This window comes from Janthinobacterium sp. 344 (assembly GCF_900112025.1).
GTDB lineage: Bacteria > Pseudomonadota > Gammaproteobacteria > Burkholderiales > Burkholderiaceae_D > Janthinobacterium.
On the sequence record NZ_FOKL01000006.1, the window covers coordinates 287,249 to 401,082 of the forward strand.

Genomic DNA, 113,834 nt, shown 5'->3' on the forward strand with positions numbered 1-113,834 from the left:
CATGACGCCTCCCGACATTCCCCTCCATCCTGCCAGCACGCGCTTTCCCTACGGCGCCTGCGCCGGCTGCCACGACAGCGCACCGCTGAACTTTGCCTTCGAGTATGCATATCAGCCGATCGTCGACCTCGCCACGCGCAGCATTTACGCGCATGAGGCGCTGGTGCGCGGCCCGCATGGGGAAAGCGCCGCCAGCGTGCTGGCGCAAGTCAACGACGAAAACCGCTACCGCTTCGACCAGGCTTGCCGCGTGAAAGCCGTGGCCGGTGCAGCCCGGCTGGGCATGCAGGGCTACCTGTCGATCAACTTCCTGCCCAACGCCGTCTATCGTCCCGAGGTGTGCATCCGCAGCACCCTGGAAGCCGCGCGGCTGCACCACTTCCCCACCGATCACATCATCTTTGAAGTGACGGAAGGTGAACGCGTGCAGGACCGCCCCCATTTGGTGGATATTTTCCGCGCCTACCGCCGCTTCGGCTTTCAGACGGCCATCGACGATTTTGGCGCCGGCTACGCGGGCTTGAACTTGCTGGCCGAATACCAGCCCGACATCATCAAGATCGACATGGACCTGGTGCGCAACATCGATACCTCCCTGGTGCGCCAGGCCATCGTGCGGGCCATCGCCAGCCTGTGCGGCGAACTGGGCATCCGCGTGCTGGCCGAAGGCATCGAGACGAGCGCAGAACGCGACTTCCTCGCCAGCTGCGGCATTTCCCTCATGCAAGGCTACTGGTTTTGCAAACCTGTCTTCCAGGGACTGGGACAGATCCCCGAGGCCGCCTGGGCATAAAAAACGGCCACCGACAAGGTGGCCGCGTGTTCCACAGGCAGTGCCCGCTAGTTGGGAATATCCACCACCGTCCCCGCCACATTGACGGCATTCGCGGCAGCGGGCACCGCCGCGATCGGCGGCACGTTGACGTTCGTGATCAAGGTGGAGGCATCGGCGCGCGTCACCGTGCGCACCACCTGCGATGGCGGCAAGGCTTGCTTGGTCGTCAAATGCGCATACAGGGCATCGAGCGCCCGGTTCAAATACACGTGCAGGGGCACGATTAACGTCGGCAAGGCGCTGCTGAAGGAATCGAAGTGGTTGGCGTTCGTCACCTCGATATAGCGCAGCTTGCTGTTCGCCCCTTCCACCACCGCATTCAAGCCCACGTACGCGCGCGAAGCATGATTCACGGGAATCAGGGTATCGCTGCGGCCGTGCACGATGATGGCCGGCTTGCCGTTCAACTTGGCCGTCGCCTGCACCTCGGCCACGCCGGCCCGCACACGCGCGCTGTGCGTGGCCAGGGTGCCACGCAGGACGGCGCCGCTGACGGCATCCTGCCCTGTCGCCAGGCTGCGCAGGCACAGGAAGCCGTCCAGCGACTGGTCCGCCAGGCTGGTCGATGGCGACACGCCCGCCGTGTACACCTTGGCGCCGCCGACGCTGTCTTCATACACGACATTGCCAAGGATGCCGTTTTGCGCAGCAAAACTGGCCGCCTTTTGCGCCGACGTGAACGCGATCGGATTGCCGCCGCCATCCGTCTGCGCAAACGTGAAACCGCAGACCTTGTCCGTCACGGAGAATTTTCCGTAGGCATACGCGTACGTGACGGCCACCAGGATGTTCGTGCCCGCATGGGCCGCCTGCAAGGGATCGGAATCGAGCAGCCAGCCATACGCCTGCAAGCGCTTCTTCGCGTCGGCCTGCTGCGATGCCAGGTCGGCGCCGTTCAACAGCCCTTTGCCGACCAGCGCCGTGCAGCGTCCCGCATTGCCCGCCACGGAAGCGATGCACGGCTGGTACAGGGCGGCATACGTAGCGTAATCGAACAGGGCGCGGCCGGGTGCATTCACCACCACCCCGCCCTGGCGCACGCTGTAGGCAGTCGAGGGTGCCGGCTGCACCTGCGGCTCGCTGGCGGCCACGCCGCTGATCAAGCCCTTCGTATCCTGCTCGGCCGCCAGCAGGGCCGAGCCGGCGCCGTTGGAAATGCTCGAGGCGATCGTGATGGTGTTCTTCGGCGTCAGGCGCACGATGCGCGAACTGCCGTCGCGGGCCAGCACGCCATAGCGCTCGTTCAAGACGTAATAGGCCATCTCGACGGCTTGCAATGTCACCTTGCCCCAGTCCTTCTCCGGGTTCTGCTGCGAATGCGCATGCTTGAAGGCAATGCGGTTCGGGTAGGCGCCGGCCCAGGCCAGGCGGTCCGCGTCGGCCAGGTCCGGCGCGAAGAGCGCATTCTTGCCGGCCGCAACCCTGCCCGCGCGCACGCCGTTTTGCAGGTTGACGCTGTCGTCCTCGAATACATACAGGCCCGTGCCGGAGCCCTTGTCCGCATACGCCACGGCGCAGCCCTTTTTGAGCCCCCACTCGCCCGAGCTGCCGATGGCGCCATAGATGCCGCGCGAGCCGCTGGACGTTCCCGTGACGATGCAGGCGCGGTCCGGATCGAAGCTGGCGGGGACCTGCACCATCAAGGTGACGTTTTTCTTGCCCGTGCCGTCGTCCGCATAGGCGATGTATTCGCTGCCAGCGATCAAGCCCTCGCCCGTGCCCACATTGCCATTCGCGTCCACGTTCGGTCCGTACAGGGTGCCGTAGCCGCTGTTGGCGGCAATGTCGAGCACGGCGCGGTAATTGGCGTGGATGGCGTTGCGGCGCAACTCCACGGGTGTGGGCTGCTCCGCATTCGCATACGCGGGGGTGGCACCCGCCAGCCCGGTCTTGCCCAGGCCGGCAGTGAGCAGGTCGTTGCTCTTGCCGTCGTAATCGGCCCGCGTGATGGCGCCCAGGTAGGCGGGCAGCTGGTTCAGTTCTTCCGGCGCATGGTTGCTGCCGCAGGCCGTCAATGCCAGCAAGGTGCACAGGCCCGCGCCGGCGCGCGTGATCGTCGTTTGCATGGTGGTTCTCTCCGTTGAGGACACAGTGGATGCACAATGAAAAACGCCGGACAGACAGTCCGGCGTTGCTGAAAACTCAGGCAGCGGCTTTGGCCGCCCTGCCGCCGAAACGGGCGAGCGCTTCACCGACGATGCCACGCCGGAACATCAGCACGCAGATGACGAAGATGATGCCGGTGACGATGCCCACCGATTCACCCAGGGTCCCGAACCACTCGACGCCCGTGTGCGTGGCCAGGTAGGTGCCGAAGTCGCCCAGCTTGTTTTCCAAGGCAATGATCAGCACGGCGCCGATGATGGGGCCGGCCAGGGTACCCATGCCACCGACCAGTGTCATCAGCACGACCAGGCCCGACATGCCCCAGTACACGTCGGTCAACGTCTCAAAGCCCAGCACCAGGGTCTTGGTGGCACCGGCCAGCGCGGCCAGGGAAGCGGACAGCACGATGGCCATCAGCTTGTACTTGTTGACGTCATAGCCCAGCGAAATGGCGCGCGGTTCGTTTTCCTTGATGGCTTTCAATACCTGTCCGAACGGCGAATGGATGGTGCGCACGATCAGGGCGAAGCCGGCGATGAAGATGGCCAGCACGACGTAGTACAGGACCATGTCGTTACCCAGGTCTATGGTGCCCAGCAAGGTTCCACGTGGAACACCCTGCAAGCCATCCTCGCCGCCCGTGAACGGCAGGCGCAGGGCCAGGAAGTACACCATCTGCGCCAGGGCCAGGGTGATCATCGTGAAATAGATGCCCTGGCGGCGGATGGCCAGGCCGCCCATCACCAGGCCCAGCAAGGCACCGGTGGCGACCCCGGCCAGCAGTCCCAGTTCCGTCGGCCAGCCCCAGGTGCGCAGCGCGTAGCCGGTGACATAGCCGGCGCCGCCAAAGAAAGCGGCATGGCCAAACGACAGCAAGCCCGTATAGCCGATCAGCAAATTGAAGGCGCAGGCAAACAGGGCAAAGCACAGCAACTTCATCAGGAAGACGGGATAGCCGTAAAACGGGGCCGCCAACGCCAGCAGCAGGGCAATGGCGTAGCCTACATTCTTATTCATCGTGGTAGCTCCAATACATGTCTGATGAGGATTACTTTTCTTTGCCGAACAGGCCGGCGGGACGCAGCAGCAGCACGATGACCATCACCACGAAGACCACGGTGGCCGAGCCTTCCGGGTAGAACACGCGGGTCAGGCCCTCGATCACGCCCAGCGCCAGGCCCGTCAGGATGGAGCCCATGATGGATCCCATGCCGCCGATCACCACCACGGCAAACACGACAATGATCAGGTTCGAGCCCATCAGCGGCGAGACCTGGATGATGGGCGCGGCCAGCACGCCGGCGAAACCGGCCAGCGCCACGCCGAAGCCGAACGTCAGGGTCACCATCAGCGGCACGTTGATGCCGAACGCTTCCACCAGTTTCGGGTTTTCCGTGCCGGCCCGCAGGTAGGCGCCCAGTTTGGTTTTCTCGATGACGAACCAGGTGGCCAGGCACACGGACAGCGAAGCGATGACGACCCAGGCGCGGTAGTTCGGCAGGATCATGAAACCCAGGTCGGTCGCGCCGGCCAGCGCTTCGGGCACGGCATACGGCTGGCCCGAAACGCCATAGAACGAGCGGAATACGCCTTCCATGATCAGGGTGATGCCGAAGGTCAGCAGCAAGCCGTACAGGTGGTCGAGTTTATACAGCCAGCGCAGCATGGTCTTTTCGATGAGGATGCCGACCAGGCCCACGAGGATGGGGGCGATGACGAGCATGGCCCAGTAATTGATGTCGAAATAGCTGAGGCCCATCCAGGCCAGAAAGGCGCCCATCATGTACATGGCGCCGTGCGAGAAATTAATAACATTGAGCAAGCCGAAGATGACGGCCAGACCGAGGGACAACATGGCATAGAACGAGCCGTTGACGAGGCCCAGCAGCAGCTGGCTCATCATCGCTTGTAATGGAACGCCGAAAATTTCCATGGCATCACAGTATAAAAAGCACCGCCAGGCGACGGTGTGGTATCAAGGGAAACGCGCCGCCGCGAACGGGTGCGGCGGCGCAAGGCGTACCCTGCGAGCCAAGCGTGCAGGACAGACTGCCCGCGCAGCGGCGGGCGATTTCTACGAGCTTACTTCCACAGCGAACACTTCGATTCAGCCTTGGTCACGTAGGCCTGCGCGCCGGGCACGGTGGCCACCACCTTGTAGTAATCCCAAGGATATTTCGACTCGGACGGCTTTTTCACTTCCATCAGATACATGTCGTGCACCATGCGGCCATCGGGACGCACTTCGCCGTTCTGGGTGAACATGTCGTTGATCTTGGTCTTCTTCAGATACGCCATGACTTTCTCGGTATCATCCGTGCCCACGGCCTTGACGGCTTTCAGGTAGTTCGCCGCGGCCGAGTAATCGGCTGCCTGCAGCATCGACGGTTCCTTCTTCATCTTGGCGAAATAGCGTTTCGACCAGGCCCGCGTTTCCGGATTCAAGTCCCAGTACCAGCCGTCCGTCAGGTACATGCCCTGCGTCAGGTTCAAGCCCAGCGAATGGATGTCATTGATGAAGATCAGCAAGCCGGCCAGTTTCATGGACTTCGTCAAGCCGAACTCATTGGCCGCCTTGATACTGTTGATGGCGTCGCCGCCCGCATTGGCCAGGCCCAGGATTTGCGGTTTCGCCGCCTGTGCCTGCAGCAGGAAGGAAGAGAAATCCGACGCGCCCAGCGGATGCTTGACGCTGCCCAGCACCTTGCCGCCCGCCGCCTTGACGACCTCGGCCGTGTCTTTTTCCAGCGAATGGCCAAACGCATAGTCGGCCGTCATGAAATACCAGTTCTTGCCGCCCTGCTTGACGATGGTGCCGCCCGTGCCGCGCGCCAGGGCCACCGTGTCGTAGGCGTAATGCACGGTGTACGGCGTGCATTCCTCATTCGTCAGGCGCGAGGAACCGGCACCGATGGCAATAAAAATCTTTTTCTTTTCCGCCGCCACCTTGGCCATGGCCAGGCTGGCGCCGGAATTGGTGCCGCCGATCAGCATGTCGACGCCCTGCTGGTCGAACCATTCCCGCGCCTTCGAGGCGGCGATGTCGGCCTTGTTCTGGTGATCGGCGGAAATGAATTCCACCTTCTTGCCGGCGATGACCACACCGGCATCGGCGATCGCCATCTTGATGGCTTCCGCGCCCCCCAGGCCATCGACGTCGGAATACACGCCGGACATGTCGGAAATAAAGCCGATCTTGATGGTGTCGCCCGAAACCTGGGCGTGCGCGGCGGCGGACAAGCCCAGTGCGCAGAGGGTGGCGGTGGCAATGGCGATAGCGTTACGTTTCATAGAGTCTCCGTTGGGATTATTGTTTGCTATTTAAACGATTGCTCGACGACGATACGAACTACAGGGCGAACGACATGGGCATTACACGCCAAGCAGCTCGGTCAATACCGGCATCTTGGCTTCCAGTGCGGATGCAGCAAAAGTCTCGACGATCTGACCGTGCTCCATCACATAAAACCGGTCCGCCAGCGGCGCGGCGAACCGGAAATTCTGTTCCACCATGACGATGGTGTAGCCCTTTGCCTTCAGGGTGGTGATCATGCGCGCCAGTCCCTGCACGATGACGGGCGCCAGGCCTTCGGAAATTTCATCGAGCAGCAACAGGCGCGCGCCCGTGCGCAGGATGCGCGCCACGGCCAGCATCTGCTGCTCGCCGCCGGACAGCCGCGTGCCCTGGCTGTGGCGGCGCTCCTGCAGGTTGGGGAACATGGCGTAGATTTCCTCCACCGTCATGCCCTTCTCGCCGCTGGCCAGGGTCGGCGGCAGCATCAGGTTTTCCTCCGTCGACAGCGACGAAAAAATGCCGCGCTCTTCCGGACAATAACCGATGCCCAGGTGGGCGATTTTGTGCGTGGCCAAACCTATCGCTTCGCTGCCATGGACCTTGATGGAGCCCGTGCGCGCGCCCGTCAAGCCCATGATGGCGCGCAAGGTCGTCGTGCGGCCGGCGCCATTGCGGCCCAGCAAAGTCACCACTTCACCCTGCTCCACTTTCAAATTCACATCGTGCAGGATGTGCGATTCACCATACCAGGTATGCAGCTGGGCGATTTCCAGCGCCGGTGGCTTGCTTGTAGAAGTCATCAATGCGCCCCTTCCAGTTCCGCGTGGGTGGTGCCCATGTACGCTTCCATCACCTGCGGATTGCGCGACACTTCCGCGTAACTGCCTTCGGCCAGCATGGCGCCGCGCTGCAGCACGGAAATCTTGTTGCAGATACCCGAAACCACGTTCATATTGTGTTCCACCATCAAGATGGTGCGGCCTGCCGACACCTTCTTGATCAGCTCCGTGACCCGATGCACGTCTTCGTGGCCCATGCCCTGGGTCGGCTCATCGAGCAGCATCATTTCCGGCTCCATCGCCAGGGTGGTGGCGATTTCCAGCGCCCGCTTGCGGCCATACGGCATGTCGACCGTGATGGTGTCGGCGAACTCCGTCAAGTCCACTTCGGCCAGCAAGGCCATGGCGCGGTCGTTGAGCTGGTTCAAGGAACGTTCGCTTTGCCAGAAGTGGAACGAGGTGCCCAGCTGGCGCTGCAAGCCGATGCGCACATTTTGCAGCACGGACAAATGCGGGAAGACGGCGGAAATCTGGAAGGAACGGATCACGCCCATGCGGGCGATCTGGGCCGGCTTGGCGGCCGTGATGTCTTTCCCATTGAACAGGATCTGTCCGGAAGTGGGGACCAGGAATTTGGTGAGCAAGTTGAAACACGTGGTCTTGCCGGCGCCGTTCGGACCGATCAAGGCGTGGATATGGCCCCGCTCTACCTTCAAGTTGACGTCACTGACTGCCGTGAAACCCTTGAATTCCTTGGTCAAATTTCTTGTCTCCAAGATTACGTTTGACATCGTGTCTCCTAGTTGTACTTTTTGTACTACTTAGTCATTTTTATAATACACAACTTAAATTTAACGCACAATACAGTATAACTACGGGGATTTTTGGCCAGCCCGAATGGCGCAAACGCACGCTTTTCGAGCGTCATTTCCAGGCCGCGTGTATCATTTGCGCCGCTTTTTCCGCGATCATCACGGTGGGCGAGTTGGTATTGCCCGATGTAATGTAGGGCATGATGGAAGCATCGACGACGCGCAGGCCGGCCAGGCCGATCACGCGCAGCTGGCTGTCGACGACGGACAGGGGATCGCTGGCCAGGCCCATGCGGCACGTGCCCACCGGGTGAAAAATCGTCGTGCCGATCTGGCTGGCCGCCTGCGCCAGTTCTTCCTGCGTCTGAAATTGCACGCCGGGCTTGTATTCCTGCGGCGCAAACTTACTTAACGCCGGCGCGGCGGCGATGGCCCGCGTCAGGCGCAAGGCATCGGCCGCCACCTTCCGGTCCTGCTCGGTACTCAGGTAATTGGGCACGATCTTCGGCGCCGCATAACTGTCGGCGCTGGCGATCCGCACGTGGCCGCGCGAGCTGGGGCGCAGGTTGCAGACGCTGGCCGTAAACGCGGGAAACGCATGCAAGGGTTCGCCGAATTTGTCCAGGGACAAGGGTTGCACGTGGTATTGCAGGTTCGGCGTGGCTTGCTGCGGATCGGATTTCGCGAACGCCCCCAGTTGCGACGGCGCCATCGACATGGGCCCGCTCTGGAACAACGCATACTGCAAACCAATCTGCATCTTGCCGAACATGTTGCTGGCCATGATATTCAAGGTTTTCACGCCCTGCACCTTGAAGACCATGCGCAGCTGCAGATGGTCCTGCAAATTGCCGCCCACGCCGGCCGCATCGACCACGGGCGCGATACCATGCTCCTGCAGCAAGGCGGCGGGGCCGATGCCGGACAATTGCAGCAATTGCGGCGAACCGATGGCCCCCGCCGTCAGCAAGGTTTCGCGCCGCGTCGTCGCCTGCCACTGCGTGCCGCCGCCCGTGAACACGATGCCCGTGCAGCGCGGACCCGCTTCCGTCGTTTCCAGCAGCAGACGTTCCACGTGGCAACCCGTCATGATCGTCAGGTTCGGCCGGCGCGCCGCCGGTTTCAAGAACGCTTTCGCGGTATTCCAGCGGATGCCGCGGCGCTGGTTGACGTCGAAATACGCGCTGCCGCTATTATCTCCGCCATTGAAATCGCTGGTTTTCGGGATGCCCACCTGCTGCGCCGCGTCGCGGAACGCATTCAAAATGTCCCACGACAGGCGCTGTTTTTCCACGCGCCACTCGCCACCGACGCCATGGTTTTCCGATGCGCCGCCGTAATAATCCTCGCTTTGCTTAAACAGCGGCAGCACCTTGTCCCAGCGCCAGGAAGCGTCATCCGTCAGGTCCGCCCAGTGGTCGTAATCGCCAGCCTGGCCGCGCATATAGATCATGCCGTTGATGGACGAGCTGCCGCCGAGCACTTTGCCGCGGGGATACATCAAGCTGCGCCCGCCCAGGCCCGCGTCCGCCTGCGTGGAATACAGCCAGTCCGTGCGGGGATTGCCGATGCAATGCAGATAACCGACGGGGATGTGGATCCACACGTAGTCGTCCTTGCCGCCCGCTTCCACGAGCAAAACGCTGGCGTCCTTGTCGCGCGTGAGCCGGTTGGCCAGTACGCAACCGGCCGTGCCACCGCCCACGATGATGTAGTCGTATTCGCCTGCCGATTCCAATGAAGCTCCTTTCGGTATGCCATCAAGCTGTCGCGCGGCGTGTCTCCCCGCCCCGTTCCGCTACCAGAGTCTGTCTTTCTTCATGCATGCATGGCTGCTGAGCCGCCTTGAGATTACCACCAGTGCCGGGCCAGGGCGACATTAATCGTGGCAAATGACAACGACGAGGGTCACGGCAAGGTGAAAAACAGCGCCTAAAAGGGGCGGCAAGCTGTGGATAACCGTATGGATATCCACAGGGACGATATGTGCGTAAACGAAAATTTTTTTCAGCCGCTTTTTTTTGTCCAGAAACCATCCCAGACAGATACAACGCTTACTCAGCGCTTATCCGTACGCCAAGCGATTGTTTACAAGGATAAATCAGGACTTATCCACAGAAGATGACACCGTTAACTACTATTACTATTCTTGTATACGATCTTGTTAAGGTAAACCCGACAACACGCGCTTTGCCTGCGCTTCGCCGACGAACAGGTTCACAAGCCTGACTTCAAAAAAAAAGCCGACAAGCTGCTTTGACGGCCCAAAAAAAACGCGCCAACAACTGAGCAGCGAAAACCGGCGCGGCCGGCGTCATGCAGACAGCACTGCCAAACCGTTTTGCAAAATAGAAATGTCAACGGCCCTTGCCAGGCGCTGAGCCGGCAAGCCGCATGAGGTCGAAATCAGGGGAAGTTGGAGACGATTGTGGATAAGTCACTTGATATCCACAGGATGAATTGTGCGTAAACACGCAGTTATGCGCAGCCGCGTATTTTATACAAGTTTGCTCCTCGCGTGATACAGCGATTATGCACGCTTTATTTTGTGCGTAAACGATTGATCCTGTTGAAAAAAGACGACTTATCCACAGAAAAAAACGCGTTTACTATTACTACTATTTTTATATATAGATCTATTGTAAACCGACAAAAAAAGCGGAAGTCCGGGGATATTTCCCAAAAGCAGGCAAAAACCGTCAAAAAAAAAAGTCAACGGCGACAGCGCGACCATGCCAAACCGTCTTCCAGGAATCAACTCGATGCCAATCTGCAGGAAAGAGCTGCGCTCGTGATCGCTCAGCTGCGATTGCCAAGCAGGGAGTCATGCATGCAGACCACGTCAAACATGTCACTGCAGCAAGAAAAAACGCGATTTATGCAGAGCAGTGTGGATAAGTGCCTGCATATCCACAGGATGAGATGTGGGAAAAGTCGATCTTTGTCCACAAGCCAATTTTTATCCCAAACAAGTCCTCCGTAGATACAATGCTTGTGCGCCTACTTTTTTGTGCGCTAAGTTGATGATTTTTAGACGGTATACCGACTTATCCACAAAAAAATGGCCGTTTACTATCACTACTATTTTTATGTATACATCTTTATTTAAAACACAGAGACAAACGCGCACGGTGGAAAAGTCGCCGGAACGGCTGTTTTCACCCTGTAAACCGTTTTGCAATACAAAAAACCTGTAAAAACAGCATGAATTCACCCAAAAAAATGCGTTTAGGTATCATCAGTGCCTTGCACGAAGAACAGCAGGGGCTGGTAGAAGCCATGCAAGGCCCCCAGAGGCGTTCGCACGGCATGCGTGACTACACCCTGGGAACCCTGTGGAATATCGACGCTGTGTGCGTTCTGTCGCGTCTGGGCAAGGTTGCCGCTGCCATGACAGCTTCTATCCTTGTGGAAAAGTACGGAGTTACCCACATCGTCTTCACCGGCGTGGCCGGCAGCGGGGATAAACGCGTGAAAGTCGGCGATATCGTGGTGGCGGAAGCGCTGCTGCAGCACGACATGGATGCCCGCCCTTTGTTTCCCCGCTTTGAAGTGCCGCTGACGGGTCTGCAGCGCTTTGCCACGGACCTGGAACTGAGCACGCAGCTGGGAGCCGCCGCGGAAGATTTCCTGCGTGACGACGCTGCCAGCGTGCTGCAGGCGGCCGATATCGCGCAATTCGGCTTGCAACATGCCACAGTACACCGCGGCCTGATCGCCAGCGGCGACCAGTTCATCGGCAGCGCGGCGCATATCAACCAGCTGAAAGCGGATATCCCGGACCTGCTGGCCGTCGAAATGGAAGGCGCCGCCGTGGCGCAAGTGTGTTTTGAACTCGGCGTGCCGTTTACGGTCATGCGCACCATTTCCGACAACGCCAACGAAGAGGCGGCCGTCGACTTCATGCGTTTCGTGCAAACCGTCGCCTCGCCGTACGCGTTTGCCGTGATCCGGCAGCTGTGCCGGCGCCTGGCTGGCTGATTTTTCAGCTAGTGTGCATAAAAAAAGGGCAGAACCAGCGGTTCTGCCCTTTTTGCATTGATGACTTGCTTAAATATTAGACACTCAGCATCATCAGGCTGGCGTTGCCGCCGGCCGCCGTCGTGTTCACGCACAGCGCCCGCTCGGCGACGAGGCGCCACAGGGGGATGACACCCTCCTGCGTCGTCTCGATGGTGCCCACCAGGGCGCCTTCCCGGGCCGCCAGCAGCGGTTTGAGCTGGGCATCGAGGCTAGGCTCGATCATGGCGATCTGGAAATCATGCTTGACGGACTCCAGGCTGCTGACGACCTGGATGCGGTCCTTCAGCGCGGCCGGCAAATCGCCGGGAATCAGCGCAGGCGATTGCGCCAGCACCAGCGCCTGGTTGCCCGTCGCCAGCACGGCCGCCAGCTGGTTCATCAGCACGCCCGTGTTCGCCGCCGCGCAGAGGATGGTGCCGCGCGCGGCAAAGCTCAAGGTATTGCGTTCACCCGTCGGGCCTGGCAAGACGGTGGTGCTGCCCAGCAAAGTCGTGCGCGCGTATTCCTGCGCCAGCTGCTGCACCTTGTCGTGGCCATGCATCTTCGCCCACACGGTCAGCGCATCGAGCGCGGGCGGCGCCTGGCGCTGGTGCTGCGGGCCGGCCGGCGCATTGCGCTGCAGGCGTTTCAGGTACAGCGGGCCGCCCGCCTTCGGGCCGGTCCCCGATTTGCCTTCGCCGCCGAACGGCTGCACGCCCACCACGGCGCCGACGATGTTGCGGTTTACATAGATATTGCCCACGTGCGCGCGCTGGGTGATGAAGTCGATGGTTTCGTCGATGCGCGTGTGGATGCCCAAGGTCAGGCCATAACCGCTGTCGTTGATCGATTGCACCAGTTGCGGCAGTTCGGAACGCTTGTAGCGGATCACGTGCAGCACGGGACCGAAGACTTCGTGCGTCAATTGTTCCAGCGACTTGATTTCCAGCACGGTCGGCGCAACAAACGTGCCTTTCACGGTGGGCAGGTCGAGCGAATAGTGGTCGAGGGCCACGGTTTTCATCTTGTTGATGTGCGCCAGCAGATTGCCTTGCGCTTCGGCATCGATGACGGGGCCGATATCCGTGGCCAGGCGGTCAGGATTACCGACGCGCAATTCCTGCATGGCGCCTTTCAGCATGTGGATGGTCTTGTCGGCGATTTCCGCCTGCAGGAACAGCACGCGCAAGGCCGAGCAGCGCTGGCCGGCGCTGTCGAACGCCGACGACATCACGTCCTGCACCACCTGTTCCGGCAAGGCGGACGAATCGACGATCAGGGCGTTCTGCCCGCCCGTCTCGGCGATCAGCGGGATATCGATGCTTTCCGCCACGGCGCGCGCGGCCAGGTTGCGGTTGATCAATTGCGCCACTTCCGTCGAGCCCGTGAAAATCACGCCTTTCACGCGCGCGTCGTTACACAGGCCGGCACCGACCACTTCGCCGCTGCCGGGCAGGAATTGCAGCGCGCCGCGCGGCACGCCCGCCGCATGCAGCAACTGCACGGCGCGGTGGGCGATCAGCGGCGTTTGCTCGGCCGGCTTGGCCAGCACCACGTTGCCCGCTGCCAGGGCGGCGGCCAGCTGGCCCGTAAAGATGGCCAATGGGAAATTCCACGGGCTGATGCAGGTGACGGGGCCGAGCGCCAGGTTGTTCGGCGCGTGCTGCACCTGCGCCGCGTAATAGCGCAGGAAGTCGACGGCTTCGCGGATTTCCGCGATCGCGTTGGGCAGCGACTTGCCCGCTTCGCGCACGGCCAGGGCCATCAGCTCGATATGGTGTTCCTCGAACAGGTCGGCGGCGCGCAGCAAGGCTTGCGCGCGCAGCGACGGTTCCGTCGTTTGCCAGTCCATCGCATACGCGCTGGCGCTGGCCAGCGCCGTTTCCACGTCGGCCGGGCCCGCTTCCATGACCTTGCCGACGATATCGTCGTGCTGCGCCGGATTGTGGATGGCGTGCGTGGGCGCATTCAGGCTGACGGCGCCATCAATCAGCGGCCCCGCCTGCCATTGCTGCTGCTGCGCCAGGCCGGCGGCCAGGGTGCGCAGGGTGTCTTCATTCGACAGGTCCAGGCCGGCCGAGTTCTTGCGCTCGCTGCCAAACATGTCCAGCGGCAGCGGGATCGACGGGTGCGGCAAGCCGCCCTGCAGGCGCGCCTGCTCCAGCGGATCGCGGATCAGGCTATCGATGGCCACGCTTTCGTCGACGATCTGGTTGACGAACGACGAGTTGGCGCCATTTTCCAGCAGGCGGCGCACCAGGTAGGCCAGCAGGGTTTCATGCGAACCGACGGGCGCATAGATGCGGCAAGGCTTGTCCAGGTTGGCCGGACCGACGACCTGGTCGTACAGGGTCTCGCCCATGCCGTGCAGGCACTGGAATTCGTAGTCGGTGATGCCGTCGCGTTTCGCCCAGGTATAAATCGTCGACAGGGTTTGTGCGTTGTGCGTGGCAAATTGCGGGTAGATCAGGCTGCTGGCGGCCAGCAATTTTTGCGCGCACACCAGGTAAGAGACGTCCGTGTACACCTTGCGCGTGTAGACGGGATAGCCGTCCTGGCCATCGACTTGCGCGCGCTTGATTTCTGCGTCCCAATACGCGCCTTTGACCAGGCGCACCATGAACTTGCGGCCGCTGCGCTTGGCCAGGTCGATCAGGTAATCGATGGCGAAGGGGCAGCGTTTTTGATACGCCTGCACCACGTAGCCGATGCCGTCGAAGCCGGCCAAATCGGTATCAAAAGCAAGTGCTTCCATCAGGTCGAGCGACAGTTCCAGGCGGTCCGTTTCTTCCGCATCGATGTTGAAACCGATGTTGTACTGTTTTGCCAGCAACAGCAGCGCCTTGACGCGCGGCAGCAATTCTTCCATGACGCGGGCGCGCTGGGCGCGGCTGTAGCGCGCATGCAGGGCCGACAGTTTCACGGAAATACCGGGGCCATTCCTGATGCCGCGGCCGTTCGAGGCCTTGCCGATGGCGTGGATCGCCGTTTCGTACGACGCATAGTAGTTGGCCGCGTCCGCTTCTGTCAGCGCCGCTTCGCCCAGCATGTCATACGAGTAGCGGTAGCCGCGCGTTTCATTCTCGCGGCTGTTTTTCAGGGCTTCCTCGATGGTTTGCCCCGTGACGAACTGGTTGCCCAGCATGCGCATGGCCAGGTCGACGCCCTTGCGGATCAGCGGTTCGCCGCCTTTGGCGATGAGTTTGGTCATGGCCGAACCGAGACCCGACTCGCTGCTGGTACTGACCAGTTTGCCCGTGATCAGCAAGCCCCAGGTGGCCGCGTTGACGAACAGCGAGGGCGATTCGCCCAGATGCTTGCGCCAGTCGCCCTTGCTGATTTTGTCGGCGATCAGGCGATCAGCCGTTTGACTGTCGGGTATACGCAACAGCGCTTCCGCCAAACACATCAGTGCAACACCCTCTTCCGAGGATAGCGAGAACTCATGCATCAGTGCATCGACACCGGATGCGCGTGTGCGTTTTTGGCGCACGTTCGAGACCAGGCGGTGCGCCAGGGCCTGGCCTTCGGCCGTCGTTTCGGTGCTGCTGGCGCGCACTTGTTGCAACAGCCACTGCACGGCGGAAACCTCGTCGCGCCTATAGGCGGCCGTGATGGCAGCGCGTTGTGGCGTCGCTTCGGGCAGGATTTCCGCCTGGAGCGCAGCAAAGGGAATCGGGGTAAAAGCCGAAGGGCCAGCAGGGTGCATAGGAGCTCTTTACAAGGAAAAAGGAGACGAAACTTGCGGTATTTTTTGCTCCTTTTTGGTGCAAAAAAATACAGAAAGTCGAACGTTAAGATGATTCGATTGTAAAGGGGATTCTTATGGATTAATTCTGGTAATACAGAGGACTAGCAATAGATAGTTTTTGATGCGACAATTTAACCAAATAATATTTATATGGGGGTGATTCGCATGCTGGACAAGATCAGTAAGAAAATCTTGATGGAATTGCAGAGCGACGGGCGCATCAGCAATGTGGAACTGGCCGCGCGCGTGAACCTGTCGCCGGCCGCTTGCCTGGAGCGCGTGCGCAAGCTGCATGAATCAGGCTACATCATGGGCTATACGGCCCAGTTGAACCCGCAGTTGCTCGACGTCTCGTTGCTGGTCTTTATCGAAGTCGTGCTCGACCGCACGACACCGGAAGTGTTCGATGCCTTCAAGCATAGCGTACAAATCATTCCAGAGGTACTGGAATGTCACATGGTCGCCGGCGGCTTTGATTACCTGGTCAAGGCGCGCGTCAAGGATATGGCCGCTTACCGTGAATTCCTCGGCAAGACGCTGCTGCAAAAAGGTGTGCGGGAAACCCACACTTATGCCGTCATGGAAGAAGTCAAAAACACCACCAAATTGCCGATTAAGTGACCCCGGTGTAGTGCCGCCACTTTTCTGATTGAGCTATCGGAACAAATGTTGTAGGGTAGAACTACAATTCTGCTATCCGGTAGCCGCCTGAAACGCCGCGCAGACGCCAGTTCAGGGTGCAAGGTGGGCAATCGTGCCCACCCGCATACGGTTACAGCACGTCCCTTCGCGGGACGTGACGGTTTCGCGCAGCGGGGGACAAATGAAGCAGTTGCAGCATCAGCTGGTGCGTTTCTTTGTATTCACGATCCTGGCCATGGCCGTGGCCTGTTGCCTGGCCTATCTGCTGCTGGCGCTGGGCGGTGGCGAGCATCCCTATCTGATAGCCTGCATGGCGGCCTGTACCGGCGCCGCGCTGCTGGCATTCGCCGCGCGTCCGCGTGGCGAACCCGGCCTGCACCAGTTCGCCGACACGGTGGGCAAGGCCATCGATGCCATCATGATCGGCGCGGCGGAAACCTCGTACTTTGTCGACTCCGTCAAACAGAAGGTGGAACTGGACGTGCAGACGGCCAGCGACATTGCCGACAGCTCGGGACAGAACGCGGTGATGACGGAAAAGATCGCCGCCAACGCGGAACGGGCCGCCAAGGTGGCCGCCGGCGTGCGCGTGGAAAGCGTGGCGGCGCGGGCCGAGGTGGACCAGGGGCTGCGGCGCATCAACAGCGCCCGCGAGGAAGCGCAAGGCGCCTCCAGCACCATGCTCAGCCTGCAGGAAAAATCCAGGCGCATCACGGGCTTCACGGAAGCCATTTCCGACATTTCCGCGCGCACCAATCTGCTGGCGCTGAACGCCGCCATCGAGGCGGCACGGGCCGGTGAACACGGGCGCGGCTTTGCCGTGGTGGCCGGGGAAGTGCGGCAACTGGCGCAGCGCACCAAGGAAGCCTCCGATGAAATCAGCGTGATGGTGCGCGAAATCAATGAACAGTCGGAAAAAGCCGCGCGCGGCATGAGTTCGCTGGCGGCCGGCGTCACGGAAGCGGCGCGCAATGTGGAAAGCGTGCACGCCTCCTTGAGCCATATCGAGGAATCGTCGGGCGTGTCGGAAGACGAGATCGGGCAGATCGCCCGCGCCTCGCGCGAGCACGTCGACACGACGCAGTTGATCGCCGACGCCATCCTGCAAATCCGCGACAGCATGTTGTCGACGAATGCGGAATTGCCGCGCGCCACGCAGTCGGCCATGGCCCTGGCCGAGCGGGCCGAAGTGATCGCCGGCGCCTTGGGCGAATCGAGCGTGGCCACGCCGCACGACGAGATCCGCGAGGCCGCCCAGCGCGCCGCGCGTGAGGTGGGCAAACTCTTCGAGCAAGCCATCGCCTCGGGGCGCATCACGCGCGAAGCCCTGTTCGACCGCCACTACCGCCCTATCCCGAACACCAATCCGCCCAAGCACAACACGCAGTTCGACGCCTTTACGGACAAGGTGCTGCCCGACCTGCAGGAAGGCGTGCTGGCGGCATTACCCCACCTGGCGTACGCGGGCGCCGTCGACAACAATGGATACTTTCCAACGCACAACAAGAAGTTCTCGCAGCCGCTGACGGGCGATTACGCCACCGATATCGTGCATAACCGCACCAAGCGCATCTTCAGCGACCGCACGGGCAAGCGTTGCGGCAGCAACACGAAACCGTTCCTGCTGCAGACCTATAAACGCGACACAGGAGAGGTCATGCACGATTTATCCGTGCCCATCCACGTCGATGGCAAGCACTGGGGCGGTTTTAGAATTGGCTATCGCTCCAGCACTCACGCATAAAAAAAACGCCTGATGTTTCATCAGGCGTTTTTTTTGCTGGCAGACACTTATTCGACGTGCGGCTTGGGTGCCACGCCGCCGCCGGCCGCCGTGGCCGTGCGTAACGTGGGCGTGTTCATGCTTTCCAGGTGGTTGCGCAGCCATTTGTGGGCGGGGCTGCGGGCGTCGCGCTCGTGCCACAGCATGTCCAGGTGGACGGCCGGCAGGGTCAATGGCAAGTCCTTGTACAGCAGGGATTCCGTCATGCCCGTCGAGGCGATCAAATGGCGCGGCAAGACGGTGATCAGGTCGGAATTGGCGACCACCCTGCCGGCCGTGAAGAACTGGTTCACCGTCAATAAAATGCGCCGTTCGCGGTGGATCTGCGACAGGGCCTCGTCGATCAAGCCATGCGCGCGGCCCGAAAAGCTCACCAACAAATGATTCGCCGCGCAGTAGTTATCCAGGGTCAATTCCTGATTGGCCAGCGGATGGCCACGGCGCATCACGCACACATACTTGCCGGAATACAGGCGCTCGTGGCGGATGGGCGAACCCGTTTCGCTCGACAGTTGCGCCGCCACGCCGGGAAAGAAGCCCACGGCCAGGTCGATGTCGCCGCGCAGCAGCATGGGACGCGGTTCGCGCGTGGTCAGCGGCATCATGCGCACGTTGACACCCGGCGCTTCCCGTTCGATCGAGCGCATCAGCGACGGCAGCCAGAAGGCGGCCGTGGCGTCGGCCATGGCCATGCGGAACGTGGCGTGGGTCTTCGATACATCGAAGGTTTCCGGCGTCACGGCCGCTTCCAGGCTGGCCAGGGCCGAGCGCACGGAGGGCCACAGGGCTTCGGCGCGCGGCGTGGGTTTCACGCCATACGCCGTGCGGATCAGCAATTCATCACCAAGGCTCTCGCGCAGGCGTTTGATGGCGTTCGATACCGCCGGCTGCGTCATCGCCAGGTGGCCGGCTGCGCGCGTCAGGTTTTGTTCCGTCATGACGGCGTCGAAAACACGCAGCAAGTTCAGATCCAGCGTCAGAAAACTCATGGAAAGCCCAAGATAAAAGTTGAAGTCAGATAATTGGTTATTGACCAGTGTAAACCGCGCCGGGCGCGAATATTTTCACTCGTAAAAAAATATTACACTTTTCCATTCACGATTCATATAATTGGTATCAAGAAATGGAATTAGATTTATATGTTGCACTGCACTATAGTACGGGCAAATTCTATAATGCACTGGAACAGTATGTCTACCTTCGCCTCCGCCCTGTACGCAGTATCCGCACCCGTGCTGGAGATTTCCCTGCTCAACACCTTGCAAATCGCCCTCGTGATCGTGGCCGTGGGCGCCTTTGCCCTGCTGTTCAAGCCTTTGCTGGTCGGCATCGCACGCGCCATGGTGCTGGTGGTGCGTCCCAAGCTGAGCCGCGAAGAGCGCCTGGCGCGCCAGCAAGTACGCGAAGCGCGCGCGCTGCAGCGCACCCTGGGCAAGATGGATGGCGTGTCGCCCAGCAATGCCGCCGAACTGCGCGCCTTGTCGACGCGCGCCTAAACGCTAAACTGTTGCATAAAGATGAGCCGGCGTGCGCACCGGCTTTTTTTACGCCCGCGTTCTTCTCACGCCACGTCGCCCAGCAAGTGTGCGCGTAATTGGGTATCGGCCGGATGGGCGCCGATCCAGATTTTCAGCAACGCGTTATAGAACGCCAGCTCCGGCACCCTGTCGCCTATCTGCTTGCCGTTCAGCCTGCACAAGGTGCCCTCGTCGGGCAACCAGTCGACCGTCAGGATGTCGCCCTTTTTCAGGCCCGGCACCATTTCGAACATGGCGCCGAACTGCATCGTCTGGCTCAGTAATCGCGTGCGATCGGCCTGGTCGGAACTGCGGTTCAAGCCTTGCATGAACGCTTGCCCCAGCTCGTCCGAGGTGATGTCGCGCAGCATGACGATCTCGAGACGGCGCGGGCCGGGCAGCGCGAGGATGTCGGTGAGCTGGGTTTTCTTTTCCGGCAGGTACAGCGCGATCGTGTAGACCTTGAAGATGACCTTGTAGCGCACGCCGGCGCCGTTGAGCTTGAGTTCACGGTTGGCCAGCTGTACTGTCTCGTCCAGCTTGACGCCGCCCACGTCGACGGCCAGCGCCGGCTGCGCCAAAGCGCCGCACAGGCAGGCGGCGCTCAGCGAGCGGATCAAACGGGATGTGCTTATTTGCATCTTCTACCTCCGTGGATAACCATCTGCTGCGGAACAGCCAGCACACAGTGTAGAACAGTTGGCAGAAGCTGGCGCCACGCAGACGTGGCGCGAGGAAAGATCAGGTCTTGGCGGCAGGCAGCTCCGCCTGCAGGCGTTCGTACTTGGCCATCAATTGCTCCGGGCTTTCGCGCCAGGCGGGATTGAAGGGGATGCAGCTGACGGGGCACACTTGCTGGCATTGCGGCTCGTCAAAGTGGCCCACGCATTCGGTGCACTTGTTGGGATCGATTTCGTAGATTTCGGCGCCCATGTAAATCGCGTCATTCGGGCACTCGGGCTCGCAAATGTCGCAATTGATGCATTCGTCAGTGATCAGTAGTGCCATGGCTTAATTCAACTCTAGCTTATTCGGGTAAGGCCGCGTTGGCGGCAATCTTGTTTTGCAGCCAGCGGTTCACCGAGGGGAAGACAAACTTGGAGACGTCGCCGCCCAGCGCCGCGATTTCGCGCACGATGGTGCCCGAAATAAACTGGTACTGGTCGGACGGCGTCAGGAACATGGTTTCGACATCGGGCAGCAGGTAGCGGTTCATGCCCGCCATCTGGAATTCGTATTCAAAGTCGGAGACGGCGCGCAAGCCGCGCACGATGACCCGCGCTTCATGCTTGCGCACGAAATCCTTGAGCAAGCCGGAAAAGCTTTCCACTTGCACATTCGGGTAATGGCCCAGCACTTCGTTGGCGATTTCCAGGCGTTCGTCGAGCGAGAAAAACGGCTGCTTGTTCTTGCTGTCGGCCACACCGACGATCAGCTTGTCAAACAGACCCGATGCGCGGCGCACCAAATCTTCATGACCGCGCGTGAGCGGATCGAATGTTCCTGGATAAACGGCTACAACCATTGCGGCTCCCTGACGATGCACCAATATAGACGCGCATTATGCCTGAAATTGGTGCTTCGCCCTGGGCCGGGGGGCGTTTTCGTCCCTGTTTTGCCTGTTTTATGAGCAGATTCAGGCGGTTGCCGGGATTTTGTTGTAAGTTAGCAAATGATAGTAGACGGTGCCCGCTTTATCGGCACGGATGACTTCCCATGGCGCCATCCACTCGGGCTTTTCCAGCGCGCTGTGTTCATCGAAGACCAGCGGCAAGCCCGATTCCGCATACACCATGCCGCCTTCCTTGAGCAGGTTGGTGCACAGTGGCAAGACTTTGGCGAGGAAGTCCTGCTGGTAAGGCGGATCGAGGAAGATCAGGTCGAAACGCTGGCCGCGTGCCGCCAGGCCTTGCGCCGTCAGCAGCGCGTCGCCGCGCAGGAGCTGGACATTCTCGGCGCGCAATTTCGTCTTGTTCTCTTCCAGTTGGCGGATCACGGGCGTATGCGTGTCGACCATGGTGACGGACGCGGCGCCGCGGCTGGCCGCTTCAAAACCCAGCGCGCCGCTGCCGGCGAACAGGTCCAGCACCTGGGCGTTGGCCCAGTCGCCGTCGCGCAAGTGGTTGATCCAGTTGAACACGGTTTCGCGCACGCGGTCCGGCGTGGGGCGCAAGCCCAGTGCCTGCAAAACAGGCAGCACGGAGCGCTTCCACTGGCCGCCGATGATGCGCACCTGGTTCGGTGGCGGCGCGTGGTGGACGGGGACTTTGGCGGGTTTCTTAATTTTCTTTTGCATGGGTATTTCTTCAATTCGATGGCGGCCACTATAGCATATGGCCCCCATCTCCCCTGCTGGCGCTGCCTGTCTATTTGGCTTGTGTGGCCAGGGAATTGAAATCGTCGATCCAGCCCTGCATGCGCTTGACGGCATGGGCTTTTTGCGCCGGCGTGGCGATCTTGATCACCGTCAAGACCATCTGCGCCGTGCTGGCTTCGTAGGCGTCAAAGAAGGCCTTGCGTTCGGAGTGCTCGAGGCGCTCGAAGCTGTCCTTGATCAGGGTGGTGATCAGGGCCGTGGTGGCTTCCTTGCCGAGCTTTTCCTGCTGCACTTTCTTGACCAGGTTCAACACATTTTGCTGGCGCCGCATGCGTTCGTCGAGCCAGATTTCGTTGTTCAGCGGACGCGCATCGGAGGCCTTGCGGATCTGCGCTTCCTGCTCGCTGCTGAAGCTGCCGAACCACAGTTCGAATTGCTCCATGGCTTTCTTGTAGCGCAGGGTCTGGCGCTTTTCCTGGTCGCCGCTCAGATACTTCTTGCGGTAGTCGTCATTGTTCGACTTGAACTTCTTTTCCATCTGCGCAATTTGCTCGGGCTTGAGCGAACGGGCCAGGTCGGCCAGCTCGGGCGCCGCCTTCAGCAGCAGCGCCTGGGTGCGCTGCTTGATCTCGCTGTAGTCCGTCATCAGGTCGGCCTGCGTGATATTGCCCTGCAGCTGCTTTTGCCCCGTGCGCAGGATTTCCACGTAATCCTTCAATTGCGTCTTGCGGTGCCAGTCGAACAGCTTGTCGATGTCGTCGCGCACCCAGCCCTTCTGGTCGCGGTCCAGGTCGACGTAGGCGTTGAGCCACCAGTACAGCACGGTATCGCCATTGTTATACGCCAGGCGCAAGCCGCTGCAACCGGCCATGACGACCAGCAGCAGGGCCAGCACGGCATAAGTAAAGCGCTTGGAGAGAGGGGCCTGCGTGTTAAACTTTTTCATATTCTTAACTTATAAAAATTACGGTCTATGAACGTTGTCATTCTCGCCGCCGGTATGGGGAAACGCATGCAGTCGGCACTGCCAAAAGTCTTGCACCCGCTGGCTGGCAAGCCGCTGCTGTCGCATGTGATCGATACGGCGCGCAGTCTGGCGCCGTCCCGATTATGCGTGATTTACGGGCATGGGGGCGCCGCGGTGCTGAAGTTGCTCGACGGCTACAAGATGAATCAGGCGCTGGCCATCGATGCCGCTGAGCAAGCGCAGCAGCTGGGCACGGGCCATGCGGTGCAGCAAGCCGTGTCCTTGCTGGACGAGTCGGTGCCGACCCTGATCCTGTACGGCGACGTGCCGCTGACCAGCGCCGCCTCGCTGCAGCAACTGGTGCAGGCGGCCGGCAACGACAAGCTGGCCATTTTGACCGTGGAACAGGATGATCCGTTCGGCCTGGGCCGCATCGTGCGCGAACAGGGCGCCATCGTGCGCATCGTCGAGGAAAAGGATGCCACGCCAGACGAGCGCGCCATCAAGGAGATCAACAGCGGCATCATGGTCGCGCCCACCGTGCAGCTGAAGCAATGGCTGTCGTCTCTGTCGAACAATAATGCCCAAGGGGAATACTATCTGACCGATATCGTGGCCCAGGCCGTCGCCGACGGGGTGCCCGTCACCTCCGCGCAGCCCGCTGCCGTGTGGGAAGTGGCGGGCGTCAACAGCAAGGTGCAACTGGCCCAGCTGGAGCGCATCCACCAGAACAATATCGCGCAAGCCTTGCTGGAACGGGGCGTGACCCTGCTCGATCCGGCGCGCATCGACGTGCGCGGCGAACTCATTTGCGGCCGCGATGTCACCATCGACGTGGGCTGCGTCTTCGAAGGCCGGGTGGAATTGGGCGACGGCGTGCGCGTGGGCGCCAACAATGTGTTCATCAATGCCACGGTGGCGGCCGGCGCGCACATCAAGCCGTTCTGCCATATCGAAGACGCCGTCGTCGGCGCCGCCTCCATCATCGGCCCGTACGCGCGCTTGCGCCCCGGTACCGTGCTGGCGGAAGACGTGCACATCGGTAACTTCGTGGAAGTGAAAAACAGCCAGATCGCCGCGCACAGCAAGGCCAATCACCTGGCGTACATCGGCGACGCCACCATCGGCTCGAAGGTCAACATCGGCGCCGGCACCATCACCTGCAACTACGATGGCGTGAATAAATTCCGTACCGTCATCGAAGACGATGCCTTCATTGGCAGCGACAGCCAGCTGATCGCCCCTGTCACCGTCGGCAAGGGCGCCACCCTGGGCGCCGGCACCACCCTGTCGAAAGATGCGCCGGCGGGCAAGCTGACGGTGTCGCGCGCGCGCCAAGTCACCATTGACGGCTGGACGCGTCCCGTGAAAATTCCCAAGTAAGCCGTACCGTTTTCAGCACGCATGACGCCGCCAGCCTGTCCGGGCTGGCGGCGTTTTTTTATGCCTGTGGGTAATCCTGTGGAAAGATGGCTGGCAACTCGGGATAACTGGCACATGTTTTTACAGCGCTCTTTGCCTATGCTTTTTCAAGTGTGGATAAACCTGTGTGCAAGCATGCTGAAAAGTCATGGATAAGCCCGGTATAAGTGACGTATAAGCAGTGGAAAAGGCGGGATAAGTGGAATTGTTTGTCGTCAATTTTCACCATGGCGATGGGATGATGCATGCTTGAAAGTGCGGCCTGAATTTTGGCTCATCGAGATGTGGATAAGCCTGTGCGCAATCTGCGGATAATCGATGGATAACTTTTAAGTCCTTGTATCCAAAGGAAATATAGGGGGAATTGCAAAGGCCATATTGTGGGTAACACTGTGCAAAAGCCTGTTGCTAACTGGTGGGCAAGCTGAGGATAAGCCGGGATAACTTTCCTGTGCTTAGGCAGACTCATTTATCAACTGCAATCATGTCGCAGCAGATATCTGCCATGTGGGAATCCGTGGTTGTTAAGCTGTGGACAACAATGTGCATAAGCCGGCTGAAAGGCAGGGATAAGTCGGGATAACTTTACAGCCGGACTGGTTCAAACGGCGATGCGCGTCTCGAACTTGCTGCGAAACGTGGAAAAATAGCTTTTCACGTTGCGCACATTGGCGTGTGCGGCAAACAGGCGGTGCGCCAGGGCGTGGTAGGCGGGCATGTCTGCCACTTGCACCATCAGCACGAAATCGGGCCCGGGCGAGACGCGGTAGCACTGCAGCACAGCCGCCTCGTCCGCCACCAGCTGCTCGAATTCCGCCATGCGCTCCGCCGCCTGCACGTCGAGCGTGATTTCCACGATGGCTGTCAGGCGCGCACCCACCAGCTGCGGCGCGACGATGGCCACTTGCCGTTCGATCACGCCGTTTTCCGTCAACTGCTTGACTCGCCGCAAGCATGTGGGCGCCGACACATGCACGGCTTGTGCCAGTTCACTGTTGGTTTGCGATGCATCAACTTGCAAGGCGTTCAGGATGCGACGATCAATCTCGTCGAGGGTAATGTTGTGCTCGCTCATAGTCATAACGAATTAGGAAATAAATTCATTTTAAATGAAATAATATTTCATCGCTAAATCGCCATGAAATATTCGGTCAAAAATACATGCATTTAGAAAGCTTATTTCAATGACTCTGCATTAGCATGCGTGCATTGATTAAATTTTAGACAGAGGTTTCCATGTGCGGCATCGTCGGCGCGGTAGCGCAACGTAACATCACCCCCATCCTGCTCGAAGGCTTGAAGCGCCTGGAATACCGCGGCTACGATTCCTGCGGCATCGCCCTGCACGCCGATGGCCGCTTGCAGCGCTCGCGCTCCACCTCGCGCGTGGCGGAGTTGGAAAAGCAGATCGCCGAGGAAGGCTTGAGCGGTTTCACCGGCATCGCGCACACGCGCTGGGCCACACATGGCGCCCCTGTCTCGTTCAATGCGCACCCGCACTTTTCCCCCACGGAAGAGAACGCCCGCGTGGCGCTGGTGCATAACGGCATCATCGAAAACCACGACGAGCTGCGCGCCGAACTGACGGCCCTCGGCTACGTCTTCCAGAGCCAGACGGATACGGAAGTCATCGCCCACCTGGTCGAGCACATGTATAACGGCGATTTGTTTGAAACTGTGCAGCAGGCCGTGAAACGCCTCGATGGCGCGTATGCCATCGCCGTGTTCTGCCGCGACGAGCCGCACCGCGTGGTGGCCGCGCGCCAGGGCTCGCCCCTGATCGTCGGCCTGGGCAATGGAGAAAACTTCGTCGCTTCCGACGCCATGGCCCTGGCCGGCACGACCGACCAGATCATCTACCTGGAAGAAGGCGACGTGGTCGACCTGCAACTGTCGCGCTGCTGGATCGTCGATGTGGATGGCAAGCCCGTCGAGCGCGAAGTCAAAACCGTGCATGCGCACACGGGCGCGGCCGAGCTGGGCCCGTACCGCCACTACATGCAGAAGGAAATCTTCGAGCAGCCGCGCGCCATCGGCGACACCCTGGAAGGCGTGACGGCCATCATGCCGGAACTGTTCGGCGACGGCGGCTATAAAATCTTCAAGCAGATCGACCGCGTGCTGATCCTGGCCTGCGGCACCAGCTCGTATGCGGGCATGACGGCCAAGTACTGGATCGAATCGATCGCCAAGATTCCCGTCAGCGTGGAAGTGGCCAGCGAATACCGCTACCGCGACAGCGTGCCGCACCCGAACACCCTGGTCGTCACCATTTCGCAAAGCGGCGAGACGGCCGACACCCTGGCCGCGCTGAAACATGCGCGCAGCCTGGGCATGCAGCACACCTTGACCATCTGCAACGTGGCCACCAGCGCCATGGTGCGCGAATGCGCGCTGGCCTACATCACGCGCGCCGGCGTGGAAGTGGGCGTGGCCTCGACCAAGGCGTTCACGACGCAGCTGGCGGGCCTGTTCCTGCTGACCCTGTGCCTGGCGCAAGTCAATGGCCGCCTGAGCGAAGAACAGGAAGCGGCGCACCTGAAAGCCATGCGCCACCTGCCCGTCGCCATCGCCTCCGTGCTGGCGCTCGAGCCGCAGATCATCGCCTGGTCCGAGGAATTCGCGCGCAAGGAAAACGCCCTCTTCCTGGGCCGCGGCATGCACTACCCGATCGCCCTGGAAGGCGCCTTGAAGCTGAAGGAAATCTCGTACATCCACGCCGAAGCGTATCCTGCCGGCGAACTGAAGCACGGCCCGCTGGCCCTGGTGACGAACGAAATGCCCGTCGTCACCATCGCGCCCAACGATGCCCTGATCGAAAAGCTGAAATCGAACATGCAGGAAGTGCGCGCCCGCGGCGGCCAGCTGTACGTCTTCGCCGACGTCGATTCGCGCATCAGCTCCGGCGAAGGCTTGCACGTCATCCGCCTGCCCGAGCACTATGGCGACCTGTCGCCGATCCTGCACGTGGTCGCGCTGCAATTGCTGGCCTACCACACGGCACTGGCGCGCGGCACGGATGTGGACAAGCCACGCAATTTGGCCAAGTCGGTGACGGTGGAGTAAGCCGGGCGGATTCCGCCTTTCGCTGACGGCACGCTGCCGCCGGCGAGGCGGTCGTCGTCAGGGGGCTGGCTCGGCGCGCGATCGGTACTGCTCTATCCATTTCACGGACTGGGCGATGCCGCCAAAGGGAAAGAAATGCAGGCTGACCTTGCCATGTGCTGCTGTCAGCCCGGCGGCCAGGCGCTCGACAAACAGGTCCGGCCCCGCCGAACCGAACAGCTTGCCGATGGAGATGCCGTATTTCGACCACATCGATGCGCAGGCGCCCACGCCGCACACCGCGGCATAGCGCGCCAGCACCGCGATGCTCGCGGGGCCCGGCACGCCCACGCGCACGGGATGGGCTATGCCACGCGCGCGCAGCGCGTGCAACCACGTCAAAACGATGTCGGCATCAAACGCGAACTGCGTGACGATGATGGGCGTCATGCCGCGCTCGATGATGCTGTGGCACTTGCGCTCCAGCACCTCCCACTGCTCGGCTGTACTCATCACCGGATGGCCTTCCGGGTGGCCGGCCACGCCGATCACCCGCATGCCTGCGCGTTCGAAGACGCCGGTGTCGATCAGCGCGGCACTGTCGGAAAACGGCCCCATCGGGGTGGCGGGATCGCCGGCGATCACGAAGCAGCGCGCGACGTCCGCTTCGGCGACCGCGCGCTGGACGAAGGACGCCAGCTCGGCGAGCGAGGCGATGCGGCGCGCGGAAAAATGCGGCATGGGCTCAAAGCCGAGGCTGCGCACGGCCCGCGCCGCGGCCAGCCGCGCGGCGTTGTCCTCGCGTGGCAGGTAGGGAATGGCAATGGTGGATGCGGGCAATATCCGCGGCGCCGCCGCGCTCAGCGCGGCAATATCCTTCGCACTGACTTCCAGGGAATAGCCATGCGTGATGTTGCCGGCGGGCCGGGGCGTGTCGCGATGCGTCAAGGCGCCTGTCACCGCTTCACTGCGCCACGGCAATGGCCGGCTGGCGCGCCAGTGCGATGAAGGCGCGCACGTAGTCGATGGCGGTGTCCGTCTCGCGTGCGCCCAGGAAGATCTGCTTGGCGATGCCGCGCGCACCCAGGCGCACCGGCACGACGTCCATCTTGGCCGCGTATTCCTCGACCAGCCAGCGCGGCAGGGCGGCCACGCCACGGCCGCTGGCCACCATCTGCAGCATAATGTCGGTCGTTTCGATGGCCTTGTGGCGCTTGGGCGTGACACCGGCCGGCAAGAGGAATTGATTGTAGATATCCAGGCGCTCGATATCCACAGGGTAGCTGATCAGCACTTCCTGCGTCAGTTGCCGGGGCTGCACATACGCCGCCGATGCCAGGGCATGGCCCTTGGCCACGACGAGCACCTGCTCGTAGTCGAACACGGGCTCGAATGTCAGCCCCGGCTTGTACAGCGGGTCGGGCGTGACCAGCAGGTCGATCTCGTAGCCGAACAGCGCGCCGATGCCGCCGAACTGGAACTTCTGCTTGACGTCCACATCCACGTCGGGCCAGGCCGCCAGGTAGGGCGACACCACTTTCAGCAGCCACTGGTAGCAAGGGTGGCATTCCATGCCGATGCGCAGCGCGCCGCGCTCGCCCTGCGCGAACTGGCCCAGGCGCTCCTCGGCCAGGTCCAGTTGCGGCAGCACCCGGTTCGCCACCGCCAGCAGGTACTGGCCGGCCTGCGTCAGGCGCAGGCTGCGCCCTTCGCGCAGCCAGATGTCGGTGCCCAGTTGCTGTTCCAGCTTCTTCATGCTGTGGCTCAGGGCCGACTGGGTCAGGTTCAGCACGCCTGCGGCGGCTGTCAACGACCCTTGTTTTTCGACCTGCTGGACGATGCTGAGATGGATGCGTTCAAGCATTGAGATGAGCCATATTCATGGATGTATGAAATAAGACCATTATACTTCATCGATTCCCCCCGCTATCATTCATTCCCTTGCTGCTGGGCCTTCTTCGGCCCTCGCGCATCCATTGATATGAAAGCAAACATGACACGTCCATTGCGTTTAGTCGCGGTTTCCGGCGGGCTGCAGCGCCCTTCCAAGGCCGCCGCCCTGGCAGAGCACCTGATGGACCTGATCGCCGACGACATCCTGTGTGAACAACGCCTGGTCGAACTGGGGCAGCTGGCGCCGCAGCTGGCCGGCGCCGTCTGGCGCTCCCAATTGCCCGAGACGGTGGAGCGGGAACTGGCGGCGGTCGAGCAAGCGGACATCCTGGTGGTGACCACGCCGGTCTTCCGCGGCGCGTACACGGGACTGTTCAAGCACTTCTTCGACTTCATTCATCAGGACGCCCTGATCGACAAGCCCGTCTTGCTGGCGGCCACCGGCGGCAGCGAGCGCCATGCCCTGGTGATCGACCACCAGTTGCGGCCGCTGTTCAGCTTTTTCCAGGCCCGCACATTGCCGCTGGGCGTGTACGCGACCGACAAGGATTTTCTCGACTACCGCCTGCAGGACGCGGCCCTGATCCAGCGCGCCGCGCTGGCGGTGCAACGGGCATTGCCGCTGATCGAACTGACGCGCCATGCGAGCACCGCCGACGCTGATGCGCTGATCGCGGCCTGAGACGCGCCATCACCGTCACCAGGCAATTCATACCTTCATCTATTCGCAGACATCAGGACACCAGATCACCATGAGCAACGATTTTGTCTTCAGCATCAAGAGCATTGTTTTCGATGAAAACTATCATCCTTCCGATAGCACGCGCCTGACGACCAACTTTGCCAATTTGGCGAGGGGAAAGAGTCGCCAGGAAAACTTGCGCAACACCCTGAAAATGATCGACAGCCGCTTCAACAGCCTGGCGCATTGGGACAACCCGAAGGCAGACCGCTACTCTGTCGAGCTCGAAATCATTTCCGTCGAGTTGAATATCAATGTCGAAGGCGGCAATATCCCGCTGATCGAGATATTGAAGCCGACCATCGTTGACAAGAAAACCGCAGAGCGCATCGATGGCATCGCGGGGAATAATTTTTCCTCCTACGTGCGCGATTACGACTTCAGCGTGCTGCTGCCGGAGCACAACAACAATAAGTCCGCATTCAGTGCACCGGATGATTTCGGCGATTTTCATGGCAAGCTGTTCAAGCACTTTGTCAGATCCGATACGTACAAGCGGCATTTCAAGAAGCTGCCCGTGATCTGCCTCAGCGCATCGAGCAGCAAGACCTATCAGCGGACGGAAAACCAGCATCCCATCCTGGGCGTCGAGTATCAACAAAATGCGTTCTCCTCGACGGATGAATATTTCGAGAAAATGGGGATGCAGGTGCGCTATTTCATGCCGCCAAACAGTGCCGCGCCGCTGGCTTTTTATTTTATCGGCGACCTGCTGGCCGACTACGGCAATCTTGAACTGATCGCCACCATCAGCACGATGGAGACATTTCAAAAAATTTACAGGCCCGAAATCTACAACGCCAATGCCGCGGCGGGAAAATGCTATCAGCCCAGCTTGCAGAATCAGGATTATTCATTGACGCAAATTGTCTATGACCGGGAAGAGCGCAGCCAGCTGGCGGTCAAGCAGGGCAAATATACGGAAGAGCATTTCATCAAGCCATACAAGCATATTCTTGAGCAATGGGCTGCGAATGCCGTTCGCTGATTCATCCAAATAAACGAAAACACCATCATGAAAAAATTATTGCCTACTTCAACTGCCGGCAGCTTGCCGAAACCCTCCTGGCTGGCGCAACCTGAAAAGCTGTGGTCGCCCTGGAAATTACAGGACGAGGAATTAATCGAGGGAAAACAGGATGCCTTGCTTGTGTCACTGCAGGAACAGCAGCAGGCAGGCATCGATATCGTCAGCGATGGCGAGCAGACCCGCCAGCATTTTGTCACCACGTTTATCGAGCACCTGAGCGGCGTCGATTTTGACAAGCGCGAGACCGTCAGAATTCGTGACCGCTACGATGCGAGTGTGCCGACCGTCGTGGGCGCCGTGAGTCGCCCGAAGCCGGTGTTTGTCGAAGACGCCAAGTTTTTACGCCGGCAAACCAGGCAGCCCATTAAATGGGCCTTGCCAGGTCCGATGACGATGATTGATACGCTGTATGACAGCCACTACAAGAGCCGTGAAAAACTGGCGTGGGAATTTGCCAAGATCCTGAATCAGGAAGCCAGGGAACTGGAGGCCGCCGGCGTCGACATCATCCAGTTCGACGAACCCGCCTTCAATGTCTTTTTTGATGAGGTCAATGATTGGGGCATCGCCACGTTGGAACGGGCGATTGAAGGGCTTAAATGCGAAACGGCCGTGCATATTTGCTATGGCTACGGCATCAAAGCCAATACGGACTGGAAAAATACGCTGGGGTCCGAGTGGCGCCAATATGAGGAATCCTTCCCCAAGCTGCAGCAATCGAATATCGACATCATCTCGCTGGAATGCCACAACTCGCATGTGCCCATCGACCTGATTGAACTCATTCGCGGCAAAAAAGTGATGGTGGGGGCGATTGACGTGGCCAGCAATACCATTGAAACGCCAGAAGAAGTGGCCAACACCTTGCGCAAGGCGCTGCAGTTTGTCGATGCCGACAAGCTGTATCCGAGCACCAACTGCGGCATGGCGCCCCTGGCCCGCCGGGTGGCGCGAGGCAAACTGCATGCGCTCAGCGCCGGCGCGGAAATCATCCGCAGAGAAATCTCCTAGCCGGCTGGTCCCCGGCATCAAGCCGCGTTGATGCCGGGGCAAAACATCAGCTCGATGCCGCCGCCTTCGCGCGCGCCACATGCAATTTCCTGTAGCTGTCGATCAGGCGCGCATGGCGTTCCAGGCCTTCCAGTTGCATGCTGGTCTGCGTCAGGCCGAAGAAGCGCACGCTGCCGTCGACGGAGCCCAGCACCGCATCCATGCGTTCATCGCCGAACATGCGGCGGAAGTTGACGACGTAGTCGTCCAGTTCCAGCTCGTCGTCCAGCTGCACTTCCAGTACCACGTTCATGGCCTGATAGAACAGTTTGCGTTCGACCGTGTTGTCGTTGTACTGCAGGAAGGTTTCCACCAGCTCCTTGGCTTCCTCGAATTGCTGCAAGGCCAGCTGGATCAGCAGTTTCAATTCCAGCGTGGTCAGCTGGCCCCACACCGTATTTTCATCAAATTCGATGCCGATCAGGGTGGCGATGTCGCCGTACTCGTCCAGCTCGCTATTTTCGAGGCGGTCGAGCAAGTCTTCCAGGCTGGCTTCATCCAGGCGGTGCAAGTTCAGGATGTCGGCGCGGAACAGCAGGGCCTTGTTGGTGTTATCCCAGATCAAGTCTTCCACCGGATACACTTCCGAATAGCCGGGCACGAGAATGCGGCAGGCGGTGGCGCCCAGCTGGTCGTACACGGCCGTGTACACTTCCTTGCCCATGTCGGCCAGGATGCCGAACAGGGTTGCCGCCTCCTCGGCATTCGAATTTTCGCCGTGGCCGGAGAAATCCCATTCGACAAAATCGTAATCGGCCTTGGCGCTGAAAAAGCGCCACGAGACGATGCCGCTCGAATCGATGAAGTGTTCGACGAAATTATTCGGCTCGGTGACGGCTTCGCTGGCAAAGGTCGGCTGCGGCAAGTCGTTCAAGCCTTCAAAACTGCGACCCTGCAGCAACTCCGTCAGGCTGCGCTCCAGCGCCACTTCCAGGCTCGGGTGCGCGCCGAACGAGGCGAACACGCCGCCCGTGCGCGGGTTCATCAGGGTGACGCACATCACGGGATACACGCCGCCCAGCGACGCGTCTTTCACCAGCACGGGGAAGCCCTGCTCTTCCAGGCCGGCGATGCCGGCCTGGATGCCCGGGTACTTCGCCAGCACCTCTTGCGGCACGTCGGGCAAGGCGATCTCGCCTTCGAGGATTTCCCGTTTCACGGCCCGTTCGAAAATTTCCGACAGGCATTGCACTTGCGCTTCGACCAAGGTATTGCCCGCGCTCATGCCGTTGCTGACATACAGGTTTTCGATCAAGTTCGACGGGAAATACACGGTCTCGCCATCGGACTGGCGCACGTACGGCAGCGAGCAGATGCCGCGTTCGGCATTGCCGGAATTGGTGTCGATCAGGTGCGAGCCGCGCAGTTCGCCATCGGGATTGTAGATGTCGAGGCAGTAGTCATCGAGGATTTCTTTGGGCAGCGCATCCTTGCGGCCCGGCTTGAACCAGCGCTCGTTCGGGTAATGGACAAATTCCGCGTTGGCGATGTCTTCGCCCCAGAACGCGCCGGCATAGAAATGGTTGTTGCTGAGACGCTCGATGTATTCGCCCAGGGCCGAGGCCAGCGCGCTTTCCTTGGTCGATCCCTTGCCATTCGTAAAGCACATGGGGGAATGCGCGTCGCGGATATGCAGCGACCACACATTGGGAATGATGTTGCGCCAGGAGGCGATCTCAATCTTGATGCCCAGGCCGGCCAGCAGGCCCGACATGTTGGCGATGGTTTGCTCCAGCGGCAGGTCCTTGCCGGCAATATAGGTGCTGGCGCCGGGCGCCGGATTCAAGGTCAGCAAGGCTTGTGCATCGGCATCGAGATTCTCGACTTCCTCGATGACGAACTCGGGACCCGTCTGCACCACTTTTTTCACCGTGCAACGGTCGATCGAGCGCAAGATGCCCTGGCGGTCCTTGGCGGAGATATCCGCCGGCAACTCGACCTGGATCTTGAAAATCTGCTGGTAGCGGTTTTCCGGATCAACGATATTATTCTGCGACAGGCGGATGTTTTCGGTTGGAATATTGCGCGTTTCGCAATATAACTTGACGAAGTATGCCGCGCACAAGGCCGAGGAAGCGAGGAAGTAATCGAACGGCCCCGGCGCCGAGCCATCGCCCTTGTAGCGGATCGGCTGGTCGGCGATGACCGTGAAATCATCGAACTTCGCTTCCAGGCGTAGCTTATCGAGAAAGTTGACCTTAATTTCCATGAGAGTATCCAGACTGGTGCATAAAATGAAGTAGCCGCCATTATCCGTTCTTTTCGCCGGCAGCGGTTCGAATGGCCAAGGAACCGGGCCTGAACGTCAGTACGCGCGCCACAGCATGCGCCCAGGCCAGGCCGCGATGTGCCCGCGATGGCGGAGAGTGGCACCGCACGAACGGGGATGCCGGCGTGTCGATCTTGCCGATGGCGTATGCGCTTGTTTACACAGTCAAATAACACATGTATGGCGATGCCCTGGCCTATTCATGCTATATGAGTGTGTATCTATGAAAAATCATCACATACACGTTAAACTAGTATATATAGGCGCGAAACTCCCCATGAATATGATATTAAACTGTGTATATGATTAAAGAATGCACACTGCAAGTCTTCATTGACGGGGCGTGGCACGATGCCGCCGCCCTTACTCTCATGGGGGAGCAACTGCGCGGCGTCAGGGCGCAAACTTTCCTGAGCTATGAAGGCGCTTATGCATTGGCGTACTTTTACCGAAAGGACGCGGCCGCTCTGTCAGCCATGTACGAAGTCGATCTTTCTCTCATCAATACGCCGACCTGGCCGCCCTTCCTGATCGACTTGCTGCCGCAGGGCTATGGCCGCATGGAATTGCTGAAGCAATTGAAGCGCGACGAGAACGCCGGGCCTGGCGCGGACTGGGATTTGCTTTGTGCCGGTGCGGGTAACCCGATAGGCAATATCCGCGTCAAGGAAGCGTATGATTGGGTGAGTGAGCGTACTCGCGGGCAAAGGCATGGATTCACCATGGAGGAAGTTGCGGAGCGTGCCGGGGATTTCAATGAATATCTGGCGCAACATGGCCTCTTTCTTGCGGGGTCTTCCGGCGTGCAGGGGGAATGGCCAAAGATATTGCTGACGCGCGCGCACGACGGACGCTTTTATCTCGACCATACGCTGCCTGACGAACAGGCTGCCAAGCACTACATCGTCAAATTTGGCCGCGGTGAAAATCAGTCGCTGGCCAATATTCTGGCTTGTGAGGCACCCTACATGCAGCTGGCGCGCAAACTGGGCTTGCGCGTCCATGACGATTTGCTGCTGCGTGAGCGGGCATTGTTTATTCCCCGCTTTGACCGCGAGGTCAGCGGCGGCCGCGTCAGGCGTCTTGGCCAGGAAAGCGTCGCCTCCGTTTGTGGACTGAGCCAGTTTGGCGAGGTTCCCAGCCATAATGCATTCCTGTTTGAGCTGATGTCCGTCGCTTCTGACATGCCCACGGAAACCATCGAATACGTCAAGCGCGATATCGCCAATATCGTGCTGGGCAACACCGACAATCATGCCCGCAATACCGCCATCCAGCGCCGCGACGATGGCCATATCGGCTTGACGCCCTTGTTCGATTTCGCGCCCATGTTCATGCATCCCGATGGTATCGCGCGGCGCATGCGTTGGGAGTCGGACGATGGCGGAGCACCGCAATGGGCGAGTGTGATAGAGCAAGCGGTGATGACCGGCGGCAGCCTGGATGCGGCCACGCTGTGTGCCGCGCTCAAGGAAATGATCGAGCCGCTGGGCACCTTGATGGATGACGCCTATGCGCTAGGCATCGGCGAGATGATCGAGGTCAAACGCATGACGATTGAACATAATTTGAACCAGTTGCGGAGGCTCTGATGGACAAGCGCTACGCCACCCTGACAGCGTCAGAGCAGAACCAGTTGCGCCGCGACTTGATGGAGCGGCTGGACGCCACGCCGGCGCTGCCGATTCCCCAGGTCATCCGCGACATCCGCAAGACACTGCGCTTCACGATTCCTGAATATGCGAAGATCTGCGGTGTTTCCGCGCGCACCTTGCAAGATATCGAGCGCGGTGTCTCCAGCCCCACCCTCGATACGGTGGAAAAACTGTTGCGTCCGATGGGGATGCGGGCCGGTGCCGTATTGGCTGTGAAAGCGGAGAAAAAAACACGCTGAGCGCAGGCGGCCGATATTTCAACGAAGCAACTCACCGGTGCAGTACCACCCGGGCATTTTTTCAGCGGAATCGACCGGCCGCGCGCGCGGGAAAAGCGCACCGATGACAAGGACAGGGCGACGGCCTTTGGGAGTGCCGGTTTTCCCGCCCCGCCGGTGCCGCCTGGCACCGGCGCCCGAAGAATGTCCACGTTGCCGCACGAAAATTTCCTCCCTCGATCGCAGGAGTGCGCTAGTCTGTCGCTGTTTGCCGTACAGTCAAGCTGACTTCCGTACTACCCATCGACTCCGGCCGTTTGCTGGCCCTCACAGCTGCGCGCGCCGGTGCGATGCCGTCTTGACTCCACCCGTATTCATTTGGCCGCTAGGACTGCATGACTTCTTTCCGTATTTACTCTTCCCTTTCCTCGCGCCAGCCGTGGCGCGGCTGGCTGTTGCCACTGTTGTTGAGCTTGCTGCTGGCCTGCTCGCTGGCGCCATCCTCCGCCTGGTCGCAGCCCGTCGACGATGCGGCCACGGCCGACCAGCGCCTCGACGGCTTGCGCAAGCAAATCACCACCATCCAGAAGGCGCTCGATGGCGATGCCGACCTCGATGACGCGACCCTGTCGCAAATGAAAGCCGATGCACTGGCCGCCAGCGCGGAAGCGGACAAGGTGGCCGAGTCGCTCGTACCGACCTTGTCCAGCGTGCAGGCGCGGCTGGCGGAGCTGGGCAAGCCGGCGGCGGGGACCAAGGAAGCGCCCGACGTGGCGGCGCAGCGCAGCCAGCTGGACCGCACCAGCAGCGCGCTCGATGCACAGGTGAAACTGGCGCGCCTGCTGGCGGTGGAAGCGACGCAAGCGTCGGAGCAGGTGGCGACGGCGCGCCGCGCGCAATTGCAGGCACGCCTGGGCGAGCGCACGGCATCGATCCTCGCCGGTTCGTTCTGGAAACAACTGCATGGCGAATTGCCGCAGAACTTGCAGCGCCTGCGGGCGCTGGAGCTGGAATTGGCGAACGCGGCGCGCGCCACGCCATGGTCGGCCTGGGGCGGCTTGCTGGCCGGTATCGTCGCCGTGATCGCGGCCAGCATCTGGGCGTCGCGCTACTTGCTGGTGGTCACGGCCACGCGCGTGCCGCACGGCCGTTTGCGCCGCTCGCTGCATGCATTGGCCGTCATCGTGCTGGCGCTGGCCACGCCGGGGCTGGTGGCGGAATTGCTGGCCATGGGCTTGCGCTGGGATGGTGGCCTGTCCGACAAAACCTCCACTTTCCTCAGCAGCCTGATCGGCATCATCTGTTTCGCCGGGTTTACGGCCGGGCTGGGCCACGCGCTGCTGTCGCCGCGCCGCGTCTCGTGGCGCCTGCTGCCGTTGCCCGACGCGCTGGCGCACCGCATGCGCAATTTCCCGTCGATGTTTTCCTTCATTGTCGTGCTGGTATGGGCCACGGAGCGCGTCACCATCGTCATCAACGCGGGCCTGTCGACGGCTGTGGCCGTCAATTGCATCGTCGCCCTCGTGATGAGCACGACGATCGCCTACGGCCTGATGCGCGCCGAGCGTTGCTGGCGCCAGTTGCGCGAAGCCGATCCGGGCAACCTCATTACGCCGCTGTGGCTGCGCTGCGTCACGGTGCTGCTGTGGCTGGCGCTGGCGTCCAGCGTCATCAGCTTGCTGATCGGTTATGTGGCGTTCGGCAGCTTTGTCGCCAAGCAAATCGCCTGGGTCATCGTGGTGGTCTGCAGCACCTATCTGCTGACCGTGCTGGTGGACGACATCTGCATGCTGCTGGCGTCCACGCCGCCGCCGGCGGACGCCGTCAATCCCGTGCTGGCCACGCCGAAGGCGCGCGACCAGGCGGCCGTCTTGTTGTCCGGCATCGGCCGCGCCATCGTCGTGCTGCTGGCCCTGATGCTGCTGCTGGCGCCGTTCGGCGAGGGGCCGGGCGAGCTGTTCCAGCGCGTCGGCAAGCTGCAGGATGGCCTGGCCATCGGCGAAGTGGCGATCCGTCCGGCCGCGCTGATCCAGGCGCTGCTGGTGCTGGTGGTGGGTTTTATCGCGCTGGGCCTGTTCAAGCGCTGGCTGCAAAACAGTTATTTGCCGACCACCAATCTCGATACGGGCATGCAAGTGTCGTTCATCACCCTGTTCGGCTACATCGGCGGGGTGCTGGCCGTGGCCCTGGCCCTGTCGGCGGCCGGCATCGGCCTGGAACGCATCGCGTGGGTGGCGTCGGCCTTGTCGGTGGGTATCGGTTTTGGCTTGCAGGCGGTGGTGCAGAACTTCGTCTCCGGCCTGATCCTGCTGGCCGAGCGGCCCGTCAAGGTGGGCGACTGGGTCTCGCTGGGCGGCGTGGAGGGCGACATTCGCCGCATCAATGTGCGCGCCACGGAAATTCAGCTGGGCGACCGCTCGACGGTGATCGTGCCGAACTCGGAATTCATCACCAAGACGGTGCGCAACGTCACCCTGGCCAATCCGCTGGGCCTGGTGCAAGTCAAGCTGCCGCTGCCGCTGGGCACGGATGCGCAGGCGGCGCGCGCGCTGATTCTCGCCACCTTTGTCGACAATCCCGACGTGCTCGACACGCCGGCGCCCAACGTGCAGCTGGACGGCATCGACAATGGCTTGTTGCTGTTCAACGCCACCGGCTATGCCTCGTCGCCGCGCCTGACGTCGGGCATCCGCAGCGCCCTGCTGTTCGAGCTGCTCAAGCGCCTGGACGACGCCCACATCTCGATCGCCAAGCCCAGCACGATGGTGCTGAGCACTGTGCCGGCGCAGCCCGAGGCGCCGGTGATGTCGGCGGTGGCGCCGGCACCGACGGCGGCACCGGCCCCCGTGCCGCCGCTGACGAGCTGATTAGCGGATCGTCGACCACAGCTGCGCCGCCAGGTACAGGCCGATGCCGAATACCAGGTGCGCCATCAGGCTGCGCAGGCGGGCCGCGTGCGGGTGCGGCGTCTTGCTGGCGGCCAGGCCCGCGCCCATGCCGGGCTGCAAGATGCAGAACGGCGCGGCCACGCTCACCAAGCCCGCCAGCAGGGCCGGCGCCAAGGTCGGTGCCTGCACCCACTCCGCTCCCACCAGCGCCAGCAGCACGGCCGCAAACAGCACGCCGATGAGGTAGTGGGCCGTCCAGCCCAGTAAGGCTTCATCGCGCACGGGCGCCGCCTGGGCGATGTTGGCGTGCGTAAAGGTGCCGCGCACCAGATGGCCGAGCCAGCGTCCCACCATCGCCAAGTTCAGCGAGGGGATGCACCAGTAGCGTTTTAAGGCCACGGCCCACACGTCCATCACCGCCGTCGCACCCACGCCGATCGCCAGCGCATCGAGCCAACATGTTTGCATCGTCTGTCCTTATAACATTCAAGTAATTGCTTGAATGTTATAAGGGTGCTAGCATCGTGTCAATGAACAATGCAGAAATCGATACCCTCGCCAGCCCCGCCGAGTTTGCCCATGTTTTAGGCAGTGCGCCTCGGCTGCGCCTGCTTGAACAGATCGCGCAGGGAGAACATGCGGTGGAACAACTGGTGGAGTTGACGGGCTTGTCCGTGGCGAACGCCTCCCAGCATTTGCAGCAGTTGCGGCGCGCCGGCTTCGTGCAGGCGCGGCGTGATGGCAAGCGCGTGCTGTACCGGCTCGGTAGCGGCCCCGTCATGCAACTGCTGGCCGCGCTGGACGTGTATGCGCAGCATCAGCGCAGCGAGTTGCAGGCGCTGGGGCGTGGCGACCACGTGGAAGCGATCTCGGGCGACGAGTTGCTGGCACGCATGCACGAGGCCAGCGTCACCGTGCTCGACGTGCGGCCCGCGCAGGAGTTTGCCGCCGGCCACTTGCCCGGGGCGATCAATATTCCCCTGGACGACTTGCAGCGTCGCCTGGCGGAATTGCCCGTCAACCAGGAGATCGCCGCCTATTGCCGCGGCCCGTATTGCGTGCTGTCCGTGCAGGCCGTGGCGGCCCTGCGCCGGCACGGCTTGCATGCGCGCCGTCTGGGCAGCGGCTACGACGATTGGCAAGCCGCGGGATTGCCAGTCACGGCGGGGGCCTGATGGCGATCCCGAACAGCAAGCAGGAACTGCTCGAGGCGATGACCACCACGTACGCGAAACTGGCGCAGGAGCTGGCGCGCGTGCCGCCGGCCTTGGCGCGCGAACCCGTGCTGGAGGGGCAAGTGAAAGGCACGCGCATGAGCGTGTGCGATCTGCTCGCCTACCTGGTGGGCTGGAACGAGCTGGTCTTGCACTGGCACGCGCAGCTGCGTGACGGCAAACGCATCGAGGACATCGCCTTTCCCGCCGAAGGTTTCACGTGGAACGCTCTGGGGAAACTGGCGCAGCGCTTCTATGCCGACTATGCTGAACTGAGCATGGCAGACTTGCAGCAGCGCCTGGCGCTGGCGAAAGACCAGTTGCTGGCGCTGGTCGACGCGCACGACGACGCGCAATTGTATGGCCGGCCCTGGTACACGCATTACACGATGGGACGCATGATCCAGTTCAATACGGCGTCGCCGTATGCGAATGCGCGCTTGCGCTTGCGGGCCTGGCGCAAGACCTTGTAGCACGTGGATCGGCAGGCGTGCACGATTGCATCAGTACCGTCAGAAACGTTTTCAGGCAGGATAGTGGTTTCAAGAGCAACCAATGAAGGATCACCATGCTGACCATCGCCCTCGCCCAGCTCAATCCCACCGTGGGCGACTTCGACGGCAATGTTGCCGCCATCACCGCGCGCATGCGGCGCGCCAGCGAGGATGGCGCGGACTTGCTGGTGTGTCCGGAACTGTCGCTGTGCGCGTATTACCCGGGCGACCTGTTCGAGGATGCCGCCTTCCTGCGCGGCCTGCAGCGGGCACTCGACACCGTGCTGCAGGCGTCCACGCGCTGGCCGGCGCTGGTCACCGTGATCGGCACGGCGCGGCCCAATCCCGGTATCGGCAAGCCCCTGTACAACGCCTTGCTGGCCATCCGCGACGGGCGCATCGTGGCCGAGTACTACAAGCAGCTGCTGCCGACGTACGGCATCTTTGACGAGGGCCGGCATTTCGAGCCGGGCCCGCCCGGCGCCTGCACCCTCGATATCGCCGGCTGCCAGGTGGGCTTCATGATTTGCGAGGATGGCTGGAACGACGATGGCCGCGCCTACGCCGTCAATCCATTCGAGACCTTGCACGCGGCGCGGCCCGACCTCGTCGTCAGCATCAACGCCAGCCCGTCCGACATCGGCAAGCGCGCGCAGCGCCACGCCGTGTTCGGCGCCGCCTGCGCGCGCGTCAACTTGCCCCTGCTGTTCGTCAATCAGGTGGGCGGCCAGGACCAGCTGGTGTTCGACGGCGCCTCGTTCGCCATCGCGCCGCGCCACGGCCTGCAGTTCGAGGCGGCGCGCTTCGTCGAGGATTTCCAGCTGCTGCGCTTTGCCGATGGCGGTTTTACGCGCACGGACGGCGTGGCGTTCCCCGTGCCCGACCCGGACGGCATCCCGGCCGTGGAATTCGCCCGGCGCCAGATCGTGCTGGGCTTGCGCGACTATGCGCGCCGCTGCGGTTTTACGACAGTCGTCGTCGGCTGCTCGGGCGGCATCGATTCGGCGCTGACCCTGGCGCTGGCCGTCGAGGCGCTCGGCGCGGACAACGTCGTGGCGATTACCATGCCATCCGTGTTTTCCAGCGCCGGCTCCGTCACCGATTCCGTGGCCCTGTGCGCCAACCTGGGCATCGCCCTGCACACGCACCCGATCCGCGACATCGTGGCGCAGTACGAGGCCGGCTACGCGGCCGCCTTCGATGGCAGGCTGCACGGCCTGCCGCTGGAAAACCTGCAGGCGCGCGTGCGCGGCACCATCCTGATGGAATACTCGAACGCGTTTGGCGCCCTGCTGCTCACCACCGGCAACAAGAGCGAAATCTCGGTGGGCTATTGCACCCTGTACGGCGACACGAATGGCGGCCTGGGACTGATCGGCGACTTGTACAAGACGGAGGTGTTCGCCCTGTCGCGCCATATCAACGCCAGCGCCGGGCGCGAATGGATCCCCGCCGCCGTGCTGGACAAGCCGCCGTCGGCGGAACTGGCGCCGGGCCAGCGCGACACGGACAGCTTGCCGCCGTACCCGGTGCTCGATGAAATCTTGAAGTGGCATATCGAGGGACGGCGCCTGCCGGCGGCCGAAAGTGCGCAGGCGCTGACCCTGGTCGACCAGCTGCGCGAGACGGACGAGGGGCGCGCGCTCGTGACGCGCATCCTCGGCATGGTCGCGCGCAATGAATACAAGCGGCGCCAGGCGGCGCCCATCATCCGCGTGCGTGCGCGCGCCTTTGGCAGCGGCCGTCAATTGCCGATCGCCGCCCACTACCCCACCGGAGACGACGCATGACACTCGCCTACCCAGCCGACGCGGCCATCCTGATCGGCCGCTTCCAGCCTTTTCATAACGGCCATGCGGGCTTGCTGCAAAAGGCGCTGACCACCGCGGCGCAAGTGGTGGTGGTGCTCGGCTCCGCCTTCCATGCGCGCAGCCCGAAGAACCCGTTTACGTGGCAGGAGCGGGCCGCCATGATCGCCGCGACCTTGCCCGAGGCGCAGCGCGAGCGCGTGCATTACGTGGCCGTGCGCGATTATTACGACGACGGCCTGTGGGCCGACGCCGTGCGGCACGCCGTGGCGGGCGCCGTGCCCCGCGCGCAGCGCGTGACGCTGGTGGCCTGCTTCAAGGATGCCACCAGCTATTATCTGCACCACTTCCCCCACTGGCAGCTGCTGAACCTGGAGATCGACCCTGGCGCGCCGATCGGCGCGACGGCCATTCGCAGCGTGCTGTTCGAGGCGGAAGACGTCGATGTGTCGCTCAGCGCCGTGGCGCAGCTGCTGCCGGCCGCCATCGGCCAGTATGTAAAGGCGTGGACCTTGCTGCCGTGGTATGCGCCGCTGGTGCAGGAATACCGCGCCATCGAAGCGTACAAGGCGCGCTGGAAAGTGGCGCCGTATCCGCCCATTTTCACCACCGTCGACGCGCTCGTGCAGACGGGCGGCCACGTGCTGCTGGTGCGCCGTGGCGGCTATCCGGGCAAGGGCTTGTGGGCGCTGCCTGGCGGCTTCCTGGAGCCGCGCGAACGCCTGCTGCAGGGTGCCATCCGCGAACTGGCGGAAGAGACGCAGCTGGGCGTGCTGGCGCCCACCCTGGTCGAGGCCTTGATCGGCGTGGCCGTGTTCGACCACCCGGACCGCAGCCAGCGCGGGCGCACCATCACGCATGCGCATTATTTTGACTTGAAGACGCGCCAGCTGCCCGCCGTGACGGCGGCCGACGACGCGGCGCTGGCGCAATGGGTGCCGGTGTCCGCCCTGCCCGCCATGGAAGAGGAATTCTTCGAAGACCACTTCCATATCCTGAACCACTTCCTCAAGTTGACGCACGAGGGGCGTTGACGGGCGCTGGCGTCACGTCAAGGGTCAGGACGTGATGCGTTCCCAGCCATGCCTGACGGCCGCCTTGAAGTCGTCCCACGCCGATTGCGGATACGTGTGTTCCCAGTTGCTGCGCAGCTCGGGTTCCACCTGCTCCCAGCTTTGCCCCCGGTAGCTGGCGCTGCCCGCCATCGAATGGCCATAGCGGTAGGCGGGATCGTAGTCCTCGAAGCGCGCGCCGCTGGCCGCGTACTGGCTGCTCCAGTGGCTGCGGTAGTACTGCTCCTCGTCGTAGCTGGCGCCGGGCAGGTTGTCGGCGCCGGGATAGCGGCGCACGCTGCCCGTCCCCGTCGTCGGCATGCCGCCGGCGAATTGCTGCGATGCCGCCGGTGCTTCGCCGAGATTGCCGGCGGAGGCGCCCTGCTGCGATGGCGCGCCGGACTGCATGCTGGCGCCCTGGCGCTGCGCGGTGTCCCGCAGCGGGACGTCGGCGCCTTGCCAGCCGCCGCTGCGCCAGTGCTCGGCGTGCGCATCGATGTCGATGGGCGCGTAGCGTTCGACGATGTCGGTGGCGCGCTGGATGTCGGCGTCGCTGGCGTCTTCCAGGGTCAGCACGATATGCCCGCGCCGCACGGCTTCCGCGTAGACGTGGCGGTCGGCGTGGCTGCCGAACAGGTCGGAAAAGAAATGCTTGACGCTGTCGAGCAGGCTGTCGCCATCGTCGCGGCGCGCCTCGTCCGCGGCTGCCCCCGTGTCGCTGCCCGCATCGTGCAGGCGGATATTCGCGCTGGGAAAGCCCGCCGTGATCAGGTCTTGCCGCGCGTGCCCGGCCATGTCGCGCTGGGCGAAAACTGCTGCCAAAGTGTGTGCCATGATGGTCTCCAATCGATGAACAACGTCCTTCCAGTGTAGGCCGTGACCATCGAAATGGGCGCCCGTTTGCCCTGCGGAAATCGTTGTGATTTCAACTGTGTTCAGTCTGACATGAGCTGCGGGGCGCCACGTGAAACCTCAGTCGGCCGTGCCCACGCGGGCGCGCAGGAAATCGATAAACGCGCGCACTTTTTCCGGGATATGCTGGGTGTTCGCATACACGGCATACACGCCCTGCTGGGGAAAGACCACGTGCGGCAGCAGATGGCGCAAGCGCCCCGCGCGCACCTCCCCTTCCACCTGCCATTGCGGCAGCAGGGCCACGCCGCAGCCGCCCAGGGCAAAGCCCAGCAGGGCCGAGGCGGAGTCGGAATGGAGGACGGCGTCGTCCTGCGCGGCGAAAGCCGCCGGGCCGTCGGGCGTCTGCACGTCCCAGCGCAGGGGCGAGGCCAGGCGGCTGTGCGCCAGCCAGCGCGCGCGCTGCAAGTCGTCCAGGCTGGCGATGCCCTTGCCGGGCAGGCTGGCCAGGTACGCGGGCGAGGCAACGGGCCAGATGGCATACGGTTCGATCAGCGCCGCGCGATAGCTCGAATCGTTGAGTGAACCCATGCGGATGGCCAGGTCGTAGCGGCCGGCGATCAGGTCTTCATGCGAGGAGGATGACGCATGCTGGATCCGCAACTGCGGGTGGGCGGCGGCAAAGGCGATCAGCGCGGGGATCACCGTGCGGCTGCCGTATTCGACGGTGGTGGTCAGGCGCAGGGTGCCGCGCAGCCCCTGATGGCCCTGGCGCGCCGTCTCGATGGCGCCATGCGCTTCGCTGAGCACGCGCTGGCAGTCTTCATAAAAGCGCCGTCCCACGTCGGTCAGCGCCAGGCTGCGCGTGCTGCGCGTCAGCAGCGACACGCCCAGCTCCGCCTCCAGCTGTTTCAAGTTAAAGCTGACGACGGCCTTGCTCTGGCCCAGCACGGCGGCGGCCGCCGTCAGCGACCCGGCGTCGACGATGGCAATAAAAATACCCAGGCGGTCAAGACTGATCATGATGAAGCGTAAGTAGACATGCGGTTCTCAAGGGTTTGTCAAAATTTATTTGACAGTGTAATCGGGGCTGGCCCGTTACGCAAATGGCTGGCGGCGCTTAAGCTGGCCGTTTGCCATTCGGAGCACCATGGACTACCGCAAAAAGGTCGCCGCCATTTATCTGCTGGGGTTTTTCGTTGACCTGATCAACATGTTCATCACCAGCGTGGCCTATCCCGACATCGGCCATGGCTTGCAGGCGTCGGTGCCGCAGCTGGCCTGGATCAGCACCGGCTACATTCTCGGCCTGACCATCGTCATCCCCGCCAGCGCCTGGCTGGCTGCCTATTATGGCAGCAAAACGGTGTTTATGGCCTCGTTGCTAACTTTTTTATTCGCCAGCGTGGGCGCCGGCCTGGCGCCGTCGATCGAGGCGCTGATCGCCTGGCGCTGCGTGCAGGGGCTGGGCGGCGGATTGCTGATCCCGCTGGGGCAAAGCATGACCTACCAGCTTTATCCGCCGGCGGAGCGTCCCGGCCTGTCCTCCGTCATCATGCTGGTGGGGCTGCTGGCGCCGGCCCTGTCGCCCGCGCTGGGCGGCGTCATCGTCGACAGCCTGTCATGGCGGGCGATTTTCTATTTGAACGTGCCCTTTGCCGCGCTGGCGCTGCTGCTGGCCGCCTGCTGGCTGCGTCCTGACCCGCCGCGTGCGCAGGTGCCGCGTCTGGACGCGGGCGGCTTGCTGGCCGGCTGCGTGGCCATCCTGCTGCTGTTGCTGGGCTTGACCATGCTGGGCACGCCAGGCGATGCCTGGGCCGGCGCGGGCGTGCTGGCGCTGGGCGTCGTCTGTGCCTGGGCGTATGTGCGCGGTGCGCTGCGCAAGTCCACGCCGCTGCTCAATCTGCGCCTGGCCAGCGAGCCGCTGCTGCGCGTCTCCATGCTCATGTATCTGCTGGTGCCGGGCGTCTTCATGGGCGTGAGCCTGCTGGCCATGCTGTATCTGCAGGGCGTGCTGGGCATGTCCGCCTCGACGGCGGGCGCCCTGATGCTGCCATGGGCCCTGGCCTCGTTTGGCGCCATCGCGCTGACGGGCAAAAGCTACCGGCGCATCGGTCCCCAGCCGCTGTTCATCGCTGGCACGCTGCTGCAGGCGGCGGGCATGCTGATGCTGCTGCGGGTGGACGCGGCGGACCAGTTATTCTGGCTGGCCGGGGCGTATGCCGTGATGGGCTTTGGCGGCGGCTTGTGCAGCAGCACGGCGCAAAGCACGGCCTTCCTGCGCACGCCCGATACGCAGCTGAGCCAGGCCAGCGCCGTGTGGAATATCAACCGCCAGCTGGGCTTTTGCCTGGGCGTCGCGCTGCTCGGCGTACTGCTCAACAGCCTGCTGGCGGCGCAGGGCATTGCGACGCTGGACGACCCCGCCCGGCATGCGCGCGCGGCACAGGTTTTCCACTGGTGTTTTGCGCTTGCCGCCGCCTCGTGCGCGCTGCCGCTGATGCTGTGCGCGCGCATCGATAACCGCGCCGTACTGGCCCTTTTTTCTCACCCTCAGGAAGGTAAAAAATGAACGCCGCAACCCCTTATTTTGACGACGTGCTTGCCACCCATGTGCTGATCCGTGAATGGCTCGGCGGCGAGGCGGCAGCGCCGGAATCTTGCGCCAATTTACTGGCGCGTTTTTCGCCCGATTTCACGATGATTTCGCCCGGCGGCAAGCAGCTCGATGCCGCCGGCCTGACGGCGTTTTTCGGCGCCGCCGGCGGCAGCCGCCCGGGCTTGCAGATGCATATTGCCGATCTTGTTCTGATCCAGGAAAGCGCCGCCGGCGCCACCGTCTCCTACCGCGAGTTGCAGTCCATGCCCGGTGCGGAAAACACGCAGCGCCTGTCGACCGTCGTGTATGAAAAAACGCCCGGCGGCGCCCTGTTGTGGCGGCATTTGCACGAGACGTGGGTGGCGCCAGGGGGCGTGTAGACCGCGCGCCGGGGCGCGGCATTTTCCTACAGGCAGGCAAGCCGTGCGCCGGCTGTGGTAAGCCGATTTTGCGAACAAGATGGGTTTTTATTCACCGTTACCAGGAGAAGCGCGATGAACGATAGCCCATTGAAGCCGGCCGACCAGGGCCGCAACAGCCGCATGGACAAGACCGCTGCCGTGCAAGCGGATGGCGACGCCTACGCCAACCAGGGCGGCGGCAAGCCTGCCAGCGGCAATGTCGCCAGCGGGCACTGGGCGAATAACGTCATCGCGCCGCAGGGTGCGCCCGACGCCGTGGAGCAGGAAAACATGCCCACGCTGGGCCAGCCGGAGCACCGCCAGCACGTCAAGGGCGTGGCCCAGCAGCCGCACAGCGAAGCGGGCAAGCTGGCGGACGACCGGCCGGGCCGCAACGAGTCGAAAGACGTGCACCGTTCGCTCAATCAGCACGAATAAACTGCGGAATAAACTGCGGAATAAACTGCGATAAACGGCTGCGACGTGGTGCTGGAACATCAGCTCAAATCATGTAACTCTTTTTGCTGCGCCGGACCGAGGGAAAACTGGGAGAAAACCACCTCCAGGCCGCCGCGTTCCGGCGTGCAGCACATGGGGCCGACCAGGTAGTGGCCGGCTTCGGGAAACGGCGCCAGGCGCAGCAGCGGCCAGCGCAATCCATCCGTCGAATACTGCACGCGGATCACGCCCTTTTCCACCGTCACGCGCAGCCAGAAACCGTCCGGCATGGCGGGCGCCAGGCTGACGGCCCAGTCGGATTTGTCCAGCGTCAGCACGGTGCTCAACAGCAGCTGGCCATCGGAAAATTCGACGCCGCATTTGATCCAGTGTTGCGCATCGATGCGCACCATCATACCGGCCTGGTCGTACAGCGCCGAGTATTGCGCCGCCACGTGCAGCTGCGCCGTGAAAGCGCCGTCGATGTGCGTGCCGAAAAAATGGCCGCTGTCGCGGATAAAACCATACGAGGTCGTGCGCCAGAAATCCGTGTTCGCATCCGTCGTCACGCGCAATTGCGCTTCGTCGCGGGTGAATTTTTCCGGCGCATTCAGCCAGCTGCCTTGCGTGAACATCGCGTGCCTTTCCGAGGTAAAAAGATCACATAGTGTGCCCCCATCCCAGCGCCTTGTACAGGGCGATCGCATCGATGTAGGATGCCGTTTCCGCCTGCAGCGCTGCGCGCCGCAGATCGAACAGTGCGCGCTGGTTTTCCAGCACGGCCTGGTAGCTGCCTGCACCGCCCGCATAGCGCGTGCTGGCGATGTCGAGCGCGGCGTTGCCATGCCGCGCCGACTGCAGCAGGGACCCCAGGCGCGCCTGGTTTTCCACCAGCTGCGTGACGGCGTTTTCCACCTCTTCCTGCGCCACCAAAATCGCCTGCTCGTAGCGCGCCAGCGCGCCCTGTGCCTCGGCCTGCGTGCCGCGCAAGCGTGCCCGCACGCTGCCCAGGCGGAAGGCCGGATGGCTGATGGACGGCGCCACCTCGACCGCGCGCGCGCCGGCATCGAACACGCCGCTGCCGCGCAGGGCAAAGAAGCCTAAAAAGCCGCCGAGACTGAGGCGCGGATACAGGTCGGCCGTGGCCGCTCCCACGTCTTCGCTGGAGGCGGCCAGCAGGCGCTCGGCGCGCACCACGTCGGGCCGTTGCTTGATCAGGCGGTTCACGTCACCGAGCGGCAACTGGCCCGCCAGCGGCGCCTCCTGCCGCGGCGTCGTCGCCAGCGCGATGGCACCGGGCGCCTGGCCGCTCAGCACATCGAGCCGGTACTGCGCCTGGCGCAAGAGCGCCTGCAAGGGCGGCAGCGCCGCCTCGCTGCGCGCCAGGTTGGCCAGCGCGTTATGGCGCTCTTCCGGCAAGCCGCTGCCGGCGCGGATGCGCGCGTCGATCAGGGTGACCGTATCGCGCCAGCTTTGCACCTGTGCCTGCGTCAGCGCCAGGTCTTGCTGGTAGCCCAGCGCCTCGTAGTAATTGCGCGCCACCTCGGCCGCGATCGTCAGCTGCGCCTGCCGCAAGTCGGCCTGCGCCGCGTCGGCGCGCGCCTGTGCCGAGCGGCTGATATGCGCCAGGCGGCCGAACAGGTCGATCTCCCATTGCGCGTCGAATCCCACGCGCGTCTGCGCGCTGGCGACGCGGCTATGGGCTGTGTCTTGCCGCACCGTGCGCTGCCAGCCCGCCTGGCCCGTGACGGTGGGCAGTTCATCGAGACCGCGTTCGTCGACGATGGCGCGCACCGCCAGCAAATTCGCCTGCGCCTGCGCGATATCGAGGTTGTGTTCGAGCGCGCTGGCGATCAGTTGCGCCAGGCGCGCATCGTCGAAAAACGTCCACCATGCGGCGCTGCTGGCAGCCGTTCGAGCAGGCGCAAACTGCGCCTGCTGGGGGCTGGCCAGGGCGACGTCGGGCGTACCCGGCGTGACGTAGGCGGCACTGACGGCGCAGCCGGCCAGCACGGGGAAAAGGGCGGCCAAAAGGGAGGCGGGATAGCGATCATTTTTCATGGGGATTCCTTCAGCGCCTGCGACAAATCGCGGGCGCGCGGCGTGGCATGGTCGGCCGTGTGGCGGCGGGCCAGAAAGGTGTACACGGTGGGCAGCACGAACAGGGTAAAGAAGGTGCCGATCAACATGCCCGAGACGATCACCACGCCCAGGCCGAAGCGGCTGTTGGCGCCCGCGCCGGAGGCGAACAGCAGCGGCACCAGGCCCACCACCATGGCGGCCGTCGTCATCAGGATCGGGCGCAAGCGGATCTGCGCCGCTTTGCGGATGGCCGCGAGGCGGTCGAGCTGCTCGTGCACCTGCAATTCATTGGCAAATTCCACCATCAGGATGCCGTGCTTGCTGATCAAGCCGATCAGGGTCACGAGGCCGATCTGCGTGTAGATGTTGACGGTGGCGTAGCCCAGCGCCAGCGGGATCAGCGCGCCGCAGATCGACAGCGGCACCGTGATCAGGATGATCAACGGGTCCGTCAGGCTTTCGTACTGCGCCGCCAGCACCAGGTAGATGACGACGACGGCCGCCAGGAAGGCCAGCAGCAGCGCATTGCCTTCCGTGGCGAACTGGCGCGCATCGGATTGCCAGTCATAGCTGAAGCCCGGTGGCAGGGTCTTCGCCACGCCATCGAGGAAGGCGACGGCGTCGCCCAGGGTCACGCCCGGCGCCGGCACGCCCTGGAAGGTGGCCGCATTCTGCTGGTTGAATTGCGTCAGCATGTTCGGCTCGATCTGCTCCGTCACCGAGACCACGGCGGACAGGGGCAGCAGGCTGCCATCGTCGGCGCGCACGTACTGCTGCGTCAGGGCTTGCGCCGTGAGTCTCTGTTCGCGCGGGCTTTGCGCGATGACGTCATACGCGCGGCCATCCATGCCGAAGCGGTTCAGATAATTCTCGCCCACCAGCACGGCCAGCGATTCGCCGATGTCCTGCATGCGGATGCCCAGGCTGTTCGCCTTCGAGCGGTCCACTTTTACCTTCACCACGGGATTGTTGTAATCGAGGTCGCTGTCGACGACGGCGAACAGGCCGCTGTCGCGCGCGCGCCGCTTGACGTCTTCCATGGTGCGGAACAGGGTGGCGTAATCCTGCGCGCTGCGCAGCACCATCTGCACGGGCAAGCCGCCGCTCGACCCGGGCAGCGGCGCCAGCTGGAAGGCGAAGATGCTGGTGCCTTCCACGTCGCCCACGGCGTGCTGCAATTCGGCCTGGATGACGGCCGCGTTGCGCGCGCGTTCGGCCCATGGCGTGAGGTTGATGCCGCCGATGCTCGATGCCGGTCCTTCGCCGCCATTGATGATCCAGCGCGAAGCCGTTTCGGGAATGTTTTTGTAGATGTCATCGAGCTTGTAGGAAAAGCGTTCGACGTAATCGAGGTTGGCGTGCTGCGGCGCCTTGATGGCCGTCAGCACGCTGGCCTGGTCTTCCGCCGGCGCCAGTTCGCGCTGCGGCAGCAGGTACAAGAACGGCAGGCTCACCATTACCAGCGCGGCGAAACCGGCGCTGAGCCAGCGGTGGTGCAGCGAGCGGTCCAGCAGGCGCGCATAGCGGCTGGTCAAACCTTCGAAGAAATGCTCGGCGGCGCGCGCCATGCGCCCTTCCGACTGCTTCGGCTGCAGCAGCAAGGAACTCATCACGGGAGACAGGGTCAATGCCACCACGCCCGACACCACCACGGCGCCAGCCAACGTGAGCGCGAATTCCTTGAACAGCGCGCCCGTGAGGCCCCCCATCATGCCGATCGGCGCATACACGGCGGCCAGCGTGATCGTCATGGCGATCACGGGGCCGGCCACTTCGCGCGCCCCCACCAGCGCGGCCGCCACGGGCGTCTTGCCTTCCTCGATATGCCGGTGCACGTTTTCCACCACCACGATGGCGTCATCGACCACCAGGCCCACGGCCAGCACCATCGCCAGCAAGGTAAGCAGATTGATGCTGAAGCCGAAGGCCAGCATCAGCGCCGCCGCGCCCAGCATCGACAACGGGATCGTCACGACGGGAATCAGCACGGAGCGCAAGGAGCCCATGCACAAATAGATGACGATGACGACGATCAAGAGCGCTTCGAGCAGGGTGTGCGCCACCTCGTCGATGGACGACTGGATGAAGCGCGCCGTCTCGAACGCCAGCTCGACTTTGACGCCGGGCGGCAGGGTTTTCTGGATCTCGGGCAGCAGCTTCTTAATGCCGTCGACGATCACCAGCGGGTTGCCGCCCGGCGTGGGCGACAGGCCCAGGTACACGGCCGGCACGCCATCCATGATGCCGCTCGTTTCCGTGGCGGCCGCGCCCAGTTCCACCGTGCCCACGTCCTTCAGGCGCACGAGGGCGGCGCTGTCATCGCCGCCCTTGCGGACGACCATGTCGCGGAACTCGGCCACGCTGGTCAGATCCGTGTTGACGCTGATGTTCGAGACGACGAATTGTCCCTTCACCTTGCCCGGTGCCGCCTGGTAGTTATTGCGCCGCACGCTATCGGCCACGTCGGCCGCCGTCAAGCCGCGCGCGGCCAGTTTGGCCGGGTCGATCCACAAGCGCATGGCCAGCTGCTGGCCGCCGTACACGTCGACCTTCGCCACGCCGTCGATGGTGGCGAACATCGGCTGCACCACGCGCGCCAGATAATCGGTTAGCGCGGGCGCCGAGACGCTCTCGCTGGCAAAGCCCACGTAGGCGACGGCCGAGGAATCGCCGGCCGCGCGCTCGATGACGGGGTCAAAAGCGCCTTCGGGCAGCTTGTAGCGCACCTGGTTGACCTTGGCCATCACTTCCGTCAAGGCCTGCGTGGAATCGCGGTTCAGTTCCATGCGCACGGTGACCGTGCTGCTGCCCTGCACCGACGACGAGGTCAGGTAATCGATGCCCTCCACCGACGACACCGCTTGCGCGATCGGCTGCGTCACAAACCCCTGCATCAGTTCCGCCGAGGCGCCCGGATACGTGGTTTTCACCATGATGGTCGATGATTCGAGCATCGGGTATTGGCGGATCGGCAGCTGCAGGATGGCGACCACGCCCAGCATCAGAATCAGTGTGCTGATCACCAGCGCCAGCACGGGGCGGCGCACAAACAAGTCGGTCAATTTCATGGCGGCCCTTCCTCAAGAACCGGCCTTGGGCGCGGCGCGCTTGGCCTCGTCCAGGGTGTTGGCCACGGCTTGCACGGCCATGCCGTCGGCCAGTTTCAGCTGGCCCGAGGCGACCACGCGCTGCCCCTCGCGCAAACCCTCCAGGATGGCGACACGGCCCCCTGCCCGCTCGCCCAGCTTGACGCCCACGCGCTTGACGGTGAGCGGCTGCTTGCCCTCCTGCTGCGCGACAAACACGGTGTCGCCATACGCGCTGTAGGTCACGGCCGTTTCCGGCACCGTCAGCTGCTGGCCCGCTTCGCGCGCCACGCGCACATTCGCGTACATGCCCGCTTTGAGGGTGCCGCGCGGATTGGCGAGCGTCGCCTGCACCTGCACCATGCGCGAGCGGTCAATCAGCGGATCGATGGCGTTGATCTTCGCCGTGAAGATGTCATCGGGATAGGCGTCCACCAGCACTTGCACGGCCTGGCCCGGCGCCAGCTTTGCGCTGCTCTGTTCATCGAGGGCGAAGTTCACCATCAGCGACTTCGTATCGATCAAACTGGCCACCGTATCGGCCGCGTTCAGGTACTGGCCAGGGTGCACCTTGCGGATGCCCAGCTGCCCCGCGAACGGCGCGCGGATGGTTTTTTGCGCGATCAGCGCCTGCGTCTGGCGCACGTCGCCCAGGGCCGCATCGCGCGCGGCCAGGGCGCTATCCAACTGCTCCTGCGTGGCGGCCTTTTCCCTGACCATCTGCTGCGTGCGGGCATGGCTGCTTTCCGCGTTTTTCAGCTGCGCGCGCTGGCGCAGCAGGGCCGCCTGTTCCGGCGCGTCATTGAGCTGTACCAGCACGGCGCCAGCTGCCACCTGCTGGCCCGATGCGAAGCGGATGTGCGTGATCCGGCCGCCCGTCTCGGCCGCCACTTGTACTTGCCGCACCGCTTCCAGCTCGCCCACGCCGGCGAAGTAGCGTTCCTGCGTGCCCAGCACGACGGGCACCAGGGCCACCTTGGTGGCGGGGTAGGCGGCGGCGTCGGCCGCATGGGAGTCGGCACGGGGGTACAGTGCGGCGCCCGCGACGGCCAGGGCGATGGCCAGCGCGGAGGCGCCGACGATTTTCGTATGCATGATGAAGTCCTTTACAGCAGTAAAAGGGAAAAAAGAAGAGGCGCAGCGGAGGCTGATCAGGTCCGCTGCGCGTTGAAGAGGACAAACAGGGCCATGGTCCACAGCAGCAGCACCAGGTGTGTCGTCTGCAAGCCTTCCTGCGCGATCCAGTAGCCGAACCACAGGCCGCCCAGATGCATCAGCAGCAAAAAGGCGGCCATGGCGCACAGGGCCAGGTTCAGCCAGGGCAAGCCAGCGGCCAGGCCGCCGCCGAACAACAGCGCCACGCCCGTCCAGGCGGCGCTGGCGGCCAACAGCTGCAGCGCCAGCACGACGCCCAGCGCCAGCCGGTGCAAGGTCAGGGAAGTGAGGGCGCGGCGCAGCAGCGGCGTCTGGATGGTCGGGTCCTGGCGCAGCGGGTCCATGCGCATGGTGTTGCCGATGGCCCAGACGGCGCCATGGAAGGCGTGCAGGTTGTTGATGCTGGCCAGGGTCAGCCAGGTGGCCAGGCCGGTGGCGAGGATGGCGTGAAACAGCCAGATGGAGTGCGGCAGCTGCATGGGATTCCAGTCGAGAAAGTGTCTTGCCGGCATGCGGACGTGGAAACTCCTCGACAGCGGGGAGCTACCGGCCTATTATGCAAGCAATTAGTTGGTTAACTTGGCCCATGATAGTTGAGTGAAATGAATTACACAAGTAAACGTTTGGATAATAGCGAGGCGCCGCAAACGACGGAGCGCATCCTGTATTTCATCAAGACCAAGGGACCCGTCTCCACGGCGACCCTGGCCAAGACCCTGGACATGACGGGCGAGGCGGCGCGCCAGCAAGTGCAAAAGCTGGTGGCGGCGGGCCTCATCGAGGGGCGCCAGGAAGCGCAGGCGGGCGCTGGACGGCCGCGCCAGAACTGGGTCTTGACGGAAGCGGGCAATGCGCGCTTTCCCGACACGCATGCGCAGCTGACGATCAAGCTGATCGGTTCCGTGCGCCAGCTGTTCGGCGAGGCGGGACTCGATAAACTCATCACGCAGCGCGAAGAGGAAAGCCGCAGCGCGTATGCCTTGGCGTGCTCGGCGCCGGACTTGCCCACGCGCTTGCAGCAGCTGGCCGCCGTGCGCGATGAAGAGGGGTATATGGCGCGCGTGGAAGCGGATGGCGACGACTGGCTGCTGATCGAAGACCATTGCCCTATCTGCGCGGCCGCGCGCACCTGCCAGGGCTTTTGCCGCTCGGAATTGCAGCTGTTCCAGGAAGTGGTGGGGCCTGGCGCGACCATCGTGCGCGAGCAGCATGTATTGGCCAATGCGATGCGCTGCGTGTATCGAATCAGGGCGCTGCCTTAAGCCTTGGGAAACAGCGGCCGGGCGATCAGCGCCACCAGCCCCGCCAGCCACCACACGACGGGCCAGCTGGTGGCGGCCAGCACGTGCGGGATGGCGATCGGCGTGAGGAACAGGCCCACGTACACGGCAGTGTTCGCCATGCCCAGGGCCGTGCCTGCGTTGGCCCCGCCCGCTTCCGTGGCCAGTTCCGTGTAGGCCACGCCATGCCAGGCGGACACGGCGATGCCGGCCATCACCACGGCCGTCATCAACAGCCAGCCCGGCGCGTCGCCACGGGCGGCAATGCCCAGCAGCACGAAGCACGCCAGCGCCACCAGGGCCGAGCCGCGCAGGTAGCCCGGCCGGTTCGCGTGGCGGTCCGTGTGGCGTCCGCTCCAGATGCGCATCACCATGGCGCCCGCCTGCAGGGCCACCATCACGGCCGTGATGGCTGCCAGGCCCAGGCGGCCATGGTCGTGCAGGAAGACGGTGGCGTAGCTGAGGATGGCAAACTGCGGCATGCACAGCAAGCCGATGGCGGCCACCATGCGCCAGACTTTACGATTGCGTAAAGGTGGCGGTGGCATCACCTCGGACACGCCCGTGGACGCGTTTTGCGGCCCCTTGGCGGCCTCGGCAGAGAAATCGGGCTCATGCATCCAGCGCCACGTAAAAAACGCCGACAGGCCGCATACGAGGGCCAGGGCGCCAAACACGGGCATGAAGCCGTAGCGCGACGCCAGGCTGGGCAGGACGAGGGCGCCGAGGCCGCCACCGAGCGGCACGGCCGTCTGGCGGATGCTCATGGCGAAACCCCGTTCGCCGGCGCCGAACCAGCGCATCACGGCGCGGCCGCTGGCACCGTTTACGCTGCCGCCCAGCACGCCGACCAGCGCCAGCCCGGCCGCCAGCGCCCATAAGGGCGGCACGGACGCGCCGGCGGGCGTGATCCACAGCAGCAAGGCCAGCAGCGCCAGCATGGTGCCCAGCAAGCCGGTCAGCAGCACGGGGCGGTCGCCCCAGCGGTCCGTGGCCATGCCCCATGGCAATTCGGTCAGGGCCACGCCCAGGCCCATGGCGCCCAGCGCCACCCCCAGTTCCGTATTGCTCAGGTGATAGCCGCTGCGCAGCCAGATGGCCGTGGTGGGCATGCCATTCGCGGCGGCGGAAAAACTGGCGTTGGCCGCCACGCCGACGGCCAGCACTTTCCAGCGGTGGGCAGCGCCCAGCACGGGCGCGGTGACGGGGACAGGAATGGCGTGGCAATTGGTGTGCATGGCAGGGACAGGAAAGTGGTTGACCCTGCCAGTGTTGCGCAGTACGATCATTCTGAATATCAGATAATTTAATTTAAACCATCCCATAAAACAGGACGATTCAAGCGACGCCATGAGCATGCTTAATTTCGACATCGCCTTTCTGCGCAGCTATGTGGCTGGCATCGAGCTGGGCAGCTTTGTGCGGGCGGCCGACAAGGTGGGCCGTTCCACCTCGGCCGTCAGCGCGCAGCTGAAAAAACTCGAGGAGCAGGCGGGCGTGCCGCTGTTCCGCAAGGATGGCCGGGGGCTGGCGCTGACGCCGGCGGGCGAAGTCTTGCTCGGCTATGCGCGGCGCCTGCTGGAACTCAATGACGAGGCGGCCGTCGCCTTGCGCGGCGCGGAACTGGAAGGCTGGATCAGGCTGGGCTTGCAGGAGGATTTTGGCGAAGCCTTGCTGCCCGAGGTGCTGGGACGCTTTGCGCGCGCGCATCCGAAAGTGCGCATCGAGGCGCACGTGGCGCGCAACACGGCCCTGATGGAAGGGCTAGCCATGGGGCAGCTGGACCTGGCCCTGCTGTGGGGCGGCGCCTGCATCGCCGACGTGGCCGAATATCCGCAGCAGCAGCGCCAGCATATTGCCGAACCGTCCATGCGCTGGATCGCCTCGTCCAGCCTCGCCTGGCGCCCCGAGTCGGGCGAGCCTTTGCCGCTCATTACGTTCGACCGCGAATGCCTGTTCCAGCGCTGCGCCACGCAGGCGCTCGATGGGGCCGGCATCGCCTGGCGCACGGCGTTTACCAGTCCCAGCCTGGCGGGACTGTGGGCGGCGGCAGCAGCCGGGCTGGGCGTGACGGTGCGCACGGGCCTGGGCTTGCCCTCGACCGTGCGCGCGCTCGATCACGTGGAAGCGGGCTTGCCCGCCCTGCCTCCGCTGTCGCTGGAATTGCTGCGTGCATCAACGGTCTCCAGGCCGCCCGTCGAGCGGCTGGCCAGCCTGATCATCGAATCGCTGCAACAAGACGCCGCTTAAAACGCCTGCGCCGTCGGGCGCAGCACGATCTCATTGATATCCACGTCGGCCGGCTGCTCGATCGCATACGCGATGGCGCGCGCCACGGCATCGGCGGGAATGGCGATCTGGTAGAACTCCTTGACGGCCTTGGCGCTCTCGGCGTGGCTGCTGCCCTGGCTCAATTCCGTGTCCACGGCGCCCGGCGCAATGACGGTGGTGCGGATGGTGCCGCCGCTGGCCGCCAGCTCGTGGCGCAAGCCTTCCGAAATGGCGCTGACGGCAAACTTGGTGCCGCTGTAGACGGTGCCGCCCGGGCTGAAGACCTTTAGCCCCGCCACCGACGAGATATTGATGAAGTGGCCGCTGTTTTGTGCCTGGAAGTATGGCAGGACGGCGGCGATGCCGTTCAGCACGCCTTTGATGTTGATATCGATCATGTTGTTCCACTCGTCGACCTTCAAGGCGCTCATCGGCGCGATGGCCATCAGTCCCGCATTGTTGATCAGCACGTCGACCTTGCCGAACACGGCCAGCGCCGTGTCGATCAGATTCTTGACGTCGGCAGGCACCGTGACGTCGGTCTGGGAAATGGCGGCCTGGCCGCCGGCCGCCGTGATTTCCTCGGCGATGATGTTGAGCAAATCCATACGGCGCGCACCGAGCACGACGCAGGCGCCCAGCGCCGCCAGATGGCGCGCGGTGGCTTCGCCCAGGCCGCTGCTGGCACCGGTGATGACGACGACTTTCCCTGCAATAGCTTGACTCATGATGGGTTCCTTGTAAAAGCAGCAGAGTGCTGCGGATGACATCGATCAATGCCGGCACAGCTTAGCGCATTTGCATCGTCTCTTGCTATAAAAAAGATAATTATTAAATGATAATTGTTAGGCGCGAGCAATCAGCACTTGCACGGGCGCCATGGGGAAATCGCTGGCGCCGTATTGCTCCACCTGCCGCCAGCCCGCGTCGCGTAGCAGCTGCGCCAATTCTCCCTGCCGCGTCACCGTGCGGCCTAGCATGCGCATCGGCAAATAGTAGGGCAGCACGCGCGCGGCGTCCTCGGCTGCCGGGGCGATTTCCGCCTGCACGCAGACGAGCATGCCACCGGGTTTCAGGGCCGTATGCATCTTGCGCAAGGCCGCCGCCATGTCGGGCACGAAGTGCAGTACGGAGGAGCACCAGATGAGGTCGTAATCGACGCCGATGTCGTCGCTGTCCAGGTCGCCGCCCTGGGTTTCCAGGCGCTCGGATAGTTGCGCGTGGGCGATGTTGGCGGCCGCCACGGCCACCGTTTCCGGCCAGTCGAACACGCAGCCGTGCAGGCCCGCATGGGCTTGCGCCAGTGCAATGGCAACCCAGCCGGGGCCGCCGCCCAGGTCCAGCAGGCGCAGGGGCGTGTTGCGGGCCGCAAAGGGCGCGATGCGCTGCATGACGGACAGGGCCGCGCGCATGGTGACGGCGCGCTGCTCCTGGCCGATCTGGTGCTGCGCGGCGGCGGTCCAGTTGATGCCATTCGCCGCGCTGTACGGCGCGGCCTTGCCGCCTGCGCACACCAGCGTGTTCAGCTGCGTGGCGAAATGGCGCAGCGCGTGCAGCCGGTACAGCCAGGCGTCGCCACAAAAGGCGACGGAAGCACGGCAGAAGTACTGCAAGGTGGATGTCGTGCAGCGGTAGCGTTGTGTGCTCGCATCGGTATCGGCCACGTCGCGCTCCAGCACTTGCATGCTCCAGAGTAATTCCAACAGCAACGCCGTGTGCGGCGCATGCAGCGACAAGGTATCGGCCAGCTGGGCCGGCGTGTGCGGCGTGGCCAGCACGTCGAAAATGCCCAGCTCCAGGGCGGCGGCCAGCGCATCGGCCTGGACGGGCGCGACGGCCAGGTCCCAATACGGTTGCAAGGCGTGGGAGGTGGTAAACGGCATGGTGCTTCCTTTCGGCGTCGTGGAGATCGGGATGGGCATGCAGGCTATTTTATGCAACAATGAGAATAATTATCATTTGCATTCATATGCGGGGCGGCGCATTTCCTATGCGCGCCGGCGCGCCAGGACCAGGGGGACGCGATGAGGGAACAGGACAGGGCAGCGGCAGGCTGGACGCGGCGCCAGTTGGACCCGGGCTTGAAAGAGTGCCGCGCCGACCAGCGGCAGGTCGACCAGGGCTTGCTGCTCGTGCATTCCGATTACCGGCCGCGCCATGCGCTCGTCGAGCAGTCGAACCACGACGATGCGGGCGGCATGGTGATTACCATCGGCCTGGAAGGGACATCTGGCTACGCCACGCGCGATGGCGGGCAACTGCGTTTCCAGGGCGGCCATACGACCTTGACGGTGTTTCGCCATACCAGCGGCGAGCGGCGTTTCGAAGCGCATCAACGGGCGGCGCAATTGCGCGTGCTGGTCGATGAGCAGGCGCTGGCGCGCTACTGGCGGCCGGGGCTGTCGTCCCTGCTGCCCAACGGTGGCGCGCGCCAGCTGGCGCATGCCGCCACCACGGCGGCCAGCGCCCTGCACGCGCGGGCGCTGCTGCGCGCGACGGACCCGCTGGCCGTGCATATCGGCGTGCTCAGTATCTTGGCGGAACAGTTGCGCGGCCTGCAGCCGGCACCCGTGCCCGTGCCGCGCTGGAACGACGCCGATATCGCCAGGCTGGAGCGCGCGCATGCGCTGATGCAGGAGCAGATGGCGCAGGCGCTGACACTCGATTACCTGTGCGCGCAAGTGGGCTTGAGCTTGTTCAAATTCAAGCAGGGATGGAAGTACCGCTATGGCGACAGTCCGCAGCGCACCCTGCTGGCGCTGCGTATGCAGCGGGCAAAGTTACTGCTGGAAAATGGTTGCCAGGTGGCGCAGGCGGGCTGGCAAACGGGCTATCGCCACCCATCCAATTTCAGCGCCGCGTTTACCCGCTATTTCGGCCATGTGCCGAAGAGCGTGGGGCGCGCGGACAGGTAAATAGCCGGTGTAGAATCGGCGGGCAGCAATCACTCATACGACCCACAAGGAGACATGATGGCCCGCAAAATTTTTGTCAATCTGCCCGTCCAGTCGCTGGAACGTTCCGTGGCGTTTTTCACGGCCCTGGGCTTCAGTTTCAATGCCCATTTTACGGATGAAACGGCAACCTGCATGATCGTCGCCGACGACATCTTCGTCATGCTGTTGACGCACGACAAATTCAAGCAGTTCACACCCAAGCAATTGTGCGATACGACGGTGGCGACGGAGGTGCTGGTCTGCCTGTCGGCCGAAAGCCGGGGCGAAGTCGACGAGCTGGTGGCCAAGGCCGTCAAGGCGGGCGGCAGCCTGTACAAGGAGCCCATCGATTTCGGCTTCATGTATGGCCACAGTTTCCAGGACCCGGACGGGCACCAGTGGGAACTGATGTTCATGGAGCCGAACGCCGTACCTGGAAACGCCTGACCAAACCTACTGCGCGTCGCGCTTTGCGGCCGGCGATGCTCACCGTACTAGAGTACGGTTGCGCTTCTCGGCCACAAATCACTGCCGCTCGCTACGGTTTTGTCAGGCGTTGCAACAGCCAAGTCAAAACACTTGTTAAGCCCACGCCTTAGCTGGCCAGCGCCAGCAGATCGACCACGTCCAGTCCGGCCAGGTCTTGCGTCGTGTTGCCCGCAAACGCGGCGCGGCTCGGCTGGCCTTCTTTCAGCCAGGTGCGCGTGACTTCCTTGATCTGCGCCAGGGTGCAGTTCAGCACGCCGCTGCGGAATTGCTGGCGCACGGCTTCCGTCGTGCCCCGCTGCTGCATGTTCCACGCCGTCAGCGCTTCCGCGTACGGCGAGTGCGGCTTGTCGAGGCCCTTGATGACGCAGATGATGGCTTCTTCCACCTGCTCCTGCGAGAAGTCGCCGTCGAGGATCTGCTCCAGGGTCGTGCCGAAGTCGGCGAAGGTGCCGGCCAGGCGCGGATCGCGGTAGGAACTCAATGTGAACGTGCCGGCGCCGGCCGCATAGCTGGCGCTGCCGCCATACGCGCCGCCTTTTTCGCGCAGGGCCGTATGCAGCACCTGGTTGGTCATCAGTTCGGCGGCGACGGCCAGGGCCGAGGCGTCGGGATGGTGCACGCCAGGCACGGCCCAGGAGACGAAACAATGGTTGATCTGGCTCGTCGCATGCAGGGCCGTATTGGCCAGAGGCAAAGGTGCCGGCGCGGCGGCCTCCGCCGGTTTCGCCGCGTCCGTGCTGGCGGCCGGCAGTTCCAGCAAACGGGCCAGGGTGATGCCATCCTGCTCCAGGCCCGCGCACAGCACGGTCGGCTGCTGGGCGATGATGTGCGCATGCAGGGTGTCGAGTTCGCGGGCGATTTCCTGCAAGCCTGCCGACGTCTTGCTCAGCTGCTGCAAGCGGCGGTAGAACGGCAAGGCGGCCGGGCCGCCGACGATGTCGTCGAAGCGGCGCGTGGGCGACAGCGGCGCCGTCGAGGCCAGCATGGCGTAGCGGTTGCCCGACTCTGCCAGGCTGGAGAGTTTGTCCTGCACCAGGCTTTCGATCAGGAAGGCCAGGCGCTCCTCTTCATCGAAACGGGGCTTGGCGATCCACGCCGACAGCACGGCGGCGATGGCCGCGTGTTCTTCGCGCAAGCCGCTGGCCGAGAACGACAGTTCCACGCGCATCGCCTGTTGCGGGCGGGGAATGGCTTCCAGGCCGATGTGGAACGACGGCACCATGCTCTGGCGCCAGGCGCTGGCGTCGTCGAACGACATGTCGCCCACGCCCAGTTCCGGCGCCAGGTCCGTGTACAGGCGCAGCCATGGCCACGACGCTTCCGGCAGGCTCGACACGTCGTACAGCACGTTGGCATAGCTGATGCCGTTCGAGGCGATACTGAAGGCCACGGCACCGTCGACGGCGGGTGGAATCGGCAGGGCCGGGCGCGGCGAGGCGCTGACGTCGCCGGGGCGGATGCGCGGCAAGACTTCCGAATTCGACGGCAGTTGCTGGTGCGCTTCCAGCGCGGCGGATTCGGCGATGATGTGCTCGCGCTCGGCATCCGTCAGACTGGCCTGCAGGGCCGCCAGCTTGGCATCTTCCTGCGCGGCGCGGTCCGTGAAATAGGCGGCATCGGGCACCACGCGCGTCGTCAAACGGGTCGGATTGGCGATCAGCTCGCGCACCAGCTGCTTGAAGAATTCCGGGTCCTCGATTTGCTGTTCCAGGGTTTCCAAAATCGCCGCATTGTCGAAGGCATCCATGACGTCGCCGCCATACATGGCCAGCGGCAAGGCGTGCAGCAAGCGGCCCAGGCCGTAAGGCATGCGGCCGCTGCTGATTTCGCGCTGGCTGTATTTGATATCGCGCAAGGCGGCGTGCAATACGGCGGCGGGAATGCCCTCTTGCGCCGTTTCTTCCAGCGCCGTCCAGATGCGCTGGTGCGCGTCGGCGATCTGTTCCTGGGTCAAGCCTTCCATGCCGATGTGGAACACCATCTGGCGGATGCCCGCATCGCGGCCATTCATGTCCGATGGGCGGCCATAGCCGGCCGATTCCATGGCGCGCATGACGGGCGCCGACGATTCGCCCAGCAAGCCGTGCGACAGCAAATGCGCGTGGTAGTAGGCGATCGGGTCGCTTGATTCGCCCATCAGCCAGGCGAACTGCAGGCCGAACTCATCGTCGCGCGCTTCCTGCGATGGAATGTTCACTTCGTTTTCCTGCGGCGCCGTCCAGGCGGGTGCCAGCTGCGGCAGGCGGCGCGGGCTAAAGCCGCTGAGCTTGGACAGCACGCGCTCGGCCACCTGCTCCTGCACGGCCGACGCTTCGATATTGCCGGAAGTCATGATCACGGCTTGCGACGGGTGGTAGTGGCTGGCGTGGAATTCCTTCAGCATGGCGTGCGTCAGTTCCGGGATCACCAAAGGATCGCCGCCCGACTCCACTTCATACGTCGTGCCCTTGAGCAAGGTGCTGGCGATGCCGCTGTCCAATGCGCGCATGGGGCTGTTGAAGGCGCCCTTCATTTCATTGAAGACGATGCCCTGGTACACCAGCTTGTCGCCTTCGAAGGCGTGGCGCCAGCCTTCCTGGCGGAAGTTCAGGTAATCGAGGTTCGGGAAGAAGGCCGCATCGAGGTACACGTCGAGCAGGTTGAAGAAATCCTTGCGGTCGGTGCTGGCGAACGGGTACACGGTGCGGTCCGGATACGTCATCGCATTCATGAAGGTGGCCGTCGAGCGGCGCAGCATCGAGAAGAACGGGTCGCGCACCGGGTAGCGGGCCGAGCCGCACAGGGCCAGGTGCTCGAGGATATGCGCGCGGCCGTCGCTCACTTCGGGCACAGTGGGAAAGGCCACCAGGAACACCATTTCAGCCTGCTCGGTATGCATATGGATATGGCGCATGCCCGTTGCCGGGTCGACGTATTGCTCGATGGTCGCCTGCAAGACTGGAATGAAGTTGCTGCTGACTTTTTCAAATGTGCTCATGCGGTATGGGATCTCTGCGGTAGGTGATTCGGATATTCGGTGAACTGCATTACATCTGGGGGCAAAATGGCGCAATGCCAGGGTCTGCTGGCCACTTTGATGCCTGTGTAAAATTTTTCCCTATTGTACTAGGAGTGTCGTCGCGCCGCCGCCGGGCGCTGATTGGCGGCCGCACGGCGGCCAGAAAAGCAACAGCGGACAGGAATATTGTAATATCGGCCACTTTCAGGCAAGCGGCGACCCCGTCCGCGGGCTTAGCGTACCATGCGCCTTTTCCCCCTTGCTGACTGAGCCGAAGGCCGTATCTTGTCCAGACTTTCCTTTCGCCAACTGTTATTCGCCGCCTTCATCCTGACGGCAGGCATCTTGACGGCCACGTCCGTGCAAGCCCTGCTGACCCTGGAGCACCTGGCGCGGCTGGGGCGCGAGACGGCGGCGCAGGCGATTACCCTGACGGAACAGTCGCAGCGCCTGTCCGAACGCACCCTGGCCATGGAGCGCAGCGCCCGGCAATTCCTCGTGCTGGACGATCCCGTCTTCCGCGAGCGCTACGCGGCGGCCCGCGCGGAGGCGCAGGCCGCCCTGCAAGTGCTGAACCGCGCCACGCCCGGGTTCGCCACGCAGCTGGCCGACGAATGGACGGCGCAGGCGCAAGCGGCATGGGAAGTCTTGCAGGCCGGTAAGCGCCGCAAGCGCGATGGCCATGCCGTCGTGTATCGCGCATTTGCCCGCATGACGCAGATCAACGACACCCTGGCGCGCGAAAGCAAGACGGAAATCGGCAGCCGCAACGATGACTTGCTGGTCGAGCTGGAACGCCAGCGCGGCATGCTGGGGGCGCTGGTGATCGGCGCCGTGCTGCTGGCGGCCGTGCTGGCCACCTGCTTCGGCTTCCTGCTGTCGCGGCCGCTGCGCCGCATCAAGACGGCCATCGAACGCCTGGGCGACAAGCGCTACGACCAGCCCATCGTGGTCGGCGGCCCGGCCGACACGCGCCGCCTGGGCCAGCAGCTGGACTGGCTGCGCCGGCGCCTGGCCGACCTGGACGCGGACAAGGAACGTTTCCTGCGTCACATCTCGCATGAATTGAAGACCCCGCTGGCGGCCCTGCGCGAAGGCGTGGCCCTGCTGGAAGACGAGGTGGCTGGCAAGCTCAGCGATGGCCAGCGCGAAATCGCCGGCATCCTGCAGCAAAACACGGCGTCGCTGCAAACGCAGATCGAAGACTTGCTACGCTACAATACCGCCGCTTTTGACGCCCAGCATCTGGCGCACAGCAAGGTCGACTTGCTGGTCCTGCTGCACGATGTGGTGGCGGGACAGCGCCTGCAATGGCAGGCGCGCCGCCTGGCGGTCGAGGTGGCGGGCGAGTCCCTGGTCGTGCAGGCGGACCGCGACAAGCTGGCGACAGTCCTGGCGAACATCCTGTCGAACGCCGTGCGCTTCAGCCCGGAAGGCGGCACCGTGCGCTTCACCTTGTCTGGCGAGTCGGGGCGCGCGCGCATCGACTGCACCGACGAAGGCGCCGGTGTGGCGCCCGAGGATGCCGAACGCATCTTCGAGCCGTTTTACCAGGGCGTGCGCCAGGCCACGGGCGCGCGCAACGGCAATGGCATCGGCCTGTCCATCGTGCGCGAATACATTGCCGCCCACGATGGCAGCGTCACTCTTTTACCGCGCCAGGCCGGCGCACATTTTCGGATAGAACTGCCCTTATGATGACGAGAATTTCCGTGGCCGCCATGGCCGCCAGCGCGCTGCTATTGAGCGCGTGCGCCAGCAAGCCCCCCACCCAGACCGCCGTGCTGGTGCAAACGCCGCCGCGCGTGGTGGTGGTGGCCGATCCCCAGCTGACCGAATTGCTGGCGTACCAGAATGCCTTGCGCCTGATGACGCCATCGGAACTGGTGAAGGCGCAGCTGGACCTGGCCAAGGCGGACGGCGCGCCGCAGAACACCCTGCGCCGCGCCATGCTGCAGGCGGCGGTGCGCGGCACGGGCGACCTGGCGCGCGCGCAGGCGCTGCTGGAACCATTGCTGACGGCAACAGGCAAGGATGCGCAACTGCTGGCGCCGCTGGCGCAAATGCTCAGCAGCCAGTACGCGGAACTGCGCCGCCAGGAAGACAGCATCGACAAGCTCAACACGCAGTTGCGCGACACCCAGCGGCGCATCGACTTGCTCAATGAAAAACTCGAAGCGCTGAAAAACATCGAGCGCAGCCTGTCCGTGCGCCCGGCAGCGGGAGCGCCGAAATGAGCGGGCACGCCCACATTCTATTGGTCGATGACGATCCGGACCTGCTGCGCCTGTTGACCATTCGCCTGCAAGCGGGCAACTACCGCGTCACGGCGGTCGGCAGCGCGGAAGCGGCGCTGGCGCGCCTGGCCGTGGAATTGCCGGCCCTGGTCATTACCGACGTGCAATTGCCGGGCCGCGACGGCCTGGCCCTGTTCGATGAGATCCGCCGCCAGCATGCGGCCCTGCCCGTCATCCTGCTGACGGCGCACGGCACCATTCCCGACGCCGTCGAGGCCACGGCGCGCGGCGCGTTCGCGTATCTGACAAAACCGTTCGACGGCAAGTCGCTCATGGAAAAGGTGGCGTATGCCGTCAACCTGTCCACCGTGATGCCGGCACCCGCACCCGGTGACGAGAGCTGGCGCGCCGAGCTGATCAGCCGCAGCGCGCAGATGGCCGAACTGCTGGCCGAAGCCAAGCTGGTGGCGGGGTCCGATGCCAGCATCCTGATCCGTGGCCCCAGCGGCACGGGCAAGGAATTGCTGGCGCGCGCGCTGCACAACGCCAGCCGCCGCGCCAAGGCGCCGTTCATCGCCGTCAACTGCGGCGCCATTCCCGAGCAGTTGCTGGAATCGGAACTGTTCGGCCACGTGAAGGGCTCGTTTACGGGCGCCGTCGGCAACCGCGAAGGATTATTTCAGGCGGCCGATGGCGGCACCCTGTTCCTGGACGAGATTGGCGACATGCCGCTGCCGCTGCAGGTGAAACTGCTGAGGGTGCTGCAGGAGCGGGCCGTGCGCCCGGTCGGCGCTGACCAGACGCGTCCGGTGGACGTGCGCTTATTGTCCGCCACGCACCGCGACCTGGACGTGGCGATGGCCGAGGGGCAATTCCGCGAAGACCTGTATTACCGCCTCAACGTGGTGACCTTGACCCTGCCGCCGCTGGCCGAGCGCCGCGAAGACATCGCCCTGCTGGCAAACCATTTCTTGCAGAAGCTGGCCGCCAAGTACCAGAAGCCCCTGAACGGTTTCGCGCCCGATGCCCTCACGGCCCTGGTGGCCGCGCCATGGCCCGGCAATGTGCGCCAGCTGGTCAACGTGGTCGAGCAGGTGTGCGCGCTGGCCACGGCGCCGCTGGTGCCCTTGTCCCTGGTGCAGCGCGCGCTGCGCGTGCCGTCGCTGGAAGCGCTCAGCTACAACGAAGCCAAGCAGCGCTTCGAGCGCGACTACCTGATTCAATTGCTGCGCCTGACGGATGGCAACGTGGCCGACGCGGCCCGCCTGGCCGACCGCAACCGCACGGAGTTCTACCGTTTGCTGCAGAAATACGAGCTGACGCCGGCCCTGTTCCGCGCCGACGGCGACCCTGTCGCTGAATAGCGACAAAATTAAAGCGATAATAATCAACGACTTAGTTGAAAACATTGATATTGTTGCCATGCCTTGTCGCTGCCCGGCGACAAAACGCCCCGTTTTTCGGGGCGGATCGGCGGAAAATGCGTGGAAAAAATCCGCTTTGAATCTAAGTCGTTGATTTTAAATGAAAATTAAAAGCTGGCACGGTACTTGCTGTATGGGTAGATGTGACGCTCCAAAGTGTTGCTTTAACCAAGTAAGAAGCTTTTAACTTCATTGAGAGGAACTACCATGCAAACATCGAAACTGTTCAATACCCTGGTTGCCGCTATCGTTCTGTCGGGCGCCTCGATCACCGCTTCGCATGCAGCTGACTCCGCACCAAAAGCACAAGCTCCTGCTGACACCGTCGTGGCCGCCAACGCTGCCGCAGCCGTCCCTGATGAAACCATCACTTCCTCGGCCAAGGCCGCCCTGAGCGCCGATGCGCAAGCCGCTGCCCTGCCAGTCAAGGTAGCAACCCAGCAAGGCGTCGTCGTCCTGTCGGGCGACGTGCCGAGCGCCGAAGCGGGTGACCGCGTCGTGCAGATCGTCGCTTCCGTGAGCGGCGTGAAAGAAATCAAGAACGAGCTGAAAGTCAAAGCCGCCGGCTAATCCCCCTCGCGCTGTACTTTACTCCGGGTTGCCCTGTCTGCGGACAGGGCATTTTTTTGTGCATTTCAGTTGGTCTTGACTGTCTCGGCAACCGCTTGCGGAGGCGGTACGGCCACCGGGGCTGCGACGATGTCCCGCATCTGGATGGTTGTCGTATGGGGATAGTCAAAACCCGCCCCCGTGTTCCGATCGACAATGTAGCCGATGCCACCACCTAGTAGAATATTGCCCCATACGGCGCCATTCGACTTCGATACCAGCGTCGAACTTCCAGACAGATTGCCTTTCTTGCAGTCGACGATCATATCGCCAGTGCTCTTATGCACCATAACGCTGCCAGGGCTGACAACGAACCAGTTTCCCGCATCGTTGCTGAGATTGCAGCCTATACCGGATACCTCCTTGCTCTCATGAATGGTCTGGATGGATACAGGCTGAAATTTTTCGCCCGCGACGGAGGCGCAGCCAGTGAGCGCCAGTGAGGCTAAAACAATAGATAACTTATGCATATGGACCCTAGATGTAGTTATAATTTTTAAAACAAACTAGTGTAAATTGGCATTGTTTATTTATCTATGAAAATATTTTAATTATGAAAATTTTGTTTCTTTTTTGATGAATTCCTGAAAGCGCGAAGAATGCGGAGACGAAAGCTTCTTTCATTCCCACTGTAGGATTTTTAGCGATAATGAATCGAGTTCAACGGTAGAATAGCCAGCACTGGCGCCGCTCCTGGCGCTTTTTGTCATCCCCGGCACAGCATGCTGTTGCAAGGCTGCGCCGTTACCAGGCTACCGCATGTCTTCTTTCTCTCCCGCTGCCCTGCTGCGCAATCTGAAACCCGATAACTTCACCATCGCCCTGCTTGTCACCGTGGCGCTGGCCAGCTTTTTGCCCTGCACGGGCCAGACGGCCGTGGTCTTCGGCAATATCACCACCGTTGCCATCGGCGCCTTGTTCTTCCTGCATGGCGCCAAGCTGTCGCGCGAAGCCGTGGTGGCCGGCATCATGCACTGGCGCCTGCACTTGCTGGTGCTGGCCAGCACCTTCGTCCTGTTTCCCCTGCTGGGCCTGGCCCTGCGTCCGCTGGCGCTGACTTTCCTCACGCCCGAGCTGTACGTGGGCATTTTGTTCCTGTGCGCCCTGCCCTCGACCGTGCAATCGTCGATCGCCTTGACGGCCATGGCGCGCGGCAATGTGCCGGCCGCCATCTGCAGCGCCTCGGCCTCGAATTTCATCGGCATCTTCCTTGCCCCGATTCTCGTCGGCTTGCTGGTGGCCAAGGGTGCGGAAAGCAAGTCCTCGGTCGATGCGGTGCTGTCCATCGTCATGCAACTGCTGCTGCCCTTCCTGGCCGGCCAGTTCCTGCGCCGCTGGATCGGCCGCTGGGTCGACCGCCACAAGGCCATGCTGAAATTCGTCGACCAAGGATCCATTTTGCTGGTGGTCTACACGGCCTTCAGCGAAGCCGTCAGCGAAGGCCTGTGGCACACGATCTCGGTGGAAACCCTGGTAGCGCTGGGCGTGTTCAGCATCGTGCTGCTGGCGCTGGTGCTGGGCCTGATGACCTTCATCAGCCGCCGCCTGGGCTTTAGCAAGGAAGACGAGATCGCCATCGTGTTCTGCGGCTCGAAGAAAAGCCTGGCCAGCGGCGTGCCGATGGCCAAGGTGCTGTTTGCCACGCACTCGCTGGGCATGGTGATTTTGCCGCTGATGCTGTTCCATCAGATTCAGCTGATGATCTGCGCCGTGATCGCGCAACGCTATGCGCGGCGTGATGAGCAGCAGGAGGTGCCGGCGACGACCCTGTAGGGGGCTAGCCTTGCGGCAGCGTCAAGGCTTGCCGCAGCCCCTCGACAATCACCCGATACGCCTGCCGCCGGCTGGCTTCATCGGGCGCGCGCAGTACGTACGACGGGTGATATACGGCAATCACCCAGCGCCCGTCGTGTTCGATGGGCGTGCCGATCAGCGGCGTCATGCTGGCCGCGCCATCCTGCAAGATGGACTTCAACGCCGTGCCGCCCAGGGCCACGATCACCTGCGGTTTCACGCGCTGGATTTCTTCTTCCAGCCAGCCATGGCAAGCGAGGATTTCGCGCTGCGCCGGCGTCTTGTGCAGGCGGCGCTTGCCGCGCGGTTCCCACTTGAAATGCTTGACGGCGTTGGTCAGATAGAGGCTGTCGCGCGTCATGCCCGCTTCCTGCATGGCCTGGTCCAGCACGGCGCCGGCCGGGCCGACAAACGGCTGTCCGGCCAGGTCTTCCTGGTCGCCCGGCTGCTCGCCGACGAGCATGATGCGCGCCTGTGCCGGGCCAATGCCGGGCACGGCTTGCGTGGCGCTTTGCCACAGTGCGCAGCGGCGGCACTGGTCCAAGGTGGTGGGCAGCTTGCGCGCGGGCTGGGCGCGTTCGGCGGAGATCGGGATCATGGCGGCGCCCTGCCGCTGTCCCACGCTGGCGGTCTGGCCCGTGCGGCGTTCGCCGTTGGCCGCGCCGCTGAGCATGGCGGGCACGATGGCGCCTTCCGGTAAATTTTTCCAGAAACGCGAAGGGATATGGCTGTGCAGCAAGTCCGCATTCACGCGCGCGGGGTTGAAGATGCTGCGGTAGTAGGTGAGCCACAGCGCTTCGCCCGCATCGTCGATGTCGGCCGCGCCGCGCAGCAGGGCCGGTCCCGCATGCAAGGTCGTGCCATCCCACAGCATGCTGGCATCCGGTGTGGCGATCATCCAGCTGGTTGAGCCCATGCGGCGCGCGAAGTGGCGCGCCACTTGCGGCAGCACGTCGTGTGTCGGTTCGAACCAGGCAACGAAGCGGGGCGCGCCCTCACTTTCAGCGCGTTCGCGGAAGCGCACGTACGCATGCATGTCGTGTTCCTCGCGCCGCACGGCCTTGGCCATGGCGTGCAGGCGCGCGCCATCCGCGTCGGCTGGAGAAACCACGTCATGCTGACCCTGCTGCCAGCGCCACAGCACCTGGTACAGGAAGGCCCAGCGGTCATGCACGTTGAAGCAGGCGGCGGCCTGCAGCAGCTCCACCAGCTGGCGTGGCAGGCGCAGCGGTGGCGCGCCGGTATCTGTGGCCTCCGGCGTGGACGAAAACAGGTCGCCCGCACCGGACTGCGATTGCCAGGCCACGTCGGCAGGCGGCACGCCGCGCGCGATCAGTTCGCGCGCCGCCGCGCGCCACGCGTCGAACGATTGCGCCAGCCGGACGACACTGCTCATGCCGCCTGCAACTCCGGCCACAGATGCATTTGCTGCGGTGCATCGGCCATGGCGCGGCGCAGGTGCTCGGAGGCGGTGGTGTCGCGCGCGGGAAAGTAATCGGCCGTGATGATGAACGGGGCAATCTTTTTCATGCTGCAGCGCAGGCGCGACAGGTCGGCATAGCGCACCTGGCGCAAGCGGCGCAGGTCGACGATGCGCTGCGCGTTGCGCAGGCCGATGCCCGGTACGCGGGCGATCATGTGCTGCGCCGCGCGGTTCAAGTCCAGCGGAAAATGTTCGCGGTGCGCCAGCGCCCACGCCAGTTTCGGGTCGATGTCGAGCGCCAGGTTGCCGCCGCTGGCGGGCAGCAGTTCGCTGGCCTGGAAACCATAGCTGCGCAGCAAAAAGTCGGCCTGGTACAGCCGGTGTTCGCGCAGCATCGGCGGCGGCGCCAGCGGCACGCTTTTCGGGCTGTCGGGAATCGGGCTGAAGGCCGAGTAGTACACGCGCTTGAGTTTATAGCTGCCGTACAAGGTCTCGGCCGTGGCGAGGATTTGCTGGTCGTCGCTGGCGTCGGCGCCGACGATCATCTGCGTGCTTTGCCCGGCCGGCGCGAAACGCGGCGACTTTGGTTCCTCGGCTTTTTCATCGAGCTTGCGACGGATCGAACCCATCGCCAGCTTGATCGTCTGCACGCTCTTTTCCGGCGCCAGCTTCTGCACGCTGTCCTGCGTCGGCAATTCGATGTTGACGCTGAGCCTGTCGGCGTAACGGCCCGCCTGGGCGATCAGGGCCGGATCGGCGTCGGGGATGGTTTTCAAATGGATATAGCCGCGGAACTGGTGTACTTCGCGCAACTCGCGCGCCACCTGCACCAGTTGCTCCATCGTATAGTCGGCCGACCGGATGATGCCGGAACTGAGGAACAGGCCGTCGATGTAGTTGCGCAGGTAAAAGTCGCTCGTCAGTTTCACCACCTCGGCCACCGTAAACCGCGCGCGCGGCACATTCGACGTGCGGCGGTTGACGCAATACTGGCAATCGTACAGGCAGTAATTCGTCAGCAGGATCTTCAGCAGCGAGACGCAGCGCCCGTCCGGCGTGTAGCTGTGGCAAATGCCCATGCCCGAGGTGGCGCCAAAGCCGTCCTTGCCGATGGAATCGCGTTTGGGCGCGCCGCTGCTGGCGCAGGACGCATCGTACTTCGCCGCATCGGCGAGGATTTCCAGCTTGTCCGTCAATTCCATGGCTCATCTCGATATACTGTGTTTTTATACAGTATATCAGGGAATTCGTAGCTTGCCTGCTTGACTTGCGCAATGGCATAACGCTATATATAGGTGTATATTACGCTCCTTGTTCACCGTTTACTTTACAAGGATACGACCATGCGCCTCACCTCCCTCGCCAAGCTCCTCGGCACCGCCCTGCTCGCCACCGCCGCCTCGTCCGCCTTCGCCGGCGAAGTGGTGGTGTCGGCCGCGGCCAGCCTGACGAATGCGTTCAAGGATGCGGCGCAGGGCTATGAGGCACAGTATCCGGGCAGCAAGGTCTCCCTGAACTTCGCCGCCTCGGGCGTGCTGCTGCAGCAAATCGTCAAGGGCGCGCCCGTGGACGTGTTTGCCTCGGCCGACCAGGAAACCATGGACGCGGCGCAAAAGCAGGGCCTGGTGCTGCCGGCCGACCGCCAGGACTTCGTCGGCAACAGCCTGGTGCTGATCGTGCCGCACGATAGCAAGCTGGGCATCAAGAGCCTGACGGACCTGACGCAGAAGGGCGTGACGCGCGTGGCCATCGCCAATCCGGCCAGTGTGCCCGTCGGCCGCTATTCGGAAGGCGCGCTGAAAAAGGCCAAGCTGTGGGACGCCGTGCAGCCGAAGGCCATCAGCACGCAGAACGTGCGCCAGTCGCTCGACTACGTGGCGCGCGGCGAAGTCGATGCGGGCTTCGTGTACGGCACCGACGCGGCCATCATGAAAGACAAGGTCAACGTGGTGCTGGAAGTGCCGCTGGACGCGCCCGTGCTGTACCCGATCGCCACCATCAAGGAGAGCGCCAACCAGGCCGAAGCGAAGCGTTTCGTCAGCTACCTGCAGACGGCGCCGGCGCAAGCCATCCTCGCCAAATACGGTTTCAAGAAGCCATAAGGCAAACAACGGCAAATGGATATCGCCTGGACCGCGCTGGCCCTGTCGCTGAAAGTGGCGGCGTGGGCCACGGCGCTCAATTTGTTGCTCGGCATCGGTACGGGCTATCTGCTGGCGCGCACGCGTTTTCCCGGCCGCGAGCTGCTCGACGCCCTGCTGACCCTGCCGATGGTGATGCCGCCCACCGTGCTCGGCTATTACCTGCTGGTGTTGCTGGGCCGGCGCGGCACCCTCGGCATCTGGCTGCAGGACAACTTCGGTATCAACCTCATCTTCACCTGGCAGGGCGCCGTCATCGCTTCCACGGTGGTCGCCTTTCCCCTCGTCTTCAAACCGGCGCGCGCCGCCTTCGAGGCCGTCGATGGCCAGCTGGAGCAGGCGGCCCGCGTGCTGGGCATCTCGGAGCTGGCGATTTTCTTCCGCGTCACCTTGCCGCTGGCCTGGCGCGGCATCCTGGCTGGCGTGCTGCTGGGCTTCGTGCGCGCGCTGGGCGAGTTTGGCGCGACGTTGATGGTGGCTGGCAGCATTCCCGGCAAGACGCAGACCCTGTCCGTCGCCGTGTATGAGGCCGTGCAGGCGGGCCAGGACGATGTCGCCAACACCCTCGTGCTGATCACCTCGGCCGTGTGTATCGTGGTGCTGCTGTCGGCCGGCCGCCTGGCGCCCGGACGCATCGTTCACAAATGACGCCCATGCAACTCGACCTCGACATTCGCGCCACCTTGCGCTCCGGCAAACGCAGTTTTGCATTGCAGGTGCAATGCACCTCAAGCAGCCAGCGCATCGCCATGTATGGCCCGTCCGGCGCCGGCAAGAGCATGACCCTGAAAGCCATTGCCGGTCTCTTCACGCCGGACGCCGGCCATATCCGTTTGAATGGCCGCACCCTGTTCGATTCCGCCGCCGGCATCAACCTGCCGCCGCAGCAGCGCAACGTGGCCTACCTGTTCCAGGACTACGCGCTGTTCCCGCACCTGACGGTGCGCCAGAACGTGGGCTTCGGCCTGGCGCGCGGCTGGTTCAATCCGCGCGCGCGCGAAAAATTGCAGAAGGTCGAGCATTGGCTCGACGCATTTCACTTGCAGGAACTGGCGCACCAGTTTCCCGACGAGTTGTCCGGAGGCCAGCGCCAAAGGGTGGCGCTGGCGAGGGCACTGGTGGCCGACCCGGCGGCGCTGCTGCTCGATGAGCCGTTTGCCGCCCTCGATCCCGCCTTGCGTGTCAAAATGCGCCTGGAACTGAGCCAGTGGCAGCAGCGCCTGGAAGTGCCCATGATCCTGATCACGCATGATCCGGAAGATGCGCGCATCCTGGGCGAACATGTGCTCTACTTGCGCGACGGACAGATCGACCGCATGGACGATAACAGGGCATTGGACAACAGGGTATTGGATGAGCGAATCGGATAAAGCGGCAGCAACGGAGATCGGCCTGCAAGGCTCGGTATGGATGACGGTGGGCGGCGAGAACCTGGGCGGCGCGGGCCGCGTGGAATTGCTGGGCGCCATCGGCGAGTGCGGCTCCATCACGCAGGCGGCCAAGCTCGTCAAGATGAGCTACAAGGCGGCCTGGGACGCCATCGACGCCATGAACAACCTGGCCGGCGAACCGCTGGTCGAACGCCTGACGGGCGGCAAGGGCGGCGGCGGCACGCGGCTCACGCAGCGGGGCCGCCAGCTGGTCGACAATTTCCGCATCATCGAGCGCGAACATGCGCGCTACCTGCGCCAGCTGGGCAGCCAGGCGGAAGGCATCGCCGACGATCTTTTGCTCATACGGAGAATGGCCATGAAAACCACGGCGCGCAATCAATTCCTTGGCAAGGTGGCGGAATTGAAACAGGGTGCCGTCAACGATGAAGTCACCCTGGAATTGCCGGGCGGCCAGCACATCGTTGCCATCGTCACGCAAGGCAGCAGCGCCAGCCTGGGCCTGGTGCCGGGCGCCGAAGCGTTTGCGCTGGTCAAGGCCTCGTCCATCATCCTCGTGGTGGATAGCGAAGGCGCGCGCTTTTCCGCGCGCAACCAGCTGCCGGGGCTGGTGACGCGCGTGCAGACGGGCGCCGTCAACACGGAAGTGGTGCTCGATCTGCCGCGCGGCGGCACCATCGCCGCCATCATCACCAACCAGAGCAGCACCGACCTGGGCATTGAAATCGGCAGCAAGCTGACGGCGATGTTCAAGGCGTCCAGCGTGATTCTGGGCGTGCCCGCCTGAACCCAAAGCAGGGACCGGGGTCGCACCCTCAGGGTACGACCCCGGCATTTATCCCTTGGGTTCAAGCAGGTTCCGGGGTCTGACCCCGGTTTTACGTTGCAGGCTTAATCCTTCAGCCTGGACAACCATTCCGCCGCCGCCGCCAGCGCCTGCTGCAACTCTGCTCCCGCCACGGCCAGCAGCGCCGGTACCTCGTCATAGCGGCCCGCATCGATGGCTTCCTCGGTGGCGAAGGCGGCACGGATCAGGCGCTTGGTGCCCAGGGTGCCGACGGAGCCGCGCAAGCCGTGCAGGATGCGTGCCACGTCGCTGTGATGGCCCGCCTGCAACGCTGTTTCGGCGTCGCGCATGGGCGTCATGCCCTTGTTCAGCGCGTCTTCCACCATGCGCCGCAGCACGCCGCGCCCTTTCGCATCGCGGCCCATCACGCGCATCAGCGGCGCCATGGAAAACACGTCGTCATCGGCAACGGGCGCCGGCCCGGCCGTCTGCACGGGCGGGCGCTTGGGCAGGTGGCGCAGGATCACTTCCATCATCTCTTCCACCACCACGGGCTTGGCGATGAAATCGGTGATGCCGGCCGTCATGCAGCGCTCGCGCTCGGAAGCGAGCACGCCGGCCGTCATGGCGATCACGGGCAGGTTCAGGCGCAGTTCCGTGCGGATCAGCTGGGTGGCGCTGAAGCCGTCCATGACGGGCATCTGCATGTCCATCAGCACGATGTCGTAGCGCAGCGCTTCCGTGCGCAGCCGCTCCACCGCCTGCAAGCCGTCGCCCACCACGTCCAGCGTGGCGCCCATGTGTTCGAGGATGCCGCGCGCCACGGCCTGGTTCAAATGATTGTCTTCCACCAGCAGGAAATGCACGCCGGCCAGTTCCGTGCCCAGCGGCTGGTGCAGCATGTGCCGCTCGCCGCCGTCCTCCTTGGCGATCAGCGCCTGGTGCAGGGCGTCGAACAGGCTCGATCCCGTGATCGGCTTCATCAGCACGACGTCGGCCTCGGCCGCGCTGGAAATTTCCTCCAGGTGATTGCGGGCGAAGGCGTTGACCATCACGACGATGGGCTGGCGCTGGCCGGACGCGGCTTGCCGGATGGCCTTGGCCGTGGCCAGGCCGTCCATCACGGGCATGTGCCAGTCGGCCAGCACCACGTCATACGGTTCTTGCCGCGCCAGGCGTTCGCGGTACAGCTCGATGGCGGCGAAGCCCGAGTCCACTTCGTCCGCATTCCAGCCCCAGGCGTGGATCAGCTTGACGATCAGTTCGCGCGTGGTGCGGTTGTCGTCGGCCACCAGCAGGCGCAGCGGTCCCAGCGCTGGTGTGCGGCGCGCCTCGGCCGGCTGCGCCAGCACTTCGAATGGCACGCTGAACCAGAAGCGGCTGCCCTTGCCTTCACTGCTGGCGACGGCGATTTCGCCGCCCATCATGTGGATCAGATGCTTGCTGATGGCCAGGCCCAGGCCCGTGCCGCCGAAGCGCCGCGTGATGCTCTGGTCGCCCTGGGAAAAGGCCGTGAACAGCTGGGCCTGCTGCTGGGCCGTCATGCCGATGCCCGTGTCGCGCACCTCGAAGCGCAGCCAGGTTCGTTCCTGCTTGCTGTCGGCCACGCTGACGGCCACCACCACTTCGCCGCTCTCGGTAAACTTGATGGCGTTGCCGGCCAGGTTGACGAGAATTTGCTGCAAGCGCTGGGCGTCGCCCACGAGGCGGCGCGGCACGTCCGGTTCGACGGCGATCGCCAGTTCCAGCTCCTTTTCGCCGGCGTTCATGGTCATCGTCGTGGCCAGGGTATTCATGACTTCATCGAGGTCGAATTCGACGGGCGACAAATCCATGCGGCGCGCCTCGATCTTGGAAAAATCGAGCACGTCGTTGAGGATGCCCAGCAGCGACTGGCCCGCCACGCGCACCATGGTCAGGTACTTGCGCTGCTCGGTGTTGAGCTTGGTATTTCCCAGCAAATACACCATGCCCAGCACGGCGTTCAGGGGCGTGCGGATTTCATGGCTCATGTTGGCGACGAAATCGCTCTTCGCGCGGTTAGCCGCCTCGGCCCGGTCGCGTTCCTGCTCCAGCTCCGCCGCGCGCGCCTCGATCTCCTGCTGCAGCCGGTCGCGCTCGCTCATCAGACCGTTGAACGCTTCCGTCAGTTCGCCGATCTCGTCGCGCTGCTGCACCGGCACGGGCGTAAAGCGGCTGCCGGATGCGCGCAGCGACAGCAGGGTGTCGCGCAGGCGCACCAGCGGCGACAGCAGGCGCACGGTGACCCAGCCCAGCACGGCAGCGGCCAGCAGCGAGGCGCCGATGCTCCACAGTACCAGGCGCGACAGCACGCCATTGAACGGTTCGAACGCGTCGGCCACGGGCAACGAGGCGGCCAGCAGCCAGTTCACGGATTTCAGGCGCTTGAAGCTGTTGACGGCCGTGATGCCGCGACTGTTGGTGCTGACCATGCTGCCCTCGCCGTCTTCCTTCAGCAGCTGCGTGGTGACCAGGTTGGCGTTCGGCGCGCGCGGCTGCAGCAAGCGGCTGGTGTCGGGGTGCAGCACATAGCGCGGCACGGGCTCGCGCGTGAGGATGAAGTAGTAGCCGCTCTTGCCCACCTTGGCCGTGCGCAGGTGGCCCAGCATGTTGTCCTTGTACAGGCGCAGCACGCCGACGACGATGCCGGCCACCTCGCCATTTGCATCGAGCACGGGCGCCACCATCTGCACGATGGGCAGATGGCTGGTCTTGCCCAGCATCGGTTCCGTGATCATGGCGCGCCTGGTGCGCATCACCGTCTGGAAGTAGGCGCGGTCGGCCACGTCGACGCCGTTGCGCCCCTGCACTTCGGGCACGTTGGCCACCACCTTGCCCCGCGTGTCGAGCACCAGCACGTCGTCGAACAGGGCCAGCATGGCGCGTTGCGTGTAGTACTCGCGCAACTGCACGGTGTCGGCCATCAGCGTGGCCGGCTGGTGGCGCGCGGTTTGCGTGATGATGTCGAGCAGCATGGCCAGCTTGTCGTCGAGCTCGTCTGCGGTGCGCTCGATCAGCGCCGTTTGCTGGCTCAGCAATACTTGCGTGAAATCGTCGCGCATGTGCTTGACCTGGATCATCGTCACCAGGGCGATCATGGCGATCGAGGTCAGGCTGGTGGCCAGCGCGACTTTTGCTTTAATGCCGAGAGGCTTCATGATTTCCTTTGCGTACCCGGAGGTACAGGCGGCAGATAATGCTGTCAGGAATTTTCCTATCAATACGTTAACTTGGCAAGCACGGGCCGTGGAAATGCGCGCGCGGGCATGAACTTGTATGGATGTTGCCATAAAATTAAATGCGGGAAGTCGTTTATTGAGCGAAATAACAGGGAAATGCGGGGAAATTGGCACATGTGAGCGCACTATGCAGTAAACTTGTTGTTGCATTTTTCTAAAAGGGTCTGACATGACAGAAGCGCTACTCTCTCCAGCCTTGCCTGCCGTGAACGTGGAAGCGTTGCGTGCGCGCTGCTCGACGTGCAGCATGCATCAATTGTGCCTGCCGATGGGGCTCGACGTAGGCGACATGGACAGGCTGGACCAGATTATCGGCCGCCGCCGCAAGATCGCGCGCGGCGCCTCGCTGTTCCGCATCGGCGACTCGTTCCAGAACCTGTACGCGATCCGGCTGGGCCACTTCAAGACCTACCAGATCAACCCGGGCGGCGAAGAGCAGGTAACGGGGTTCCAGATGGCCGGTGAACTGCTGGGCATGGACGCCATCAGCGCCGACCGCCACCACTGCAACGCGGTGGCGCTGGAAGACAGCGAAGTGTGTGAAATCCCGTTTTCCAGCCTGGAACAATTGCTGGGCAATATGCCCACCCTGCTGCGCCACTTCCACCGCATGATGAGCCAGGAAATCACGCGCGAGCAAAGCGTGATGCTGTTGCTGGGCAATATGCAGGCGACGCAGCGTTTCGCCGCCTTCATCGTCAACCTGGCGTCGCGCTACGAGGCGCGCGGCTATTCGGGCAGCAATTTCCAGCTGCGCATGTCGCGCGAGGAAATCGGCAACTACCTGGGCCTGACCATCGAGAGCGTCAGCCGCCTGTTGTCGAAGTTCAAGAAGGAAGGCTGGCTGCGCGTGTCGAACCGCGAGATCGAGATCTTGCAGCCCGCGAAATTGAAGGCCATCACGGCCGGCACGGATACCTGCAAATAACCGCACCGTCAAACCCTGCTGCGCGTCGCGCTTTGCGGCCTGCGATGCTCGCTGTGCTATAGCACAGCTGTGCTTCTCAACCACAAATCACTGCCGCTCGCGACGGTTTTCCCGGCACTGTCCCTTACAGTTCCTCGTCCGCGTGCAGCGCGATGCTGCGCTGCGCCGGCCAGGTCCAGATGCCGGACAGGCGCCACTCGCGCGTATTGTTTTCCACCAGCACCTGCCAGCGGCTGCGCTCGAGCATCGGCAGGGCCACCGAGAAATTGCCCGCCGCATCGGGCTGCACCAGCAGCTTGATGTCTTTTTCCGGCAAGGTCGCATGCGCCAGGTGCAGCTGCAAAGGCGCCTGGTAGGCCTTGCCGAAGCTGTGCACGGAACCCGTCAGGCGCGCTGTCGCCACGTCGTACGCCAGGCTGGTCGACATGGCCAGGTTGCTGGCGGCCGTATCGCGCCGCAAGTCCTGGTTGATGGCCTTGCCCTGCTTGTAGTAGTCGCCCACCACCAGCGCATCGGGTTGCGTAAACGCGATATAGCCCATGAAGCTGCCGACGACGACGGACAGGCCGGGACCGATCATCAGCAGCCATGGCCAGCGGTGCTTGTACCATGGGGCAACGGGAGGTTGCAGTTTCAGACTGTCGGACATTGTGTTCTCCTTGGGGGCGGACCCTGTGGGTCTGACCCCAGCTTTTGCTTCCGGGTTGAAAATCAAGTGACCCTAACGCATGATTGATGATACCCATACGGCGAAATACCGGGGTCGGACCCTGAGGGACCGACCCCAAATCAACATCAGCGCGGCACGATGAATACCGCGTTTTCCCGCACATGCAGCGACGGATCGTCCAGCGATTGCAGCTCGATGGCGATCTTGTTCGAGCCCTTCTCGCCGACGCCATGCGGCACGCGCAGGCGGATGGGCCAGCCCAGCGTTTCCGTCGGCTGCAGGGTCACTTCGTCGCGCGTCAGCAAGGTCAGGCCGGGCAGGCCGGACACGCTGATCCTGAAGCTCTGGCTTTGCTCCGAGGTGTTCATGATCTGCAGGCGGTAGACGTTTTCGATCATGCCGTCTTCCACCTCGCGTCCCATGGAACCACGGTCGCGGATCACGTCCATTTTCAATGGCGTGCGCAGGGCCAGCGAGGCACACACGGCGATGATGATCAGCGCCAGGATGGAGGTGTAGATCAGCACGCGCGGTCGCATGGCGCGCCGGCGGATCTGCTGCGAATTGAAATTGTTTTCCATCGCATGGTCGGTACTGTAGCGTACCAGTCCCCGTGGCCGGTCGACCTTGTCCATCACGCTGTTGCAGGCGTCCACGCAGGCGGCGCAGCCGATGCATTCATACTGCAGGCCATTGCGGATATCGATGCCGGTCGGACACACCTGCACGCACAAAGTGCAGTCGATGCAGTCGCCCAGCTTGGCGTTGTTGCCGGCCTTCTTGCTCAGCGCGCCGCGTGGCTCGCCCCGCTTGGCATCGTAGGTGATGATCAGGGTGTCCTGGTCGAACATGGCGCTCTGGAAACGCGCGTAGGGGCACATGTATTTGCACACCTGCTCGCGCAGCCAGCCCGCGTTGCCGTAGGTTGCCAGGCTGTAGAACAAGACCCAGAACCATTCCCACGGGCCGAAGCTCAGGGTGGTCACCGAATGCGCCAGTTCCTTGATCGGCGTGAAGTAGCCGACGAAGGTAAAGCCCGTCCACAGGGCGATGGCGCCCCACACCAGGTGCTTGGCCGTCTTCTTGAAGGCCTTGCGCAGGGACGGGCCCTGCTTGTCGAGGGCCATGCGCGCGCTGCGCGTGCCCTCGATGCGGCGTTCGACCCACAGGAAGATTTCCGTGTACACCGTTTGCGGGCAAGAGAACCCGCACCACACCCGCCCGGCAATGGCCGTGACGAGGAACAGCAGATACGCACAGATGATCAGCAGGGCCGCCAGGTAGATGAAATCCTGGGGCCACAGCACGACGCCGAAAATGTAGAACTTGCGCGTGGTCAGATCGAACAGCAGGGCTTGCCTGCCATTCCAGGTCAGCCACGGCAAGCCGTAGAACGCCAGCTGGGTAAGCCAGACGCATACCCATCGCCAGGTAGCGTAGCGTCCTTTGGCCTCGCGAGGGTAGATCTGCTCGCGGGCCGCATACATCTTGATGACTTGAGGTTCCATTTTTACTTAGCGGGCGCCTGCGGATTCGACAGGCTCCAGACGTACGCCGACAGCACGTGCACCTTCGACTCGCCAAGGAAATCACTGAAGGCCGGCATGGTGTTGCTGCGTCCCTTGCGGATGGTTTCCATGATGGTGTCGGCGCTGCCGCCATACAGCCAGGTCTTGTCCGTCAGGTTCGGCGCGCCGAGCATCTGGTTGCCCTTCGCATCGGCGCCGTGACAGGCCATGCAGGCGCCGAACTTGCCCTTGCCCAGCACCGACTTGACGGGATCCGAGGTGGAACCGGACAGGCTCAGCACGTAATGGGCCACGTTCTCGACATCCTTTTCGGAGCCCAGCGCGGCGCCCATCGGCGGCATCTGGCCATTGCGGCCATGCATGATGGTGGTCTTGATGATGTCGGGATCACCGCCATACAGCCAGTCCTTGTCCGTCAGGTTGGGGAAGCCCTTGTTGCCGCGCGCATCCGAACCGTGGCACTGCGCGCAGTAGGTCAGGAACAAGCGCTGGCCGATGGCTTGCGCCTGCGGATCGGCGGCCACCGTTTTCAGGTCCTGGCCCAGGTACTTGTTGAACAGGGGGCCGTAGTCGGCTTCCGCCTTCTTCAGCTCTTCCTCGTACTGGCCCGTCGATTTCCAGCCCAGGCTGCCGGCATAGTTGCCCAGGCCCGGATACAGGAACAGATAGGCCAGCGCGAAGACGATGGTGATGTAGAACAGCCACATCCACCAGCGCGGCATCGGCGTGTTGAGTTCCTTCAAGTCCTCGTCCCACACGTGGCCCGTGGTGCCGTCGGCGGGGGCGCCGGCGGCCACTTTTACTTTCGATTGCGAGTACAGCAGCACGCCGCAGCCGATGATGCCCAGCAGGGACAGCACGATGATGTAGATGTTCCAGAAGCCATTGGTAAAGTCAGCCATGGTTGCGCTCCTTGGCCAGGTTCATCTCGGCTTCGGCCGGATAGTCGAGCGCGTCGTCGGCGAACGGCAGGCGCGCCGCCGCGTCGAAGTCGCTATTGCTGCGGCTGAAGGTCCACCACAGGATGCCCACGAACGTCGTAAAGGAAACCACCGTCATGACGCTGCTGGCGCTGTCAAACAGGTTGTCGATTGCCATGCTAATTCCTTGTTTTGATTAATGTACCGAGGCCTTGCAGATAGGCGACCAGGGCGTCTTCTTCCGTCTTGTCCTGCAGCTGCGCGGGGCCGGCGGCGATCTCTTCATCGCTGTACGGCTGGCCCAGGCGTTTCAGGGCGCGCATCTTCGGCATGATGTCGTCAGGCACCAGCTTGGTCTTCGCCAGCCAGGGGTAGGCCGGCATGTTCGACTCGGGCACCACGTCGCGCGGGTTGTTCAAGTGCGTGCGGTGCCATTCATCGCTGTAGCGGGCGCCCACGCGGGCCAGGTCGGGCCCGGTGCGCTTGGAACCCCACTGGAACGGACGGTCGTAGACGAACTCGCCGGCGACCGAATAGTGGCCATAGCGTTCCGTTTCCGCGCGCAGCGGACGCACCATCTGCGAGTGGCAGTTGTAGCAGCCTTCGCGCACGTAGATGTCGCGGCCCGCCAGGCGCAGCGGCGAGTACGGCTTCAGGCCGGCGACGGGCTCCGTCGTGCTCTTCTGGAAGAACAGCGGAACGATCTCGACGGCGCCGCCGATGCTGATCACCACCGTGACCAGGGCGATCAGCAGCCAGGGGTTTTTTTCAATCCATGCATGTGAAAATTTCATTTGCTCTTGCTCCTATCAGGCGTGCGCCGCGTTCAGTTCCGGAATGCGGGCGACGGGGAGTTTGCTGCCGCGCAGAGTCATCCAGGTGTTGTAGCCCATGATGCACATACCCGACAGGTACAGCAGGCCACCGGCCACGCGCACCACGTAGTACGGATACGTTGCTTTCACGCTTTCGACGAAGGTGTAGGTCAGGGTGCCGTCCGGATTGACCGCGCGCCACATCAGGCCCTGCATCACGCCGGCGATCCACATGGCGGCGATGTACAGCACGATGCCGATGGTGGCCACCCAGAAGTGCACGTCGACCAGGCGCGTGCTGTGCATCTGCGTGCGGCCCGCCAGGCGCGGCAGCAGGTAGTAGATCGAACCCATGGTGATGAAGCCCACCCAGCCCAGGGCGCCCGCATGCACGTGGGCCACGGTCCAGTCGGTGTAGTGCGACAGCGAGTTGATGGTCTTGATCGACATCATCGGACCTTCGAAGGTGGCGATGCCGTAGAACGACAGCGAGACGATCATGAATTTCAGGATCGGGTCGGTGCGCAGCTTGTGCCAGGCGCCCGACAGGGTCATGATGCCGTTGATCATGCCGCCCCAGCTTGGCGCCAGCAGGACCAGCGAGAAGACCATGCCGATCGATTGCGTCCAGTCAGGCAAGGCCGTGTAGTGCAGGTGATGCGGGCCGGCCCACATGTAGGTGAAGATCAGCGCCCAGAAGTGGACGATCGACAGGCGGTACGAGTACACGGGGCGCTCGGCCTGTTTCGGGATGAAGTAGTAGACCATGCCCAGGTAGCCGGCGGTCAGGATGAAGCCCACGGCGTTATGCCCGTACCACCACTGGATCATCGCGTCCTGCACGCCCGCGTAGGCGGAATACGACTTGGTGAACGAGGCTGGCATGACGGCGCCATTGACCACGTGCAAAATCGTCACGGCCAGGATGTAGGCGCCGAAGAACCAGTTGGCCACGTAGATGTGCTTGACCTTGCGCTTGATCAGGGTGCCGAAGAACACGATGGCGTAGGCGATCCAGACGACGGCGATGAGGATGGAAATGGGCCACTCCAGCTCGGCGTATTCCTTGCCGCGCGTCAGGCCCATGGGCAGGCTGACGACGGCGCACAGGATCACCGCTTGCCAGCCCCAGAAGGTGAAGGCGGCCAGCTTGTCGGAAAACAGGCGCACCTGGCAGGTGCGTTGCACGACGTAGTACGAGGTGGCGAACAGGCCGCAGATGCCGAAGGCGAAAATCACCGCGTTCGTGTGCAGCGGACGCAAACGTCCATATGTGAGCCATGGTATGTCGAGGTTCAGGGCAGGCCAGGCCAGCTGTGCGGCGATGATGACGCCAACCAGCATGCCGATGATGCCCCATACCACAGTAGCGACCGCGAATTGCTTCACGATCTTGTAGTTATAGTTCAGCGATTGATCCACAAAGACTCTCCCTGGAATTACTATTTATGATGGTGGCCAGAGAGTAAGTGTTTGACCGCTAAAAAACTTTGATGTGGATCAAAATTCCCCAGATGAAATAAGCATAGCGAACTGGCATCGAAATAAAGTGATATTTCGGTCAAAAAAGCCGTGCAAGATCCCTGCAACAGCCGGCTTGAGATGGCGTAAAACGTGCATGGAAGCAATAGCTTACAGTGGCTTGTCCAGACACGCCCAAGGTCCGCCATGGAAGACCCGGAACGCCGCGATCCGTTTGATGCCCAGGTGGACCTGGTCGTGGGCAAGGCCGAGGGCACGACCTTGTTCAGTCACTGCCTGCTCGATTGCTTGCAGCAGATGCCGTCGCCGGGTATCGTTATCTTCGTGCATGGCGTCAATTCCGACGGCGAGTGGTACCGCGCGGCCGAAGCAGGCCTGTGCCAAGGCCTGAACACGCGCATGAAGCGCTGCGACGAGCACATGGCCCATGCCACGGCGCAGGGCGGGCAACTGACGCCGGTGGGCTATCGGAGCGAGCTGAGCGATGACGGCTATGTCGACCCCGACTATACGACCGCCACCTTCATCGCGCCGCAAGCGCATTTCTCGCCCGTGATCCAGTTCCGCTGGGGCTACAAGGCCAGCGACAGGGAATTGCAGCAATATGGCGATTCGGTCTACCTGAACGAACACGCTTACTGGGGCGGCGGCCCGTTCGCCAATGGCTGCTCCTCCCTCCCGGACCTGTGGGGCGAGGGTCTGTCGGACGCCCTCTTCCTGTTCATCCACATCGAGCATCTGAATCCCGTCAACGACCGCATCGTGTATGCCTGCCCGCCGCGCCCCTATTTCGTGCTGGCAGCACTGCGCCTGGCGCACTTGGTGGCGGCCATCCGCCGGCAGCAGGCCGACGTGCCGATTACCGTGGTCTGCCACAGCCAGGGCAATATGGTGGGCATGGCGGCCGCATTTCTGGGCAATAAAATGGCCGACGTGCAGGATGCGGCGGGCAAAAGCGGGCGCTGCGTGGCCGATACCTATGTCTTGTGCAACCCGCCCTACAGCCTGTTGCGCAGAAACGATACGGAAGGCTGGCTGCAGGGGCAGGTCAGGGACGTCGATGGCAATGTGGGCCGGCAAAGCGGCGAGGCGCGCCGCAAGACCCTGGCGGCGTTTTTCGACATCGTGCGTGGCCAGGCCAAGGAGCCGCCCATGTCTGCCGCGCTGGCGGACATGGCCGCCAACGTGCGCCATGATTTCACCCTGGACAAGGACAGGGCCGCCTATGCCTGCGGCCCGCAGCCGACGACGCGCGGCCGCGTCACCCTGTATTGCAATCCGCACGACCGGGTGATTTCCGCCACGCCCATCCAGGGCATGGGCTGGTTGGGTCTGAGCGCCGAAGAAATCAAAGCCACGTGCGGCGACGGCGTGTTCAGCCAGCGCGTGTTTGCGCAGGGCTTTCCCGTTGGCAAGCGCGCTGACTATGACTATTGGAGCAACCATTATCGCCAGCCCGCGCGGGGCAGCGCCGATTTCTGGCATCCCCGCTCGCCGATTTCCAGATACGACCCGGACAAGGGCGTGCGCGCCAGTACCAGCGCGGCCGGCAAGGCGGCGAGCGTGCGCACGGCCTCCGCCATGTCGGCCCTCATGAAGATGCTGAAGACGCCCATCAATGCCGTGCCGCCCGACGACTGGCGCATCCCCGTGACGGCGCCCGCCTTGCCGGAAGTGTTTACACCGCAGGCCGTGCGCTTTGGCGTACCCAGCCCGCAGTTCGACCAGAATCTCGATCCGCCCGGCACGCACCGCCAGGAGGGCAAGGCGCGCCTGGCAGGCGAGCCGTATGCCGATACAAGCGTGGGCGGCACGCCGCAGGGCAACCGCGATACCGAGGCGGCACTGCGCTACGAAGACCACGCCCGCCTGCGCATGAAGGCCCGCCGCGGGAAGCTCGACGGCAATGACGGCAAGGCGATGATGGAAGACGACCTGTCTACCGCCACGCCGGAATACTTGCAATGGCGCAAGCAGGAAATCCAGGGGCAACTGGCGGCCACCTGCGACACGCATGCGACCGACCATTCCACCATCCTGAGCAATCCTGGGCACGCTGAAAAGGCGCTGGCGTATGACGTGGCGATCGGGGTGTGTCATATCAGCGAGGAGGCGATGCGGGAATTGAGAGTGATTGCGGATTGGCGATTGTTGAAGGAGTTGGAAAAAAAGGGTAATTCAAACAGAATTTTTCTTGAATATTTCAAGCTTGGTTTGTTTAAAAAAAAACCGTTATTGGAGTGGGTTCAAAGTGATGGCAGCGCTGGAAGCATGCCTCCCGAGATAGTGGATGAGCGCATGTACAAGCGCCCGGAGACCTCCTGATGCGCAACTTGATTGCTACTCTTCCGCGCAGGCTGGGCTGGAGCATATTTGTTTTCAGTCTTGCGTCTGGCATTGCACTCTGGTCGGTATTGCAAGCCCCGCCAGTCGATGTGCCTCTTGAAGGAGGATTGCTGATGAAACGATTATTGTTGATGCCGGGATTGCTGGCGCTTGCCGTCCTTTTCCTGACCTCGGCCTGCGCCAGCAAGGCATCGGTTGCGGCACCGGTTGCCGCCGTTATCCCTGCTGCGCCCGCGCAGCTGTATATGGCGCAGGTGGTGGGCGTGCAGTGGCTCAATCCCCTGCAGCGGCGCGACTATCCGACCGAGTGGCAACTGCTGTGGACACTGGGCCTGGCCAAGCCGAACAAGGACGATAGCAAGGTAAAGGAAAATCCTGTGCGTTTTGGCAAGGTGCAATCGATCGGCATGATTGCTTCCGGCAACAAGGGGCGGGAAACATTCAATGGATATCATGAAAAGTATGTGGAGGAATTGATCACGCTGTTTCATGATATTTATTTCTCGAACGAAGAATATTTTTACAACGCCCATTCGCTGAGCGACAAATCCACGCGCCGTGAACTGGCCGGCATCCATGTTGAATATGCCCTGCCGGCTGGGCGGCTTGATCCCGTGGAAGCGGCGGAATACTTGCGCGAGGAGATTGTCGATACCTTCAGCATCGGCAACCCCCATTTCCCCGGTTCCTGGACCACGGCCACGCCGCCCGACGTGCGCGTGACCATGGGCGGCGCCAACGCGGGCTTTACGTCCCTGGCGGCGGGCCTGGCTTACCTGCAGGCCAATCCCGACAAGACCGTGTGGGTGATGAACTGGGACGCGCCCAGTTATCCGCCCAAGGATGAGCAGATCAATGAAAACATGGTCTTGCTGGTCCTGGCCGGTCCCGGCTACAAGACGGAGCGCGCGCCGCTGGCCTGGCTGGGCTTTCCCGCCACGCGCAATGTCGCCGATTTCAGCGCTGGCAAGGGACAGTCCCCGCGCGCCGTGCAGGCGTGGGGCGCTGCCATCGACGCTGCCGCCCGGAACGCGCAATTGAACGACGACGCCATCGGCTACGTCATCCACGATGCGGGCAGCAGCTATCCTGTTTCGTCAGAGCGCATTGGCCCGCTGGCGCAAAGCCTGACGCAGCAATTGCCCGACTTCGATTTCAACAAGCAGACTTTCAACATGCCAGCATTGTTGGGCGAGACGGGTACCGGCACGGCGCTGACCAACGTGGCGCTGGCCATCGCCCATGCGAACCACGTGGGCCGGCCCGTGCTGGTGGCGGGCAGCAGTGACAGCGAAAGTGTGACAGCGCTGGTGGTGGCGCCGCCGGCCGTGGTGCGGCCCGTCGACCACGAACAGCCGTGGTTCCGCGCGCGCGGCGGCAATACCGTGTTTCTGCCGTGGTGGGGCCGGCGCTTCGATGCGCGGCCGGGGTCGCAAGGTTATTCGCGCTGAGGCGCTGGCGGGACGGCTGCTTCCGGCGGCGTATCGTCGTCCTGCAGCACGCGCAGGCCCGGTCCGACGAGGTCGTCGAACTGGCCGCTGTCCGAGGCGGTGAAATACACCCACAGGGCGATGAAGACGACCACGACGCTCAAGGGGATGAGGAGATACAGTGCTTCCATGTTCAGGCTTTCCGCAGGCGCAGGGCGTTGGCGATGACGACCGCCGAGCTGGCGGCCATGCCGACGCCGGACAGCCAGGGGTTCAAAAAGCCCAGCGCGGCGGCCGGGATGGCCGTCAGATTGTACAAGGTGGCCCAGCCCAGGTTTTCGCGGATGATGCGCATGCTGCGCGCCGCCGTCTTCGCCGTGTCCAGCACGGACAGCAATTGGCTCGACAGCAGCACCGTGTCCGCATGCGCCTGCGCCAGCGCGGCGCCGGAACCCATGGCGAAGGAGACGTCGGCCGCGCTCAGCACGGCGGCGTCGTTGATGCCGTCGCCGACCATCGCCACCACGGCGCCCGTCGCCTGCAATTGCTGCACGAAGTCGAGCTTTTCATCGGGCAGGCATTCGCCGCAGGCCGTGGTGATGCCCAGTTCCGCCGCCACGCCTTGCGTCAGCGCTTCCTGGTCGCCACTCAGCAGCACGACCTGCTTGCCGCGCCGCTGGAAATACGCGACCACGTCAACGGCTTCCGGGCGCAGCGCATCGCTGAGCAAAAAGCGCGTCAGCCAGCGGCCCTGCGTGCCCAGGTACAGCGGCGTCATGCCCTGCATGCCGACGGCCGTGTCGCCCAGCGGCGGTCCCGCGATGGCGGCGACAAAGGCCGCATTGCCCAGACGGTAGCGTACGCCGTCGACCACGCCTTCCAGACCCTGGCCCTGCACTTCCTGCAGGCGTTCCGCATGCGGGCGCGGCTGCTGTCCGGCCAACCCTTCGGCGGCGCCCAGGATGGCCTGCGCCAGCGGATGGGCGCTGCCCGCTTCCAGCGCGGCGGCCACCCGCAGGCAGGCATCCTCCGTCATGCCGCCGAGTGCCTCGATCTGTTTCAGCACGGGCCGTCCCAGGGTCAGGGTTCCCGTCTTGTCGAAGACGATATGGGTGGCGCGGTGCAGGGTTTCCAGCACATGCGGCTGGACGATCAGCACGCCGCGCCGCAGCAGGCTGTCGGTGGCGGCCGCCAGCGCCGTCGGCGTGGCCAGGGACAGGGCGCAGGGGCACGACACGACCAGCACGGCGATGGCCACGGGCCATGCCTGCGACGGGTCGTGCCAGCTCCAGAAGGCGAACACGGCGACGGCAAACAGCAGCAGGCCCAGCACGAACCAGGCGGCCACTTTATCGGCCCACTGGGCGATCTGCGGCTTGCCGCTGCCGGCCCGCTCGATCAGTTTCAACAGGTCGGACAAGGTGCTCTCGCGCGCCGGCTTCAGCACGCGCAAGATCAATGCCGCGCTGGCGTTGATGGCCCCGCCCGGCACCCGCTCGCCCGCCTTTCTGCGCTGGGCCGCGCTCTCGCCCGTCAGCAGCGATAAATCGAGCGCGCTCGTGCCTTCGATGATGACGCTGTCGGCGGCGATGGCCTCGCCCGGCTTGACCAGGATCACGTCACCGACGGCCAGGCTGCCGGCCGGCACCAGCGTGGTGACGCGGCTGTCGGGAAAGCCCGCCATCAGCGAGGCGGAGGCGGGCAAGGCGTGCTGCAGGCGTTCCAGCGCCGAGGCGGCCTTGCGGCGCGCCTGCAGTTCGAAATAGCGGCTGCACAGCAAGAGGAAGATGAACATCGTGGCCGAGTCGTAATACACCTCGCCGCGGCCCGTGAAGGTCGCCACCACGCTGCCGAAGAAGGCCGCCAGGATGCCCAGCGCCACGGGCACGTCCATGCCCAGGGTGCGCGCGCGCAGGCTGGCCCAGGCGCCCTGGAAAAACGGCATGGCGGAATAGCAGATGGCGGGCAAGGTGAGCAGCAAACTGGCCCAGCGCATCAGGCTGGCCATGCTGTCGTCCAGGGTGCCATCCTCGGCGGCCAGGTAGGACGGCGCCACGTACATCATGACCTGCATCATCGACAGGCCCGCGACGAACAGCTGGCGGCCCAGGGTCTTGCTGGCTTGTTGCAGGCGTTCGCCATGGCGCACGGCGTCATACGGATAGGCCGTGTAGCCGACTTGCCGCACCGCTTGCAGGATGTCGCCCGGTTCGCACTCGGCGCGGCTCCAGCGCACGTACAGGCGCTCGGTGGCGACGTTCAGGCTGGCCGCCTGCACGCCGGGCAGGCGCGTCAATTGACGCTCGATCAGCCAGACGCAGGCGGCGCAGCGGATGCCCTCGACGGACAGGGTCGCTTCGCAGCTGCTGGCGTCGCGCGCGAATTGCGCATCGTCATTGCTGTACAGGCGCAGTTCGGGCGGCACCAGCGTGGCGTGCGCCGCGTTGACGGCGTATTCGTCGCGCTCGCGGTAATACGCGCTCTGGCCGATGTCGACGATGGTGTGCGCCACCGCTTCGCAGCCGGGGCAGCACATGGCGCGCGGCACGTCGTCGATGGTGACGTTCCAGTTGGAACCAGCGGGCACGGGCAGGCCGCAATGGAAGCAGCTGGCAGGTTTCAAGACAGCATTCATACGGTTCTTTTCATGGATGGCCCGTGACGCACAGGGCGTCGAGCCAGCCCAGCGACACGCCATTGGCGGCGCGCAGCAGGCCCAGCAAACCGAAGCCCAGCACCAGCACGCCGCTGGCGATGCGCACGGGACGGCGCTGCAGCTGCGCGCGCAGGCGCGTGCCCAGCAGGCCCATGCCGAACAGCATGGGCAAGGTGCCCAGGCCGAAGGCGCCCATGGCGGCCGCGCCGCGCAATGCCGAGCCTTGCAGCATGGCCGTCAGCAGGGCGCTGTAGACCATGCCGCACGGCACCCAGCCCCACAGGCCGCCCACGGCCAGCGCCTTGAGCGGCGTATCCATCGGCATCAGCGGTTTCAATAGAGGGCGCACGCGGCGCCAGACGATATTGCCGGCCGCTTCGACGTGGGCCAGGCCGCGCCAGGCATCCATCAGGTACAGGCCCAGGGCCACCAGCATCAGGTTGGCCAGCCAGTAAGCGGCCACCTGCAGTGACGCCAGGTGCAGCATGCCGGCGCCCGCCAGGCTGCCGGCCATGGCGCCGGCCAGCATGTAGCTGGCGATGCGTCCGCCGTTGTAGGCCAGCACGCGCAAGACGCCCTGCAACTGCGTCGACTGCAGCGCCGGGCGCGCCACGGCGATGGCGATCACCGGACGCGCGGGCGCGGGCGCGGTACCGCCGCCCAGCGACAGGGCGCCGACGATGCCGCCGCACATGCCGATGCAGTGCACGCTGCCGGCCAGGCCGACCAGGAACAGCGGCAGAAAGCTCAGGGCATTCATCGTGGCGCGGTCTTACACCGTTTTCGAGTAGCGCAGCGGCTGCGGCGCATCGGGCGTGGCATTCGCGCGCGCCAGGGTCAGATAGCGGTCGAAGACCATGCAGATATTGCGGATCAGCAAGCGCCCTTTCGGCGTCACCGTCAGCCAGTCTTCCTCGATCACCAGCAAGCCGTCGCGGGCCAGCTCGCGCAGCTTTTCCAGCTCGCTGGCGAAGTAGCTGCGAAATTGCACCGGGTGCGCCTGTTCGATGGTGGCGATCGACAATTCGAAATTACACATCAGCATCTGGATGATAATGCGGCGTAATAAGTCGTCCGTATCGAGCTTGATGCCGCGCGCGATCGGCAGCACGCCTTCGTCGAGCTTTTCATAGTAGGCGTCCAGCGTCTTCTCGTTCTGGCTGTAGACGGCGCCCACGGAACTGATGGCCGACACGCCGCAGGCGATCAGGTCCGCTTCCGCGCGCGTCGAATAGCCCTGGAAGTTGCGGTGCAGGCGGCCCTGGCGCTGCGCCACGGCCAGGTCGTCCGTCGGCTTGGCGAAATGGTCCATGCCGATGTACACGTAGCCGGCGGCCGTCAGGCGCGCGATGCACAGGCCCAGCATGGCCAGCTTGGTGGCGCTGTCGGGCATGTCGGCATCGAGGATGCGGCGCTGCGGCTTGAAGAGGTGCGGCATGTGCGCGTAGTGGTACAGGGCGATGCGGTCGGGGCTGGCGGAAATCACCTTGCGCAGGGTTTCCGTCATCGTCTCCAGGCTTTGCTTGGGCAAGCCGTAGATCAGGTCGATGCTGATCGAGCGGAAACCGGCGTCGCGCGCCGCCTGCATGATGGCCACCGTCTCCGCTTCGGGCTGGATGCGGTTGACGGCTTTTTGCACGTCGGCGTCGAAATCCTGCACGCCCAGGCTGATGCGATTAAAACCTTGCGCGCGCAGCGAAAACACGCGTTCGCGCGACACGGTGCGCGGGTCGATCTCGATGGAATACTCGCCATCCTCGTCGGCGGCGAACTCGAAATGCTGGCGCAGGTGCAGCATCAGTTCATCCATCTGCTTTTCGCTGAAATAGGTCGGCGTGCCGCCGCCGAAATGCAGCTGTTCGATCTGGTTCATGCCGGCAAACAGCTTGCCCTGCATGGCGATTTCCTGCTTCAGGTAGCTGAGGTAGGTGGCCGCCTTGCTGCGGTCTTTCGTGATGATCTTGTTGCAGGCGCAGTAGTAGCACAGGGTGTCGCAGAACGGCACGTGCACGTACAGCGACAGGGGCCGGCGGCCGCCGCGCATGCGCAGCGCGGCCAGGGCTTCGAGGAAATTACCGTAGCCGAAATCTCCGTTGAAACGGTCGGCGGTCGGGTAGGAGGTGTAGCGCGGGCCGGACTGGCTCATCTTGCCGATGATGACCGGGTCGAATTCGACGACGGCGTCCAGTTCGGCGGAAGCACTGCTGAGTAGTGTAGGCATGGTGTGTTGTAAGTCTTGAAAAGTTTAGGCGGCCAGGCGTTTCAGGCCGGCGCTCTTGCCGGCATTTGCGGCACCCGCGGCGCCCGATTTGCCGCCCGGCATGGCGACGCGGCGCGGTGGCGGCATCTTGCCGAAATTGAACAGGCTCACGGCTTGCGACAGGCTGGCCGCTTCTTCCGCCAGGCGCGTGGCCGCCGCCGCCGCCTCTTCCACCAGGGCCGCATTCTGCTGCGTCACCTGGTCCATGTGGGCGATGGCCTGGTTGACCTGGTCGACGCCGATGCTCTGTTCGCGCGAGGCGATCGAGATTTCCTGCATGATGGCCGTCACCTGCTTGACGGAGCTGACCACCTGCTCCATCGTGGCGCCGGCGCGGTTCACCTGCTGCATGCCGGCGCCCACCTTGCCGACGGAAATCTCGATCAGCTGCTTGATGTCTTTCGCCGCCACCGACGAGCGCTGCGCCAGGTTGCGCACCTCGCCCGCCACCACGGCAAAGCCTTTGCCTTGTTCGCCGGCACGGGCCGCTTCCACGGCCGCGTTCAGGGCCAGGATGTTGGTCTGGAAGGCGATGCCTTCGATCAGGCCGATGATGTCGACGATCTTCTTCGACGAGGTGTTGATGTCATCCATGGTGGTGATCACGTCGGAGACGATCTCGCCGCCCTGCACCGCCACTTTCGAGGCGGCCACGGCCAACTCGTTGGCCTGCACGGAATTGTCCGCGTTCTGCTTCACGGTGGACGAGAATTCCTCGATGCTCGACGCTGTTTCTTCCAGGCTGGCGGCCTGCGATTCCGTGCGTCCGGACAGGTCCATATTGCCGACGGCGATCTGCTTGGTGGCCACGGCCATGGTTTCCACGTTGATGCGCACGTCGCGGATGGTGGCGATCAGGTTGCTGTTCATCTGCTGCAAGGCGCGCAGCAGCTGGCCCATCTCATCCGTGCTGTCCGTTTCAAAGCTGCCCGACAGGTCGCCGGCGGCAATCGCCCGCGCGCCGTTCAGGGCCTTGCCCAGCGGCTTGAGCACGGACATGCGCAGGGTGTACCAGAGGAAGACGTTGATCAGGAAGCCGAACAGGGTGGCGCCGAAGATGGCGTAATTGGTGATCTCGCCGCCGGCGGCGAACAGGCTGATGATGCATACCAGCAGTTGCAGGCAGTTGACGATGGACGTCGCGGCCCAGATGCGCAGGTTCAGCGACATGTGCGTCAGGCTGTGCAGCAGGTGCGCCAGGCCCGGGCGCACGATCTGCCCGTTCTTGATGACGATCTTGCCGCCTTCCTTGTTGCGGATGGCGGCATACGCTTCCTCGGTGGCTTTCACCTGGTCCTTGTCGGCTTTGACGCGCACGGACATGTAGCCGACGGTCTTGCCCGCTTCGCGGATGGGCGTGACGTTGGCGCGCACCCAGTAAAAGTCGCCGTTCTTGCAGCGGTTCTTGACCAGGCCCGTCCATGGCGTGCCCGCCTGGATCGAGGTCCACAGGTCGGCGAACGCCTCGGCCGGCATGTCCGGGTGGCGCACGATGTTCTGTGGCGAACCGAGCAGCTCTGCCTCGCTGAAACCGCTGACCTGGCTGAAGTACGGGTTCACATACACGATATTGCCGTTCATATCCGTTTTCGACACGATGGCCTGATCGTCCAAGACGAGGACTTCACGGTTAGTCACTGGCAAATTTTGGCGCATGGTCGCGGCTTCCTGATCAGTTAAATAAGCAATTGGTGAGTAAGACTTGCACGATTGCAAGAACGGAGATCAGTGTAAGGAGTCGACTAGGCAAATTTATTGATGTAGATCAAAAACCTCCAGATTGGTCATGCTTATATGCATTTAGCGATAGCAATGCGGCATGGTTGGCAAGGTGGGGGGCGGCTAGTCCGCGCCCGCCGTCAGCGGGCGCAGGCTGCCCACGGCGTAGCCTTGCGCGTAATCGATGCCCAGCTCGCGGATGACGGCCAGGGTGGCCGCATCTTCCACGTATTCGGCCACGGTTTTCAGGCCCATCACGTGGCCCACTTCATTGATGGCTTTCACCATGGCGCGGTTGATGGCGTTGCTGGCGATGTCGCGCACGAAGACGCCGTCGATCTTCAAATAGTCGACGGGCAGGGCTTTCAGGTAGCCGAACGAGGAAAAGCCGCTGCCGAAATCGTCGAGCGAGAAGCGGCAGCCCAGGGCCTTGAGCTTGTGCATGAAGGCCTGCGCCTTGGGCAGGTTGGCGATGACGGCCGTTTCCGTGATTTCAAAGCAGATCTGCTCGGGGGCGATCGCGTAGTGCACGAACTGCTCCGTGATGTAGTCCTGCAGGCCCGCGTCGGCCAGCGACATGCCCGACAGGTTGATCGAGTACAGGGCCGGGGCGCGGCGCCGGCTTTCCGCCATGGCTTCCAGCGGCGGCAGGCTGTCGCGCACGCTCTGGATGTGGTGGCAGACGGCGCGGATCACCCAGCGGTCGATGGACAGCATCATGTCGTAGCGCTCGGCGGCGGGGATGAAGGCGCCCGGCAGGATCAGGTCGCCCTTGCCGTTGCGGATGCGGATCAGCACTTCGTCGTGGTATTCGGGGCTGTCGTGCAGGTGCACGATGGGCATGGCGTACAGGCGGAAATAATCGTGCTCGAACGCTTCGTTCAGGCGCGAAATCCACAGCATTTCGCCATGCCGCTGCGCCAGCATCACGTCGGACTCCTGGTACACGTGCAGGCGGTTGCGGCCCTGCTCCTTGGCCAGGTAGCAGGCCTGGTCGGCCGCGCTCAGCAGCTCGCTCATGGATTTGCTGTCCTGGTTGATTTCCACGATGCCGATGCTCACGCCCAGTTCGAAACTGCGTTCGTCCCAGGCGAAGCGGAAATCGCGGATCGACTGGCGCAGCTGTTCGCCGATCAGGCGCGCATGGTCGAGCGGACAGTGCGGCAGCAGCACGCCCAGTTCATCGCCGCCCAGGCGCGCCAGGAGGTCGCTGTCGCGCATATGTCCCTGCAGCATCTTCGCCAGCAGCTGCAGCAGCACGTCGCCGGCGCCGTGGCCGCAGGTGTCGTTGATGACCTTGAACTGGTCCAGGTCCAGGTACAGCAGCGCATGCACGTGGCCCTCCTGCTTGGCCGTGTGCAGGGCGCCCGCCACCAGGTGCTCGAATTCGCGCCGGTTGATCAGGCCCGTCAGGGTGTCGTGCGTGGCGTGCCAGGATAGCTGCTGGGCCAGCTTGCGCTCGTGGCTGACGTCGCGGAAGACGACGACGGCGCCGAGGATCTCGCCCTCGCGCGACCAGATGGGCGCGGCGGACTCTTCGATGGCGATGCGGCGGCCGTCGCGCGTGACCAGCTGCGCGTGCGTGGAAATGCCGATGGCGTGGCGCTGGCGCAGGCACTTGATGGCCACGTGCTCGAGCGGCAGGCCCGTATGCTCGTCGACCAGGCGCAGGGTTTCGCGGATGTCCAGGCCTTGCGCCATCTCGTGGCTCCAGCCCGTCAACTGCTCGGCCACGCGGTTCAGGTAGCGTGTCTTGCCCTGGGGATCGGTGGTCATCACGCCGTCGCCGATGGAGCTGAGCGTCACTTCCGCCAGTTCCTTGCGCTCGGCGATCATCAGTTCGCGCGCCATGTGGTCCGTGATGTCCCAGATGATGCCCAGGGTGCGTTCGGGCTGGCCTTGCGCATCCATGAATACCTGCGCCTTGGCCGCCAGCCAGTGTTCGCTGCCGTCGGGCCAGATGACGCGGTACTGCAAGGCATAGCCGTCGCGCTGGCGCACGCCTTCCTGCAGCACGGCCACCACCTTGTCGCGGTCGCCGGCATGCACGCAGTCGAGAAAGGCGTGGAACGAGTGCGTCAGCGGCCGCTCGTCCAGGCCCAGCAAGGTGGCGCCCTTGGCCGACCAGCTGACCGTGCCGTCGAGCACCTGGCCATCAATGATGCGCGAATCCCAGATCGCCATGTGCGCCGCTTCCAGCGCCATCTGCAAACGTTTCTGTTGGTCGCTCATCATCCTCTCCCGACATGGATACGGAGATAGACGCGCCGCCGACGTTTAAGTTCCCGGCGCGTCGGCCGGCGCGAGCGGCGTGGCGCGGGCCACGTCGCGCACGTTCTTTTGCACGGTCACGGCGGCGAACAGGCTGAGTAAAAACGCCATGGCATAGAAACCCTTTTCGCTGTTCTGCAGGGTGGCGTTCCACAGGCCGACGGTGAGCAGCAGCAAGGCCAGCAGCACGGAAATCCAGCACAGGCCAAAGTAAATCCCCGTCACGGCGATGCCTTCCGCGCGGTCGCGCACGGATTTTTGCAGCGAGATGGCGGAGAACAGGCCGTACATGAGGATCGTAAAATAATAGCCCTTCTCGTTGAGCGCCATGCCGGCGTTCCACAGGCCGGCCAGGTACGTCAGGATGCCGATCAGCAGGGCTAGCCAGGAGGCGCCGATAAAGGCGCTGCTGGGACGTTGGATGGGGGGTGTCTGCATACGGTCTCCATGGGCGGACTGGCGCCGGCGGCATGGCCGGGGCGGCAGGCACGGATGCGCCTGCCGCCCCATCAGACCAGAAAGCTTATTTGCGTGACTTGATCATGCGCAACAAAGCCGAGATGGCCGTGACGCCGGCCAGCACCAGGCCGCCGGCGATGACGCCGGCCACCGCGTTGATCAGGCTGGGCGTGACGGCGGCCAGCACGGGGCCGATGCCGGCCACGCCGCCGACGGCTTCCTCCGCGTGGTGCAGCATGGCGCTGGCCCACGGCCAGCCGTGCGTCAGGATGCCGCCGCCCACCATGAACATGGCCAGGGTACCCACCACGGAGAGAAATTTCATCAGCTTCGGCGCCGCCGAGACGAGCATGCGGCCAAACGCCCGCACGCCTTGCATCAGCGCGCCCGCGCCCTGGCGCGCGGACAAATAAAAGCCCGCGTCGTCGAGCTTGACGATGCCGGCCACCAGGCCATATACGCCCACCGTCATGATGATGGCGATGCCGACGACGACGGCCACCTGCTCGGCGAAGGTGGCCGCCGCCACCGTGCCCAGGGCGATGACGATGATTTCCGCCGACAAGATGAAGTCGGTGCGGATGGCGCCCTTGATCTTGTCCTTTTCCAGCGCCACCAGGTCGACCTGCGGGTCGCGCAGCGCCTGCGCCAGCTCGGCCTTGTGGCTGTCGTCCGGGTGCAGGTATTTGTGGGCGATCTTTTCAAAGCCCTCGAAGCACAGGTAGGCGCCGCCCACCATCAGCAGCGGCGTGATGGCCCACGGCGCAAACGCGCTGATGGCCAGCGCGGCGGGCACGAGGATGGCCTTGTTCTTCAGCGAACCGACGGCGACGGCCCAGACGACGGGCAGTTCGCGCTCGGCGCGCACGCCGGCCACCTGCTGCGCGTTCAGGGCCAGGTCGTCGCCCAGCACGCCGGCCGTCTTCTTGGCGGCCACCTTGGTCATCAGGGAAACGTCATCGAGGATGCTGGCGATGTCGTCGAGCAGGGCCAGCAGGCTGGAGCCGGCCATCTCAGCGCGCTCCCACGGTGAAGGCAGGGAATGTCAGAGGGAGGAAAGTGTTGTTTTTCATGATGTTATTCTTGGTTGTCCGGCATTTGATGATGTAGGTAAGGCATGACTGCGATCTTACCCCAGGGATGGCCTGCAGGGCCGCACGGGCCGGGGTAAAATTGCTAATCATCATCATTTTTTCTGGACACCGCATGCCCTTCGCCACCTGGATCACCTTTGTCATCGCCGCCGCCATCATCGCCGTCTCGCCTGGTTCGGGCGCCGTGCTGTCGATGTCGCACGGCCTGTCGTACGGGGTGAAAAAGACCAGCGCCACCATCCTCGGCTTGCAGCTGGGGCTGCTGGTGGTGCTGGCCATCGCCGGCGCCGGCGTGGGTTCCCTGCTGCTGGCCTCGGAAGTGGCGTTCAACATCGTCAAGACGGTGGGCGCGCTGTACCTGATCTACCTGGGCCTGTCGCAGTGGCGCGCCAAGGTGGCCGTGGCGGGCGACCTGCACGCCGCCGCCGTGCTGCCCTCGGGCCGCCGGCGCGTGCTGACGGGTTTTTTGACCAACGTGACGAATCCGAAAGGCATCATCTTCATGGTGGCGGTCTTGCCGCAATTCATCAGCCCCACGGCGCCGCTGCTGCCGCAACTGCTGATCCTGGCCGTCACCATGTGCACCATCGACCTCATCGTGATGCACAGCTATGCCTTCCTGGCGTCATCGATGCAGCGCTTTTTCCGCGATGCGCGCGCCGTGAAAAAGCAGAACCGTTTCTTTGGCGGCTTGCTGATGGCGGTGGGCGCGGCCCTGTTCTTCGTCAAGCGGGGCGGCCAGGCGGCATCCTGAGCCAAGGCAATTTGCAAACCAAGATGCAAACATTTGTAAGCCCGCTTGCTGCGCCGGCCCGATAGGACTGTAATCGGCTTGTTGTCCCCTTGTCATCCATATCAGTCCAGCCTGGAGCGCGCCATGCGTCCGACCCTGCCTTTCCCCCTGCTCAAGACCCTGTGCGCCGTGCTGCTGGCGTCCGCCTGCCACTTCGCCCTGGCGCAGGACCCGCCCGCCCGCGTGGGGCGCATTTCCACCGTCGAAGGACAGGTGCTGGTGCGCGCCGGCGGTGGCGAGGCGCAAAACGCCCTGCTGAACTGGCCCGTCACGACGGATAACCGCTTGAGCACCATGCGCGGCGCGCTGGCCGAGTTTCGCGTGGGCGCGGCCGCCGTGCGCCTCGACGGCGATTCCGAGCTGGAAGTGAGCGAGCTCGATGACGACAGTTTCAAGCTGCACCTCAGCTATGGCAGTGTCAGCGTGCGCGTGCGCAATCCGGACGCGCTGCGCGGCTTGGAACTGACCACCGCGCAGGCCCGCGTGACGCTCACCCAGCCGGGCTGGGTGCGCATCGATGCCGAGCGCCAGCCCGGCACCAGCGTGGTCAGCGTGCTCGAAGGCGCGGCCGAGGTGGATAGCACGACGGGCAGCGTCACCTTGCGTGCCGGCAAGCGCGCGGAGCTGACGGACGACGAGGTGCGCACGGGCGCCGTGCAGCGGATCGCCTTTGACAACTGGCCGGAAGCCTTGCCCGTCGCCACGCCCGCCTTGCGCTATGTCACGGACGATACCACCGGCTATGAAGAGCTGGACCGCTACGGCGCCTGGCAGGACGACGCGGAATACGGACCCCTGTGGCTGCCCAGCACGGTGCCGCTGGGCTGGGCGCCGTATAGCGACGGGCGCTGGACCTGGATCGCGCCATGGGGCTGGACCTGGGTCGACAATGCGCCCTGGGGTTACGCGCCGTCGCATTACGGCCGCTGGGTGCTGCGTGGCCAGCGCTGGGGCTGGGCACCGGGACGCGAGCGCGCGCGCGTGCCCTGGGCGCCGGCGCTGGTGGGCTGGGTCGGCGGCAACCATGGGCCGGAGCACGGACCGCAGCATGGCGCGCGCCCGGGCGTGGGCTGGTTTCCCCTGTCGCCGCATGAGCGCTACGTGCCCGGCTACCGCGCCAGCAGCGATTATGAGCGCCGCATCAACCGCTACGCGGACGGCCGCCGCTCTGTGGCGGGCGAACGCGAGCGGCGCGAAGGCATGAGCATGCTGCCGGGCGAGCGTTTTGGCGGGCAGCGCACGGTCGATGTGCCGCGCCGCAACCGCACCACCATGCCGCCGCCCGTCATGCAAAGCTTGCCCTTGAGCACGGCACCTGCGCCGGGCGGCAACTGGCAGCCCCCTGCCGAACTGCCGCGCGCGGAGCATGGCCCGCGCGACTGGGTCAACCGTCCTGGACGGCTGCAGACGGACGGTGGCCAGGCGCACCTGGCGCCGCGCCCGGCCCTGCCAGCGCGGCCACCGATGCCGGCTACCCCGCCGCAAGCCGTGCCAGCGCCGCCGCCGCCCGTGCCATCGCAGCCGCCGATGCCGTCGCAGCCGTCCATGCCCGCCTTGCCGCCCGTGCAGGATCATGTGGCGCGCCCGCCCGTGTGGCGTGGCGACGAGCGTCAGCGTGACGAGCGTCCGCGCGCCGAACGGGCGCCGCAGCGTCCCGTCATGGAGCGCCCGGCCGATACGCCGCGCCGGGACGAGGGCCGATGGGACCGTGGCCCGCGCCGCGAGGTGCTGCAAACGGCGCCGCCGCCGGCGCCCCCACCCGTAGCGGTCCCGCGGCCGGCGCCGCCGCCGATGCCGGCGCCCGCTGCCCGTCCCGCGCCGGAAGCGCGCCCGGAACGCCCCGCCCCGCCGCGTGAACGTGGAAACGAGCGCGGCAATGAACGAAATATCGAGCGCGGCAATCCTGGCCGTAACGGCCGGGAGCAGGTATCCGACCGCTGACGGCCGCCCGCCTCCGCCTCCCGCCTGGTCGCGCCAGGGCGACGCTCATGCCGCCAAAGCGGCAGTTCGTCACATGCCGCAGGCAAGGCGGGGCTGTTTTGTCTACAGTGGCGTCATTGCGGAACAGCGCAATCCTTGTGGTGCGAGAGCATCAATTTTCCGGCTATTTTGTTCAAACGAAATAGTTTTCGCCAGCTGATCCAGCTGGCTTTTTTTTTCCGCCACGCCGGCGCCATCGCAACGGGCGCAGCCGCCCTCAAAGTTGGCTACAATACGCTTTTATGCAGCCGTCGCGCGATGTATGCTGCGCCGCCTGTTCTGACCGGCATTGATTGGAATTCCCATGCAAACCACCCCTCCCACCGAACACGTCATTCCTCCCAGCGAATCGCTGATCGAATATCCGAGCGACTTTCCCATCAAGATCATGGGCCCGACGCACGTCGACTTCGCGCCGACCATGCTGGAACTGGTGATCAGCCACGATCCGACCTTCCACGCGGGCCGCATGGAAGAGCGCCCCTCGGGCAAGGGCAATTACACGGGCCTGACCGTGACCGTGCGCGCCATCAGCCGCGAGCAGCTCGACGCCCTGTACACGGCGCTGTCGGGCCACCCGATGGTGAAGATCGTCATGTAAGGCTGGCCGCCGCCACGCTGGCGCGGCTCCTGGTGAGCAGCCAGACGGCGGCAAAGGCGGCGCTGGCCGCCGCCGTTACCCACAGCAGGGGCCGCTCGCTGCCATCGGTGATGGCGGCAAGCAGCGCGCCGCAGGCGGCCGTGATGGCCATCTGCACGAAGAAGAACAGGCCCGAGGCGCTGCCCGCCTGGGCGCCATACGGCTGCAGCACGGCCAGCTGGCAGGCCGGAATGGCCATGCCCACCGACACCATCACCAGCAGCATGGGCGCCACCAGCGACGCCGCGTGCCGTGGCGCCAGGCTACCCGCCAGCAACAGGCTGGCCGCGCCCGCCACATTCAGTGCCACCGCCACGCCCAGCAGGTAATCGGCGCCCAGGCGCGCCGCCAGTGCGCGGAACAGGCTGGAGCCCGCGATATAACCGCTGACCGTCAGCGCGAACACCAGCGCATACGCGCCTGGCGACAGGTGCATCCCCCGTTGCAGCAGCACGGACGATTCCGCGATGAACGGGAAATACGTGCAATACACACAGCCGATGGCCAGCGCATAGCGCAGGAAATACCTGTCGCTCAGCAGGCGCCGGTACAGTGCCAGCGTATGACTTTGCGGTACGGTATCGGCCGGCCTGGTTTCCGGCACATACGCGGCGATCAGCCCGAGCGACAGCGCCCCCAGCGCGCACAGCACGCCAAACGCGGCGCGCCAGCCGAACGCCGCGTCGAGCACGCTGCCGGCCAGCGGCGCGAGGATAGGCGACAGCCCCATCATCATCGAGATTTGCCCCAGCATGCGCGCCTGCGTGGCGGGATCGAAGCGGTCGCGCACCATGACCCGGCCGATGATGGTGCCGCTGCAGCCGCCGAACGCTTGCAGCAGGCGCGCGGCGATCAATACGTGCACGTCGGAGGTCACGGTGCAGACGATGCTGGCGAACACGTAAATGCCCGTGCCGGCCAGCAGCACGGGGCGGCGTCCCCAGCGGTCGGCCAGGGGGCCGCAGGCCAGCATCGAGGCGGCCGAGCCGGCCATGAACAGGCTCAGGGTCAATTGCAATTGCGCATCGCTGGCTTGCAGGGCATCGGCCATGGCCGGCAGCGAAGGCAGATAAATGTCGATGCTGATGCGCGACAGGGAGACCAGCAGCAGCACGATGCCGCCCCAGGCCCAGAGCGGCAGGGATGTATTTTTAATCATGTTTTTCAGACGCTAGATTGCATGGCGCGCCCCGCTGGCGCACCGGAACGGCGAGAGTAAGGTGGTTGTGGTGTAATGCGAAGTGCCAGTCATCACTTATTTCATTGGACCACTTGGACGCACCTGGACGAACTTCATCATGCCGCGAGGAAAATCACCGCACGCGCTGGACTTGCCCCGCCCCACCAGCTGGCTAGACCAGGCTGGCGTCAGCAAGCAGGACGGCGCTTATGAAGCGCTGCGCTCGGCCATCCTGACGAAGATGCTGCCGGCGGGCAGCCGCCTGCCGTCCAGCCGCACGCTGGCCGAACGGTGGGAATTGTCGCGCGGTACCATCGAAACCGTGTTCGACCGCCTGCACGCGGAAGCGTACGTGACGCGCGTGCCCGGCTCCGGCACGCGCGTGTGCGCCGTGGTGCCGGAACGTTTCTTGATGGCGGGTTTTGGCGATGCCGTCCCGGCCACGCCGGCCTGCGTGCCCCTGCCCGCTTCGGACACGGGCGTGCGCGACGGCATGCCCTTCGTGGCCCGGCGCGCCGATGCCAGCCTGTTTTCCATGGCCGCCTGGTCCAAATGCACCGCGCGGGCGCTGGCCGCCGCCACCCCGGAGCAGCTGTGCAGCGCCGATCCGGCCGGCCTGCCCCAGCTGCGCCAGCAGATCGCCGATTTCCTCGCCAAGTACCGCGGCATCCGCTGCGATCCGCAAGACATCCTTGTCACCACCGGCATCCGCCACGCGATCGACTTGCTGGCGCGCAGCATCGTGCGCGATGGCGACAAGGTCTGCCTGGAAGATCCTGGCTATCCGGCCGCGCGCGCCCTGTTCGCCCTGTGCGGCGCCGTCTGCGTGGACATTCCCGTCGACGCCGAGGGCATCGATTGCGCCGCCTTGCGCCAGCATGCGGATGCCAGCGTCGCGTACGTGACGCCGGCGCACCAGTCGCCGCTGGGCGTGACCATGTCCGTCACGCGCCGCCTGGCCTTGCTGGAATGGGCGAACGACAGCGGCGCCTGGGTGGTGGAAGACGATTACGACAGCGAATTCAATTACCAGAGCGCGCCGCTGGCGGCCCTGAAGGCGCTGGACCAGTACCAGCGCGTGATTTACTGCGGCAGCTTCAACAAGACCCTGTTCGCGGGGCTGCGCGTGGGCTTCATGGTCTTGCCGCCCCCTTTGCGGCCCTTGCTGCTGCGCACCTTGCAGCTGACGGGCCGCCCCGTGGGCGTGACGGAGCAGCTGGCGCTGGCCGCCTGGATGGAGGAAGGCGCGTTCGTGCGCCATCTGCGCCAGGCGCGCCTGGCCTACAAGGAGCGGCGCGACCTGCTGCTGGCCTGCCTGGAACAGATCGCCCCTGGCCGTTACACGATTTCCGGCCAGCAGGCGGGTTTTCATTGCCTGCTGTGGCTGCCGCCGGACAGCGATGAGCGCGTATTTTGCGCGCGCGCGGCGCAGGACGGCCTGGCGCTGCAGCCGCTGGGCGACTTTTGCCATGGCGTACAGCTGGCGCCGGCCGTGCTGCTGGGCTACACGGCCCTGAGCCTGGCCCAGGTGCGCCACGCCGCGCAAAAATTGGCCAGGCTGCTGTTGCCAGTGGACAACGCCTGAATGAAACGGCGCGCTGGCTTATAATCACGGCTTCGCCGCAGCGTCCGCAGGGCGCCGGCAGCTGATTACAGAATCTGTCATGACCACCACCCGCACCGAAACGGCGCTGATCCGCGAGCTGGGCCGCGTCGATTACGAGCCGACCTTTGCCGCCATGCGCGCCTTCACCGATGCGCGTACGACGGATACGCGCGACGAACTGTGGATCGTCGAGCATCCGCCCGTATTTACCTTGGGCCTGGCGGCCGACCGTGGCCATCTGCTGGCCGGCGCGGACGCGATCCCCGTGGTGCAGACGGACCGCGGCGGCGAAGTCACCTTCCACGGCCCCGGCCAGGTGGTGATTTATTTGCTGATGGACTTGCGCCGCAACAAGCCGGGCGGCAAGCTGTATGCGCGCCAGTTCGTGCATAAAATCGAGCAAGCCATCATCAACGTGCTGGCGGCGTATAATCTCGCTGGCGAGCGCATCGATGGCGCGCCTGGCATTTATATTGCCGGCGGGCCAGACAAGGGTGCGAAGATTGCCGCGCTGGGATTGAAAGTGCGCGGCAACGGCTGCACCTACCATGGCGTATCGCTCAACGTGGCGATGGACCTGGCGCCGTTTTCCTGGATTAACCCCTGCGGCTATTCCGGCCTGAAGACGGTGGACATGCGCAGCTTGGGCGTGGTGGCGCCGCTGGCCGAGGTGCAGCGGGCCCTGGCCCATGAATTGACCGTATTACTCGATGTAAGCGAAGTAAACAGCGCCGCAGGCGCGCCTCAGGCAGCGGATGCCTGAGCAAACAAACCAACACTGCCCGTCAAGGGCTTGCAGCCATGACTTCTGAGACCATTTCCAGCACCGCCCCCGCCGCGACCGCCGTTCCCGCGTACAACCCGAGCGAAAAGCAAAAAGGCGCCAGCAAGACCTCGCGCATCCCGATCAAGATCATTCCGATCGAGCAAGTCGAGCGCCTGAAAAAGCCGGACTGGATCCGCGTCAAGGCCGCCTCGGCATCCACGCGTTTCTATGAAATCAAGGATATCCTGCGCGAAAACAAGCTCGTCACCGTGTGCGAGGAAGCCAGCTGCCCGAATATCGGCGAATGCTTCGGCAAGGGCACGGCCACCTTCATGATCATGGGCGACAAGTGCACGCGCCGCTGCCCGTTCTGCGACGTCGGCCATGGCCGTCCGGACCCGTTGGACAAGGACGAGCCATCGAATCTGTCGAAAACCATCGCCAAGCTGCGCCTGAACTATGTCGTCATCACTTCCGTCGACCGCGATGACCTGCGCGACGGCGGCGCCGGCCATTTCGTCGAGTGCATCCAGCAGACGCGCGCCCTGTCGCCGAATACCCGCATCGAAGTGCTGGTGCCGGACTTCCGCGGCCGCCTGGAAAAAGCCTTGAATCTGTTCAAGGATGGCTTGCCTGACGTCATGAACCACAACCTGGAAACGGCGCCGCGCCTGTACAAGGAAGCGCGTCCCGGCTCCGACTACATGCACTCGCTGAAGCTGCTGAAGGACTTCAAGGCCATGTATCCGGACGTGAAGACCAAGTCCGGCATCATGGTGGGCCTGGGCGAGACGGACGAGGAAATCCTGCAAGTCATGCGCGACATGCGCGAGCACGACATCGACATGCTGACCATCGGCCAGTACCTGGCGCCATCGAACAGCCACCTGCCCGTGCGCCGCTACGTGCACCCGGACGTGTTTAAAATGTTCGAGGAAGAAGCCTATAAAATGGGCTTCACCCACGCCGCCGTGGGCGCCATGGTGCGCAGCTCGTACCACGCGGATGAACAGGCGCACAGCGCCGGCGTGGAATCGGCGCTGAATTTCTAGGCACCTGCGCCCCATCAAGGCCGCCCGCTGCAGAGCTGGGCGGCTTTTTTTTGCCTGTGCGTATCGTATGCGCCGCACGCGGCTGAGCGTCCTATACTGGCATGCTGAAAAAGCATGGTTGACGAATCGGCTATGAGGTGACGCATGGACGTACGCATCGACGCATCGTGGAAGGCCCGGCTGGAGGGCGAGTTTGCCCAGCCGTACTGGGAACGCCTGGCCGCCTTCGTGAAGGAAGAGTACGCGGCGGGGCCGTGTTGTCCTCCGGGTAAGTACATTTTTCGTGCCTTCGACCTGACGCCGTTCGAGCAAGTCAAGGTGGTGATCCTGGGGCAAGACCCGTATCACACCCCCGGTGCCGCCATGGGGCTGTGCTTTTCGATTCCCGAAGGCACGCCGCCGCAGCCGAGCCTGCAGAATATCTTCAAGGAATTACAGAGCGACGTGGGCGTGATGCGCACGCGCACGGATTTGTCCGATTGGGCGCAGCAAGGCGTGTTCTTGCTCAACAGCGTGCTGACGGTGCGCGCAGGGGCGGCCGGTTCGCACGCGGCCAAGGGCTGGGAAAAGCTGACGGACAGCGCCATCGGCCACCTGTCGGCCGAGCGCGAACACCTCGTGTTCATCCTGTGGGGCGGCTACGCGCAAGCCAAGCGCACCCTGATCGACCCCGGCAAGCACCTGGTGCTGGCGGCGCCCCATCCATCGCCTTTATCGGCCAGCAAAGGTTTCTTTGGCAGCAAGCCGTTCAGCCAGGCGAATGCCTATCTGCAGGGGCATGGCCAGGCAGCCATCGCCTGGGGATAAGTCATGACACAGTACGGCAACCGACAGCGGCAGGCGTTGCTCCCTGCCGCTGTCTTCGCGCGTAACTGTTAGAAGCTTGTTGATAGACCCGCATAGAAACTGCGGCGCGCGCCGTATTGCGGCGCTCCCACGCCCACGCCGGAACCGTCGCGCAGCAGGTACGACTTGTCGAACAGGTTGATCAGGGCCAGGCGTCCTTCCACCTTGCCGACGGGCGTGTTCTTCCACGTGTGCGTGAGTGCCGTGTTGACCGTGAAATAGCTGGGCAAATGGCCGGAATTCGGTGCGCCACCGTCCGGTGTCATGCGCAGGCCGCTGCCATACAGGAAGTCAGCGCTCACTTGCGAATCGCCGAAGTGGTAGTGGCCACCACCCGACAGCGTGTATTTCTGGTCATGATCGAGATAGACATAGTGTGTGCTGATGTAGTTCAACTCATCGGCGCCAAACAGGGCTTGCCCCGAATTGATATTGCGTCCCTGCGCCTTTTGCGTGCTGGCGTTGAGGAACAGGCCCCAGTTTTTCTCGCTGTAGATGGCCGACAATTCCAGCCCCTTGGCGTAGCCGTCCGCATAGTTGAACGGCGTCAGGATCAGCGCCTGGCCAAACTGCCCCTCGTCCAGCAGATTGCTGATTTTTTTATAATACGCATCCGCCGTCAAGGTCAGCCTGGCGTTGACCTGGTGGCTGATGCCCACGTCATAGTAATGCGTGCGCTCGGCCTTGACGTTGTCCGACTGGCCGATTTCGGGCGCATTCGTCGTGTTCGCGTACAGGTCGATGCTGCCTTGCGCGGCCAGTTCCTGCGGCGGCGGCGTGAAGTAGCGCGAATAGCCCGCGTGCACGGCCGTGCCCGGGGCCAGCTGATACGCCAGGTTGATGCGCGGACTCCATTGCTGCTCGCTGGTGTAGGCCGAGACCTTGTCGAAGCGGGCGCCATAGTTCAGGGTCAAGGGCTTGCTGATATGCCATTCATCCTGCAGGTAAAAACTCGACAGGGTGCCCGTCTTGCCGCTGTTGTCCAGCACCGTGATGGGCGTGGTGGACGATTGCGCGCCATCGATCGCCGGGAACACGCCCACCGTGTTGTCGCTGGTGGTTTTCTGGCGCGTGTAGGCCAGGCCCGCGCGCAGGGTGTGGTCCTGGTGCAGCTTGTAGCTGATGTCGAACTGGGCGCCGGACGCGCTGTTCGAGCGGCGCGAATCGGACGCCACGCCGTTGTAGATCAGGTCGCCAATGGGATCGGGTGTGAAGTGCAGTTCCGAATACTGGTGGAAGGCGGACAGCTGGTAATTGATGTCGCCCAGGCTTTTTTGCAGCGACAGCACGAGGAAGCGGTTCACCTCGCGCTGGTTTTCATCGAGCTGCGATGACGGCAAAGTGGACGTGCCCGCCTGCGCATCGCTGTGGCCGGCCAGCGAGAAGGCCGGCGCCTGGTCCGGGTTGTTCGGGATCTGGAAGCGGCCGTTGTACGTGCCGAACATCGCGCCCAGGCGCGTGTTGTCATCGAGGAAATACGACAGGTTGCCGAAGGTTTTATTCTGGCGCGTCTTGTCGTGCAGGGCGCTGCGCGTGTCCTGCGGGTTTTCCACGCCCAGCGCGTTGCCCAGGTAGCTGCCGGACAGATAGTAATTGAACTTGCCGACGCTGCCGAAAAATTCGGCACTCGGTTCCACGTGGTCGTGGCTGCCCACCAGGATGCCGATGCGTCCGCCAGGGCTCAAGCCGCCCTCCTTCGTTTCAATATCGACAATGCCGGCCGTGCGCAGGCCGAACTGGGCCGGCAAGGCGCCCGTGATGAAATCCGTCTTGTCGATCAGTCGCGTGTCGATCGACTGGCCGAAGCCGCTGATACTTTCTGGTAATTGGACGCCATTGATGCGGTATTGCACGTTGGCATGGTCATCGCGCACGTGCAGGGCGCCCGACCCTTTCGAGTCTTGCGACACGCCTGGCAGGCGCAGCAGGACTTCATTGAATGGCGTGTTGTCGCCCTGTCCCAGCATGCCCACCATATGGCTGTCGATGCTGTAGATGGTGGTGCCGACTTTCGGCGACAGGTCGATGCGCGCGCTTTTCAGGTGGGCCGAGGTGACTTCCACCGTTTGCATGGCTGGCGGCGCGGTGTCGGTCGCGGTGTCGGCGGCGGTGGCGCCGGTATCGGCCGGTTCGGCGGCATGGGCGGACAGGGTAAACAGGCTGGCAAGGGCGAGCGACAACGCGCTCAAGCGTGGTGTGTGTTGCATGGTAAACCTCAAAATAGTCGACGCCAGGCGGCACGGCACGCGTTACAACGCGGCGGTGCGGCCTGTAAAAAGAGAAAAACAGCGTGGGAACTACAGGGAGGCGGCAGGCGGGCCGCGCACGGGCGGCAGGACGAGGACGGCGACAGGCGCCACGGTGGCTGGCGCGGCGGCCAGCAGGCGGTACGGCAGTAACTGGGCCGGCGGCTCGGCGATGGCCGGCGGCACGGCAATATCGGCCACCTTGTCGATGACGGTGGCGCACAGCGCGCACTCTTCCGCGTCCAGGCTGGTCTTGTGCAGGTGCGAGGCGGCCGTCGACAGCAGGAACACCAGGGCCAGCGCACTGAACAGGGCCACGCACAAACGCCACGGCGTGCGCGCGAGGGCGGACACCGGGTGATGGGCGGGCATGCCGTAGGGCTTGCGGGTGGGCTGGCGGGAAGACATGGGCGAATAGTAGCAAGAAAATCGCCGTATTGTCAGCGCTTGTTGCAATTCATTTGCGCTGCGCGGGCACGACAGAATGCCGCCTGATAATGATTTTCACTGTGGGGCTTTCATGCTATCGTTCCGCAGCCCGACATTCCCCGACTCGCCTTCCATGTCCAAACGCCCGATCAAATGGCTGTTCGCCAAGCTGCACCTGTATGCTGGCCTGTGGTTTGGCGCCTTGTTTGTCCTGCTGGGTTTGACGGGCTCTGCCATCGCCTGGATGCCGGAGCTTGACGCATATCTGAACCCCACGCTGTTGCAGGCCAGCACACCCGCGCCGGGCCAGCACTTCCAGGTGACGCCGCGCACGCTGCAAACGGTGGTGGACCTGCTCACGGCCGACCCCGCCTATGGCAAGCCTGCGCAGATCAATCCGCCCGCCGACGCGCGCGACGTGTATGTGGCCTCGTACCGGCAAGCGGGCAAGCCGTCGCCCTTCAGCCAGGCCATCGTGCGCCAGGTGATGGTCGATCCCTACACCCTGCAAGTCAAGGGCGAGCGCGACTGGGGCCGCTTCGGCCTCACGCGCCCGCTGCTGATGTCGGGCATGTTTCATCTGCACCGATACTTATTGTCCGGCGACGCGGGCAAGACGATCACGGGCATTTCCGGCGTCATGCTGCTGCTGATGGCCCTGAGCGGCATCTACCTGTGGTGGCCGAAATGGCAATGGATGGCCATCCGCCGCGCCCTGACGGTGTCGCATGGCGGCTCCTGGCCCCGTTTTCATTACACCTTGCACAAGGAGGCCGGCTTCCTTGCCGCGCCCGTGCTGGCCGTGCTCGCCTTTTCCGGCATCTATTTCAATTTACCGCAATGCATCGTGCCGCTGGTGGCGCTGGTGTCGACGGTACCCGATACCGTCAAGCTGAAGAATGTGACACGGGATGGCACCGTGCTCGATGCGGGCCAGGCCATGGCCGCCGCGCTGCAGCTGTATCCGCAGGCGCGCGTGTCGCGCATCGTGTTGCCGCCGAAGCAGGATCAGCCCTACGAGATCCGCGTGCGCCAGCCGGACGAGATCGCCCACGGCGACGGCGCCACGCGCATCACGCTGGACGCGCGCAGCGGCCAGGCCCTGCGCATCCGCGACCCGCTGACGGCCCCGTATGGCGAGCGTTTCCTGGGCTGGCAATTTCCCCTGCATTCGGGCCAGGCGTTCGGCGCGGCCGGCCGCGCTTTCATCACCGTCTTTGGCCTGATGCCCTTGCTGTTCATGCTGACGGGAACTCTGGTGTGGTGGAAGCGGCGGCGCGGCCGGAAATAGGCGCGCTCCAACCGTTGCCGGAAAAATTGCTATCATCATAGTAGTTTCCGGCAGCCTGTCCGCTGTCCGGCATCACCACGACAACAAGGAAAAGCAGAGACCATGAGCCATCCCGAGATCACCGTAGCAATGTTGAATGAACGCGGCACCGGCCGCCTGCCCGGCCACCTGGGCATCGTCATCACGCAAGTGGGCGATGGCCAGCTGACGGCGGAACTGCCCGTGCTGCCGCACTTGCTGGCGCCGAACGGCTACCTGCACGCGGGCAGCGTCGTGACCCTGGCCGACACGGCTTCCGGCTACGGCTGCATCGTCAACCTGCCCGAAGGCGCGACGAATTTCACTACCATCGAACTCAAATCGAACCACCTGGGCACGGCCCGCGAAGGCACGCTCACCTGCACGGCCAAGGTCGAGCACAAGGGCCGCAACACGCAAGTGTGGGATGCCGTGGTGAAAAGCAAGGAAACGGGCAAGACCATCGCCCTGTTCCGCTGCACGCAGATGATTCTGTATCCAAAGTAAGGTAAGCAACCCAAATCAACTGCCGGGGTCAGACCCGACGGGTCTGACCCCGGATTTTTGCGTTAGGGTTAAATTTTTACCCAGTTACCTTTATACAAGATTGGTCCCGTCGGTCCGTTCGGATTCGGCGAACCGCCTTTCGGCTCCAGGGTAACGGCCAGCAAGGCCACGTCGCTGCCGATGGCGCGCTGGGACAGGGCCAGTTTCACGTTACCCTTGTCCGCCAGCAAACCCAGGGAGCGCGGGTTGCCGCTCTTCGGCACGGCCCACAGTTCCAGGTCGCGATCGGCAGGCACGGGCGCGTTGCCCACCATGCGCACGTCCAGGGCGCCGTGGCGGCTGTCGGCCGTCAGCAGCAGGGCCGTCTGCGCTTTCTCGTCCGTCAGGCTGGCGACATAGCTGATCTGCGGCGCGTCCATCACGCGCGTGGCGACGACGATCACCAGCAGGGCGGCGATGGCGCTCGAGGCCATGCCCAGCGAACGCCAGAACGACAGCGAATCGCGCCACAAGGCCCAGCCGCCTTGCGGCGCCAGGTGCAGTCGCTGCTCGATGTGTTTCCACACGCGCTTGGGCGGCGCCACGGGCGTGGCAAATTCCGCCATCGGTTCCAGGCGCTGGCGCCACTCGGCCGTGATATTGCGCAAGTCGGCGTCGTTGTG

The 113,834-nt window shown here is 63.6% G+C and carries 97 protein-coding genes (1 of these 97 cut by a window edge); 45 read left to right on the forward strand and 52 right to left on the reverse strand.

Annotated elements, in window-relative coordinates; translation table 11 throughout:
• Position 1: 1 nt before the first annotated feature.
• On the forward strand, positions 2-793 hold the full coding sequence (locus tag BM193_RS17825; RefSeq protein WP_092798929.1) for an EAL domain-containing protein: 792 nt from the start codon (positions 2-4) through the stop codon (positions 791-793).
• 47 nt (positions 794-840) lie between these two features.
• On the opposite strand, the gene BM193_RS17830 is transcribed toward BM193_RS17825, so the two are convergent.
• From BM193_RS17830 to BM193_RS17860, 7 genes are all read right to left on the reverse strand, one after another.
• Positions 841-2,901: a 3-hydroxybutyrate oligomer hydrolase family protein gene (locus BM193_RS17830; RefSeq protein ID WP_092798931.1), complete on the reverse strand. Its 2,061-nt coding sequence runs from the start codon at positions 2,899-2,901 to the stop codon at positions 841-843.
• Positions 2,902-2,977: 76 nt separating this feature from the next.
• Entirely contained in the window at positions 2,978-3,958 is a 981-nt protein-coding gene (locus BM193_RS17835) for a branched-chain amino acid ABC transporter permease (RefSeq protein ID WP_092798933.1), read from the reverse strand.
• A 31-nt stretch (positions 3,959-3,989) separates the two neighbouring features.
• Positions 3,990-4,874 (reverse strand): branched-chain amino acid ABC transporter permease, encoded by an 885-nt coding sequence (locus BM193_RS17840; RefSeq protein WP_092798935.1) that lies wholly within the window; start codon positions 4,872-4,874, stop codon positions 3,990-3,992.
• A 149-nt stretch (positions 4,875-5,023) separates the two neighbouring features.
• The gene (locus BM193_RS17845; protein WP_092798937.1) at positions 5,024-6,232 is read right to left on the reverse strand and encodes an ABC transporter substrate-binding protein; all 1,209 of its coding nucleotides are present in this window, start codon (positions 6,230-6,232) and stop codon (positions 5,024-5,026) included.
• A gap of 81 nt (positions 6,233-6,313) precedes the next feature.
• Entirely contained in the window at positions 6,314-7,036 is a 723-nt protein-coding gene (locus BM193_RS17850; protein ID WP_092798939.1) for an ABC transporter ATP-binding protein, read from the reverse strand.
• Positions 7,036-7,806, reverse strand: coding sequence for an ABC transporter ATP-binding protein (locus BM193_RS17855; protein WP_092798941.1), 771 nt, complete (start codon positions 7,804-7,806; stop codon positions 7,036-7,038). Before BM193_RS17855 ends, BM193_RS17850 begins: the two co-directional genes overlap by 1 nt.
• Positions 7,807-7,939: 133 nt before the next feature.
• A complete protein-coding gene (locus BM193_RS17860) occupies positions 7,940-9,565 on the reverse strand; it encodes a GMC family oxidoreductase (protein ID WP_092798943.1) in 1,626 nt (541 codons plus the stop codon).
• A 1,466-nt stretch (positions 9,566-11,031) separates the two neighbouring features.
• Between BM193_RS17860 and BM193_RS17865 the strand changes: the two genes are divergently transcribed.
• Positions 11,032-11,808 carry a 5'-methylthioadenosine/adenosylhomocysteine nucleosidase gene (locus tag BM193_RS17865; RefSeq protein ID WP_092798945.1) on the forward strand — a complete coding sequence of 259 codons (777 nt, stop codon included), beginning with the start codon at positions 11,032-11,034 and terminating at the stop codon, positions 11,806-11,808.
• A gap of 76 nt (positions 11,809-11,884) precedes the next feature.
• Here BM193_RS17865 and putA read toward each other — a convergent pair whose 3' ends face one another.
• Complete coding sequence (putA, locus tag BM193_RS17870) at positions 11,885-15,538, reverse strand: trifunctional transcriptional regulator/proline dehydrogenase/L-glutamate gamma-semialdehyde dehydrogenase (RefSeq protein ID WP_092798947.1); 3,654 nt, start codon at positions 15,536-15,538, stop codon at positions 11,885-11,887.
• Positions 15,539-15,745: 207 nt separating this feature from the next.
• On the opposite strand from putA, the gene BM193_RS17875 reads away from it, so the two are divergent.
• Both BM193_RS17875 and BM193_RS17880 read left to right on the forward strand, forming a co-directional pair.
• Positions 15,746-16,201 (forward strand): Lrp/AsnC ligand binding domain-containing protein, encoded by a 456-nt coding sequence (locus BM193_RS17875; RefSeq protein WP_010393827.1) that lies wholly within the window; start codon positions 15,746-15,748, stop codon positions 16,199-16,201.
• Between the two features lie 202 nt (positions 16,202-16,403).
• Positions 16,404-17,966 carry a methyl-accepting chemotaxis protein gene (locus BM193_RS17880; protein ID WP_092798949.1) on the forward strand — a complete coding sequence of 521 codons (1,563 nt, stop codon included), beginning with the start codon at positions 16,404-16,406 and terminating at the stop codon, positions 17,964-17,966.
• A 47-nt stretch (positions 17,967-18,013) separates the two neighbouring features.
• Here the strand turns inward: BM193_RS17880 and BM193_RS17885 are convergent, their stop codons facing one another.
• Complete coding sequence (locus BM193_RS17885) at positions 18,014-18,994, reverse strand: LysR family transcriptional regulator (protein WP_092798951.1); 981 nt, start codon at positions 18,992-18,994, stop codon at positions 18,014-18,016.
• Positions 18,995-19,195: 201 nt separating this feature from the next.
• Between BM193_RS17885 and BM193_RS17890 the strand changes: the two genes are divergently transcribed.
• Entirely contained in the window at positions 19,196-19,501 is a 306-nt protein-coding gene (locus BM193_RS17890) for a hypothetical protein (protein ID WP_092798953.1), read from the forward strand.
• Positions 19,502-19,566: 65 nt separating this feature from the next.
• Here BM193_RS17890 and BM193_RS17895 read toward each other — a convergent pair whose 3' ends face one another.
• From BM193_RS17895 to BM193_RS17915, 5 genes are all read right to left on the reverse strand, one after another.
• The gene (locus BM193_RS17895) at positions 19,567-20,163 is read right to left on the reverse strand and encodes a chalcone isomerase family protein (RefSeq protein WP_092798955.1); all 597 of its coding nucleotides are present in this window, start codon (positions 20,161-20,163) and stop codon (positions 19,567-19,569) included.
• A gap of 100 nt (positions 20,164-20,263) precedes the next feature.
• Positions 20,264-20,530 carry a YfhL family 4Fe-4S dicluster ferredoxin gene (locus BM193_RS17900; protein ID WP_034752637.1) on the reverse strand — a complete coding sequence of 89 codons (267 nt, stop codon included), beginning with the start codon at positions 20,528-20,530 and terminating at the stop codon, positions 20,264-20,266.
• A 19-nt stretch (positions 20,531-20,549) separates the two neighbouring features.
• On the reverse strand, positions 20,550-21,047 hold the full coding sequence (gene coaD, locus BM193_RS17905; protein WP_071325932.1) for a pantetheine-phosphate adenylyltransferase: 498 nt from the start codon (positions 21,045-21,047) through the stop codon (positions 20,550-20,552).
• Between the two features lie 111 nt (positions 21,048-21,158).
• The gene (gene rsmD / locus BM193_RS17910) at positions 21,159-21,818 is read right to left on the reverse strand and encodes a 16S rRNA (guanine(966)-N(2))-methyltransferase RsmD (protein ID WP_092798957.1); all 660 of its coding nucleotides are present in this window, start codon (positions 21,816-21,818) and stop codon (positions 21,159-21,161) included.
• 70 nt (positions 21,819-21,888) lie between these two features.
• A complete protein-coding gene (locus tag BM193_RS17915) occupies positions 21,889-22,785 on the reverse strand; it encodes a DUF6279 family lipoprotein (protein ID WP_175533333.1) in 897 nt (298 codons plus the stop codon).
• A gap of 27 nt (positions 22,786-22,812) precedes the next feature.
• On the opposite strand from BM193_RS17915, the gene glmU reads away from it, so the two are divergent.
• On the forward strand, positions 22,813-24,189 hold the full coding sequence (gene glmU, locus BM193_RS17920; protein ID WP_092798959.1) for a bifunctional UDP-N-acetylglucosamine diphosphorylase/glucosamine-1-phosphate N-acetyltransferase GlmU: 1,377 nt from the start codon (positions 22,813-22,815) through the stop codon (positions 24,187-24,189).
• A gap of 640 nt (positions 24,190-24,829) precedes the next feature.
• On the opposite strand, the gene BM193_RS17925 is transcribed toward glmU, so the two are convergent.
• On the reverse strand, positions 24,830-25,303 hold the full coding sequence (locus BM193_RS17925; protein ID WP_092798961.1) for an Lrp/AsnC family transcriptional regulator: 474 nt from the start codon (positions 25,301-25,303) through the stop codon (positions 24,830-24,832).
• A 161-nt stretch (positions 25,304-25,464) separates the two neighbouring features.
• On the opposite strand from BM193_RS17925, the gene glmS reads away from it, so the two are divergent.
• The gene (gene glmS / locus BM193_RS17930) at positions 25,465-27,294 is read left to right on the forward strand and encodes a glutamine--fructose-6-phosphate transaminase (isomerizing) (protein WP_092798963.1); all 1,830 of its coding nucleotides are present in this window, start codon (positions 25,465-25,467) and stop codon (positions 27,292-27,294) included.
• A 57-nt stretch (positions 27,295-27,351) separates the two neighbouring features.
• On the opposite strand, the gene BM193_RS17935 is transcribed toward glmS, so the two are convergent.
• On the reverse strand, positions 27,352-28,221 hold the full coding sequence (locus BM193_RS17935) for a methylenetetrahydrofolate reductase (RefSeq protein ID WP_092799215.1): 870 nt from the start codon (positions 28,219-28,221) through the stop codon (positions 27,352-27,354).
• Between the two features lie 16 nt (positions 28,222-28,237).
• Positions 28,238-29,137, reverse strand: coding sequence for a LysR family transcriptional regulator (locus BM193_RS17940; protein WP_092798965.1), 900 nt, complete (start codon positions 29,135-29,137; stop codon positions 28,238-28,240).
• A gap of 129 nt (positions 29,138-29,266) precedes the next feature.
• Between BM193_RS17940 and msuE the strand changes: the two genes are divergently transcribed.
• The 3 genes from msuE (at position 29,267) to BM193_RS17955 (ending at position 31,949) form a co-directional block, all read left to right on the forward strand.
• Positions 29,267-29,848, forward strand: coding sequence for an FMN reductase (msuE, locus tag BM193_RS17945; RefSeq protein ID WP_092798967.1), 582 nt, complete (start codon positions 29,267-29,269; stop codon positions 29,846-29,848).
• A 70-nt stretch (positions 29,849-29,918) separates the two neighbouring features.
• Entirely contained in the window at positions 29,919-30,896 is a 978-nt protein-coding gene (locus tag BM193_RS17950) for a DUF1852 domain-containing protein (RefSeq protein ID WP_092798969.1), read from the forward strand.
• A 27-nt stretch (positions 30,897-30,923) separates the two neighbouring features.
• The gene (locus BM193_RS17955) at positions 30,924-31,949 is read left to right on the forward strand and encodes a methionine synthase (RefSeq protein ID WP_092798971.1); all 1,026 of its coding nucleotides are present in this window, start codon (positions 30,924-30,926) and stop codon (positions 31,947-31,949) included.
• 46 nt (positions 31,950-31,995) lie between these two features.
• Here BM193_RS17955 and BM193_RS17960 read toward each other — a convergent pair whose 3' ends face one another.
• A complete protein-coding gene (locus BM193_RS17960; protein WP_092798973.1) occupies positions 31,996-34,197 on the reverse strand; it encodes an OsmC domain/YcaO domain-containing protein in 2,202 nt (733 codons plus the stop codon).
• 362 nt (positions 34,198-34,559) lie between these two features.
• Between BM193_RS17960 and BM193_RS17965 the strand changes: the two genes are divergently transcribed.
• The 3 genes from BM193_RS17965 (at position 34,560) to BM193_RS17975 (ending at position 38,997) form a co-directional block, all read left to right on the forward strand.
• On the forward strand, positions 34,560-35,849 hold the full coding sequence (locus tag BM193_RS17965) for a type II toxin-antitoxin system HipA family toxin (protein WP_092798975.1): 1,290 nt from the start codon (positions 34,560-34,562) through the stop codon (positions 35,847-35,849).
• Entirely contained in the window at positions 35,849-36,151 is a 303-nt protein-coding gene (locus BM193_RS17970) for a helix-turn-helix domain-containing protein (protein ID WP_092798977.1), read from the forward strand. The genes BM193_RS17965 and BM193_RS17970 overlap by 1 nt, the downstream gene beginning before the upstream one ends.
• Before the next feature lie 374 nt (positions 36,152-36,525).
• A complete protein-coding gene (locus BM193_RS17975) occupies positions 36,526-38,997 on the forward strand; it encodes a DUF3772 domain-containing protein (RefSeq protein ID WP_254786304.1) in 2,472 nt (823 codons plus the stop codon).
• Here the strand turns inward: BM193_RS17975 and BM193_RS17980 are convergent, their stop codons facing one another.
• Complete coding sequence (locus BM193_RS17980; protein ID WP_092798979.1) at positions 38,998-39,486, reverse strand: DUF2938 domain-containing protein; 489 nt, start codon at positions 39,484-39,486, stop codon at positions 38,998-39,000.
• A gap of 62 nt (positions 39,487-39,548) precedes the next feature.
• On the opposite strand from BM193_RS17980, the gene BM193_RS17985 reads away from it, so the two are divergent.
• From BM193_RS17985 to BM193_RS18000, 4 genes are all read left to right on the forward strand, one after another.
• A complete protein-coding gene (locus tag BM193_RS17985) occupies positions 39,549-40,193 on the forward strand; it encodes an ArsR/SmtB family transcription factor (RefSeq protein ID WP_092798981.1) in 645 nt (214 codons plus the stop codon).
• The gene (locus BM193_RS17990; protein ID WP_092798983.1) at positions 40,193-40,705 is read left to right on the forward strand and encodes a ClbS/DfsB family four-helix bundle protein; all 513 of its coding nucleotides are present in this window, start codon (positions 40,193-40,195) and stop codon (positions 40,703-40,705) included. The genes BM193_RS17985 and BM193_RS17990 overlap by 1 nt, the downstream gene beginning before the upstream one ends.
• 95 nt (positions 40,706-40,800) lie before the next feature.
• A complete protein-coding gene (locus tag BM193_RS17995) occupies positions 40,801-42,516 on the forward strand; it encodes an NAD+ synthase (protein WP_092798985.1) in 1,716 nt (571 codons plus the stop codon).
• On the forward strand, positions 42,513-43,568 hold the full coding sequence (locus BM193_RS18000) for a bifunctional nicotinamide-nucleotide adenylyltransferase/Nudix hydroxylase (protein WP_092798987.1): 1,056 nt from the start codon (positions 42,513-42,515) through the stop codon (positions 43,566-43,568). The genes BM193_RS17995 and BM193_RS18000 overlap by 4 nt, the downstream gene beginning before the upstream one ends.
• Positions 43,569-43,592: 24 nt before the next feature.
• Here BM193_RS18000 and BM193_RS18005 read toward each other — a convergent pair whose 3' ends face one another.
• Both BM193_RS18005 and BM193_RS18010 read right to left on the reverse strand, forming a co-directional pair.
• A complete protein-coding gene (locus tag BM193_RS18005; RefSeq protein ID WP_092832454.1) occupies positions 43,593-44,420 on the reverse strand; it encodes a hypothetical protein in 828 nt (275 codons plus the stop codon).
• 138 nt (positions 44,421-44,558) lie between these two features.
• Positions 44,559-45,461, reverse strand: coding sequence for a LysR family transcriptional regulator (locus BM193_RS18010; RefSeq protein WP_092798991.1), 903 nt, complete (start codon positions 45,459-45,461; stop codon positions 44,559-44,561).
• Between the two features lie 127 nt (positions 45,462-45,588).
• Here BM193_RS18010 and BM193_RS18015 point away from each other — a divergent pair, with 127 nt between their 5' ends.
• From BM193_RS18015 to BM193_RS18025, 3 genes are all read left to right on the forward strand, one after another.
• Positions 45,589-47,010 carry an MFS transporter gene (locus BM193_RS18015; protein WP_092798993.1) on the forward strand — a complete coding sequence of 474 codons (1,422 nt, stop codon included), beginning with the start codon at positions 45,589-45,591 and terminating at the stop codon, positions 47,008-47,010.
• Positions 47,007-47,417 (forward strand): DUF4440 domain-containing protein, encoded by a 411-nt coding sequence (locus BM193_RS18020; protein WP_092798995.1) that lies wholly within the window; start codon positions 47,007-47,009, stop codon positions 47,415-47,417. Before BM193_RS18015 ends, BM193_RS18020 begins: the two co-directional genes overlap by 4 nt.
• A gap of 114 nt (positions 47,418-47,531) precedes the next feature.
• Positions 47,532-47,876, forward strand: a complete 345-nt coding sequence (locus tag BM193_RS18025) for a hypothetical protein (protein ID WP_092798997.1) — start codon at positions 47,532-47,534, stop codon at positions 47,874-47,876.
• A 59-nt stretch (positions 47,877-47,935) separates the two neighbouring features.
• On the opposite strand, the gene BM193_RS18030 is transcribed toward BM193_RS18025, so the two are convergent.
• The 5 genes from BM193_RS18030 to BM193_RS18050 are packed head-to-tail and all read right to left on the reverse strand — an operon-like array spanning position 47,936 to position 54,711.
• Entirely contained in the window at positions 47,936-48,511 is a 576-nt protein-coding gene (locus BM193_RS18030) for a DUF1349 domain-containing protein (protein WP_092798999.1), read from the reverse strand.
• Positions 48,512-48,536: 25 nt separating this feature from the next.
• Positions 48,537-49,937: an efflux transporter outer membrane subunit gene (locus tag BM193_RS18035; RefSeq protein WP_092799001.1), complete on the reverse strand. Its 1,401-nt coding sequence runs from the start codon at positions 49,935-49,937 to the stop codon at positions 48,537-48,539.
• Positions 49,934-53,026 (reverse strand): MexW/MexI family multidrug efflux RND transporter permease subunit, encoded by a 3,093-nt coding sequence (locus BM193_RS18040; RefSeq protein ID WP_092799003.1) that lies wholly within the window; start codon positions 53,024-53,026, stop codon positions 49,934-49,936. Before BM193_RS18040 ends, BM193_RS18035 begins: the two co-directional genes overlap by 4 nt.
• A gap of 12 nt (positions 53,027-53,038) precedes the next feature.
• On the reverse strand, positions 53,039-54,139 hold the full coding sequence (locus tag BM193_RS18045; RefSeq protein ID WP_092799005.1) for an efflux RND transporter periplasmic adaptor subunit: 1,101 nt from the start codon (positions 54,137-54,139) through the stop codon (positions 53,039-53,041).
• Positions 54,140-54,195: 56 nt separating this feature from the next.
• Positions 54,196-54,711, reverse strand: a complete 516-nt coding sequence (locus tag BM193_RS18050; protein WP_254786305.1) for a DUF2165 family protein — start codon at positions 54,709-54,711, stop codon at positions 54,196-54,198.
• A gap of 90 nt (positions 54,712-54,801) precedes the next feature.
• Here BM193_RS18050 and BM193_RS18055 point away from each other — a divergent pair, with 90 nt between their 5' ends.
• Positions 54,802-55,461, forward strand: a complete 660-nt coding sequence (locus tag BM193_RS18055; RefSeq protein WP_092799009.1) for a helix-turn-helix transcriptional regulator — start codon at positions 54,802-54,804, stop codon at positions 55,459-55,461.
• On the opposite strand, the gene BM193_RS18060 is transcribed toward BM193_RS18055, so the two are convergent.
• Complete coding sequence (locus tag BM193_RS18060; protein WP_254786313.1) at positions 55,458-56,717, reverse strand: MFS transporter; 1,260 nt, start codon at positions 56,715-56,717, stop codon at positions 55,458-55,460. The genes BM193_RS18055 and BM193_RS18060 overlap by 4 nt on opposite strands.
• A gap of 112 nt (positions 56,718-56,829) precedes the next feature.
• Here BM193_RS18060 and BM193_RS18065 point away from each other — a divergent pair, with 112 nt between their 5' ends.
• Positions 56,830-57,729, forward strand: a complete 900-nt coding sequence (locus tag BM193_RS18065) for a LysR substrate-binding domain-containing protein (protein WP_092799013.1) — start codon at positions 56,830-56,832, stop codon at positions 57,727-57,729.
• Here BM193_RS18065 and BM193_RS18070 read toward each other — a convergent pair.
• Together BM193_RS18070 and BM193_RS18075 are read right to left on the reverse strand one after the other, a co-directional pair.
• A complete protein-coding gene (locus tag BM193_RS18070) occupies positions 57,726-58,478 on the reverse strand; it encodes an SDR family oxidoreductase (RefSeq protein WP_092799015.1) in 753 nt (250 codons plus the stop codon). The two genes, BM193_RS18065 and BM193_RS18070, sit on opposite strands and share 4 nt — an antisense overlap.
• Before the next feature lie 117 nt (positions 58,479-58,595).
• On the reverse strand, positions 58,596-59,633 hold the full coding sequence (locus BM193_RS18075) for a class I SAM-dependent methyltransferase (protein ID WP_092799017.1): 1,038 nt from the start codon (positions 59,631-59,633) through the stop codon (positions 58,596-58,598).
• Between the two features lie 141 nt (positions 59,634-59,774).
• On the opposite strand from BM193_RS18075, the gene BM193_RS18080 reads away from it, so the two are divergent.
• A complete protein-coding gene (locus BM193_RS18080; protein ID WP_092799019.1) occupies positions 59,775-60,665 on the forward strand; it encodes a helix-turn-helix transcriptional regulator in 891 nt (296 codons plus the stop codon).
• A gap of 57 nt (positions 60,666-60,722) precedes the next feature.
• Entirely contained in the window at positions 60,723-61,133 is a 411-nt protein-coding gene (locus tag BM193_RS18085; RefSeq protein ID WP_092799219.1) for a VOC family protein, read from the forward strand.
• Positions 61,134-61,281: 148 nt separating this feature from the next.
• On the opposite strand, the gene BM193_RS18090 is transcribed toward BM193_RS18085, so the two are convergent.
• Positions 61,282-64,152 carry an insulinase family protein gene (locus BM193_RS18090; RefSeq protein WP_092799021.1) on the reverse strand — a complete coding sequence of 957 codons (2,871 nt, stop codon included), beginning with the start codon at positions 64,150-64,152 and terminating at the stop codon, positions 61,282-61,284.
• Positions 64,153-64,458: 306 nt separating this feature from the next.
• On the opposite strand from BM193_RS18090, the gene BM193_RS18095 reads away from it, so the two are divergent.
• From BM193_RS18095 to BM193_RS18110, 4 genes are all read left to right on the forward strand, one after another.
• Positions 64,459-65,871, forward strand: a complete 1,413-nt coding sequence (locus BM193_RS18095; RefSeq protein ID WP_092799023.1) for a HAMP domain-containing sensor histidine kinase — start codon at positions 64,459-64,461, stop codon at positions 65,869-65,871.
• Positions 65,868-66,410: a hypothetical protein gene (locus BM193_RS18100; protein ID WP_254786306.1), complete on the forward strand. Its 543-nt coding sequence runs from the start codon at positions 65,868-65,870 to the stop codon at positions 66,408-66,410. Before BM193_RS18095 ends, BM193_RS18100 begins: the two co-directional genes overlap by 4 nt.
• Positions 66,407-67,774 carry a sigma 54-interacting transcriptional regulator gene (locus BM193_RS18105; RefSeq protein WP_092799027.1) on the forward strand — a complete coding sequence of 456 codons (1,368 nt, stop codon included), beginning with the start codon at positions 66,407-66,409 and terminating at the stop codon, positions 67,772-67,774. The genes BM193_RS18100 and BM193_RS18105 overlap by 4 nt, the downstream gene beginning before the upstream one ends.
• 267 nt (positions 67,775-68,041) lie before the next feature.
• Positions 68,042-68,404: a BON domain-containing protein gene (locus tag BM193_RS18110; RefSeq protein WP_034752546.1), complete on the forward strand. Its 363-nt coding sequence runs from the start codon at positions 68,042-68,044 to the stop codon at positions 68,402-68,404.
• A 65-nt stretch (positions 68,405-68,469) separates the two neighbouring features.
• On the opposite strand, the gene BM193_RS18115 is transcribed toward BM193_RS18110, so the two are convergent.
• Complete coding sequence (locus BM193_RS18115) at positions 68,470-68,913, reverse strand: hypothetical protein (protein ID WP_175533334.1); 444 nt, start codon at positions 68,911-68,913, stop codon at positions 68,470-68,472.
• 289 nt (positions 68,914-69,202) lie between these two features.
• On the opposite strand from BM193_RS18115, the gene BM193_RS18120 reads away from it, so the two are divergent.
• The gene (locus BM193_RS18120) at positions 69,203-70,216 is read left to right on the forward strand and encodes a bile acid:sodium symporter family protein (protein ID WP_092799029.1); all 1,014 of its coding nucleotides are present in this window, start codon (positions 69,203-69,205) and stop codon (positions 70,214-70,216) included.
• Between the two features lie 4 nt (positions 70,217-70,220).
• Here BM193_RS18120 and BM193_RS18125 read toward each other — a convergent pair whose 3' ends face one another.
• The gene (locus BM193_RS18125; RefSeq protein WP_092799031.1) at positions 70,221-71,633 is read right to left on the reverse strand and encodes a UdgX family uracil-DNA binding protein; all 1,413 of its coding nucleotides are present in this window, start codon (positions 71,631-71,633) and stop codon (positions 70,221-70,223) included.
• Positions 71,630-72,862, reverse strand: a complete 1,233-nt coding sequence (locus tag BM193_RS18130; protein ID WP_092799033.1) for a putative DNA modification/repair radical SAM protein — start codon at positions 72,860-72,862, stop codon at positions 71,630-71,632. Before BM193_RS18130 ends, BM193_RS18125 begins: the two co-directional genes overlap by 4 nt.
• Positions 72,863-73,003: 141 nt before the next feature.
• Here BM193_RS18130 and modA point away from each other — a divergent pair, with 141 nt between their 5' ends.
• Genes modA through BM193_RS18150 form a run of 4 tightly spaced genes read left to right on the forward strand, consistent with a single transcriptional unit; the run spans position 73,004 to position 75,979 of the window.
• A complete protein-coding gene (gene modA / locus BM193_RS18135) occupies positions 73,004-73,762 on the forward strand; it encodes a molybdate ABC transporter substrate-binding protein (protein WP_092799035.1) in 759 nt (252 codons plus the stop codon).
• Between the two features lie 15 nt (positions 73,763-73,777).
• Positions 73,778-74,449, forward strand: coding sequence for a molybdate ABC transporter permease subunit (gene modB / locus BM193_RS18140; RefSeq protein ID WP_092799037.1), 672 nt, complete (start codon positions 73,778-73,780; stop codon positions 74,447-74,449).
• A complete protein-coding gene (locus tag BM193_RS18145) occupies positions 74,446-75,171 on the forward strand; it encodes a sulfate/molybdate ABC transporter ATP-binding protein (protein ID WP_254786307.1) in 726 nt (241 codons plus the stop codon). Before modB ends, BM193_RS18145 begins: the two co-directional genes overlap by 4 nt.
• Positions 75,155-75,979 (forward strand): TOBE domain-containing protein, encoded by an 825-nt coding sequence (locus BM193_RS18150; RefSeq protein WP_092799039.1) that lies wholly within the window; start codon positions 75,155-75,157, stop codon positions 75,977-75,979. Before BM193_RS18145 ends, BM193_RS18150 begins: the two co-directional genes overlap by 17 nt.
• A gap of 104 nt (positions 75,980-76,083) precedes the next feature.
• Here the strand turns inward: BM193_RS18150 and BM193_RS18155 are convergent, their stop codons facing one another.
• Positions 76,084-79,158 carry a HAMP domain-containing sensor histidine kinase gene (locus BM193_RS18155; protein ID WP_092799041.1) on the reverse strand — a complete coding sequence of 1,025 codons (3,075 nt, stop codon included), beginning with the start codon at positions 79,156-79,158 and terminating at the stop codon, positions 76,084-76,086.
• A 250-nt stretch (positions 79,159-79,408) separates the two neighbouring features.
• Between BM193_RS18155 and fnr the strand changes: the two genes are divergently transcribed.
• Positions 79,409-80,167, forward strand: a complete 759-nt coding sequence (gene fnr, locus BM193_RS18160; RefSeq protein ID WP_092799043.1) for a fumarate/nitrate reduction transcriptional regulator Fnr — start codon at positions 79,409-79,411, stop codon at positions 80,165-80,167.
• Between the two features lie 124 nt (positions 80,168-80,291).
• Here fnr and BM193_RS18165 read toward each other — a convergent pair whose 3' ends face one another.
• From BM193_RS18165 to ccoN, 6 genes are all read right to left on the reverse strand, one after another.
• Positions 80,292-80,816: a FixH family protein gene (locus BM193_RS18165; RefSeq protein ID WP_092799045.1), complete on the reverse strand. Its 525-nt coding sequence runs from the start codon at positions 80,814-80,816 to the stop codon at positions 80,292-80,294.
• 146 nt (positions 80,817-80,962) lie between these two features.
• On the reverse strand, positions 80,963-82,345 hold the full coding sequence (gene ccoG, locus BM193_RS18170) for a cytochrome c oxidase accessory protein CcoG (RefSeq protein ID WP_092799047.1): 1,383 nt from the start codon (positions 82,343-82,345) through the stop codon (positions 80,963-80,965).
• A gap of 2 nt (positions 82,346-82,347) precedes the next feature.
• The gene (gene ccoP / locus BM193_RS18175) at positions 82,348-83,268 is read right to left on the reverse strand and encodes a cytochrome-c oxidase, cbb3-type subunit III (RefSeq protein WP_092799049.1); all 921 of its coding nucleotides are present in this window, start codon (positions 83,266-83,268) and stop codon (positions 82,348-82,350) included.
• A complete protein-coding gene (locus BM193_RS18180; RefSeq protein WP_092799051.1) occupies positions 83,261-83,464 on the reverse strand; it encodes a cbb3-type cytochrome oxidase subunit 3 in 204 nt (67 codons plus the stop codon). Before BM193_RS18180 ends, ccoP begins: the two co-directional genes overlap by 8 nt.
• A gap of 1 nt (position 83,465) precedes the next feature.
• A complete protein-coding gene (ccoO, locus tag BM193_RS18185; protein WP_070223252.1) occupies positions 83,466-84,080 on the reverse strand; it encodes a cytochrome-c oxidase, cbb3-type subunit II in 615 nt (204 codons plus the stop codon).
• A gap of 15 nt (positions 84,081-84,095) precedes the next feature.
• Complete coding sequence (ccoN, locus tag BM193_RS18190; RefSeq protein ID WP_092799053.1) at positions 84,096-85,523, reverse strand: cytochrome-c oxidase, cbb3-type subunit I; 1,428 nt, start codon at positions 85,521-85,523, stop codon at positions 84,096-84,098.
• Between the two features lie 246 nt (positions 85,524-85,769).
• On the opposite strand from ccoN, the gene BM193_RS18195 reads away from it, so the two are divergent.
• Positions 85,770-87,908 (forward strand): T6SS effector phospholipase Tle3 domain-containing protein, encoded by a 2,139-nt coding sequence (locus BM193_RS18195; protein WP_092799055.1) that lies wholly within the window; start codon positions 85,770-85,772, stop codon positions 87,906-87,908.
• Complete coding sequence (locus tag BM193_RS18200) at positions 87,908-89,380, forward strand: virulence factor (RefSeq protein WP_175533335.1); 1,473 nt, start codon at positions 87,908-87,910, stop codon at positions 89,378-89,380. The genes BM193_RS18195 and BM193_RS18200 overlap by 1 nt, the downstream gene beginning before the upstream one ends.
• Here the strand turns inward: BM193_RS18200 and ccoS are convergent.
• The 8 genes from ccoS to BM193_RS18240 all read right to left on the reverse strand — a co-directional run bounded on the left by ccoS (position 89,368) and on the right by BM193_RS18240 (position 99,736).
• Positions 89,368-89,550: a cbb3-type cytochrome oxidase assembly protein CcoS gene (gene ccoS, locus BM193_RS18205; protein ID WP_092799057.1), complete on the reverse strand. Its 183-nt coding sequence runs from the start codon at positions 89,548-89,550 to the stop codon at positions 89,368-89,370. The genes BM193_RS18200 and ccoS overlap by 13 nt on opposite strands.
• A 2-nt stretch (positions 89,551-89,552) precedes the next feature.
• Positions 89,553-91,994, reverse strand: coding sequence for a heavy metal translocating P-type ATPase (locus BM193_RS18210; RefSeq protein WP_092799059.1), 2,442 nt, complete (start codon positions 91,992-91,994; stop codon positions 89,553-89,555).
• Between the two features lie 10 nt (positions 91,995-92,004).
• Positions 92,005-92,775, reverse strand: coding sequence for a sulfite exporter TauE/SafE family protein (locus tag BM193_RS18215; protein WP_092799061.1), 771 nt, complete (start codon positions 92,773-92,775; stop codon positions 92,005-92,007).
• Positions 92,776-92,787: 12 nt separating this feature from the next.
• On the reverse strand, positions 92,788-94,236 hold the full coding sequence (hemN, locus tag BM193_RS18220) for an oxygen-independent coproporphyrinogen III oxidase (protein ID WP_092799063.1): 1,449 nt from the start codon (positions 94,234-94,236) through the stop codon (positions 92,788-92,790).
• Positions 94,237-94,260: 24 nt separating this feature from the next.
• A complete protein-coding gene (locus BM193_RS18225; RefSeq protein WP_092799065.1) occupies positions 94,261-95,931 on the reverse strand; it encodes a methyl-accepting chemotaxis protein in 1,671 nt (556 codons plus the stop codon).
• Positions 95,932-96,117: 186 nt separating this feature from the next.
• Complete coding sequence (locus BM193_RS18230) at positions 96,118-98,226, reverse strand: EAL domain-containing protein (RefSeq protein WP_092799225.1); 2,109 nt, start codon at positions 98,224-98,226, stop codon at positions 96,118-96,120.
• A gap of 45 nt (positions 98,227-98,271) precedes the next feature.
• Positions 98,272-98,703, reverse strand: a complete 432-nt coding sequence (gene yiaA / locus BM193_RS18235) for an inner membrane protein YiaA (RefSeq protein ID WP_092799067.1) — start codon at positions 98,701-98,703, stop codon at positions 98,272-98,274.
• An 85-nt stretch (positions 98,704-98,788) separates the two neighbouring features.
• Positions 98,789-99,736, reverse strand: coding sequence for a DUF808 domain-containing protein (locus BM193_RS18240; protein ID WP_092799069.1), 948 nt, complete (start codon positions 99,734-99,736; stop codon positions 98,789-98,791).
• Between the two features lie 194 nt (positions 99,737-99,930).
• On the opposite strand from BM193_RS18240, the gene BM193_RS18245 reads away from it, so the two are divergent.
• The 3 genes from BM193_RS18245 to BM193_RS18255 all read left to right on the forward strand — a co-directional run bounded on the left by BM193_RS18245 (position 99,931) and on the right by BM193_RS18255 (position 103,192).
• Positions 99,931-100,572, forward strand: coding sequence for a LysE family transporter (locus BM193_RS18245; RefSeq protein WP_092799071.1), 642 nt, complete (start codon positions 99,931-99,933; stop codon positions 100,570-100,572).
• A 123-nt stretch (positions 100,573-100,695) separates the two neighbouring features.
• Positions 100,696-102,552 carry a DUF6600 domain-containing protein gene (locus BM193_RS18250; protein WP_092799073.1) on the forward strand — a complete coding sequence of 619 codons (1,857 nt, stop codon included), beginning with the start codon at positions 100,696-100,698 and terminating at the stop codon, positions 102,550-102,552.
• A 343-nt stretch (positions 102,553-102,895) separates the two neighbouring features.
• Positions 102,896-103,192: a DUF493 family protein gene (locus BM193_RS18255; protein ID WP_092799075.1), complete on the forward strand. Its 297-nt coding sequence runs from the start codon at positions 102,896-102,898 to the stop codon at positions 103,190-103,192.
• Here the strand turns inward: BM193_RS18255 and BM193_RS18260 are convergent.
• On the reverse strand, positions 103,185-104,390 hold the full coding sequence (locus tag BM193_RS18260; RefSeq protein WP_092799077.1) for a multidrug effflux MFS transporter: 1,206 nt from the start codon (positions 104,388-104,390) through the stop codon (positions 103,185-103,187). The two genes, BM193_RS18255 and BM193_RS18260, sit on opposite strands and share 8 nt — an antisense overlap.
• Before the next feature lie 139 nt (positions 104,391-104,529).
• Here BM193_RS18260 and BM193_RS18265 point away from each other — a divergent pair, with 139 nt between their 5' ends.
• From BM193_RS18265 to BM193_RS18280, 4 genes are all read left to right on the forward strand, one after another.
• Positions 104,530-105,996, forward strand: coding sequence for a MocR-like pyridoxine biosynthesis transcription factor PdxR (locus BM193_RS18265; protein ID WP_092799079.1), 1,467 nt, complete (start codon positions 104,530-104,532; stop codon positions 105,994-105,996).
• Positions 105,997-106,075: 79 nt separating this feature from the next.
• Positions 106,076-106,780, forward strand: coding sequence for a lipoyl(octanoyl) transferase LipB (gene lipB, locus BM193_RS18270; protein WP_092799081.1), 705 nt, complete (start codon positions 106,076-106,078; stop codon positions 106,778-106,780).
• Between the two features lie 38 nt (positions 106,781-106,818).
• On the forward strand, positions 106,819-107,835 hold the full coding sequence (gene lipA / locus BM193_RS18275; protein ID WP_092799083.1) for a lipoyl synthase: 1,017 nt from the start codon (positions 106,819-106,821) through the stop codon (positions 107,833-107,835).
• Between the two features lie 144 nt (positions 107,836-107,979).
• Positions 107,980-108,642 (forward strand): uracil-DNA glycosylase, encoded by a 663-nt coding sequence (locus tag BM193_RS18280; protein ID WP_092799085.1) that lies wholly within the window; start codon positions 107,980-107,982, stop codon positions 108,640-108,642.
• 68 nt (positions 108,643-108,710) lie between these two features.
• On the opposite strand, the gene BM193_RS18285 is transcribed toward BM193_RS18280, so the two are convergent.
• Together BM193_RS18285 and BM193_RS18290 are read right to left on the reverse strand one after the other, a co-directional pair.
• A complete protein-coding gene (locus BM193_RS18285) occupies positions 108,711-110,888 on the reverse strand; it encodes a TonB-dependent receptor (RefSeq protein ID WP_092799087.1) in 2,178 nt (725 codons plus the stop codon).
• A gap of 90 nt (positions 110,889-110,978) precedes the next feature.
• The gene (locus BM193_RS18290; RefSeq protein WP_092799088.1) at positions 110,979-111,335 is read right to left on the reverse strand and encodes a hypothetical protein; all 357 of its coding nucleotides are present in this window, start codon (positions 111,333-111,335) and stop codon (positions 110,979-110,981) included.
• Between the two features lie 154 nt (positions 111,336-111,489).
• Between BM193_RS18290 and BM193_RS18295 the strand changes: the two genes are divergently transcribed.
• Both BM193_RS18295 and BM193_RS18300 read left to right on the forward strand, forming a co-directional pair.
• The gene (locus BM193_RS18295; RefSeq protein ID WP_092799090.1) at positions 111,490-112,647 is read left to right on the forward strand and encodes a PepSY-associated TM helix domain-containing protein; all 1,158 of its coding nucleotides are present in this window, start codon (positions 111,490-111,492) and stop codon (positions 112,645-112,647) included.
• A gap of 102 nt (positions 112,648-112,749) precedes the next feature.
• Entirely contained in the window at positions 112,750-113,172 is a 423-nt protein-coding gene (locus tag BM193_RS18300) for a PaaI family thioesterase (protein ID WP_092799092.1), read from the forward strand.
• A 68-nt stretch (positions 113,173-113,240) separates the two neighbouring features.
• Here the strand turns inward: BM193_RS18300 and BM193_RS18305 are convergent, their stop codons facing one another.
• Positions 113,241-113,834, reverse strand: the 3' portion of a protein-coding gene (locus BM193_RS18305; RefSeq protein ID WP_092799094.1) for an anti-sigma factor. Its footprint extends 102 nt past the window's final position; 594 of the gene's 696 nt are visible here — the last part of the coding sequence; the start codon falls outside the window, past its right edge — the gene reads right to left on this strand; its stop codon occupies positions 113,241-113,243.

What these genes read in the sequence shown, in the direction of transcription:
- BM193_RS18075 (WP_092799017.1), bottom strand. Translation starts at nt 59,633, where the DNA reads ATGCCGTTTACCACCTCCCACGCCTTGCAACCGTATTGGGACCTGGCC.
- modB (WP_092799037.1), top strand. Translation starts at nt 73,778, where the DNA reads ATGGATATCGCCTGGACCGCGCTGGCCCTGTCGCTGAAAGTGGCGGCG.
- BM193_RS18210 (WP_092799059.1), bottom strand. Translation starts at nt 91,994, where the DNA reads ATGAATGCTGTCTTGAAACCTGCCAGCTGCTTCCATTGCGGCCTGCCC.
- modA (WP_092799035.1), top strand. Translation starts at nt 73,004, where the DNA reads ATGCGCCTCACCTCCCTCGCCAAGCTCCTCGGCACCGCCCTGCTCGCC.
- BM193_RS17900 (WP_034752637.1), bottom strand. Translation starts at nt 20,530, where the DNA reads ATGGCACTACTGATCACTGACGAATGCATCAATTGCGACATTTGCGAG.
- BM193_RS18125 (WP_092799031.1), bottom strand. Translation starts at nt 71,633, where the DNA reads ATGAGCAGTGTCGTCCGGCTGGCGCAATCGTTCGACGCGTGGCGCGCG.
- BM193_RS18010 (WP_092798991.1), bottom strand. Translation starts at nt 45,461, where the DNA reads ATGATCAGTCTTGACCGCCTGGGTATTTTTATTGCCATCGTCGACGCC.
- putA (WP_092798947.1), bottom strand. Translation starts at nt 15,538, where the DNA reads ATGCACCCTGCTGGCCCTTCGGCTTTTACCCCGATTCCCTTTGCTGCG.
- BM193_RS17880 (WP_092798949.1), top strand. Translation starts at nt 16,404, where the DNA reads ATGAAGCAGTTGCAGCATCAGCTGGTGCGTTTCTTTGTATTCACGATC.
- BM193_RS18180 (WP_092799051.1), bottom strand. Translation starts at nt 83,464, where the DNA reads ATGGCAATCGACAACCTGTTTGACAGCGCCAGCAGCGTCATGACGGTG.
- BM193_RS18090 (WP_092799021.1), bottom strand. Translation starts at nt 64,152, where the DNA reads ATGAGCACATTTGAAAAAGTCAGCAGCAACTTCATTCCAGTCTTGCAG.
- glmU (WP_092798959.1), top strand. Translation starts at nt 22,813, where the DNA reads ATGAACGTTGTCATTCTCGCCGCCGGTATGGGGAAACGCATGCAGTCG.
- BM193_RS17970 (WP_092798977.1), top strand. Translation starts at nt 35,849, where the DNA reads ATGGACAAGCGCTACGCCACCCTGACAGCGTCAGAGCAGAACCAGTTG.
- BM193_RS17960 (WP_092798973.1), bottom strand. Translation starts at nt 34,197, where the DNA reads ATGGAAATTAAGGTCAACTTTCTCGATAAGCTACGCCTGGAAGCGAAG.
- BM193_RS18240 (WP_092799069.1), bottom strand. Translation starts at nt 99,736, where the DNA reads ATGGCCGGCTCCAGCCTGCTGGCCCTGCTCGACGACATCGCCAGCATC.
- BM193_RS18300 (WP_092799092.1), top strand. Translation starts at nt 112,750, where the DNA reads ATGAGCCATCCCGAGATCACCGTAGCAATGTTGAATGAACGCGGCACC.
- BM193_RS18230 (WP_092799225.1), bottom strand. Translation starts at nt 98,226, where the DNA reads ATGAGCGACCAACAGAAACGTTTGCAGATGGCGCTGGAAGCGGCGCAC.
- BM193_RS17835 (WP_092798933.1), bottom strand. Translation starts at nt 3,958, where the DNA reads ATGAATAAGAATGTAGGCTACGCCATTGCCCTGCTGCTGGCGTTGGCG.
- BM193_RS18215 (WP_092799061.1), bottom strand. Translation starts at nt 92,775, where the DNA reads ATGAATGCCCTGAGCTTTCTGCCGCTGTTCCTGGTCGGCCTGGCCGGC.
- BM193_RS18045 (WP_092799005.1), bottom strand. Translation starts at nt 54,139, where the DNA reads ATGCATACGAAAATCGTCGGCGCCTCCGCGCTGGCCATCGCCCTGGCC.
- BM193_RS17950 (WP_092798969.1), top strand. Translation starts at nt 29,919, where the DNA reads ATGAGCAACGATTTTGTCTTCAGCATCAAGAGCATTGTTTTCGATGAA.
- BM193_RS17825 (WP_092798929.1), top strand. Translation starts at nt 2, where the DNA reads ATGACGCCTCCCGACATTCCCCTCCATCCTGCCAGCACGCGCTTTCCC.
- BM193_RS18005 (WP_092832454.1), bottom strand. Translation starts at nt 44,420, where the DNA reads ATGGCACACACTTTGGCAGCAGTTTTCGCCCAGCGCGACATGGCCGGG.
- ccoG (WP_092799047.1), bottom strand. Translation starts at nt 82,345, where the DNA reads ATGGAACCTCAAGTCATCAAGATGTATGCGGCCCGCGAGCAGATCTAC.
- BM193_RS18115 (WP_175533334.1), bottom strand. Translation starts at nt 68,913, where the DNA reads ATGCATAAGTTATCTATTGTTTTAGCCTCACTGGCGCTCACTGGCTGC.
- ccoO (WP_070223252.1), bottom strand. Translation starts at nt 84,080, where the DNA reads ATGAAATTTTCACATGCATGGATTGAAAAAAACCCCTGGCTGCTGATC.
- hemN (WP_092799063.1), bottom strand. Translation starts at nt 94,236, where the DNA reads ATGCCTACACTACTCAGCAGTGCTTCCGCCGAACTGGACGCCGTCGTC.
- BM193_RS17830 (WP_092798931.1), bottom strand. Translation starts at nt 2,901, where the DNA reads ATGCAAACGACGATCACGCGCGCCGGCGCGGGCCTGTGCACCTTGCTG.
- BM193_RS18055 (WP_092799009.1), top strand. Translation starts at nt 54,802, where the DNA reads ATGAATTACACAAGTAAACGTTTGGATAATAGCGAGGCGCCGCAAACG.
- BM193_RS18110 (WP_034752546.1), top strand. Translation starts at nt 68,042, where the DNA reads ATGCAAACATCGAAACTGTTCAATACCCTGGTTGCCGCTATCGTTCTG.
- BM193_RS17925 (WP_092798961.1), bottom strand. Translation starts at nt 25,303, where the DNA reads ATGAGCGAGCACAACATTACCCTCGACGAGATTGATCGTCGCATCCTG.
- BM193_RS17940 (WP_092798965.1), bottom strand. Translation starts at nt 29,137, where the DNA reads ATGCTTGAACGCATCCATCTCAGCATCGTCCAGCAGGTCGAAAAACAA.
- BM193_RS17965 (WP_092798975.1), top strand. Translation starts at nt 34,560, where the DNA reads ATGATTAAAGAATGCACACTGCAAGTCTTCATTGACGGGGCGTGGCAC.
- BM193_RS18265 (WP_092799079.1), top strand. Translation starts at nt 104,530, where the DNA reads ATGCCGCGAGGAAAATCACCGCACGCGCTGGACTTGCCCCGCCCCACC.
- BM193_RS17865 (WP_092798945.1), top strand. Translation starts at nt 11,032, where the DNA reads ATGAATTCACCCAAAAAAATGCGTTTAGGTATCATCAGTGCCTTGCAC.
- BM193_RS18155 (WP_092799041.1), bottom strand. Translation starts at nt 79,158, where the DNA reads ATGAAGCCTCTCGGCATTAAAGCAAAAGTCGCGCTGGCCACCAGCCTG.
- BM193_RS17990 (WP_092798983.1), top strand. Translation starts at nt 40,193, where the DNA reads ATGGCGATCCCGAACAGCAAGCAGGAACTGCTCGAGGCGATGACCACC.
- BM193_RS17955 (WP_092798971.1), top strand. Translation starts at nt 30,924, where the DNA reads ATGAAAAAATTATTGCCTACTTCAACTGCCGGCAGCTTGCCGAAACCC.
- ccoS (WP_092799057.1), bottom strand. Translation starts at nt 89,550, where the DNA reads ATGGAAGCACTGTATCTCCTCATCCCCTTGAGCGTCGTGGTCGTCTTC.
- BM193_RS18260 (WP_092799077.1), bottom strand. Translation starts at nt 104,390, where the DNA reads ATGATTAAAAATACATCCCTGCCGCTCTGGGCCTGGGGCGGCATCGTG.
- BM193_RS18020 (WP_092798995.1), top strand. Translation starts at nt 47,007, where the DNA reads ATGAACGCCGCAACCCCTTATTTTGACGACGTGCTTGCCACCCATGTG.
- BM193_RS18040 (WP_092799003.1), bottom strand. Translation starts at nt 53,026, where the DNA reads ATGAAATTGACCGACTTGTTTGTGCGCCGCCCCGTGCTGGCGCTGGTG.
- BM193_RS17855 (WP_092798941.1), bottom strand. Translation starts at nt 7,806, where the DNA reads ATGTCAAACGTAATCTTGGAGACAAGAAATTTGACCAAGGAATTCAAG.
- BM193_RS18250 (WP_092799073.1), top strand. Translation starts at nt 100,696, where the DNA reads ATGCGTCCGACCCTGCCTTTCCCCCTGCTCAAGACCCTGTGCGCCGTG.
- BM193_RS17840 (WP_092798935.1), bottom strand. Translation starts at nt 4,874, where the DNA reads ATGGAAATTTTCGGCGTTCCATTACAAGCGATGATGAGCCAGCTGCTG.
- BM193_RS18070 (WP_092799015.1), bottom strand. Translation starts at nt 58,478, where the DNA reads ATGAGTCAAGCTATTGCAGGGAAAGTCGTCGTCATCACCGGTGCCAGC.
- lipA (WP_092799083.1), top strand. Translation starts at nt 106,819, where the DNA reads ATGACTTCTGAGACCATTTCCAGCACCGCCCCCGCCGCGACCGCCGTT.
- BM193_RS17995 (WP_092798985.1), top strand. Translation starts at nt 40,801, where the DNA reads ATGCTGACCATCGCCCTCGCCCAGCTCAATCCCACCGTGGGCGACTTC.
- BM193_RS18120 (WP_092799029.1), top strand. Translation starts at nt 69,203, where the DNA reads ATGTCTTCTTTCTCTCCCGCTGCCCTGCTGCGCAATCTGAAACCCGAT.
- BM193_RS17985 (WP_092798981.1), top strand. Translation starts at nt 39,549, where the DNA reads ATGAACAATGCAGAAATCGATACCCTCGCCAGCCCCGCCGAGTTTGCC.
- BM193_RS18100 (WP_254786306.1), top strand. Translation starts at nt 65,868, where the DNA reads ATGATGACGAGAATTTCCGTGGCCGCCATGGCCGCCAGCGCGCTGCTA.
- glmS (WP_092798963.1), top strand. Translation starts at nt 25,465, where the DNA reads ATGTGCGGCATCGTCGGCGCGGTAGCGCAACGTAACATCACCCCCATC.
- BM193_RS17850 (WP_092798939.1), bottom strand. Translation starts at nt 7,036, where the DNA reads ATGACTTCTACAAGCAAGCCACCGGCGCTGGAAATCGCCCAGCTGCAT.
- BM193_RS18290 (WP_092799088.1), bottom strand. Translation starts at nt 111,335, where the DNA reads ATGTCTTCCCGCCAGCCCACCCGCAAGCCCTACGGCATGCCCGCCCAT.
- BM193_RS18065 (WP_092799013.1), top strand. Translation starts at nt 56,830, where the DNA reads ATGAGCATGCTTAATTTCGACATCGCCTTTCTGCGCAGCTATGTGGCT.
- BM193_RS18295 (WP_092799090.1), top strand. Translation starts at nt 111,490, where the DNA reads ATGTCCAAACGCCCGATCAAATGGCTGTTCGCCAAGCTGCACCTGTAT.
- yiaA (WP_092799067.1), bottom strand. Translation starts at nt 98,703, where the DNA reads ATGCAGACACCCCCCATCCAACGTCCCAGCAGCGCCTTTATCGGCGCC.
- BM193_RS18145 (WP_254786307.1), top strand. Translation starts at nt 74,446, where the DNA reads ATGACGCCCATGCAACTCGACCTCGACATTCGCGCCACCTTGCGCTCC.
- BM193_RS18200 (WP_175533335.1), top strand. Translation starts at nt 87,908, where the DNA reads ATGCGCAACTTGATTGCTACTCTTCCGCGCAGGCTGGGCTGGAGCATA.
- BM193_RS18080 (WP_092799019.1), top strand. Translation starts at nt 59,775, where the DNA reads ATGAGGGAACAGGACAGGGCAGCGGCAGGCTGGACGCGGCGCCAGTTG.
- BM193_RS18085 (WP_092799219.1), top strand. Translation starts at nt 60,723, where the DNA reads ATGGCCCGCAAAATTTTTGTCAATCTGCCCGTCCAGTCGCTGGAACGT.
- fnr (WP_092799043.1), top strand. Translation starts at nt 79,409, where the DNA reads ATGACAGAAGCGCTACTCTCTCCAGCCTTGCCTGCCGTGAACGTGGAA.
- BM193_RS17915 (WP_175533333.1), bottom strand. Translation starts at nt 22,785, where the DNA reads ATGAAAAAGTTTAACACGCAGGCCCCTCTCTCCAAGCGCTTTACTTAT.
- BM193_RS17895 (WP_092798955.1), bottom strand. Translation starts at nt 20,163, where the DNA reads ATGCAAATAAGCACATCCCGTTTGATCCGCTCGCTGAGCGCCGCCTGC.
- BM193_RS18285 (WP_092799087.1), bottom strand. Translation starts at nt 110,888, where the DNA reads ATGCAACACACACCACGCTTGAGCGCGTTGTCGCTCGCCCTTGCCAGC.
- BM193_RS18060 (WP_254786313.1), bottom strand. Translation starts at nt 56,717, where the DNA reads ATGCACACCAATTGCCACGCCATTCCTGTCCCCGTCACCGCGCCCGTG.
- lipB (WP_092799081.1), top strand. Translation starts at nt 106,076, where the DNA reads ATGACCACCACCCGCACCGAAACGGCGCTGATCCGCGAGCTGGGCCGC.
- coaD (WP_071325932.1), bottom strand. Translation starts at nt 21,047, where the DNA reads ATGGTTGTAGCCGTTTATCCAGGAACATTCGATCCGCTCACGCGCGGT.
- BM193_RS18035 (WP_092799001.1), bottom strand. Translation starts at nt 49,937, where the DNA reads ATGAAAAATGATCGCTATCCCGCCTCCCTTTTGGCCGCCCTTTTCCCC.
- BM193_RS18245 (WP_092799071.1), top strand. Translation starts at nt 99,931, where the DNA reads ATGCCCTTCGCCACCTGGATCACCTTTGTCATCGCCGCCGCCATCATC.
- BM193_RS18015 (WP_092798993.1), top strand. Translation starts at nt 45,589, where the DNA reads ATGGACTACCGCAAAAAGGTCGCCGCCATTTATCTGCTGGGGTTTTTC.
- BM193_RS18195 (WP_092799055.1), top strand. Translation starts at nt 85,770, where the DNA reads ATGGAAGACCCGGAACGCCGCGATCCGTTTGATGCCCAGGTGGACCTG.
- BM193_RS18130 (WP_092799033.1), bottom strand. Translation starts at nt 72,862, where the DNA reads ATGGAATTGACGGACAAGCTGGAAATCCTCGCCGATGCGGCGAAGTAC.
- BM193_RS17885 (WP_092798951.1), bottom strand. Translation starts at nt 18,994, where the DNA reads ATGAGTTTTCTGACGCTGGATCTGAACTTGCTGCGTGTTTTCGACGCC.
- BM193_RS18255 (WP_092799075.1), top strand. Translation starts at nt 102,896, where the DNA reads ATGCAAACCACCCCTCCCACCGAACACGTCATTCCTCCCAGCGAATCG.
- BM193_RS17975 (WP_254786304.1), top strand. Translation starts at nt 36,526, where the DNA reads ATGACTTCTTTCCGTATTTACTCTTCCCTTTCCTCGCGCCAGCCGTGG.
- BM193_RS18025 (WP_092798997.1), top strand. Translation starts at nt 47,532, where the DNA reads ATGAACGATAGCCCATTGAAGCCGGCCGACCAGGGCCGCAACAGCCGC.
- BM193_RS18000 (WP_092798987.1), top strand. Translation starts at nt 42,513, where the DNA reads ATGACACTCGCCTACCCAGCCGACGCGGCCATCCTGATCGGCCGCTTC.
- BM193_RS17845 (WP_092798937.1), bottom strand. Translation starts at nt 6,232, where the DNA reads ATGAAACGTAACGCTATCGCCATTGCCACCGCCACCCTCTGCGCACTG.
- BM193_RS17875 (WP_010393827.1), top strand. Translation starts at nt 15,746, where the DNA reads ATGCTGGACAAGATCAGTAAGAAAATCTTGATGGAATTGCAGAGCGAC.
- BM193_RS17890 (WP_092798953.1), top strand. Translation starts at nt 19,196, where the DNA reads ATGTCTACCTTCGCCTCCGCCCTGTACGCAGTATCCGCACCCGTGCTG.
- rsmD (WP_092798957.1), bottom strand. Translation starts at nt 21,818, where the DNA reads ATGCAAAAGAAAATTAAGAAACCCGCCAAAGTCCCCGTCCACCACGCG.
- ccoP (WP_092799049.1), bottom strand. Translation starts at nt 83,268, where the DNA reads ATGGCTGACTTTACCAATGGCTTCTGGAACATCTACATCATCGTGCTG.
- msuE (WP_092798967.1), top strand. Translation starts at nt 29,267, where the DNA reads ATGACACGTCCATTGCGTTTAGTCGCGGTTTCCGGCGGGCTGCAGCGC.
- BM193_RS17980 (WP_092798979.1), bottom strand. Translation starts at nt 39,486, where the DNA reads ATGCAAACATGTTGGCTCGATGCGCTGGCGATCGGCGTGGGTGCGACG.
- BM193_RS18030 (WP_092798999.1), bottom strand. Translation starts at nt 48,511, where the DNA reads ATGTTCACGCAAGGCAGCTGGCTGAATGCGCCGGAAAAATTCACCCGC.
- BM193_RS18225 (WP_092799065.1), bottom strand. Translation starts at nt 95,931, where the DNA reads ATGCGCCAAAATTTGCCAGTGACTAACCGTGAAGTCCTCGTCTTGGAC.
- BM193_RS18150 (WP_092799039.1), top strand. Translation starts at nt 75,155, where the DNA reads ATGAGCGAATCGGATAAAGCGGCAGCAACGGAGATCGGCCTGCAAGGC.
- BM193_RS18165 (WP_092799045.1), bottom strand. Translation starts at nt 80,816, where the DNA reads ATGTCCGACAGTCTGAAACTGCAACCTCCCGTTGCCCCATGGTACAAG.
- BM193_RS18105 (WP_092799027.1), top strand. Translation starts at nt 66,407, where the DNA reads ATGAGCGGGCACGCCCACATTCTATTGGTCGATGACGATCCGGACCTG.
- BM193_RS18050 (WP_254786305.1), bottom strand. Translation starts at nt 54,711, where the DNA reads ATGCCGGCAAGACACTTTCTCGACTGGAATCCCATGCAGCTGCCGCAC.
- BM193_RS18280 (WP_092799085.1), top strand. Translation starts at nt 107,980, where the DNA reads ATGGACGTACGCATCGACGCATCGTGGAAGGCCCGGCTGGAGGGCGAG.